We start from the raw sequence: 95,504 nt of genomic DNA on the forward strand, positions 1-95,504 counted from the left end.
CATCTGAATAGTTTTGTTCTAACTGTTTCCATTCCTGTACTTTTAATTGATTTTCTGATATTTGTTTGGACAGTTCCTTTTCTTGCTTAATCGCCTGGTTAATGGCTGGTTTTGAACCACTTTTCAAATATAGATTTCGAGCAGTATTATCCAATTCATCTAAAACATCACGGAGCTCACTGATTCCAGATGCCGCTGAGAATAAGCTTTCACCTACATTACCATCACTTTGAAATAAGCTTTCTCCACCTTGACGCAAACGGACATGATCAAGGGCAAACATATTGGTAAATTGCTGTTCACTCATTCCATCAAGAAACGTTTGCACTTCTTTTTCTTCTAGTGGTTCATTTTCTTCATTAAGTGCTGTATTCTTACGACCTTTTCTACGGTAGAAGGCTAATGTTTCCCCATTCTGCTTTCTAAGTTGCCCACCAATCCGTAGCTTTTGATTACTATGGAGGAAAGAGTCTGTTGTTTGTTGTGGAAAACCATACAACAGATTAGATACGGAGCGAAGAATTGTGCTTTTTCCTGCTTCATTAGGCCCGTAAAGAATATGAAAATTCTTAGCATTATCAAATGGAAGTTCAAAATCCGTAAAATGACCAAATGCTTTTAAATTTAAGTGATCAAACCGCATTATCTAGCACCCTCCTTCGTTTGAAAATAATATAAAATTAAGTCTTCTACTTCTTGTAACCTATCTTTCAACGCAGATGAATCAGAAAAATGAAAACCATCTTCCCCATGTTTCACTTCATAAGGTAAAGCATGATAGATATCTTTGAACTCCTCTAACAGCAATTGTAACGTTTCTTCGTCTTCTTTCACGTTTTCTAAAAACTCTAAAATCGTTGCCACAGGAGTATGTTGTTCCTTTAATTGATCCAAATCAACAAGACGAGTGGTGTTGAATTTAATTTTTTCAACCCAAACATCTCCTAAGGTTATCGCCATAGAACGAAGGTTATTCATCACATACTCTTTGTTAACAATTAATTGATTGTGCATTGGACTTGCACCTGTTAGCTGAAAACGAACAGCCAAAAACCTGCCATCTGTTTGTTGTTGTAGTTGCTCTAATTGCATTCTCGCTTCTTCGATGACATCTTCCATTGTCTCAGCAAAAGAGACATCCACCGTACAAACTTCCCACCGGATAACATCTATTGCTTGGTGTTCATAAGCATCAATACTTCCATCTTTGACATGCACAATCGTACAGCCCTTTTCGCCAGTCTCACGAATATGCCTCCCTTGAATATTTCCTGGAAACAGAATGACTGGATCATATGCATGCAATGCTTCTCGTAAATGAATATGACCTAAAGCCCAGTAATCGTAACCTTTAGCGATCAAATCCTCGACTGAACAAGGAGCATAATTTTCGTGCCCTTCTCGTCCTGTTGCACTTGTGTGTAGGATTCCAATATTTAAGTACCCTTCCTTTTTTCGAGGATAATCCTTTGAGAGATTTTCTGTTACCGACCGTGTCATAAACCCTTGGCCATGTAGGGCAACTTTTAATTCTTCATCTACTTCGGTTGTAGGTTGATGTACCGGAAATTCCTTCACATTATCGGGGAGCTTTAACTCCTTGGTAATGATACTTTGCGCATCATGATTTCCACGGATCATATACACATTAATACCTGCTTGTTGTAAACGCGTCATCTGTCTGACGAAAAATAAACCGGTATTGTAATCTTTCCAATCCCCATCATACAGATCACCAGCAATAATTAGAAAAGAAACATTTCGTTCGATTGCTAGATTAACTAAATTTTTCAACGCTTCTCTCGTTGCATTTCGGATATCTTCTATCGGTGCACCTTCATACTTTTCAAGACCTTTAAGCGGACTATCTAAGTGGATATCAGCAGCGTGTATAAACGTAAATGACATACTGTTTCTCCTCTCTGTCAATTTCCTATTTGCGGTCTATTAGCTTTATAGATAAAAACTCTTCATTACTATATTTAAACACAGATTACGCCTACATTTCTTTAACAAATACTTCTATATTTCTGTGTATTTAACCTTCTATATCTTTAATCTTACCAAAAATCTGTTTATTAAGTTATCTATATGGTTGCTGACTTGATGTTTTATCCATTTTAACGTCACTATTGTTTTCATATAAAAAAAATGAAACTTCCTAATTGATAGAAGTTCCACTTTATTTCTTAGTAACTAACTGAACGAACCCTCTAATTACTTTACATGTATCTTTGCACATCTTTTACGAACAAATTAGAAACAGAATTTACTACAATATCAAAATATTCTTCTTCGAAATCACTAAGATCCGACATATCTCCTTGTATTGTTTTCAGAGTTAATCCATCACGTTTCGCTACCTTTTCATCTTGTTCTAGTTGCTTTTTAGATATATCAGTAACTATTACATCTGCTCCAGTGGCCGCCAAAACGGGACCTTGTTGCCCACCACCTGATGCTAAGCAAAGTATCTTTAACCCTTCTAATGATTTTGGAAACCATTGTCTAGGAACTGCTTTTTCTGTGGTGACTGTGATTTCCCATTCACCTGACCTACTTTTTTCTATTATATTACTACTTACAGATTGAGTATATCTAGAGCCTTCCTCTACCTTTTTATCCCAAGCATTACTGTTCTGTTGTGTCGTGTCCATTGTAATTCCTCCTAATTATCTATTTGCATAGTAAGAATACATTATTAAGTATTGAATGTCGGTTCTTAACCAATCCTGCACCTTTAGTTGTATATCCAATAGCTTTATCTAATTGGGCTTTTGTTAATCGCCCCATTCCTATAGTTTGTTCTTGTCAAGGTCTCTTGCGACTAAGACACATACTTGTTCGTTGCTTCCACGTTTCTTAGCTGAACCGCTCATTTACGAGGGGTTCTGTCTTTAATCTTTCTTTATTCTTTTTCAGAGTACAAGAAATAAGTCTCGTCCATTTCAACGATACGTTCGAAATTCGCTAATACATACCTATTTTAAGTTTTTTATTTTCACCAATTCTTCTTCTATTCCACTCATTATATCAAATGCTCCATCCGACTTATTCGAACAAACCACTACTTTAATGGATAAATCAGGATAATAAGCAGAATGAAAGCTAACCCCTGGATCATACCCCATAACGTGGTATTTAAGAATATTGTTATTTGTAGTCTTTTTAATCCAAATACCATAGCCATAATAGCCACTGTCATTGACTTGTATATGAGTGGATAATAGTTTATTTGTGTACGTTTCATTTAAAAGTTGAAAATTCATAAGTGCTGTCCACAACTTAGCCATATCATTAGTAGTTACATAGGCACCACCATCTGAACCACCTTTTACAGGTAATGAATAAATATTTGTTTTCCAACTTCCATCAACTTTATCAATATAGCCTAATGCTGTATTTGCCGGTAAAGCATCAAATGCAAAATACCCAGAATGCTTCATATTAGCCTGATTAAAGATGTGTGCTTGAATATAATCAGAGAATTCAAGTCCACTTACCCGTTCAACAATTAATCCTAATAATATGTAACCCGCATTATTATAATGAAACGATTCTCCTACTTTTGCTCTCATAGGTTCATCTTGAAACAAGGGTAAGAAATCTTCTAACTTTTTTATGTGATACATCGGATTTGTAACCCAAAGTTCCTCAAAGTCATCCATTACATCTTCGTCGAAATAATCTGGTATACCTGAAGTATGTGTCAGTAAATGATGGACAGTCACTTTTTCATCAACGTGTTTTAATTCAACATCAAGATGGTCCGTCAATTTAGAGTTAAAAGAGATCTCTCTCTTTTCAACGAGTTGACAGATTGCTATGGCAGTAAACAGTTTACATCCAGATGCGATTCCAAAACGTGTTGCAGAATTATTTTTTATTTGATCAGAACGATTTGCATAACCAAAGTTTTCTTCTGCTAACACCTTAACTTTGTCTTCAACTGATACTGAACCTGAAAAATCAACCTTGTTTTGAATATCTATAATCTTCTCTTGTATATTTTTGTTCACGGCTATTCCTCCCGTTAATTAACTATTATTCATTTATTAACCTTTTAAATAAAATAGGAGTACATTTGAACAAATAGATTCTGCCTAACTCTATTCCTATTTATTATTGTTCGATTATCATCATTGGTAAAGCCCCTTTCCAAATCAATGTTTTAACTATCACAAAATATTTCAAATTCTTATCCTGACTCTTTATCTGACCCTACCGGTTGTTTCAAAATTATTTACTTCATCATTTTGTGAGTAGAAATAAATTCTTTTCCCTTCCTTATCCAAATTCATTCCCAAACTCAATGTTACTTCCTTTATTTGCTCGTAATAAAACAATAATAAAATCTGCTTCCAATACAGCATTTCTTTCTTGCTGTCCTATTTCTTTTAAGTCCTAAATCGTTGAAGTTCAACGCTACATAAAATTTTTTCATAATGACAAATCCCCCTCAACACTTAAACTTGACTCACAAAATTAAAATCCTTCTTAAACGTTACTGCTTCGTTACTTTAAGTGCCTTAATTCACAAAGTAATTAATATTATTAAAAACCTTATTCATATATTCGCCAGGTAAGCCATCTATTTCACATATCTTTTCCGATATTAATTCCTTTTTTGAAATATTAATATACGTTTGTTTATTCAATCTTCTTTTTCAACTTAATTCAGTTTAGCATATTATTCCAATAAAAAAATCACATTATTACAGAAACAAGCTATCTTTTACAAGTTGATTGGTATGTTATCTTGCACAAAGCAAAAGCTAATAGGGAATATAAATCTTGTGAGAAGAGGACGTTAATATGACGAATGTAGATAATGATTTTTCTAAGAGTCACCTTCCTTTTTATAGTTTATATAGTGGAACGGGACAAGAGGTGACAAGTGATTTATATCAATTTACAAATCAAATAGTGAATCTGTTTTTTTACGGCGATCCTTATTCTACTGACTGGGTGTTGATTGATGCAGGTATGCCACATGGAAAAGAAAAAATTATGGCTGAGGCAGCAAGTCGAATGGGACATCAAAAAGAACCAAAAGCAATTATTCTGACGCATGGTCATTTTGATCATGTGGGAGCATTAGAGCCTTTACTTGAAGTGTGGGAGGTTCCAGTATACGCACATGCGCTTGAAATACCATATTTAACAGGAAAAGAAAATTATCCAAAAGGAGATTCAACAGTTCATGGTGGATTAGTCAGTGCGTTATCCCCATTGTTTCCGAATCACGGAATTGATATTTCATCATCCATCCAACCACTGTCGGAAACAGGGGTTATCCCATATATGCCAGGGTGGCAATGGATCCATACGCCAGGTCACACCCCAGGTCATATTTCCCTTTATCGTGAACAAGATGGCACATTGATTGCTGGAGATGCTTTCGTAACTGTTAAGCAAGAATCATTGTACAAAGTGGTCACTCAGAAAAAAGAAATTAGCGGGCCGCCAAAGTATTTCACACAAGATTGGCACGCTGCGAGGCTTAGTGTAGAAAAGTTGGCTAAACTGCAACCCAACATCGCAGTGACAGGCCATGGTCTACCAATGGAGGGGACAGAATTGCACTCATCATTAAAGCATTTAGTCGATAATTTTGATGAAATCGCTCTGCCGGGAACGAAACGAAATCATTAAAAAAGTCAGTGAGGATGCGATGCCTCACTGACTTTTTTAAGTTTGAAAATATATGTTACAAGAAATGAATAGCAATAAACCCGGATACACCGATTAGTAGCCCATAGATGATAGCAGGTACTAACGTCTTTTGAATAATTTCGCCTTCTTTTCCGGTTAAGCCCACCACTGCACTAGCTGCTACCACGTTATGCACACAAATCATATTTCCAGCACCTGACCCAAGCAGTTGAGAAGCTAAGACGATATTGTGATCCAAGTGAATATGATTTGCTACACTGTACTGAATTGGTGCAAACGTTAAGGTAGATACTGTCGCACTACCAGTAATAAAAGAACCAAGCTCACCTAAAAATGGTGCGACAAAAATCCAAATTGACCCTAAATTATTAGCAAACGTTAAAGCAATATATTGTGGCATGCTAGCTAAGTCATTTGCATTAAGTCCAGAATTACTAAAGACTTGTACCATTGTTAGTGTAGCTAACAAGGCAAAGCCAGTTGCTCTCATGGTAGAGACCGATTCCTTCGCTGCCTTTGTAAATGAAGAAAAGGGTTTACGCTGAATGAGCAGCGCTAGTAATGCCGCAATAGTTAAAATCGATCCAGGAGAATACAGGAATAGCCAACTAGAATTTATCGCATCTATTCCTAGTATGTTATTCCATGAAAAATCTAAGGCTGTTCTGGTAAAACGGTTTAACCATGGGATAATTCGTGTAAGAAGTAATAAGACAACTACAACAAGATATGGTGCCCAAGCCGTTAATAATCCCATTTTTGATGGTGTACTATCTAACTCAAATGCATCATCCATCGCCTCTTGCCAATCCGTTTTTGGCAGTAACCAACCTTTTTTAGCTGTGAAAGTTGCTACTAATAACACAGTTAAGGAAGCCAATATGGAAACGAACTCATAACCAACTAACCCTGCATAAACAAATGCAGAACCGGTATATAAAATACCGATGAATAATGTCCAAGGTAACATCGGTAACGCAGCTTTTATTCCATTTCCTTTGCCAAAGAAAGTTGTTAAAATGGCAACTAATATAAACGGAATAAATGTCCCTGCAAATAAATCTTGTAACGTTACTTGCTGCGCAATTTGATGAAAGAATGGAACACTTGCTCCTGGAATATTACTTAGTCCCACCGCAACAGGTGTACCAACTGCTCCAAATGGAACCGCCGTACTATCAGCAATCAATGCAATCGTCGCGGCTGCTAGTGGTCTAAATCCCAAAGCAATCATGAGCGGGCCTGTGACCATGGCTGGAGTTCCGAATCCAGAAGCCCCTTCAATCAATGATCCGAACAAAAAAGCCACAATAATCGCTTGCACGCGCATATCCTCAGAAATAATATGAAAACCTTGATTAATCCGATTAATGGCTCCCGTATGACGAAGTGTATTTAATATAATGATAGCTCCAAACAAAATCCATAAAATTGTCAATGTCTTATGTCCAGCTTGTAACAAGGAGGAAAGAATAATATTTGTTTGCATTCCCCAAGCTGCATAAGAAATTATTATTACTATTAATGCACTAATAGTCATTCCCTTTGTTGCTGGCATCTTTAGTAAAACCAGTGTAATAAATGGTACAATAATCGCGCTTAATGCAGCTATTAGTAGCATTCCATCACCTCTTATACTTATTTTAGTAGCGATTCTTCACTAAAAAATTCTTTTTTCTAAAAGCGTTCATTATAGCTTTCGCTAGAACCTATTCAAACATACATAATCCACCAAACACCAAAGGATTATTTAATTTAAAAACATTATTTAGCATTAAGTATAAAATATAGATAAATTTAGTGTAAAGCTGTATTTCTAAGTCACAATCACACACTGGGCTGTTAGATATAGGGCATTGGTAAAGTCTTCAATGGATAGGTATTTCTATCAAAAAAAACAAAGATGTAACGCTTGGCTAATTTAAAATAGGTGAATGACTAGGGCAATTCGCCGCGTTATGCATAAATTAAAATGTATTATTTAATAATTTATGGAGGTATGAATATGGATAATTACTATGCATATCAAATGATGTCACCAAACCACACGGACGGTATGATACAACCAAAGCCAGTGGTGGTCATGGAGCCATATGTTTACGCAGCTACACGTTCCTTAGTAGGAAAATACGTAGTAATTGAAACTTCAAGAGGGAGTATTTCAGGAATGGTAAAAGATGCAAAACCAGATCACTTAGCCATCCAACAACGTGATTCAACTTTTTTTGTGCGACTTTGTGAAATTGTTTGGATCATGCCTGATACTATAAAATAATGAAACAAAAGGACGAACCTGTTACTACATAGAATGTGTTACAGATTTGTCCTTTTATTTTTTATCATTTTTAGAAAGTTAGCTAGTAAGTTCTATTCCTATTCTTCTCTTCAACCAAGTTTCTACTTCTAATATCCATTTCGAAACATGTTGATTCAATTGGCTATTGTCGCGTGCACTAGCCTGATCAGCTAAGCTTAATCCATGATCACCTTCTTCATAAATATGAACTTCATAAGGAATATGATTATCAGCTAGGGCATGCGCCATTCGTAATGTTTGTTGAGCTGGTACCAAATCATCTGCTGCAGTGGCCCACAAAAACATTGGTGGTGTGGAAGCTGAAACATGTAACACTGGACTAATTTCTTTCATTAAGTTGTCATCTGGTTCTTTATAACCGCTAAAGGCTAGGTTAGACATTGCAAAGAAATGTTTATCATCAGGAGTTTGTGACATCGCACGCATCAACCAATGGTCATAATAACCATAACCAAGAATAGTTGCGGCTGGCTTGACTGGTTCTATTCTTTCATTAAAGTATTCCGTTATAATTGGCTTATCCCAATATACCGAATACATTGCGCAATTATGAGCCCCCGCTGAAAAACCACATAGCGCAATCTTTTCTACATCTACCAACCAGTCCTCAGCATGTTCCTTTATCGTAAGCATAGCTTGTCCAATTTCTCTCATCGGCGTTGGGTGTGTGATATTTTCATTAACTGACATTTCTTGATTCAATTCTAATGGTTGTGAACTCCCCCCAGTATAAGTTGAATATCGAAGAACAAACGCATGATAGCCCATCGCCACAAACCGCAATGCAACAGGTTCAGCTTCACGATCCGAACAATTGAGGTAAGCTCCTCCAGGACAGATAAGAATGGCTGGTCTTCTCTTTCCGTTTAATAATTCCGATGAATCGTCAAGCACATATGCCGTTAGCGTTACGTCATTTCTGTTTTCATAAAATTTAATTTTTTCAGTATACATAATTTTCTCCTCTCTTTTAGCAAAAATATTGCCTTTGAAAGCTGTGTACCTTATTTCAGTATATTTTATTATACGTGTAAGCGATCACATTTCATTTCATTAAAATGGCTTATTTTAACTAAAATTCAGTTTACACATTAGGTTCATCCATTCTTTATCCATCAAGGTGCAAATCCAAAATATAAAACACCAAGAATAAACAAAAGGAATGATCCCACCAAAATGAGAATAATACTAACCAATACATCAAGTGCGATTAGAAAACCTTTTACCCAACCTTTTTTGGTTAATGCAGCTTTAATCCAACGATAATTCATGACAAACAAAATATACAGGCTAAGCAGCATAAAAAATGAGAGTACCCACCCGCCAACTGCTTCAAATGTTTCAGATGAGGGATTGAAAAAATGTCCAGTCTGAAATTTCACTACCTGTGTGATTGCGATAAATAACAAATCCAGGACAAGCGCTATACTACCAATTATCTTAAACTCTTTTTTGGTTGTTCTTACCAATAATCCACCAATAACCAGCGTAAAAATAGCTGCAATAACATAATCCATCACGTACAAATCCCTTCTATTCCTTAATCAAGATCACCTCATGGATATTCAACCCATCAAGTTTCATTTGATACAGGTGATAATCAGCCTCATCTTGAAGAAATTGTTTATTAACAATAAAATATACGGTACCCCCAAGTGATAAGAAGGAGTTCCCAAAACAGCAGTAAAGCATATAGACAAAACTAAAATTGAATAAACCTTCGCCAATCAGCATTTCTCTAAATGGATAACTAATAACATGAACAATAAGTAGTGTGACCATCCAAGCTTTTCAGCATTTTGATCTCACCCATTGATAGCTTCCTTGGATTTCTTTTTTTCTTACCTACTATTAGGTGATCGAAACCTTATTTTTCATCCACCATAATTTAACTGTATTACAAACAACGTAACACACTCTATTTCAAAGGGCAATGGGGGTTGCCAAACTTTGTATAACGTCATTAAAGATATGGGGTTAATCAGATGATTAAGACAAAAACGGATCTAATCAGTCTGATTAGATCCGTTCTCGTTTAGTGAAGCTTCGGCCAAAATTCTTGGTTTACTTCCATTAAATCATCCAAAATAGCTTTTGCTACGCTTGCGCTCGGTACGGTTTTGGATAAAGTCAATGCTTGCCACAGCTTTTGATAGGATTGTTCATGCCAAGCTTCAACCACTAGTTTTTCTACGGCAACCTGTTGCTCCATCAATCCCTTTTGAAACCTTGGAATTTCCCCCATTACCAAAGGTTCTGGGCCGTTACTTCCTACGATACATGGCACTTCTACCATGGCTGTTGAGTCAAAATTCAGTAAGGAGCCATTATTCTCGACGATTAGTAGCATTCTTTCCTTTGTGTTATACGCAATTGCTCTTGCTAAATCAACAATATAAGATGCGTGTTCATCAATGTGCAGTTCGGTTCCTTCAGCTGTTTGATTTTCGATTATCTTTTTACATTCCCCAAAAACAAATTTCTCACGACCTGCCATTACTTCATTAGCCCTAGTATAAGTAGGATCAGCATGTGCCACTTCATAATCAGAATAGAAGTAATATTTTAAATAGGTATTCGGTAATGTCATTGGGTCTAGTACTTGCACATCTTTTGCTTTTGCAAAGGTATTATTCCAACTTTGATCGGCATGCTGTTTTGATTTATCTGCTGTTACATAACCATGTTTGGAGACATGTTTTCTCAAAGCTGGCAATAAGTCATTCCCCTGTTTATCTCGAATATCAAACCACCAACCAAAATGATTTAAGCCATAATATTTCACTTCCATCTCTTTTCTAGAAGATAATCCTAAAATAGAAGCCATTAATTCTTCGATGCCAATGGGCATATCACAAATATTTAAGATTTTGGAATTTGGTCGAAGTAAACGAGTTGCTTCGGCGACAATAGCTGCTGGATTAGAATAATTTAACATCCAAGCCTTTGGTGAATATTTTTCCATATAATCAACAATTTCTAATACACCACCTATTGAGCGCATTCCATAAGCAATACCTCCAGGGCCACATGTTTCTTGCCCAATCACACCATATTTTAATGGAATTTTTTCGTCCTTTTCTCGCATCGCGTATTTTCCAACTCTTATATGAGCCATAACAAAATCAATACCAGTAAAAGCTATTTCTGGATCAGTTGTAGCTTCAAAAGTAATTTCCGGCGCCCTTTCTTTTAATAAAATTTCACAAGCACCAGCTACAATGGCCTGCCTTTCTTCGTCATTGTCATAGAGCTTAATCTGATCAATTGGAAGCTTATCCATATGCTCCAACAACATTAATATAATACCTGGGGTAAATGTACTTCCTCCACCTGCAATTGTAATCGAAAACCTTTTCATTTCTTTGTCCTCCTTTAAGATAGATTTCTATTTATATCAAGCTTTCTTTTCTTGCTCTAGAAAGCTTTCAAACGAATCACGTACTTGAGGCACCGATAATCCAACAATGACTTGTATACTATCCTTATTTTTTACTAACCCATGTGCTCCGCCTAACTCTTTAAAATACGTATCTGTCTCTACTTTGGATGGATCGGCCACTGTGACACGTAATCTAGTAGCACAATTGGTTACGTCCACAATGTTCTTCGCACCACCCAGTCCTTCTAAATAAACTGCAGCTTTTTGGTCATATTCACTAGCATAAGCAGGTGATGATAGTTGATGTGACTTAGCATTTTTATAATCTTGCTTAGTATATAGCTTTGTTTCTTTATCCGCTTCTTCTCGTCCAGGTAATGGAATATCAAAGCGAATAATTAAATATTTAAATAGGAAGTAATAGATTCCAATAAAAATGATTCCAATAATAAATTGTGCAAGATATACTCCCCAATGGTTCCCAAAAAGCGGTATCCAGTTTGTTGCTGCGATTTCAATTAAACCGCCACCCATATTTCCTACAAGACCAAATGCGTGCATAATCGTCGTCATAGTTGCTACTAAAACAGCATGAATGGCAAACAAATATGGTGCAATAAATAAAAAGGTAAATTCAAGTGGTTCTGTAATACCTGCAACCACAGCGGTAAGTGTAGCAGCAAGTAGGAGTGCACCCACTTTTTTGCGTTTTTCTGGCTTTGCAGTATGATACATGGCTAATGCAATCCCAATTGATCCAAACATTTTTCCATTCCCTTGTAATAGGAACCCACCACCAGGAAAAATTTCTTTTAATGAAGCAGTAGATTGGGAATATTCATTTAGATGGGATATCCAATAAGCCTTCATTCCTTCTTGAACAACGGCAGGCCCATACTCAAACGGTGTGTAAATAAAGTGATGTAGTCCTGTAGGAATTAAGATACGCTCTAAAAAGTGAAACACCCAAACACCAATATAACCAGACGATTTCATAAATCCTTGTAATGAAGCAATTCCGTCTTGGACTATTGGCCAAAAATAACTGGTCACCAAAGCAAGAGGAATCATGACAAAAAAGGAAATCATGACAACAAACGGGCCGCCCTGAAACGTTCCTAATGAATCTGGTAATTTTTTATCATAATAACGATTATGGAGCCATACAACAATTCCCGAGATAATAATAGCACCAATAATATTTGTATCTAATGTCTTAATCCCAGCAATTTCTGTTAATCCACTAACGCCTCCAGTTTCTGCATCAAAATTCACTCCAAAATTGCTGCCCCACATACTAAGGATGCTATTGATGTAATAATTGAACATGAGATAGGCAGTTAATGCTGCTAAAGTCGCTCGACCTTGTGCTTTTTTAGCTAAAGATATTGGCAAACCAATGACGAAGACTAATTCCATTTGATTAAATACTGTCCAGCCACCATTTTCAATTAATGTCCATATTTGATACCATAAACTGTCTGGATTTGCTAGTGACCCCATAATCGTTTCATTTTTTAATAGGGTAGCAATCCCGACGATAATACCAAAGAAAGGGAATAATAAAACAGGAACAATCATTGCACTACCAAATCGCTGAATACTTTTCATCATGATATGAACCTCCTCCAAATTGCTTTCAAGATTGAATCAATAAGATTATTGAAAACGCTTTTATTGTAAGATTTAATGCATTTAGAAGCAATAGAAGCTGACGATTAAGGGACAGTAGAACAGAAGTAGAGTATCTTCCCAAAAGATGAGAATTTTCTCAGGTTACTAGCAGGAAGAAAGAAGCATTATCAGCAGAAAAGCAATTGAATGGAAATTTGTTATAATAGAGATAAAGCTTGGGATGGAGGAAAAGAATGAAACTAGAAGAAATTATTAACCAATATTATGATCAGTTAAATGAAAATGATTTATATATTTTAAAATACATCGTAACGAACAAAGATAGCTGCTACAAGAAAAGTATCAATGAATTAGCTGATGCATGTAATGCCTCTAGATCTTCTGTATTACGCTTAGCAAAAAAATTAAATTTCAGTGGCTACAGTGAATTTCGCGTCTTTTTGAAATGGGAAAATAAACAAGAATGCGCCAAGGGAAACCATACTGCTAGCTTAGAAAATAGTATTCAAACCACCTTAAAGGATATTCTTCATAAAGAAGGGGACGCAATCAATCAGCTACTCTTCCAAGCTAATCGAATCTTCATTTATGGGAGCGGGACTGCCCAGACATTATGTGCCTATGAAGCACAGCGGTTATTTGCCATTATTCACCATTACTTGATTGTTATTCATGATAAAGCTGAGTTTGATACCATTGCTTCCGACATTAGAGAAGATGATCTCGTTATTATTCTATCATTGTCTGGAGATACACCATCTTTAATACCACAAGTGCAGCAATTGGTAGTAAAAGATGTACCCTTCATTTCAATTACAAATTTAAAAAATAACAAGCTTGCACAAATGACACCTTATAATTTATATGCGACAAGTACAGCGACAAAAACTAACAATCAAACAGAACTGATTTCTTTTATTCCTTTTTACATTGCCCTTGAACTACTATATCGAAAGTATGTAGAATTCCTTGAGTCAAGCAATCAGACACCTATATAATAATCAATGATTTGTGTACCTTTTAGATGAAATTACAAAGGAACCAGTAGGTAAAACAGAGATGACCCATGGGGAGTTTTCTTTAGAAATAAGACAAACCGAAAAATTGTTTTTTTCACACGAATACGTTGGATGGGTCCCGGACATTGGAGCGTGATCCGTGGTGTTTATACACGGCTCCGCCTTCTTTTTTCGTTTCCTATTTTGGACAGCACCTTGGTTCATGGGTTGAATGCGCTTTCGTTCATTTCTTTGTCTTCCATTCTCCTTTTCATACGTCGCGTAATTTTTTACACATATAATATATTCATCTTGAATACATAGGTTTTATATCAAGTATCATAGACAAGTGAGCTTCTTCCAAGATTGGTTTTCGTCGACTTTCCATTCTAGAGGAAACGCGCTTGTTTTCTATATAAAAAGAAAAATAACGCTAGTGAGTTTGATATGCTCCCCAACGTTATTTATTATACAACCATTTAATTCATCAGTGTCATCCGCAATGCTTCATTTACAAACGGAACTGTTTTACTAGACTATTTAATTTTTCTGCTAGTTTTGCTAATTGATCCGAACTATTTGAAATTTCCTCCATCGTGCTACTAGATTGTTGTGCTGATGCTGCAACTTGTTCCACTCCCGCAGCAGATTCTTCAGAGATAGATGCAATATCTTCTATATTTGCACCCATTTCTTTACTACTTGTAGACATTGTACGCAAGTTTTCGGTCACCGTCTTTATACTAGTAACCATATTGTTTACAGCTTTTTCAATCCCTGTGAAAGTTTCACCTGTGCTCTTAATTTGATTTGTTCCTTTTTCTACTTCTTTGTAACTACCTTGTAAGGCATTTGCAACACCAGAGGACTCTTTTTGAATACTTTCAACGATTTTTGTAATATCCGTAACAGAGGCACTAACCTGTTCAGCAAGTTTACGGACTTCATCCGCAACAACCGCAAATCCTTTTCCATGCTCCCCTGCACGTGCTGCTTCAATCGCAGCATTTAATGCTAAAAGATTGGTTTGTTCTGCAATATCATGGATGACAGATACAAGTTTCGTAACTTCTTGCGATTGCGCATCTAATCCTTTTACTTTTTGTACAGATTCTTTAACAATTTGATCAACGATGGCCATCTGATTAACGGATCCCTCCATTAATTTAGCACCTTCTGTCGTCATTCCAAGGACATCATTGGATGTGTTGTAAATTCCTTGTCCTCTTTCGTTTGCTTCTTGCATTTTAGTAGTAAAAGTGTTCATTGCAGACGACAGATCGCTTGCATTATTTGCTTGGGTTTCTGAACCAGATGATAATTCCTGCATCGTTGCGGCAATTTGTTGTGAGCCATTTTTGACTTCACTAGCTGACTGAGTTAATTCTTCACTCTGACTACTAACTGTTTCAGAAATCTCCAAGATATCATGGATAATACTTTTTAAATTTCTTCCCATTGTATTAATGGAAGCGGCAATTCTACCAATTTCATCTTGTCCATTATAGTCAATTGCATCGACATGCAGATTTCCATCTGCCACTTGATTACTGACATAAACAACTTCATTTAGATTTCGATTAACTACTCGACTAATAAGGTAAGTCAGTAACCCACCAATAAGTATGGAAGCTATCATTGAGCCAAGCAAAACAAATAATGTTGTTTGTTGACTGCCCTTTGCTTTTGAGACTGCAAGTGTGTGTTGTTCATTTACGACTGTACGAAGCTCCTCTAATAGGTCAACAGTCTTCGCTCGAATACCATTTGCTTCTTGCACTAGTGCGTTTGCTTCAGTCATATCACCACTATTAACAGCTGACACAATATCTTCTAAAAATAAATCATTCATTTGATGGTCTAATTCTACAATTTGATCGAATAGATTTAATTCATCTTGAGAATCCATCTTTTCTCGTATCTTTGCTTCTAATGTATTAAAATTTTCTCGTCGAGTTTGGTACTCATCAATGGATGCTGTGTTTTGTTCTTGAACATAACTTACCACCCGAATGCTTTTTGATCGAGTTAATGAGCCCATTTGTGTAACGTCTACTGCTCTATCACCACGTCTATCCATAGCGTCGATATCATTTCCGATACCATTAATTAATGCAGTTACAATTCCAGCAGATATACCAAATAAAATAAAAACAATGATTAATATGACACCGTATTTCCAACCTATATTTAAATTTCTAAATGATAATTTCTTCAACAGTAAATAAACTCCCTTTTATAATGTATTATTTTCTCAGTTGCAGAAGAGAAGCGTCAAAAATTATTAATTTGTTGAGAGATAATTACCACCTCGGATCTGGTTTCATTTATATCGAGCAATAAAAAGAATGTTCAAATAATATGATTTCTAACAATAGTTGAATATACTTTTTATTTTGCTAGATATTAGTATCATCTAAGACTAAAGCCCCCCCTAGATAATACTAATATTAATTCATTTATACTTTAGTTTCAATATTATTTTTACCTTTAAATCTAATATGTTTTTATATTCAAAAAAATTGGTTTGCGTTTATTAGAATTACACGCAAACCAATTTTTTTGAATATACATTTGATTACTAGGCTTATATAAGTCAAAAAATCTTATCCGCCTACTATCATCTGTGCCAACTTCCCACATAATAGCGCTGCATAAGTCCCGACAATATTACCTAGTATCCCCATTAATAGACCAACTGGAGCTAGGGCTGGTTGGAAGACCGATGCAACGATTGGAGCAGAGCTTGTTCCTCCAATATTACCCTGCGAACCTACAGCAACGAAGAACAATGGTGCTTTTAATAATCGGGCAGCTGTAAAGATACAAATAATATGAATTGCTAACCAAACCACTCCCATTAAGATAAACTGAGGTGCTTGCACAATATCAACAAGATTCGCTTGCGCCCCAATACCTGTTAGGAATAAATAAATACCTAGATAACCAATTTTACTAGCACCGTAATATTCCAAGTTTCTTACTTTAGTAAAAGATAATATAATTCCTACGGCAGTGATTAAGATAAACGTCCACGTTGACGTACTCATAATATCGGTTTTTGGAATGAAATCCATACCTGCAAAAAGTCGAATGAGATAAGAACCAGCCAAACCAATAGCTAAAATACCAAATAATTGAGGTAGTTGTAATGGTTTTGCATTTCGTTCTACATCTGTAGCAATATCTTCATTTACTCGTTTAATCGTTGAATTATCTGCTTTGTTCCAACTATTAAATTTATTTTGGTAGTTTGATAATGCGATCATTACCCCCATCCAACTAATTCCTACTAACGTATCTGTAAGAATAACTGGACTTAAAATGTAATCAGGTGTTTGAAAAGCATCAATCATAGCACCCATGTTTGCTGTTCCACCGATCCAGCTCCCAGCAAGTGCACCTACTCCACGCCACGCCTCTTCAGGTAGTACACCTTGGAATAAGGCAAATGCAATTGGTCCTCCAATGACTACTCCTACCGTACCTGCTAAAAAGACTAACACCGCCTTACTTCCTAGTTTAAATGTAGCAGGTACATTGGTGCTAATCATTAGTAGTAATAATCCAGCTGGAAGAAAATACGTACTTAAAAAGCTATATAGGTCTGAACTTTGAGGAATAATCCCAAGCGTTGTAGAGATCATTGGCAAAAAGTACATCCAGATCATAGGTGGTAAATAGCGAAATAGTTTCCCTAAAAACTTGTTATCTACCGTAGATAACATAAACACAATTCCGACAATAGCAATTAAATAAACAAAAATCGCCATTGGCTCTTGAATTAAAGTCGTTCCATTCATGAGGTAAAGCACTCCTTATTGTACAATACAAAATTTTAAACCTAGCCCATATTAGACCACTATGGAATTCTATCATTTTTCTGCAATAAAAAAAATAGAAAATGTTCTAACAAACGTTTACAAAACAAAAAAACTTTAGAACTTATATGTTCTAAAGCATTTTGCTAATATCTTTTTTATAAAAACTTCTATTTATAATAATTGCCTCTGTCCCCTCAATAATTTTGTGTTATTTGATTGGTCTACCCCAGCATCCTCTTCCCTTGGGGTAAATGCATTGGTAGTCTCATTAGTTGACCGAAAATCAAATAGTGCCTATCTTACCATTCCAACAATAACCATTACAAACCATTTTTTCATGCAAAACCCTCCATTTATCCTAGTCTTGCTAACCAAGTGTTCTTAACGAGATCAAGCAAAAACCCTGTGATTCGCGGCATAAGTCCAAAGATAAGTACCACGCCCATTATAATCATGACAATTGCTCCTATTTTCATAATGATATTGCTATGCCTGACGATCCATTTTGTTTTGCCAATGAAAAAGGTCAATAACAAGAAAGGTAAAGCAAAACCGATAACATACATAAAAGTATAGAATATTCCTTGACCCGGATTACTAGCTGACAAGAGTAATATAGAACCAAAAATCGGCCCGATACACGGTGTCCATCCTGCCGCAAAGCCTAAACCTACAAAAAAAGTACCAAAATATCCAACTTGTTTCTTTGTGTAGTGAAAGCGACGCTCTCTCATAAAAAACGGAATGTTAATCCAACCAGCTACAAATAAGCCCATCACGATAATAAAAACGCCCGCTATGCGCTGAATTAATAGCCCTGCATCACCAATTAATAGGTTCTGAAGCCATTGTCCTAAAAAAGAAGCACTAGCCCCAAGGCTTAAAAACACGAACGAAACAGCTAATAAAAAAAACAAAGCATGCGTAAATAATTGTCCAAAAATCCGAGCACTTTTATTTCCTTGTAATTCTTTCACACTAATTCCTGTTATGTAAGACATATAGGCTGGAAAGAGTGGTAAAACACAAGGAGATAAAAAAGATAGCGCACCTGCTCCTATCGAGATTAGAACACCTGCCAATAGCATCGTATCTGTTTCAACCATATCTACAAATCATCCCTTTCATTTGATTGATGAATCAATTTCATCATTCAACTCCTATTGTACTATCCTACTCGCTAATGCCATCGAACAGGACTCCCATTCATCCGCTCTCCTTATAAGGATACTTACATAAGGCGAAATTTTGATAAAAATAAAGATATTTTTTCTTGACCATCACTCCAATATTCTGTATTACTTATTGTAATCAATCAGAACAATAACATCACAGTTAAATAGTTGAAACTATTTTTTCCTTTATTCGTAAATAGTATTGGATATTCAGTTAGGAGATAAATAATATGTATAAAATATTAACAATACTTATTCGAACGTCTATAGCAATCCCCGTTATGTTTATAACAGGATTGATTACCTTCTTTGGATTTGAAGTTCCTTTTTGGTATAGCTCGTTCCTTGCTATAAGTGTAGCTGGTTTAAGCTATTGGATAGGTTCGGTTTACTTTCATTTCCGCTTTCTAAAGAAAAATCAATTAACTAGTAAAGAGTATCGTTATATTCGCAGTAATTTAATCGAGGCGAAACATAAAATTCGCCGAATAAAAAAAGCTTTTTTCTCCATTCGTAATTTTAATCTTTTAAAAGAAATGACCGCCTTATTACGAACAACAAATAAAATATATCGTGTGACAAAAAATGAACCAAAACGATTCTATCAAGCAGAACAATTTTATTTTTCCCATCTTGATTCAGTGGTAGAATTAATCGAAAAGTATGTATTGCTATATTCACAACCGACAAAACGCAACGAAACGGAAAAAATTTTACATGTTACACAGCACACGCTAATAGACATGAAGGCAAAAATAGATCAAGATTTATATCATATGCTTTCAAATGATATTGAACAGCTTCAATTTGAAGTGGACTATGTGAAACACACGCAAAAGACAAAAGAAAGGTTGGATAATAATGAGTAAGCCTAATACACAAGATAATCAAATAATGGATGAGTTATTAGCAAACCCATTCAATGAACAAAATAATGAAGAAACTACACAAATAAATGAAACCACAATTCAACAGCTAATTGACACACTCTCAGAAGAAGATCAAGCCCAAGCTCGATCACTTGCATCACAAATTGATCCTACAAATCACAAAGCCATTATTTCCTATGGTACACAAGCACAGACGAAGTTATTATCTTTTTCTAATTCTATGCTTGATCATGTCCAAAATAAAGAGATTGGCGAAGTTGGTCAAGTAATTAATGAATTAATGAGTAAGTTTAACGAAATGAATCCAGATGATTTGTCACCAGAAAAGCAAAATGTGTTTAAACGATTATTTGGTAAACTATCAAACTCGATTCAAGAAACATTATCAAGGTATCAAAAAACTGGTGCACAAATTGACAAAATAAGCCTAAAACTAGAGCAAAGTAAAAATGTTTTACTATCTGATATTACAATGCTAGACCAGTTATATGAACATAATAAAGAATACTTTAAAGGGTTAAATGTTTACATTGCTGCCGGTGAGCTCAAAATGGAGGAGATTCAGAAAAAGGAAATTCCTGCTCTTCGGAAAGCAGCTGAAACAACGAATGATCAAATGAAGTATCAAGAAGTAAATGATATGATACAGTTTGCTGACAGATTAGAAAAACGACTCTATGACTTAAAATTAAGTCGACAAATCACTGTTCAAAGCGCGCCACAAATAAGGTTAATTCAAAACACAAACCAAGTACTAGTTGAAAAAATTCAATCTTCTATTCTAACAGCGATTCCTTTATGGAAGAACCAAATTGCAATCGCGTTAACTATGTTTAGACAGCACCACGCGGTAGAAGCACAAAAACAAGTTTCAAAAACCACCAATGATCTTTTATTAAAAAACGCAGAAATGTTAAAAACCAATACGATCGAAACTGCAAAACTCAACGAGCAAGGCTTTGTTGACATAGAAACCGTTAAGAAGACACAGGAAAACCTTGTATCAACGCTTGAAGAAGTATTAAAAATACAAGATGATGGTCGAAGAAAACGATTGGAGGCTGAAAAAGAAATTAGCACAATGGAAAATCAATTAAAACAAAAATTATTAGAAGTAAAAGATCAAGCCTAACAGTTACTTTAGATTTACTTGCATCTTTTTCAAAAACACTTGAAAGATAAAGAAACTCGCTGCAGTTCGATTTTTGAGGGAAAACATTCCAGATAGCAGATTATGAATAAGATTAAATCACATATGATTTGGTTTGTTGTTTTTCTTACACATCACTGTTAATTGGTTATACTTAGTGATATCAAACACAAAGTCGCTTCTCAAATAAAACTGTTACAGTAACTGATGTCAACGTGCCAATTATTTGGATATTTAGTTGTCATTTGCTATGGCGTCATAGAAGGAGAATTTTGATGAAAATTATATGGTTTCCTTTATTTACATCACTTGGGACAATAGCTCTTTTATATTGGATAGGGAATATATTACATTTATCTCTTCTCAGGTTTTCATTTGTTCTAAATGAACCGTTAAAAAATGGATTGATTTTTGATGCAGATATTGCAATATTACCTATTGTTATTGGCTTAATAGCCGGAGCTACTGTGGAACGTAAAATTAAAATCAGAAGTAATTAACCAATGATGTTAAATTATCAATTAGATAGTTGATGAAAAAATTTATTTCATCTATATTTTTTGAATATATTTACAGTTAATCCTTCTTGAAGATCACGTTAATACCTTGTATCGATAAAAGTAACATCTGATGATATAAAATAATAAACGAAAGACGGAAGAGGTGAACGTAGTATCTAGCGTTCACCCAATTGATATATATCCATTAATTTGCTACTAATGGTTGAAATGTCTTTTTCTAGAGCTAGTTTGTATCCTTGATCTGTTAAGTCAGGTACTTCATTTTCAACTATACGTATAATCTGTTTTTTAAACGATTCTAGTTGTTTTGCTTTATATACATGTACGTTAGGCTTTAGCCAATCTTGATAAATAGGTATATCGCGGACTAACACAGGTATTTTTGCTGCTAAGGCTTCAAGCAGAACAATACCTTCTGTTTCTTCATGTGTCAAAAAGAGAAATAAGTCACTTCCACAATACGCATCACGAAGTTCTTCTCTATTGATGAATCCCGGAAAATGCAGATTAGGAATTTTTTGCTTCATCGCTCGTTTAATTTTTCTCGGAACAAGGTTCATACTAGTGTGCCCAAACCAATAAAACTGATATGTCGGCAATTGTTTCGCTAATGCAATAAAATCATCGATCCCTTTCCGTTCCATAAAGTGTCCAACAGAAATAACTACTTTCTCATTAGGGGCGATGTGATATTTTTTTCGAAATCGATCGCTTGCTTCATTATTTCGTTGAAAAAATTGTGTATCTAACCCGTTAGATAAACTGTAGATAGGTGGTTGTAATCCATAAGTATCTAAAATAGATTTTGCGTATTCCGTTGGAGTAATAATTAAATCACCTTTGTTATAGCAATATGTAATCCATCTTTTAAACAATGGAGCTATAATATTCGAACCAATAAATGAATTACGAAAATCCTCCATGGTAGAATGTGCGTAATAAATAATTTTCTTCCCTTTTCTTTTCGCTTGCCAGCTCATAAAAAGCGAATTAGGAAAGATAGTATTAATATGTACAATGTCATATGTTTCTTTATGATTCGTTGTATACGCAATATTTAGATGTTCTAGTGCTTTCTTCTGATGACGGATCGCTTGGCCGATACCGCTTTTATCCACAAGATTTAATGAACCTGCGTACAATAAAACTTTCACGATCTTACCCCCTTTTTGAGCGAAGAGCAAAGCATGCTAACTTAAGTAAAGATAGAAACTAGATAACGGAAGACTAACTCAAGGCCAAAAGTATAAATGGCAATCGGCAATGGTTTTCCAATTAAAATAATCAAGTTAAATTTACTCAACGTCATTTTCGTCGTACCAGCTAAATAACACAAAAAATCATCTGGAGCGATCGGAGAAAAAATCAATAAAGTGAAAATTAATCCGAACCTACGATGATCAACCAACCCTCGATATTTCTCCCGTAATTTGGGTTTAAACAAATAGCTTATGACCGTTGCGCCATATTTCTTTGCAATTAGAAAAGCGACAATGGAACCTAAGCAAATTCCAATATAATTATAAAGTAATCCCATTACTGGACCGAAAACTAATACACCGCCAAGACAGCTAATGGAGCCTGGAACAATTGGAATAATCACTTGAACAAACTGCAAACCAACAAAAAAAACAGGGGCCCATATCCCAAATTGGCTAAGGAACTTTTCTAATGCTTCTTTTGAGTAAAAAAGTTCACTTTTAATGCCATAAATAAAAAAGAGCATACAACCGATAAAGCTAACGATCGTCAAGGTATTCCATACTAATTTAAATAGCCTTTGTTTCTCTATTTTTGTCATTGTCATTGGTTAAACTCACTTTTGTTTAGATAAAATCTATCTTTTGCCCGGTGATTAGCAGAAATTGCATCACAATAGATCTCTTCTACACTTTCAGCAAAAGCAACGGAAGAGAAATCCTCATAAGCTTTTCGTATTGCATTATTGGATAAACATTTGTAAGCAGTTCGATCCAAAAGCATCTTCTCAAGATAACTAGCAAATTCAACAAAACTATCAAACAGCCACCCATTAACCCCATTTTCAATAACATTTTCTAAGCAAGGATCTCTCCGACATAAAGCTGGCAGCCCACTTGCTAATGCTTCAATGTAGGTTAATCCTTGTGTTTCACTATTGGACGCACTAATAAATATATCGGCTATTTGATAATAAGAAGCAATATGTTGGGGTGAAACCATTCCTGCAAAAATCACTTTATCCTCAATATGAAGCTGCTTCACATATGTTTCAAGAAACTGTCGATGTGGTCCATCACCAACAATGAGTAGTGATATGTTACTTCTTTTAATTCTAGAAAAATAAAATAACACTTCTTCCAGATTCTTTTCTTTTGCTAAGCGACCAACAAAAATTAGTACACGATCTTTGTCAGGTATATGTAATTGTTTTCGTATGCCCGTTGACTCATGTAATGAAATACTCTGTTGAAAAGTAGATAAATCAATGCCGGTTGGTATCACGGTTATGGGCTGCTTTACACCATAGCTTAGTAGTAATTTACTGACTTTCTCAGTTGGTGCGATTACATAAGTTGTATGCTTAAGAACTTTCTTAGAAAAAAGTGCTACCATTGCTTCTCCCCATTTCTGTTTAGGAGAAAAATAGTGGGTATAATCTTCATAAACGGTATGGTACGTATGAATAATTGGGATACGGCGTCGCTTTGCTATCTGTTTTGCTAAACGAAAGGTACTGAATTCGCATTGCGAGTGAATGACATCAGGACCCCATTCCATTATTTCTTTAAGGTACCTATAATTTTTGAATATCGTAAAACGTGCTCCAGGATATATTTTCCCAACACTTACAGAGCTAATATAGGTGACGTCATTATTCTTATATGATTTTGTTTTATTAGATAGTGTAAGAACTCGAACTTCATGTCCCGATTTCTGTAACTCTTTCTTTAAATTCACAATCGAAGTCACTACTCCATTAATTACAGGTAGATAGCAATCTGTTGTAATTAAAATTTTCATATGTGATCCTCCAGTTTTTACTCATAAAAAAGTGATACCTAACTTTGTCTGTTACAATTATATATGACATTCTATAACATTGCATTTACACTACTAGAAAGTTATATAAATTTTTTGTAAAATTTATTTTATAAAATAGGTTTATATAACTCAAATGAATCAAGTGCTACGCTATAAATCTAAAAATCAGACCATTTCATGCTGTCTGTACATAATTCTTCTATACCTATGACGAATTTTTTTAAAAAAAGTTTCATAGTTTCTAATAAAATCTCTTATTAACCGAGACTAGTGGACTGCACACCATAATTGCCAAGTGATGTTCGCGATGCCACGTACATGATCAATCCCTCTTAAGCCTAGATGATAGAGCACTTGATTACTAATTTTTCCTTAGAAGCTGCTGGTATCATATATGCTATGTTTCCATACATACTTCCATTTTGAGTTACTTACAAAATTGTAGCGTTATGTGTTGCTTTAAATAATAAAACAATACAATCCCATAATTCGATTAAATTAATATCAAAAGGCGCTAAGATTGTCAAAAATAAGGGAAGAACAATTTTGATAGAATGGAAAACACATCTCAATATTTGGAAAAAATATGTTATACTATTGGTATCGATAGTAGGCTTATAGGGTGGGAGTCACTCCTTTATAAAAGGAGGTGTGAAATCATGAGTGTATACGAAGCACTTGTCCTAATGGTTAGTTTTTCAAGTCTCGTCGCTCTGATTTTGAAGGATAGATAGTATCACTCTATTAAGGCTATTGCTTCAATAGAGTGATACACTCAAATGGAGACTGCCATGCTGTGGGCAACATATCGTAGACCATTCAATGTGTTACCAGCACATTTGAATGGTCATTTTACTATATGCAATTCCAGTAATATTATACCACTTCTAGATTTCCTGTAAACAGAATAAATCATGGAGTGAATAATGAAAAAACATTTTACATAAAAAACAGACTTTCATTTTTATGTAGAAGTCTATTTTATTTATTATAACGGCAATATACGTATGATAGCATCTGACACTTATTCAAACTACTCGGGCTTTCCAACCAATGTTGCCCGATCCACCTGTTCTTCTAATCGATTTATATTCATCGATGCAATCCCACCATGGTGCAATAATTCACGAATTGTTTGTGCCTTCTCCTCTGCTAAGTGTGTATTTATATCACGGAAGACCATTCCCATCTCTTTGGTCAACGCGAGAGAAGCATTATTATATAAATATACATCTCTGTACTTTTTGTCATCAAATATAGCATTTTCTATATATGGACGGAGCATATCTAGAATAGCAGACATATTGTTCCTCAACTTGCCTAGACCATCTCGGACACCTTCTACCCTTGATGCAAATTCATCTACAGGTTGCAACATATCATTCAATTTATCTTTCGCTCTTGTTTCAAAATCAGTAAAAATACTAATTAACCACCCTGGAGGTGTAAAGTAAAAAAAGCTGTTTAATCCACTCTTAAGGGTTGCAGAAAAACTCTCTAAGATTACTTCAGCTGCCAATGCCAATATATGTAGTGCTTCAATCAAAGGAACGACAAGCTTATTAATAGCTTCTTTCAATAAGGTGAAAGCAACATCGGATTGGATTCCTTTTAGATTCGATTCCGTTGTTAAATAAGATGATGCTTTTAATAAATCACTTTCCGATGGCAATGATTGAAGAATCGTTTGCACATAGTTCGCTTTCGCCTGAATGGCTGATGCGAGCCCCTCATCCGTGAATTGAAAAGCTTCAGCTGTATCTAGTATTTGTTGCTGAAACGTTTTTAATTGTTCAGCCATTTGAATACAATTTGGTAACACGATACGAAAATGCGCATGAAACTCTTCGACTACCGCATCCTCCCAATCATTTGTTGCGCTATAGAACAATGTCGGTATCGTATTGATGATAATTTCTCCAAAACCATTTATTAATGATTCTACATCTTCGATTATTTGTGTCAGTTTATCCCCTGCATTTGCTACTAAATTTGAAATACTGTTTATTATTGGTGAGAAAAACTGTCTTATTAAGAAAGGGGCTGAATAATAGATCTGATTTAATTCTTGTGCTTTTTCTTCCAAAAACTGTTGCAAATAGCTCATTACATCTAATTCTCTAAGCAAGGGGAAACCTGGTCCAATTATATCTTGAATTAAAGGATGGTTAACCGTTGTTTCAACTACTTCCTCAAACTGATCTCGCAGTTTCTGAATTCGCAGCTGCTTCTTTGCTGCTTCATCCTCAATAATCTCCATGGCATGGTTTAAATACTCGTCAACCCTCTCCATCCGCGACAAAACAGCTTGATCTAAACCCGCAGCTAGATCGCGTAGCGTATTTGGGTTGATTTTAATATTTTCTGTTCCGCTTTGATAAATTGGCTGTCCCGTCCATGGACTAAGTACAATATGTTCATCTGCTTCGATATATATCTTCCCTGATCCCGCCCCACCTTCTGGACGGATTTCATAATATTGTGTTTTATCACCATTACGTAAATAGCCAGTATGATTACTGATGATTGTATCAAAATAACTCGTTGATCCACCCGGCATGCCATTATACACCGTATAGCTATTACCTGGAACTTGCTCTTCTAACTTAAGACTATTTAACGTACCATTCAACACATCATATTGTCCAATATAATTCGTGATATTATCATAGTCTTTGTTAGGATCATAATCAGCGGTTGCAGGTAGTAGTGCCGGATTATAAGTTACTGAACGAACCTGCGGATTCTCCACTGCAACAGCATTCGCAAGTGCCCCACCTAATGAGTTACCAGTAACATTGTCCACCCCATACGCCTTATCCATATCTCGAAAATAATCTTTTGCATCTTCTAATTGCGGGACTGCCATATCACTTAATAACTGAGCATCAGTAAGTATATCTTCGGGTTGATCCTTGTCAGTGCCGACGTAAACAACGGTGTACTCTTTATTATCTAGGTTTTGGACGGTGAGAGCGTCTAGACCATTTGAGGTGTTGTCGTTTGTATCAATTACTTCATAACGGTTTCCGTTTACCCTTAACGTATTCCGATCATCATATCCAAGGTAGGCATGATATCCAGCTAATTCAACTAAATCTGTATCTAATTCATTGGTTGATGTTGTTACACTCAATTCACATCACTCCCTTCCTATTTTATTATTCCTTAATTATCTCTTCAGGCGTACTTTTTCTAAGTGAGTTATCTTTACTTCCGCTGGCTCTTTTTTTATTAATTAAATTATCATGCAAAAAAATAGCATAGTTTCCCTTTGGTATATTTTTGGCTTTTTCAATAGTTTTTACTAGTTGATCAAAAGCTTCTCTATCTGGATCTGCACCTTCATTAGCCATATATAAATTTATAGTAATCCCAATCGAATTAGGATCTAATTTTTTAATATTTAACATTTTATTCCACTCGTTTATGGTTTGGTTGGGATCATCCAAATAATTATTTAGAACCTTAATAAATGGTTCTTCATCAAAAATAGAAGTGAAATAATACTCATTACTATATAGGTTTGCCCCAACAGAAATTGCTTCATCTTGCAATCCGACTAAATTATACTGTTTTGCAACATTTTCAATCAGCGTTGTTAAATTATGAAACTTTTCTTCCTGTACCTTGCCGTATATTCCAGCTGAAATTGCATCTTCTACTGCAGCTTCTTGCGACCAAACTTTATCCGTCCTAATTGACTCATTCGCCTTATCAATAGGAACAATCGCATAAGTATAAAAGTGTGGTTCCCCAACAGATTCCACAAACACAGTGGCTCCATCCACGTTCCCAACAATTTGATGCACTTTTACTTCGGTTTTATATTCTTCTTGGAAAAATTGCTTAACGGCATCTTCGACAACGTCACGATTTTCATTCGCAATAAGGTCTGTTTCCTTTCCATTGGCTAAGGTATAACCATCCCCTGTGTACTCTTGGACAGGAACATACACATCATCTGGATTACTTTGATTATCGTTATGGTCTTCACTAGCACTATTCTCTTCACTTTCGTTACTTGAATTTATCCCTTCGACCAAATTGCACCCTCCTAACAATAAAACAGTCATACTTAAACATAGGAACCATAATTTTTTCATAAAATCCTCCTTCAAGTAAATTTATTATAGAATGAAATTTAATTTTTTACATTGCCTTTTTTGGAAAATGAATCTATTTATTCATCTTATTTTGTCATATTGGTTTCACTCTTACATTCTCTTTTTTTCCAAATTTTTAATTATAATCGGTTATATATCACTTAATTACTAGTATTTTTACAAATGGTTGGATAAATAACTAACCTTCTACTTTTTATATTTGTATTCTAAACTATCCGCACTACCATTCAAAAAAATCCCCAAAGTTTAGCATTCACTCTAATCTTCGGGGAACTATTTCACTATAGAATTACTTACGGTTTTAAATCATTCGTTTTACTCGGTTTACCCTTTGTGTTCTTCTGTTCTGCTTGGTTTTCACCTGTGGCATTGTTGCCTTGCTCTGGCTTTTTCACATCTTCTTTTTCTGTCCTAACATCTTTTTTGGAGTCTTTATTATTACGTCTATTTGTTTGTTTATGCTCTGTTTCTTTTTTCAGAGTGCCTTTTTTCTCTTTCTGTTTCTTATTATCTTTACTATTTTCTTGGGGAGCTATATTCTTTTTAGCACTATCTTGCTTAGGAGATGGAGTAATCGAATCATTCGGCTTTACGTGTGCTTTATCTTTTGATGGTGAACCGTTATTATTTAAACTCTTCTTTTTGTTATGAGAATCAATTGAATCAGAAGAATTTTGTTTGGTATTGGGTTTATTTTCCTTCTTTTCGTTAGCACCTTCTGAATGTTGCTTCTTATTTTGATCTGACATTTTGTTCGATTTTTTATTTTCTTGTGAATTTTGATTTTCTTCTAATTTAACAGAAGGGTTCTTTTCGTCTTTTTTCATCAGGTTTTCTAATTGATTGATAGATTTTTCTTTTACATCTTCTATGTTTTTAACCTTTCCTTGCTCTCGTAAAATCTGATAATGCCTATACTTATTCATTGATATATTTGCCTGTTCAGATTGCTCATAAAATTCCTTTGTTTCATTAAAAACACCGACAGTTGCTACAATATTTTTTCGTTCAAGTTGATGCTGGATAATCGTTGTCAGTTTATTTTTAGAAGGGGGTTCAGATTGATTGGTTACATTCGCAATGGTAAGCTCAATACTCCCGTCTTTATCCTCCTTTAGATATCCTGCAGAGATGGTTTGTGAGATAATCTGATCAACTGCTTGATAAAAGCCCTTTCCTTCTACGTCAATAGATTCAATAATCTTTTGACCATCGGTATTTAAAGATAATAGTTTCACGACTTGTAATTCTGAATCTAGTTGCACTTCAATACTTGGATTAATATCAATCGCAGCAATAAATTGCGTTTTCATTTCATCTTCGGGTCCAAAGTATCCTAAAAATGTAATAAATAGAATTGCTATCATTGCCACAGTAGATACAGTGCCAAATGCTAGATTTCGTTTTTTTGCTTTATATGTCTTCCTATCCCCAATCATCGGTATATCCGTTTTTGTTAACGGAATATTTTTAAACGTTCCATCATCACAAAGAAGCACATATTGGTTTTCTGTAACTTGGACAACTACACCTTCATTTATATTTTTCTTCATCTTTTCTCACTCCCTGGATCGGCTTGAATAAAATTTGATAGCCGAACCCATTCCGGATGTAACTTAATCATAATAATTGTAATCAAATACTTCCGGTGTCGCTCAATTGGTTTCGCATGATATGTTGATCGTTTTGTAAACGAAGATACAGGAAATACTTGTTTGTGCATTAATTGATCTACTAGATCTTTATGTTTAATAAATTCAGACGCAATCTGGAACACTTTCATGCGCGTTTTACGATGCTTGGGACAGTGGCTTTCTAACTGTTCAAATGAAATATTATACTGACTTAATTTCGCATTAAGTTCTAAAATTTCTTCTACTAATTCTGAATTATTTGTGGATTGTTGATAAAATTCTATTGACGCATTCAACTCATGAAGTAATTGTTCTTCATTCGAAACAAGGTGTAAATACCGCTTTTCTTTTCTGAAGTAGTCTATCATATCTCGTTGAATTAAGAGGTATACGTAATTTAAAAAGGTACGTCCTTTACTTGAGTCGAACGTATCTATCGCTCGGTTAAAAGCAATGAGTCCTATACTTGTTTCATCACTGCTCCAAGTGACGTATTTTTTACATATATGGCCAACTGCATTTAAAATGTAAGGTTTATAATAACGAATGAACCGCTCTCTTGCCAATTCATCTCCATTTTGTATTTGTAATAGGGTCTGTTTAACTTTAAAATCTTTCATGATGTCCCCCCACATGAAGTTTCTACATCTATTATCGTAGAAAGAGGGTATATAGTTAAGGATAATAACCATTTTAAAAATGATTATTATCCTTAAAATTTTTACCAATACACTAGTTTTTACTCATCATCATTTTCGTCTTCATCTTCGTCAGATTCATCTCTATCTTTATCTTTTTTAGCTGCTTTCTCTGCTCGCTCTTTTGCTTTTTCTGCCGCTTTCTCTGCTTTTTCTTGTGCCTTTTCAGCTGCTCTTTCTGCTCGCTCTTTTGCTTTTTCTGCCGCTTTCTCTGCTCGTTCTTTTGCTTCTTCAGCTGCTTCTTCTTCTCGTTCTTTTGCTTCTTCAGCTGCTTCTTCTTCTCGCTCTTTTGCTTCTTCAGCTGCTTCTTCTTCTCGTTCTTTTGCTTCTTCAGCTACTTCTTCTTCTCGCTCTTTTGCTTCTTCAGCTACTTCTTCTTCTCGCTCTTTTGCTTCTTCAGCTACTTCTTCTTCTCGTTCTTTTGCTTCTTCAGCTGCTTCTTCTTCTCGTTTTTTAGCTACTTTTTCTTGTGCTCTTTTTTGATTTTCTAAAGCTTTTGTGATACCTGCTTTTGCTGTTTCCGGAAGATCTTCACGTTCCAAAAGTGCTAATAAATTTACCGATCGCTTTTTACTATTATCTACAACAGTTTCTTCAACTTCGCTTACGTCTTCCCCATCTTTTGTTGCTGCTTCTAAATCTTCTTCCACTTTTTCTACATGATCCTCATATTCTTCCAATAATTCTTCAGCCTTGTCTTCGTCACCTTCAGAAAGAGATAGCTCCGCTTCACTTAATCGCTCATCAGCATATGCATCTTGGAGAAGTGCTTTCTCAGTTGTTTCTTCTGTTAACTCATACTCTGTGTCCTCAATGACACGAGAAGTATCATAAAGTTCTGATGTTGGATCAATTACTTCCTCATTTTCAGCTGCAAGGGTATTTCCTGCAAATAAGATAAAAAATCCAAATGTAATACTAGAGATGACTATTTTTTTCATTGTTATTCCACCTTTTCCTTATAAGTATTGTACGCTATTTTTAAATGCTTCTATTTTTGCTTGATTTGTTTCATAAGCTCCGAAAGGTACCATGAAAATTAAGATACCTATATTTTCTTCTTCATTCGTAACATTAAAGTAAATATCGGTTCGAATACGCTCTTTCCGATTGGATAATAAGGCAATATAGTTTTCATTTTCTTTGACTATTTCGGTATTTCCAAATGATAACTTTAATTCACTTTTTATAGACTCTAATGACTTATCCTTTGATACAAAAGTCAAAATAGCTTTTAACTTTCCATTTTGGAACATAATATTTTCTTTGGCATACTTGCTTGAGCTATCTTGTTCTTGCCATCCAGATGTTTGCTTCACCCGCACATTATCATTTTCAAATAAATAGTTTTCTTCTCCTGGCTTTGCTCCGTCTGCTTTTTGACTGTCCTGTGTTTCTTGTTCCCTAACATTTTGACAAGCACCTAATACAAGTAAAAGGATACAAACGATTAGCGTTAAGCCTGTCCTGTAACCCATTTTGTCACCTCCGTTCTAATCTACTATTAAGAATTAGAGTGTTGGTTCGACGGTAGCTGGCTGACATAGAATAATTCGCTTTAGCCCCTATAGCTTTGCGTCATCACTTTTCAATGATTTTGCCTTTCTCTCTATTCACTTATCTATACGGAAAGCTTGTCAGAATTTTCGGGGGAAAAACAAAATTTTTTAATTTTTTTGTTGAAAGCTTTGAGAAACAGGCGTGGAAGTTTAACTATACGCAAAAGGCACATTCGCTTTTTAGCAAAATGTGCCGTGGTAATAATTTTCCTTATTAAAATGACAAATAAACGAGGCTCTATACTAAATGTGGTGTTATCCCTTGATTTATCAAAGGTTCCATCGAAGCAAAAAAAACACAGTCGATTCCCTCTCTTTTGTTCCCCTAAAGCAGAGGTAATATGCGAGACTCCTGCGGGAACAGCAAATGTTTTCGATGGGACGAGTAATCGCAGTCCCACGCGTCCGAAGATCCACTTGGTTAAGCGGCTAGAAGTTAGACGAAAACCGTCACGTCCTGTGACAACGTCTAACTGACCCACGTCCTGTGTGCCCGAGGAAAGCGAGTATATTTCCCCTGCGGTTCAGGTACAAGTATGATTAATAATGTAAGTGTAATAAAAGAGATGGTGGAATGAAAATGACACCACCACATTTGACAGAGAACCATAAACGAGTACACTATAAAAATATAAATTGTTATGACAAAGCCGGTTCTACTGGAGTGCTTTCCTCTTGTTTCACTTCTTCTACAGGTGTCACACTTGTATCTACACGTTTCATAAATAAAGATAGAACTAATGCAACGATATTAATTCCTAGCGCTACATAGAAGGAATATTGAATGCCGCTTAAAAGTGCTTGTTGTGTCATTGAAGCAGTTGATGCTGCTGTTAATGTGGTTGGATCGACACTACTTAATAATTTCTCACCTTCTGATGTTGCTACTGAATTCATAATCGTTACCATTACTGCTGTACCGATGGATCCAGATACTTGTTGGGCAGTATTATTAATCGCTGTACCATGTGGGTTTAGCGCATTTGGTAATTGATTCAATCCGTTGGTCATAATCGGCATCATAACCATCGCCATACCGAACATGCGTAAAGAATAAACCAATACGATGTAGGTATAAGTTGAATCGATTTGTACATGAGCTAACAAAAAGGTAGACACACCAGTAACTGTTAGACCAACAACGCCTAAAATACGTGGACCAAATTTATCAAATAGTCTACCTGTAATAGGAGACATGATTCCCATAATAATCGCACCTGGTAATAACATTAAACCAGACTGTAATGGTGAAATACCTCGAACATCTTGGACATAAGCAGGTGTTAATATCATACCTGAGAACATAGCAACTGCATTTACAATCATAATGACAGAAGCAAGAGCAAACATTGGATATTTATAAGCCCGCAAATCCAATAAAGGTTCATCCATTTTTAGTTGACGAATGATAAATAGTGCTAAAGCAACTCCTCCAACAATTAATGTGGTCATAACGATGGTATCATCCCACCCATGAGAACTTGCATTACTTACACCATATAAAATTCCACCGAAACCGAATGTTGATAAAACTAATGATAGATAATCAAGTGTGGCTTTTTTGTTTTGCTCCATTACATTCTGGAATTTCCAAGTAGCCAACAATAGACTAATAATCGCTAATGGCAAAATCATTTTAAACAATAATCGCCAAGAATGGTATTCAACAATATATCCAGATAATGTAGGACCAATGGCTGGCGCAGCGATCATAACCATACCAAAAACACCCATGGCAGCGCCACGTTTTTCACGTGGAAAACTAACCAACATGATGTTCATTAAGAGTGGTCCCATAACAGAAGATCCCATCGCTTGAACCATACGTCCAGTTAATAAAAATCCAAAATTAGGTGCAAAAGCAGCTAATGCTGTTCCTAACGAAAAAACCGTCATTGCGGTAATAAATAAACTACGGTTAGAAAAACGCGTAATTAAAAATGCTGATGCAGGTATTAAAATTCCGCTGACAAGCATATATCCTGTCGCCAGCCATTGAACAGTAGAATAATCTTTAATTCCTAAATCCACCATAATGGATGGCAGTGCAACGTTTAATAATGAATTATTTAGAAATGAGACAAATGCACCGACAAACAAAATACTAATCATTAAATAAGGCGTTTTATTCACTTGTGTATTCATGATTGATTCCCTCTTATCTTATTCTTTTTTTTAACACTTGAATATTTTATACCTATAGTTTAATTTTTGCAATAATTTTATACTAATAGTATAAAATTATTGTTTCTCCACTTAAAAAAACGTATACTTACTGTAGTAAAAGACAGGAGGATACTATGAATCAACGAAAGCGAAAAGTAGCAGATATTGCTTTAAGATTGTTTATTGAGAAGGGGTTCCAACAAACTTCAATTCAAGAGATTATCGATAAAGCAGACATTTCTAAAGGTACATTTTATAACTATTTTTCCTCCAAAAATGATTGCATTGCCGAAATATTAGAAAACATTCGCTACGATGCTAATCAACAGCGAGTGGCGATTCAAATTGGGAAAGACCCACAAGATCGTGAAGTATTGATTGAACAGATCACCATTGTCATGCAATTAAATGAAGAACAACATTTACGCGTACTATATGAAAATATCCTTTCTTCGGATCAAGCAGAATTAAAGAAGCTTGTTTTACAACATAGAGTAATTGAAATGGAATGGCTATCCGATCGATTTGTAGATGTTCTAGGAGAAGAAATAAGAGAATATGCCACAGAAGCGGCTATTCTTTATTTTGGAATGCTCCAATACATGCTCTTTACCTTAAATCTAACCAATAGTTATTTTTCTCTATACCAATTAATCCAAACGTTATTATCCTATATAGAAGTTATTTTGGAGGAAATGAATAGCAACCAAACCATCTTTTTAAGTGATGCGGCTATTGGTTTACTACAAAATAATGTCCATAAAAATATTGCAACCAAACCAGAATTAATAGAAATGGCAAAACAATTGGAAGTCTATCAACCTTTTAATGAAGAACAACAAGATATGTTTGATGTCATCCGAAGTGAATTAAATCGAGAACGTGTTCGTAAAATTGTTCTACAGAAGTTGTTGAAACCGTTTCTACAATTATTTGAAGAGACACCTGCTCAGTCACACGTGCGTCAATTTACTAATGCAATCTGGAGTTACTTGAAGACCATATAATGATGCCTTTATCATATAAAAGGATGGAAGTAAAAAAAATTCATTTTCTAACTCCCATCCTTTCCAGTTTACTTGGTGTCCACAAAGTATTTATTCAATGAGGGATTATATACATATTATTAAACTAGGTATTTCATTCTCCAACTTTCTCTCTTATTCGAATGAAAGATATCGGATCAAATGATTCGGCATAAGATTGCTTCATTCTCACCGACTTGCCGAAGTGATAATGTGAAGCTCCTACTGCTTGATGAATCTCACGCATATTTGTTGATGATAAACCAGATCCAGGCATAATAACTGGACCGTTTGTTTCTTTTTCTAGAGAAACCAATTGCTTTAGCTTCACTTTACCCGTAAGACAATCAGATGCACCACCAGCAGTCAAAATACGTTTCACTTGTTTGTAGTTTCGTAAAGTATGGTAAGCTTCTGTTAAATCTGTCACCTCATCAAAAGCACGATGAAAAGTGATGTCTAAATCTGAATGAAGTTTGAGTACAGTCTCCAGAGTAGCTCTATCTATCTTGTTGTCTTCCGTCAATGCCCCAAATACAATCCGATTTCCACCCAGGCTTATCACATTTTTAATATCTTCATAGATAATAGCAAGATCAGCGCTACGATAGTGAAAGTGGTAGCTATGTGGTCGAATCATCACTTGCACCGGTATATTAATTGTTTGCAATACCTGTTTGATGGTGCCATAGCTTGGGGTTAGCCCACCCTCATTAATTGCCGAAACTAGCTCTAGCCGATCAGCTCCGAATTGCTCTGCTTGCTTTGCCTCTTCCGCTTGCTGGGCGATCACTTCTAACTTCATGATAAATCCCTCTCTTATTCTACTAATACTTTTTTAAATAAAACATTACTAATTATGATACGATAATTGTGCGTTTCCAAGGTAATTAATGCGTAATTCTGCTTTTGTTCACAAAAAATATCGGGTACGAACGTTGGGTTGCGATTTAATGTAGTGTAAAAACGTTTGATCCATTTGAAAAGGATCATAATGGCTTGGTGTATTACCATAAGTCTTTACTATTATACCATTGGCATGAATTCACTTGTTTATGAAGATATCTTTGATTGTAAGGAAAGGATTATTGGTTAAAGTAAAACCATTGGAATGTTAGCGTTCCAATGGTTTTACCAATACTTTTTCTAATAAAGCTGTATCTAACCACGTTGATTCACACATTACGAAGAAGGATCCTTTCCTTGTTCTTCTACTTTTTCTTCTAAATAATCACGCAATCGAGCAACAGCTTTTTCATCAGAAGTTGGCCCAAGCTTAATCGTTTCCTCAAATAATTCATGACTAAAAGCTAAATCTGCCTGAACAACTTCTGGTGTTAAACCAGCCAACTTAAAATTGTTTCTCAATTCTGCACCTAGATGTGCTCTTTCTTCAGGAGTTAGTCCCATCTTATCACCTCCTATGTAAGCTTATATGTATTTTTTCCAAATATCCTTTTCTTACTACTCATTCATTTGTTTTTATCAAAAAGAATTTTCCTATTGTTTATTTGATGAAAACAACATAAAATGGAAGAAAAGTCTAAGGAAGAGGATATAGGATGAAAGAGCTAACAAAAAAAATAATACCTTATATGGCGTATTACATACTAGCAGGTATAGCTTGTCTAGGTTTCCTCTTTCACTTGTGGACAGGTATCATCCTATTAGATGATCCAAACACGATTACTGATGGGCAATTGCTTGGTACATTTGGCATCTCTTCCATTATCATCACTTTATTTGTTTTCTTAGCAAATCGTAAAGAAGGCTACTGCCTTGGTCTTACTGCTCTATCTTTGTTAATGTGTATTTTAGGTATAAGTATGATTGTTGATTTAACACCATTAACGGAATGGCAAAGAGCTGATATGTTTGCATTAATATTAACTACAACCAGCTTTTTAGCTTTGTTTATCAATGGACAGAAGATGGTCAGAAAATTAGTCCAGTCGCAAAACATTAAATAAATATAACTAATGAAAAAGAGATAAAAAATCCACTAAGGTTTGTATCTCTTCATTAATCTTTTGTTGTTGATTAATTCAAAACTTCTGCATTGGCATCCATGTCCACAACTTTTTCATTAGTAAGGTTTACTGCATAGCGACCGTTTGTAGAAGAATGGCCTGATACTAATGTAGCATATCTGACAATGATGTAACCGTTTATTTCCCCATCATATTGAACAAAATGATCGTCATCTTCTATTAATTGCCCTTTGTCACGCAAATAATCTTGGACTAGAGAAATTGCTTTTTCTTTGTCCGATTCCTTGGTGTCTTTGCGAATCTTAGCATTCTGTGGACTACTTTCTGTGTTTCTCTCTTTTGTCATTTCTTCGTTACTGTTCATATCTTGCTTAGCGACTTCTTCAGCGTTTTTCTTTTCTACCTGCTTTGCTGAACTTTCTGTCTCATTTGCCTGGCTTTCTTTACGTTGTTCACTCGTTGATGGAGTACTGCTGACGTCATTATTCACTTGTGATTGATCGTTAGAATCATCGGGGGTTGTGTTATTTGTTTCTATTTTATTTTCTGAGGTATTATTCATCTCAGCATTAGCTTGTGGAGATTCTGTATCCCCTTCGTTTGTACAACCCGCAAGTAGTATCATAAGTAATAATAGTGAAATAACACTTCTATATCGTGGTCTCTGTATATGCTTCATTTTTTCATTTTTCTCCTTCGTTATTCCCCATTCTTAGACAATTCACATGATTAATTATTAAAACATTATCATATAATCGTCTTCTTTGAAACATAAGTGAACTTTTTTCTGAAAACGCTCGCCCCTCTTTTTATCAAAAAATTTATCCTCCAAACTCATCTATTATCTCTAGCAAAAAAACTTACGTTACTTATAAATCGTATTCCTTGACTAGTAACACACTAGTTCATTTAATCTAAATCGAAGTAATTACAATTCATAAGGAGTGATGTACATTATCTTTCCTTAAAATTTGTAATAATTTATTTCCTCATTATTCACTAAAGCAGGTGTCTCATGTGATTACTTAATTTAAAGCTTCCTTCTTACTCGCTCCTTTTTTGCTTCTAATAGATGAAAGATAGCTAACCCTACTCTATCATTATATTCAATTTCCTATTATTATTTTTTTGGTAATCTATAAACATTTTTTTCCTTCTACCGATAATAGAAAGTGAACAATTAAAATATGGGGGGATTGGGATTGAAATTACAAAACAAGATTGCAGTCATTACTGGTGGATCAGATGGAATTGGCAAGGCCACAGCACTAAAATTCTCTAAAGAAGGTGCAAGCGTCGTGATTGCTGATATTAACGAAGACCGTGGTCAAGCCTTAGTAAGTGAAATTGTCGAAGCTGGGGGAAATGCCATCTTCATGAAAACAGATGTCACAAATTTTAATGAAGTGGAAAAATTAGTGGAATTTGCAGTTGATACATATGGAACAATCGATATTATGTTTAATAATGCTGGTATTGGTGTAAATAAACCATTCTTAATGCATTCACCTGAAGATTATCATAAAGTAGTTGATGTCAACCAACATGGTGTGTATTATGGCATGTTAGCTTCCGCGCGTAAAATGAAAGAATTAGGTGTAAAAGGAGTTATTATCAACAATGCATCTGTGTTTGGCTTTGTTGGCTCATTAGGAATAACTGGCTATCAAGCAGCAAAGGGGGCTGTTGTCATGTTAACCAAACATGGCGCTTTAGAGCTTGCACCAGAAGGGATTCGAGTTGTCGGTATAGGACCAGCAGCAGTAAACACACAGATCGTGGAAGGGTACAGACAAGCTGGTTTGCTTGATTATATGAAAGAACAACAGTTAACAAAACAATTAATTGAGCCTGAAGAGGTTGCGGAAGTCGTTGCTTTCTTGGCTACAGATGAGGCACGCATCATGAACGGCTCAGTTGTGATGGCAGATGATGGTTTTGCAAGCTTTAAATCTGACATTAGACAATAAAAATGAATTAAGGGGAAAATACCATGCCAACAATTGAAGAGATGATTGAAAAGGATTATAAGAAGAAAAATCTATTAATGTATATTGTTTTTTCTTTATCTATTATTGCAGCATTAATGAAATCTATCGTCACAAAAGAGGTATCGACAATTGCTTTATTTAGTGTAGAACTTGTGGTGTATTCCGCTTGTTATTTTATCGGTGAGAAATCCCTGAAAAAGCCGACTTTCTTCGCTTATACTGCTGTAATATTAGTTAACTTATTCACAATAGCAGGAATTTTTATTGCTGGGGGAGGATGGACAGTTGTCATTATCACATTCCTTTTAGCTATATTTGCCGTTATACAATTTAACCGGTTTATCTTCTCTATCGGCTATGTTTTAGGGTTTATTACCTTGATTTTAGCTGTTACCCTAGGAACAAAAGAATTAGAATCCATTCAACCTAATGCAGCTACCATTTTCTTAGTTTATATATTATCAGGAGTAATACTTGCAGTACTTATTAATCTAAATGAAAAAATGAGTAAAAATATTAATAATCTGATGTTACAAGCTGAAGAAAATGCCAATGAGCAAGTGCGTCAACGCGAGCAATTAGAAGAGAATGTACAAAATATCCTGCATGATGTCACGGACACAAGTGAGCGCATTCAAAATAATTTAGCATCTCAAAGCGAGATGAGAGTTGCTATCAATGAGGTCTCATCTGGCAGTAATCAACAGAGCGAACAGATTTCAAGTATCTCTCATAGTGCTAATGTGTCACACGAAATTATGGAGAAATTGCGTAACTTTATGAAAGACCTGTCCACTGAAGCTGAGAAAACGAAAGAAATTACTTCTGATGGTGAACAAAAAGTTTCCTTATTTAATAAAGATGTAAAAGATATTCATACATTTATTAATGATTTGAATCAAAGCTTTTATGAATTAAGTGTAAAAATAGAAGAAACGAATTCTTTCTCTGATAGCATTAAACAAATCTCAGAGCAGACCAATCTATTAGCATTAAATGCTTCTATTGAAGCGGCCAGAGCTGGGGAGGCAGGAAAAGGTTTTTCTGTAGTTGCAGAAGAAATTCGAAAATTAGCTGAAGTCACAAATAGTACAGCAGAAAATATCACAGCTAACCTTAACCAAGTAAGCGTCGAGAACACCTCAACGTTACAGAAAATGAAGACTAGCGAGGAAAAAGTAAATACCATGCTTGTTTCTTCTGAAGACGTGGCGAATTATTTTGAACAATTAACCCATATGTTCACCGTAATTACAAAAAACTTCGCGAAAGCACGGCAATTTACAGATGATGTTGTTTCTAATACGTTGGAAGTAGATAAATCTACCTCTGAATTAGCTGCAATTATTGAAGAAGCAAGTGCAAGCTTAGAAGAAATGAATGCGACAGTTGAAACACTGACAACTGACAGTAAAAAAATTGCAGATGTAATGAACCAAACGGCTGAAAATGCAAAACGAATTATTAAATCTACTTAAACCGTAATTACTGTTTAACGAATAAAATAATTGGCTGGCACGAAGCGCTCTCATCACCGCACACCTGCCAGCCAATTTTAATTGGTTCTCTGTCAAATGTGGTGGTGTCATTTTCACTCCATCATCTCTTTTATTACACTTACATTATTCATCCTACTTGTACCTGAACCGCAGGGGAAATATACTCGCTTTCCTCGGGCACACAGGACGTGACGGTTTTCGTCTAACTTCTAGCCGCTTAACCAAGTGGATCTTCGGCTCGTGGGACTGCGATTACTCGTCCCATCGAAAACATTTGCTGTTCCCGCAGGAGTCTCGCATATTTCCTCTGCTAAGGTACTTTTATAATAAGACGCTTCTTATCTCTTGACGCCCCAGTATCTTCTTTTTCAATCGCTCAAAACTCTTGGGGAAGCTTTGAGAAATCAAGGGATACCAGCACATTTAGTATAGAGCATTTTAATTTCGCTATTTAGCTTAGCTTATAGCTTCTAATCACCCCTCGCACCAATATAGCGAAGCACAAATAGGAACAAGTTAACGAAATCAAGATACATTGATATGACAAACATATTTTTCAGATTAAAAAGAACACCTTAATTCAAGGTGTTCAGTGAATTTAACATTATTGAAATGGCAAATGTCTTTCCTTTGTTGGGTTATATACTTGAAGCCAATTTTCTGCTTCCTTCTCCATCCAACTTCCAAATTCATTTATAAAATCCAAAATTTCTCCTGCGTTTGATAAGGGATTGATTGCGTACCAAAGCGCAGTTCTCATTTCTTCCTCTTTTTCTGGATAATGCTTTAAAAATAATTTATAAGCTGGGTATAGATCTCTTGTGTACGACTTTTCTTGAACAATAACAAGCGCTCCCCCAGCCCTTACCATAATTCTCATGATCCATGAACAACAATCTTTAATATCCTCAATATCTTCATTTCCTATTAAATCCTGCTTGGCGTTCTCAATTAGAGACGAAAGGTGAATTAGGTGTTCATTCCCCAACGCGCTGTCAGGTTTATAATTGGGAAGCTCTTTGATTAAATTTTTACCATAAACACAAATTCCATAGGTTTTTAAAATAAACGGAATCATGGAGACATAGTTTGACTCTGAAGCCTCATGAAGTGAACATACTCCTAATTCAACACCTTTTATGAAATGAAATTGTTGATCGATAAATTGCGCTGCTTCTTCTACCCAATCTAAGTCAATATCATCTGGATCAGAATAAGTAACAATTATTGCGTCTACATCAGAGACACTATCAATATCTAACCCTCTAGGTACTGAACCTCTTAAATAAATACTGTGAATTTCATTGGGTAAATTCGACAAGCAACTTTCTTTTATTAAATGGATTACTTCTTGAAATTTATTATTGATGTTTTTTGAATCAGACTGGTTGATGATATATCCTTTTTCGTCTAGCGCACACAAGGTACCTATTTCTTTAATTTCAATCATCTATTGGAATCCTCATTTCTTTTTAGCAGGTATTTATTCAAGAAGCGGAAAAATAATAAGTTAAGTTATTTTGAACTACCTTTTCCTGTAACAAGGGCATTACTGTCCGAAAAAGCAAACTTTCTTGAAAATGAAAAATAAATTTTTTATACCAGCAGTAAACCGTCCACATCAAGAATCTGAATGCGCTTATGTGGTTTCTGTTTAATTAGCCCTTGCTCTTCTAAGTCTGTTAACTTACGACTAACTGTTTCTGGTGTAGTACCCAGATAGGAAGCTACATCTTTTTTAGTCATCGGTAAATAAAATTCACCTGATGAATCATTTTCATCTAGGCAATCTGCTAAGAAAAATGCAATCCTTCGTTCTACTTTTTCTGTTGTAAAACGCGTTGTCTGCTTTTCTGATTGATCTAAACGATTAGACAGTTCATTTAAGATCTTTAGTGAAATGGTTGGATAGGTTATAAGGAATGATTGTAAAGCCGATCGGTTAATCACACATATTCCAGTGTTTTGTACGGCTTCTGCATACGAATCATGTGTTTTCTCTTTAAATAGAGCAAGTTCTCCAGTAAAATCGCCAGGATTTAAGATCCGGACTAATTGTTCTTTTCCTGACTCGGATAACCGATAAATTCTAACTTTCCCACTGTTAATAATATACAAGGAATCTGATTTATCACCAGCATAATAAATATGTTCTCCCTTTTGATAAGAAATTGGTTGAACAGTATGCATAATCTCATCTAATTGTTTGTCTTCTAAATGATTAAATATTGGTACAGCTGCAACACATGTCTTATGTGAACCATGGTCATGACAATGCGTTTCTTCTACCGCCATTTTCACATTCCTCATTTCGAAATTACACGAGAAAATCGCGCAAGTAATTTTGTATATTGCATTTATTTTAACATAACTATAACTACTACAAAAATCAGCTAACCTTTCTGTTTACTCTTAAAGCTGACTAAGCGCATTGCATTCACTATAACGAGTAGTACACTTGCTTCATGAATAAACATACCTGATGCTAATTGAACAGATCCCATTAAGACACCAAATAGCAAAACAAAGACGATAGCGACTGCAAAATAGGTGTTTTGCTTCATGTTACGGGAGGTGGCTTTTGCTAATGCATAGGCATGAGATAATTGCAGTAACTTATCAGCCATTAAAACAACATCAGCTGTTTCCATCGACACATCTGTCCCCCCTTCTCCCATTGCAAGTCCAATATCAGCAGTCGCAATTGCGGGAGCATCATTAATTCCGTCACCTGCCATTGCAACAACCCGCCCTTGTCTTTTTAACTCCGTTATGAACTCCACCTTGTTTTCTGGTAAAAACTCAGCATGATATTCATCAATTCCTAGTTGTGTAGCAACTAATTTTGCAGTACGTTTATTATCACCTGTGAGCATAATAATCTGATCAATCCCATTTTCCCTCAATGCCGCTATTGCCTGTGGTGCAGCTTCTCGAATTTGATCAGTAATAGAGATGATTCCTGCTAAATCGCCATCAATGGCAGCAAAAATAGCTGTACTTCCTAACTCCTCACGCTCAACTGCATAACTAGAAGCAGTTGTAGATATAGTTATACCTGCTGTTTGCATTAATTTTCGGTTACCAATAACCAATGAATGATTTTCTACTTTGGCACGAATCCCATTACCTTTAATAACTTCACCTTCTACATGGTCTTGGTTGAGAGCAATGCCTTTTGTTTTTGCTTCTTTTACAATTATTTGACCAAGAGGGTGTTCCGAAATCAATTCTCCTTGTGCCACTAACCGAAGTAATTCCCTTTGCTCATAATTGCCAAAGGTGCGGAAATCCGTGACTTCTGGCTTTCCTTTTGTTAAAGTACCAGTTTTATCAAATACTAGCGTGTTCACTTTTGAAAACTGGTCAATTATTTCGCCACCTTTAATAAGCACACCATTTTTAGCACCATTTCCAATACCCGCTACTGTTGAGACCGGTGCACCAATGACTAAAGCACCTGGGCAAGCAACAACTAGGAAGGTGATCGCTAAATGAAGGTTCCTTGTAATTGCAAAAACTAAAATCGATAAAATAACAATTGCGGGTGTATATACAGTAGCAAACCTATCTAAAAATTTCTCTGTTTTTGATTTTGATTCTTGCGCTTCCTCAACAAGTTCTATCATTCTAGCGAAAGTTGTGTCATCCCCAACTTTCTCCGCCACCATTTCAATATAACCATTATCAAGAATTGTTCCACTAAACACCTTCTCCCCAGCACTTTTGGATGCTGGTCGGCTTTCACCAGTAATAGCCGCTTCATTTAACGTAGCATTACCGGTTACAACTTCACCATCTACTGGGATCTTACCACCAGAACGAATAATCACTCGATCGCCTTCAACTACATCTTCTATTGGAACAGTTACCTGTTTCCCCTCTTGAATAACCGTTGCTTCCTGTGGTGCCATTTCAATTAACTCTTTTAATGATGACCGTGTTTTTGCCAATGTACGTGCCTCTAAAAATGCCCCCATTAAAAATAGAAAAGTTACTACTGCTGATTCTACATATTCACCAATAAATAACGCACCGATGACTGCAATTATTACTAATAATTCAATGCTAAAAGCTTTCATTCGCAATGCTTGGTATGCCTTTATTGCGATTGGCAAACTGGCAATTATTGTTGCTGTAATCAATGCAATCGTTTTGACTTCACCATTCCCTAGAAAACTAGCAATATAGCCCAACGCAATCAAGATAGCAGAAATTGCCGTTATATGATTTTTATGCTTATTTACATAAACGATCATGTTTATTTCCTCCTAGTAGCTATAAAAATTAATGGAATCCCCGTCACTGCTACAAATATAGTTGTTACCTTTTGGGGAAAAGTCCATATCTCACTAAAATCCTATGCTAATTATACTTTTTCAACCTACGAATTCTTTAAGTAAATAGAGACAGCCTGTCAAGACTATCTCTATCGTAAAAATTAAGATACTTTCTTTGACAACACCGGATATCCTAATTTACTTATTATTTCTTCCAACTGGCTTGCTTTTATTGTTGTCTCATCAAATTGCATTTTTACCTTACTTAGATTAAATAATACTTTCGTAGATTCGACACCTACTGTATTATTAAGGGTCGTTTCAATTTTTTTAATACATGATGGACAAGTTAAAGCCTCTAATTGAAATACTGCTTTTGACATATCGCTTTCCTCCCTTTTTGTTATACTCTTATCATAATGCTAGTGACGATTGGATAAATTGATTTGGATCAAGATATGTCATTTTTTCTTTATTTCATTTTGTTGTAGTAATCTCTTTTTATAGGTGAGATCATGTTTTTTTGCTTTTAAAACAATAAATTAATAGCACAAAAAAGATGAAGTAGTTATCTCTGAATCATCAGAAACAACTACTTCTTTTCATTTTATGGAATTATGGCATCGTTTCACTTACTTCCAGAAAGAAATATAGTGCATTTCACAAAAAAAGTTTTCAATCAGTCGAGGAGAAAAAACAAATGGATACTCCTCCCTAAAATGCAATTCTAATGTAATACTGAACATATACCATCATGCTTTAAATTGTTCGGGTGGAACTTTACTATCTTTTATACACGGAATAATCAATTTCATTTTCACTTTTGGCAATAAGCAAGGCGGTGTATACATCAGAGTCAACATTTAGAATTGTGCGTAACATGCCAACAAACCATTCTACACCAGCAAATATCGCAATGGATTCAAGCGGTAGTCCCATTTGTGGAATAATAATCGTCATTGACACAAGACCCGCACCTGGGACAACGGCATTGGAAAGAGAGACGAGTGTAGATAGCATCGCAATAAATAGATATTGAACCATGGTATATTCCGCACCATATATCTGGGCAATGGTTATGACAGTGACTGCCATATGCATCGCTGCTCCATTACTATTTAATGTCATACCAAGCGGGAGAACAAACTTAGATACCTTTTCAGAAATACCTAATTTTTCTTTTGCATCTTTCATCGCGGTCGGCAAAGTAATAGCCGAAGATGTAGTCGCAAGCGCAATGACCGACATTTGAACCATACCACTAATCAGTTTCGGAAGGTTAATTTGACAACGAATAGAAATAAATAATGTAAATAATAACAGATAAATAACAGTGGCTAATCCATATACACCTAAATACTTAAGCAATGGCGTAATCACGCGAAGACCTAACTCGCCAATTGTTCCTGCAATCAAAGCAAAAATCCCAATCGGAGCTAGTTTCATAATCATTAATACTAATTTTAATATAATCTGATTAAATTCTTTTATAAAGCCAAGTACTTTCTCGCCACCTGAATCAACTCTAACAAGACTCATCGCGATTCCAAACAACACAGAAAAAATAATAATTTGGGCAATGTCCCCTTCTGCCATGGATTGAAGCACGTTCTTCGGAAAGAAATTCAATATAACATCGGATGCTGTACCAATGCTATCGGGATCAATCTCTACTCCTTCTGTGAGTTGATCTAAGTGCCCTCCGCTACCCGGTTGTAACCAATACCCCATCATGAGACCAAATAAAGCAGCTAAGAGAGAGGAACCAAAAAAGATGCTAATCGTTTTTAAACCTCTTCTTCCTAATTCTTTGGAATTAAGCCCACCAACAGCTTCAATAATTTGCCCCATGACAAGTAAAATGATTGACATCTGAATTAGCCTAAGGAAAATATCACCAACGAGTTTAATGCTTGTCAACTCACCATCAAAGAGCACCCCAAATAAAATCCCTAATATTACTGCAATCATAATTTGTGTCGTCATACTTAATTTTAGTAGTTTCATAAGTTAGCCCCCGACTAGCGAAGTATAAGCAGGTGCTACTGATAAGCACCTGCTTCACTTAACAGATTCATCCGTCTACTTCATTTATACATAAAACAGCTCCGAATTCAATTAAACTTTAACTGTTAGAAACTTTTAATGAATCATTTTTTTTGACAACTGTTCCTGCTCCTTCATGAAGGTTACCTAAGTTGTCTAATGAAGTAATAATCGCTGTTCCATTATTGGAAGACTCAACAAATTCAACAGCCGCTTGTATCTTCGGTAACATACTTCCTGGCTCAAATTGTCCCTCTTCGATATATTGCTTTAATTCATCAATCGAAACTTCTTCTAGTTTCTTTTGATTAGGTTTATTAAAGTTGATATAAACGTTATCCACAGCAGTTAAAATAATAAACAGATCTGCTTCTACTTGTTCTGCTAATTTCTTGGAAGCAAAGTCTTTATCAATTACTGCTTCTATTCCAGTATAGCCATTATCGGACTTAATAACTGGAATACCACCACCTCCACAAGAAATCGTGATGACATCATTTTCAACTAGTTGTTTGACCGTGTCAACTTCAACAATACCGACCGGTTTTGGCGAAGGAACAACTTTACGGTATCCTCTACCTGAATCTTCAATATATTTTGCACCATCTTGGCTCGCTTCAGCCACTTCAATTTCCGTTAAGAAAGGACCTATTGGCTTCGTTGGATGCGTAAAAGCTGGATCATTTTGATCTACTTCCACACGAGTAATTAAGGAAACAACCGACTTATTTATTTCTTGTTTCTTTAAAATACTACTCATTTCGTTTTGCATCCAATACCCGATACTTCCTTCTGTCATCGCAACACAAGTATCAAGTGGTAATGCTGGGTTCTTTTCACTATCAGCTAATTGCTGTTGTAATAATAAATTTCCTACTTGTGGACCATTTCCATGTGAGATAATTAATTGATTATTATGTCCAACCAACTGTACTAGCTTTTCACATGTATTACGAATCGCTTCTATTTGTGCTTGTGCCGTTGGGTCATCCGAAAGAATCGCATTTCCTCCCAAAGCAACAATGATTTTTTTATTCTCTAACATATCTTCTCCCTCTTTCTCTCTTAATCTAAGATGCTTCTATTTGTTTATTATCTTTTGCTATGAATATGAAGACGAACATACCTATGAGTAATAAAATCGCTGCAAGGTAAAAACCTACTTGCATGGAACCTGTTACATCAGCAATCCAACCTGTGATATAAGGTGCTAGAATAGCGCCTGACATCCCAATAAAGTTAAATACACTTAACGTTGTCGATAATGAATTTTTCGGTGAATTCTTCGTAACAAACGCTACCAGAATTGGATCAAGAGCTAACTTCCCAGTTAATCCATAAATAATCAGTGCTACAATAAGCAAGGTGCGATCTGTTACAAACGCAATACCAAATGTCGTAATAATTGCTAGTGGTACAAGGAAATAAATAAATTTTTTCGTTGTCTTATACTTATCAGATAAACGTGCTAAGATCAGTGCTCCTGGGATTGATGCCCAAGGAACTAAGGACGAAATAAAACCAACACTTGTTCCAGCAAAGCCACGTTCCACTTCTAAGAATCGAGGTAGCCATGTTAGAATCACGAAATTAGCGTAAATCGAACAAAATACTAGAATAAAGGTAACGACCAAGTTTTTATTTTTAAAAATTGACTTCAGACTAACTTTTTCATTTTTCGTTTCTTTTGTATCCGTTGAATTATTGACCTGTTCTTTTCCTTGATCTTCAGGACGAACAACTTTTTCTTTTAATAGGGTGTAGTACAAGATACCGAGAATAACAGTCGGTACTGCCATAATATAGAATGGCTGACTCCAGTGTTGACCGTTTTCAAGTACAAGCTTACTTGATAGTATATAACCTAGGGACGTACCAAAAGCCATTCCGCTGTTAATAATAGCTGTTCCTAATGTTAATTTTTTCGTAGGAATCGCTTCTGTTGATATCGCATAACTGGGACCATAAAAAGCCCCTTCTCCAACACCCGTTAAAATACGATAGAGCATGAAGACAATAAAGGCAGAAGCAATCCCGCTTAAATATGTGGTTACCCCAAAAAGGACAAAACCGAATGCAATAACCAGCTTTCTTCCTACCTTGTCCGCTAAGATACCGAATGGAATTTGCGTTGCAGCGTATGCTAAGAAGAAAACACTATTAACCAGTCCTAATTGCGCATTACTTAAACCAAATTCGACACCGATATTCCCCATAACTGGATTTAAAATTGTACGATCGGCATACATTAAAATCCAGCCAAAGAAACCTAAAGCAACTACTTTCCACCAGTAACGTTCAGATACTGGTACTGCCTTATATTTATCCACCAAGTTCATTTTTTTATTTGCTTCCATTAGTAACCCTCCTCAACTTTTAGATACCATGTTTAGTCCTAACCAAAAGCCGTATAATGTGTCATTTCCTGATGTATGTCCATATTGTTGAATTTCATCAATGACAACTTCTATTTCTTGCGTGTTATCTGCATCTAACAATTTAACTAAATCAACAAAGTTTTCACTAAGATGATCATGCAGCAGTGAATGGAAGTACGCCGTGCTAATATATGTTGTTTTGTTTTCTGCTACTTTATAAGCTAAACTATCAAGCCACTCTTGATTTAAATGAAAGGAGATTACAGCCATTGTAAAACCCATTAATAAGTCATCGCCACTTGGTGTTAACCCAAGACCCCGCCCTAAAAAATAGTCTATAATAGCAAGTTTTGATGTCTTGTCTAGCTTGGGCATGTAACTTAATTGATCGAGCTTTTCTAGCAACTCATCATCCATCTTTAAACCTATTTGTTTCTCTAGTTTTTTCTCTTGTAAATAGCGATACAGCAAAGTTTGAGAGATAGTCTCTTTCTGACAAGAAATCGTCGGAAAAGATAAATCTATTCCTGTTAAACCTGTATAATGAATGGCAATGACATCGCATTCGCTGTAAAGTACCAAGGCATGTTGTTTCTTGACAACTAAATCACCGACACGTACAGATTTTATTACGTGGTCTAGTCGTTCCTTGGAAATGTTAATACCGAATGCCGACAATGGTTGCTGTGTTTCACTTAAAAAGAGATGAGAATCATCAAATTGAATATTGATTCCACGCGTAAATATGCTGTGGATTCGGCCTGTTTCAATTTTGTTTACAAGAGGGAGCAATAAACTACTTATTGCTCCACCTTTTATGTCATACACCATTAATCAACAGCAATGCCTAGTTTGTCAGCGTAGGCAAGTAGTGCTTTTTCAAAACAAGCTAGTGGCGCACGTACGGTTCCTGCCCCTACTTGACCGATACCAGGCTCTTTGTGCGCAATACCTGTATTGATAATCGGTGTAATACCTGATTGCACAACTTTTTGAGCATCTATCCCTAAGCAAGCGCCTTTAAAGTCCCACGTAGGAATACTCCAATTGGAATTATTCGCAAGGCAAATCTCATTCATTTCTTCTGAAACGTCTAGTGCATCGGTAAATCCACCTGCACCAACAAAACGAGTTACACCAGGCGCAGCAATCATTGCCATACCACCTACACCGATGGTTTCTGTAATCGCACTGTCGCCGATATCAGGGTTAGCATCTGATTCAGAATAACCAGTGAAATATAAACCATTTGGTGTATTAACTGGTGCGGTAAACCATTCATCTCCCATTCCACTAATTCGCACACCGAAATTACGGCCATTTCTTGCCATGGTAGTAACTACGGTTCCTTTCTGGATCTTACGTGCCGTGTCAACAGTTGCTTTTCCTGCTGCCATCATAATATTTAAGAAGAATTGATCGGTATCCGCTAAAAAGCTGATCACACTATATTTATCCTCTTCATTGATATCTAGTTTCACAATAAGCGGCGTAATTTCTTTCAAGAAATTAAGAGATGCTGCGATATTTCTTTGGTGGAATTCATCCCCCATCGTAATAGCTTTCGCTATCATAACACTTAAGTTTAATCCACCTTTTTTGTGTTTTAATGCTTGTGAAAGTACAGGGCCTAATACATCTTTCATCCATTGCAAACGATCAACTACTTCTTGTGAATAAGCGCCAAATCGAAGTACTTTGCCAATTCCTTCATTTAGCGTACAGTAAGCTCTTGTACCATCTAATTTATTCTCAACCACAAGCACTGGCATATTACCTGAGGTAATACCACCCATTGGACCAACCGCATGGTGATGATGACAAGGTTCGAACGACACGCCTCCATTCTCAAGAAGTTCAAGCGCGCTATCTTCATCTTCTGCCCAACCTTCAAACAATACGGCACCGATACAAGAACCGCGCATTGGACCAGTCATATCTTTAAATTCAATTGGTGGTCCCGCATGTAGGATGACACGATCGTTGAGTACTTCGATCACATCTTTTGCTGGAACAACATCTACAAGGAATGGCTGCGTATTTTTCATTTGTTCCACAACATCTCGATTTCCTTGTTCCACATCGTCTAGCTTCATTAGCGCATTTAACACTTTGATGAGCTTTTTATTACCACCTGCTGCTGGTTTCCAGTTGTATTGCACGGTCGTTCCACCGTGCTCAATAATGGACTCCGTAAAACTCTTTAAGCCGATGTTTATCACACGTGGTTTTGTATTAAATAAGTCTTCTATATTGTCGCTTAACGTTGGTAAGGTAACTTTTTCAACGTTTACATCTGTTTGTTCTTTCGCATTGGTTTGATAATCAATACCTTTTAGTTTTAGCGCAAGACGAACAGCTTTTTCGTTACTGTCTTCCACTAATACACCAGCTTGTTTTAAGGTGCGAATTGACTTTTCATATCCTTGTGGGTCTTGTTCTGTTCCACAAACAGTAGCAACAAAGTGCAAGGTTCTTCCATCTTTTTCAGCAGTTTGTTTCGCCTCAACAATCGCAGGGGCCAACGCTTCTGCCATATCAGGATGAGCACCATATCCAAGCACACAATCAAGTAAAATAACCCCTGTTTCTTTGTCTTCCGCATACGCTTTAATTTTCTCTGTGCGAACTTCTGGGTCAATCATTGGGTGGGGTTTTCCTTGTGTATAAATGTCATCACCCAAGTCCATCACTTCATAACCGTTAGCCTTCAAGATGTAGCCTTCTTTTTTGATGAGTCCACCTAAATCTAACGCATCAGAAATCAACATACCTGCTTCAGCCGCTAAAGTTCCGCCAGAATATAAGCCTTTCACTGTCTTTTCTTTCGATAATTCTGTATCTACATCATTCGCAAGCGGTTTAGAATAATTACGCTGTACAGACTCCCCTTCCGCTAGATCAACTGCGATTTTTGCCGTTTCTTCTAACGTATGGGCTAAGTACACATCACCCTCGTGGTGATCTGGTTTCTCTCCTAAGAAAATCGCAACAGCTGGTTTTGATAAGCTATGCAACAATTCAACAATTTCATCACGTACGTTCTTTTCTGGTGGCTTCGAAATAAAGACAATCACATCGGTTGGATCATGATGTTCCAATCCAATTAGAGCATCTTTAGCAGTGATCGCTCCTACCTCTTCACTAAGATCACGTCCACCTGTTCCAATTGCATGAACCACACCACCACCAAGACGGTCAATGATAGTCGTTACTTCTTGAATACCTGTACCAGACGCTCCAACAATACCGATATTTCCTGGTTTAACGGCATTTGTAAAAGCAAGTGGCGTACTGGATATAATTCCTGTCCCACAATCAGCTCCCATAAGGAGAAGTCCTTGTTCATGCGCTTTTCGTTTGAGACGGGCCTCTTCTGCTAGTGGAATATTATCGGTAAAGGAAAACACATTTAATCCTTGATCAAGTGCATTTTCAATTTCATCGACGCCGTATTCACCCGGAATGGATAATAATGCAAGATTTGCATCTGGTAATTTATCCTGTGCCGATTTAAAACTATTTACCGTTTCAAAACTGCTTTTTTCACTTTTAACTGCTAAGTCATTTAAGAATCTTTCTGACTCTTTTAAAGCGTTTTCAAATACATCCTCATTCACAGCATCAATCACGATTACCATATCACTTGGCGATGCATCATTTGCTTCCTCTGTTAATAGACCACTATTTTTAAAAATGTCTTTATTCGCATCCGTTCCCATCATAATCGAACATTTTTTCACACCTTCCATGCCATTGATGGCATTGGTTAGTAGCATTAAGTTAATGGAATCCTGATAGCTATTTTTCTTAATCACTGTTTTTAACATTTTCAAACCTCCTTGTTTGCGTTAATATAAATATAGCATGCGGGTTTTTAGATTACATTGGCTAAAAAATCTAGAAATATATGATTTTTTTAGCCGTTTCGGATAAAAGGAGAATAAAACATGAATGCGCTTAATTTAATACGACTAGAACCGTTAAAAAAAGCAAAAATTATCGCGGGTGAATCCGGCTGTGAAAATGTAGTGACGGGTGTCAATGTGTTAGAGGCACTTGATATTGAAAATTGGGGGAAAAAGGGACAAGTTATTTTAACGAGCTTTTTTGCTTTTAAAGATTTATCGAACCAAACGTTATCTTCTTTCTTTGATAAAATGGCATCGATTGGTATTTCAGCCATCATCGTCAAGATTGACCGCTTTGTGCAACATGTCCCTGAATTAATGATTCAGCTCTGCCATCAGCATGGTATTCTATTGATTCAAATTGATAAAGACGTCAAGTATGAAGCAATCGTACTCGCTATCTTGGAACCAATCATTAATCGAAATGTCGCGCTACTTAACAGATACTACGAGATTCATAGTGAAATTACCCAACTCGCTCTAAAGATGCCTTCTATTCATGCTATTTTAGAAGAATTCAAACAAATGATTCAGCTCGATTTCACGCTGTTTAATACACTTAAGAAAACACAAATTACGACCAATACAAACTTATCCACGTACCGCACAATGCAGAAGACAGCTATCAAACAAGAGAAGTATATGTTTTACAGCTACAAACGCTGTGATGTCGTGTATACATCCGAAAACAAAGAAATAAATGGAGCTCAAATCCGAGTACAAATTCCTTGTTTAGAACATGATGAGTATGAATTGATTATTCACGAACGAAACACACATATTAGTGAAGAAGATTTCATGGTATTGGAGAATGCTGTGAAGTTTCTTCAAATGGAGCTATTAAAAAAATACGCATTATCACAAAATATCTATCAACAAAAGAACAATATTTTAAATGATTTGCTAAATAATAGAGTACATGAAGAAAAAGACGTGGATGATATCTTGGATTACTTAAACATTGATAAATACGACTATTATCAAGTTGCCATTGTGAAGTTTTATCAACTGGATGGCGTCGATACACTGCAGAAAGATTACACAAAAATCTTAAAAAAAATGCGTTATCAATTAAAAGTACCATCCAATCGATTTGCCTATATGGAGAATACCAATCGGATGGTTTTGTTAGCTAACTTGCGTGAAGTGGACCAGACACTTGACGAAAATAAAATAAAAGAAACAGTACACCAAGTGATGAACAATCATACACGAGATTACTTTCATATCAGCATGAGTTCAGTCGTCAATCGCGAGAATATCCACAAAGCAAATACCGAAGCATTGAAAACGCAAAAAATCTTAGATTTGTTTTATCCGCACAATTCTGTTTTAAATTATCAACGCTTAGGGATTTATAAATTATTGTTAGACCTGGACAAGTTAGATGAAGCAAAAAGCTTTATTTCACCAGAAATTGTTGCTTTTAAACAAGACTACCCTGAACTATTTGAGACGTTATCTGTTTTCATAGATAGCCATCAAAGTTATACGAAAACATCCGATATCTTATTTTTACACCATAAGACGATTCGGTATCGCATGAATAAAATAAAAGAACTACTTCAAATCGATTTCGATAATCCAGAAGATATTTTACAGATACAAATTGCGACACGTTTATTTAAGTTGCTTCATTAAGATAATAGACGTACGTCAATTACTAACAAGGAGGAACCGTTGATGCAATCACCTATCACCTATACCTATAAATCTACTACGAATATCAACATGTCGATGAGTCTTTATCGTGCAACAAATACAAGAAAAAATGTTACCATTCTCTACTTCCACGGAGGTGGGCTGCTGTACGGTGAACGTGATGATCTACCCGCTATTTATGTGGATCAATTCACAGATGCAGGCTATGATCTATTGACCTGTGATTATCCACTTGCACCTGAAGTAACCATTGATACAATTCATCAATCTATTTTTGAATTAACGATGTATTATCACAAAAATCGTGACACTGTTTTTGATTTAACGAACAATGAGATGATTCTTTTTGGACGTTCGGCAGGAGCTTATCTCGCCCTGTATTTATGTAGAACATTGCAAAAACAAGCGAAGTTAAACCCGCTTGCAGTGATTAGTCTATATGGATATCCAGGTTTTCAAGCACCTGAATTTCATCAGCCGAATAAGCATTACTTACAGTTTCCTAAAGTGGAAGATAGTACGATAAAAGGCATATTATCTGATACCTATGTTACAGAAGGCGCGAAAGAAAAACGTTTTTCTTTATATATAAAAGCACGCCAAGAAGGGAATTGGATTAACTATTTGCAACCAAAAGCAGATATCGAGACATATGCGGTTACATCAGAAGATTTAAGTCATTTTCCACCAACGATCTTAGCTGCATCAACACATGACCCGGATGTAGCCTATCGTTTATCCAAACAAATGAGCCGAACCATCCCAAAAGCAAAGTGCCTTACCATCTACGGCGAAATACATGACTTTGATAGGGATACAACAGATTCTACAGGTATGAAGACATACGAACAGATTTTGAAATGGCTGGAGGAGAAAGTTATTTCTTAATGGCGAGTATAATGGTTATTTTGCCATCTAATTCAAAAAGGCGAGACAGGACTTGGCGCTTCCCCCATCCTCTCTTGTCTTTTTTGAAAATAGTATTTATTTTGTGTGCTTAGATTAGATACCGTGGGTAACAATAATTTATATTTTCAGTAACAATTATATCAAATAATTTAACTAAACTGAGAAACTGTTAATCACGTTTCAAAGGTGGACATATATTGTAAATAGTACTAATACTTCAAGCCCCTAATTGACTTAAGTATAAAATCAAACGAAACAACTAAGTGTATATGTAGTTTTTTGGATAAAATAATTATCTTTCCTATATTGAAAAATAAGGGGGGATAATATTTAAATAAATTATATCTAAAGTTTCTCTTAACTAGCATTTCTCCGTTTTATATCTCCATAGAACATGTTGTTTATCTTAAATTTTTATTTTAATTCTATACAATACAAGCATTTAGCTACTGTCCTATACGCCTAAATCGATAACTTTAATAAATATTACTTTTTCGTCTTGTTGCACACATCACACAATTACAGATAGATTTCCCTCCGTTCTTTAAATATCAACATGGACGAATGCTTGCTAAAATTACCATCATAAGAAATGTTAATAAGCAATGGACAACTACGAAACAAAGACCTTAACTCAAAGACATTATTGTGATACTAGATTTAATCTTAAAAGCAACAAAACTAACTAATTTTACATTTTTTTCTTATAAACTATTCACAATTAATTGGTGTTTATTTATAATACAATTATCAAATATATGGAGGTTGTATTTTATGAAGAAACTATTGATCGTTACACTAACTTTCATCATGTTTTTAACCGTATCTACTACTTCTGTGTTTGCTCGAACAGGAACATCTTCTGTAAAGGAAAAAAAGTAATCTAATAGTTGGAAAAGCTGGTAGTGTTTCCTTTGGCGTATCACATACTTCAAATTTCTATAAATATATTTATAAAGAAGGATACAAGTATTTCTAATTGAGTGAGGGGCAGTATATGAATAAAAATATTAAAAATTTCATTCTACTAATTGTAGGTATAATAGTTGGCTTAGTTATAGCGTTTTCTCCTGTCATTATAACCGGCACATGGTATAATGTAGAAAGAACAATAGGCAACCTACTAATTGCAGAATTTGTATTGAGAACAAGCTCGATTATCGTTGGTTTATTGGTAGTTTATGATACCGTAAAAACTTTTAGTAGAGGCTAGGCATAACTAGTCTTTGATAACAAAAAAAGATCTTGATCACTAAAAACATGTTGATTGAGAACTTTTTTGATCCTTCTTTATGCATGCTTAGAATGACTTAATATAATAGCCGTTCTGGCGGTGAAATCCCTAATGTTCACCACCATGAAAGCGAATCTTCATTTGTCAAACTAAGTGTAACCTATCCAATTTCTTCTTTTGGAGCCTGCAAACCCTCTTTTTCCTCACCTGTAACTAACTGTTTTCTTCCATAAATCATTAAGCGTTTATTTCCACCTTTTAATAAGACTATCGTTCCGTTTGGTAATAGTGTCTCCATTATTTGATCTCCACTCCTTGTTTCATAAGTTTTTTCTTCTCCTTGTTGGACTTTGGCTGATAGCTTACATAGTCCCTATTCGCTCTCATATAAAAATATCGATGTAAAAACTTTGCTGCTGCATACGCCAAAAAAATGGCGAAAAAATATACTACGATTAATGAGAAAACATGTTTTAAAACAACCGTTTCTTGTACACTTTGAGCTAAAATATACCCTATTCCAGGCGAAGCAGATAATAACCCCATATATTTTGATTCACTTCTGATTTTCTTTTCCTTCGTTGGGTCACCAGTATATCTATCAATTTGATATTTTACCAGGATATACATAAATAAGATAGTCGCTACATTTATCATGATATAGTAAAATACAGAGGTAATATGGAGCGTATAATATGACATTCCTTGTACCACAACAAATAAAGAAATTGCCCCTAATAACCCCCATATTCCCATAAATAAAACCATCTCAATCTGTGTAGAATACGGATTTTTTATGATAAGCCGAATTGCCCATACATGAATTATAAGCATAAAAGGTAAGACCATCCATAAAAATTCCAGCCTTAATATACTTAATAATCCTAAAAGTAAAGGCAAGTCGAAACCAACAAGGACCATTGCTATTATGGACAATCTAACATCCCCCACAGGGGGAGATTCTAAGTGTTCATTAACATGTTGTGCTAAGTTCTGGTGTCTAGTTTTAGGATCTATTTTCATATTTACCTTCCTTAATTAATTGTTCTCTATATAAAGAAGTTTCGGGATATGTATTAACAACCTTTATTTGTGATTTTTCTAAAAAACTATGAACCTTAAAAAGTCTTATTTTTAATTATAATAGGTGGTTAGCATGAATTATATAGGTATATTTGTTGCTATCCGTTCCGGCTTAAAAAGGAATGGGCGAGCATACACTTTCAAGCTTGTTTTAGTGAATGTATGTTTATGCAATTTATTGTTTGGAGATCATTATTGAATCAACAGTTAGTTCAAAGGATTGTACTAACTCGTCACTAAATTCTAATTGCTGGTTCTTGTCAAACTAAGTGTAACCGTTCCAAGCGCCACCTACAACTTATATCAACAACAATGTTATCTAATGATACTATTCAACCTTCTTAATTTTCATTCCTTTGGTAGTTTGTATGGATAAAGGTTCGTTCATTTCACTCAACCCTATCTTGATATATGGTACGTACTTCGTCTCTCCGTTAGTTGAATCACTTATTTTTAAAGTTATAGTTGTTGATTAACCTTGCTTAACATCTTCTATGTTTATCTCTTTTCCTATATATTCTTCACTTAACTTAATGTATACTTGTTTATTTCCTTCAATTAAATCAGAAGTCTTATAATAACTTTCACTGGAAGCAACAGAAACACCTTTTTCTAGAACCCAGTATTCTTTATCTAAATAGGTAATTAACAGAAGTGAGCTCACTAGTAAAAAAGGTAAAAGGAACACACCGACCTTTTCCAACTTTTTAACGTTGTTAGGAATTGATTTTCTACTCCTAAATGATAATAAAACTGTCCCTATAACAGAAACGATGAGTATGCCCAAACTAATAAACAAAAAGGTCATACCTTCCCAACCTCTTACAACATACAAGCCATAAGCTAGAAAAAGTGGTATTGACAAGAAGGTAACTAATGGAGATAGGTATACCAGTTTATTTTTCTTGGTAATCAAATAGGTGAAAAAAAATAAATTGGCCCCAATTAATAACCCTATTAATATAATTTGAAATAACATATATACAACCTCTTTCAAATTAAGTAGCGAAAATTAGACGTATGGTATTATCCATAAACAAAATAATATATAGATCAAACAATAAAGAAGTAACAAATATCTTTCTCCCGTAGAAAACAAATGTAAAGGTCAATATTAATTTTATTATGTTCCATAACTAAATAACTCCCTTTGCTATAATTGTTTAACCGAACAATAATCGGTCTATTATAGTTGGTCAAACGGGAGTATTTTGTGACATGAAATTATTGGTATATACAAGGATTAAGGTATGAATATACTTTGGGCACTATGATGAATAATCTCTGCCCCCACCTCCACGTAGTTAGCCAGAACATAACCGCAATAAGTAGCTGGACTACAAAAGATTATATTAAAAATCCCGTATCAATTTTACTAAGTAATATTGATACGGGATTTTAGTTTTTATTTACACAGTAGCTTCTTCTATATCTGCCTTCAATTCTTTAAACCATTTTAAGTTCACTAAATGGTGAGAACGAGAATTTTCGTTCATGCGACGAAAATAATCAATTTTATCAGGTAATTCTTTAGTGGTGATAGCTAGATATTCATCGAGAAGAGCAATTCTAGCTTCAGTTTGCTCAATTTGTGATTGGATCAATTCTAATAATTTTTTTTTATCGAATTCATCTGCAAAGAGTAATGCCCCATAAAATTGTAAGTTTACATACTCGGATTTAGTCCCATATTTGACCATTAATTTTTCGAATTCTTCTGTTCCTAAAGAAGTGATTTTAAAGGGGTGAATTTCACGACCCTTGTTTGGACGTATTTGATGTGTTTGTTCAATCAAACCTTTTTCTTCAAGTTGTTGCAAATTGTAATAAAATGAACCTTTAGTGAAGTTAACGATATATTTATAATGTCGTTTTTCCATTAAACTTAATAGTTCATATCCATGAGCGCCAGGGTTTTGAATAAGTAAGCCAAGGATAAGTAAGGGAATCAAGGATGCATCACCTTCGCCATATGTGCTTCAAATTCAGCGTATGTGATTTTACCTAGAGTCAAATTCATACTATGAATATAAATTTGTTCAGTTTTCGAATAGTTATTGTTTATTTTTAGTGATTGATTTTCAACCGAAAGAGGCTCTAAGATATGACACTTTTTCGAAAATGCTTCGAAGTAGCGATAACCGAATTTTCGTTGGGAAACAGCGTTCAAATGAATACCATCCGGATTGGCAGTTAAACCTTTTGCCGATACAAAATAACAATTTTGCTGATCATGAGCGAATCGACGTAATTGTTCGTTGATTTCTTGGTACTCTATTGAGTACTTTCCGAAACCTGATCTTCCTAGAAAATCACCAAGCTCACCAATGATTAATGGGACATTTTGAAGATTTAATTCTTCACGTAAAGTTTCAATGATAAGAGATAACTTTTCATAATACGATTCATGTAGAGAATTATTGCTATCACTTTCACCTTGATGCCAAAGTATGCCACAAATTTCACTAGTTTCAAGAGCAAATCGAGCTTCAGATAAAGCATGTTGAAAAAGAGTACCCTGCGGATGCCAATCGTTCAAGGAACTGCCACCTTCCGCACAAGGAATCAAACCAATTTCTTCATCCGGATTGGCTTTCGACCATGCCTCTGAAAAAGATGCTGCTAGACTTACACCAGCAACAGGGCGGTCATAATTACTCGGCTCTGTCATCATTTGCCACTGACCGTTGCGAAGCATTTTTATTTTTTCATTATAGATAGGTTCTACCTCATGCAAGAATCCACGACCTGCCATATTAGATTGCCCTAACATTAAAAAAGATTTTATCATTTCATTTTCAATCCTTTACATAATAGTATAGTCTAATTAGACTATACTATTATAGAGTCTAATTAGACTATTGTCAACTCGCTATTTCTATTAAATTTTTAATTGCGAATTAGTATAGAACTGTCATCGTTCTAATAACTACTGAAAGAAAATATTGAGCAGCACGAACAAGGTCAAATTTCTTTTAATCAATAAAGATAATTTCTTTATTAGTTAAAATAATAACCATGACGAAGAAGGATACTAGAAAATATAGATTTAAAATAAAGTTGGAAGTCTTGTGAAAAACGTAACATTTAGAGATTTGAGTGTCCCGGTCACGTAATTATGAATTTAAATAAGAAAATGTGAAAAAATGCACTTAAACGAGAGCTATATTTGTACTGTTATTTACATTGCTAAACATAGTGCGTTTAGTGTATCTATTTAGTCTGTTATTTTGGATTTTCTCTACGGTATCGGAACTACTAAAAATTTGTTAGTTCTTATTTATTACTGAGAATTAAAGTAGATCCCTCAACAACACTTTCTATAAGTGATTTAACCGTTTGTTTTCTAGCTAACCTTGGGCTTTGCCCCATAGCCGTCAAGCTAAGCAGGATACTTTAAAACCCAAAAGTTATTCGTTATTCTGACATTGTAAACTTTTATTTTCTTTACCGTCTCTTTATCTAACTCTATATCCTTACAATCTAGTAACATACATCTGGTATGTCAACACTAAACTGGACAAAAATTATAAGGACTGTTGTTTGAATTCCATTGGTGTTAAATAGTCTAACGTTCCGTGAATTCGAATGTTATTAAACCAATGCACATAATCATCCAGTTCAATAGCGAGCTGTTCAAGAGAAGAGAAATGAGCACTGTTAGCGAATTCTGTTTTGAATTCCTTAAACATCGCTTCAGCCACGGCATTATCATAAGGGCATCCTTTCATGCTCAGTGATCTTTGGATGCCAAATGTTTCAAGTGCTTCGGAAATAAGCTTATTATCAAATTCTTTCCCACGGTCAGTATGGAACATTTGAACGTCGTTTAAATTACCTTTAATGCTGGATAAAGCCTGATAGACTAGCTTTGCATTCTTATTAGCGCCAGCACTACGACCAATGATTTCACGGTTAAAAAGATCGACAAATAAGCATACGTAATGCCATTTTGTTCCAACACGGACGTATGTTACTTACAATGACAGCCAACGGCTTGTCTTGTTCAAATTGACGCTGTAATTCGTTTTTTACTAACGCCTCATTACACGATGTCTTATGCGGCTTGTACTGGGGGCTACGGTATAGTTTGATACAAGTCCAAGTTCATTCATTAAACGGCTAATTCGACGCCGTGATACGTGTTTTGGCTGTGATAATCTACTTAATTCTTTCTTAATTTTGCGCGTGCCATAATTGTTTCGACTTTCTTTAAAAATTCGAGAGATCTCCTGAGAAATCTCTTTATCTTCCATTTTAAGCACACGTCGGCCGTGCGAATTGGCATGATAGTAATATGTACTTTTAGGAATTTGGAGGACGTCACACATTGTACCTGCGATTACTCGGTACAGAAAAACCGTTGCTGATACCGAATAAATATGAGCATTATTTCGAATCACATCTATTTTCGTCCCATGATCAGCGCTGCTTGCTTTAAAATATCATTTTCCATCATGAGACGTTGATTTTCCTTACGTAACCGAGCTAGTTCATTCTCTTCTTCAGAACGATTATCTTTGGCGGCAAATGAACCTGTTTTTTGATGATTTTTAATCCAGCGATCTAACGCAGAAGGCGTGATATCATACTCTCTCGCAATATCTGCACGCGGTTTTCCATTTTCATAAAGCTTCACTAATTGCAGTTTAAATTCGGGTGTAAAAGTTCGACGTTGACGTGTCATCGTAGTCACGCTCCCTTAAGTTACAGCCTAAATTTACTAGCCCTCTTTTAATCTGTCCAACTTAGTGTAGCCTATCCAGAGCTTTTAATCACTAAGTAGAGGTTAGAAGTAATCTCCAATATATACATTAAAATAAAAGAATGTATACCTCCTTCTGAGACAACATCCCTTAGAAACGACTCCCATTCTAGTTGCTTTCTTATTCACACTACTGGTTCAATCCGTCAGCAGTTCTCGGCAGATTCTAAAGGTCTATACATTACATAAACATTGTGTCTAGAAGGCTTTGTGTAAATCTATTACAGTCGTTTGAGTATTGCGGAGCAGTAATCCATTGTTTAAACAATTATTAAATCTATTGGAACCTAAAAGTCTCCAATGGATGCTGTCTGTCTATCAGAAGTTTTACCGTCTAAATGTTTATGGATGTCTTGTATAACTTCTTATAATATATTGTGAAACAGAAAACAGCACGCTATGCATGAGCCACTTGAAAGTATCTGTCTATATTGAACTTTTCAATTAAAACCTCTTTTAATATATCGTCTAATAAACAGCACGTATGCAACAGAATCCAATTTAAATGACTATACTCGGAATAATCAAATTGATAACTCTTCATATATTTATCAGCAAACTCATATGCTTTTTTATTAAAACCTTTAAAATCACCATGACCTACTTTATTTCTCATCTGTCTTAATAATTTTGTTGCTTGTTCTGACTCCTCACTGTAAATTTGTTTGATAATAGGATTAATATAATTATCAATTTCATTTGTTTGTTGGTTTTTATTAAGTAACAGCATTTCAAGAACTGTGAAGGTTTTTAGAAAGTGGTAGTGCTTATAGTCATCACCTTTATTTAATGCTTCGACTATAAAATCTAATTTATAATAATCACTCTCAGTTTGAAGAAAATCATCAATACATTCACCACATTTTTTAAAATCACTAATCGCTTCATCTTTTATTCTAAATCCTTTAAATTCTGAGTCGGTTCTAAGTGCTAAAGCAGTAGTAATCCTCGGTATAACGCTAAAATAATCGTTATTACTTGAATAAATCACATTAAAGTGGGCTCTAAAATGGTTTTTACGCTTCATAAAATTTAAAAGTTTTACTATTTTTTCTGAGTAGTCTTCTTCACAAAGCCTGCCATCGAAACAATTTGTTGTCCAATCAAAAAATGGCATATCATTATAGTCATAATCAAATTCTATAAAAATCATATTCTCGAGAATACAATCAATACAATTTTCAAGCGTATCTAATGAATAGCCTTTTATAGTTTCTATATTAGTTTCTACTATCTTCTTTGCTTTTGTATAGTCGAAAACATCAGTGAGTACCTTACCATACTTAATTTGTTGTTCTTTTCTGTTGAATTCAATTCTACGGATTTCCTCAAAAATATCTTCTTTAATGGTATCCTTCCAATCATCAGGAAGATTCGCTATGAAAAGTTTTAATTTGTCTGAAATCATTGTTCTTTCAATTTTACCGTAAATATCAAGCACTACCATGGAAATCACCCCATTAAAAGTAATTCTTAATCATAGATTGCATATTTTGCATCTTTACCAATTAATTCAAATTCTTTATATCTTCATAGTAGAAAGACAGGATAAACCATGCAACAAAAAACTCTTACGTACTTTTACGGTGCGTTATTCATTAGATTAATATTTGATCTTTAGAATTTAAGTACTAGTCCCTCTTTCTAAGTTCGTCTTCGTAACTAATCATGTCATCATCCCATAATTTTTCTTCATCTTGAAAAATTGAATCATGTGTTTTGAAGTATATTTCTCTGATAACATCAATCCAATTATTGATATACTTCATCGCAAGAACACTATCCCCGGAAGGTTGGATTGTAAAAAACATAGTAGTAATTTGAGCGAGAGAAATTGCTGAATGTTCAGCAGGTGTGGTAATACCAAAATCACTTCTTCCAACAGGGATAACGTTTTTAGTTTCCATATTACTTAATCGAGCGAATGTACCCTGTGGAGAAGCATGAATTATTTTGTTAGCCAGATCATACTGTTGTCTCCAAATTTTAGAATTAATATCACAGTTATTTTGTATATCATTAAAAGTTATATATTTTTTACTCTTTGAAAAAACTCCACTTGCTCTAGCCCATTCATACCGGTCATCTGTTTCAGAAGATCGAATAAAGGCTTCTGCTACTTGTTCGCCATATGAAGTAATAAAAGAAGAAATCATCGTAAGTTCATACATTGAACGCCATCTAGCATATGCACCATCAGCAAATCCATTTTTCATTAAGGTAATAATCTCAAGAAATTGCTGTAACACTCGACCATGTATGTGTAACATTGCAGTAAAAGTATAGTAGTAATTTTTTAATTCTTCTTGTGGTAACTCATTAACATGTTTAACATATAACTCGGCAGCTTCTAATACCATAATATACATTGATTCGGAAGCTACAAATGCTTTACACCACTTTTGTTCCTGAATGGATAGGAATTCTTGTTCTTCAGCTCGAAACATCATTACCTGCTCATGCATTGTATCTCGCATGTAACTAGTTGTATCATCAGCCATTCTACTATACATATCTACAAATATTTTATCTAAATCTAACTCTTCAAATCTCTTTATTATTTCATTAGCTTCTTCATCGGTTTTAACTCCTTCTAATTGTTCTTCTAATAATTCCATAAATGTATCTTGTAGAAATTTACTTGTATTATCTGCCATTTGATTCACTCCTCGCTAATTTTCTGGTCAGTTTAAATAACCATTTTTTAGCTATCTTGACAAACGTTGTTTTTTGGGCTAATCCTTGCATACCCAAAAATCAAATTTCTCACCTCTATGTAATGAACAAGTGTGTTTGAACATTTCAATATACCTATAATACTACATTTCTATCTGTTAGGGGGCAGAGTGTACTCTAAATAAACAACGAAACTAAGGACTAAGTTAGCACTGATAGATAAATTAAAATAAAATAATACTTAAACAGTTTCGAACAAAGAAGAGTAAAATTTATTTAAACCTAATGTTAAGGTAAGATTGTACATAGTTTCACTTAAACGGGGGCTTTAATTTAATAGGAATTAAAAAATTGACTCTCCCCAACCAATTAGAGAGAGTCTTTTATTATAATAATTAATTATCCTCTTGGTGGAAAAGAATCATTACCATAACTGTTCTTTTCACGAATTCTCCCACCTGTATTGTGAATAAGTAGTTCTAATTTATTATTCTTTGCTATACCTTTAGCTATTCTTATTGCTTCGGATTGCGTTTTAGTAATTTTAGTTGTTTTTGAGTTTCCTTCTCCTTTTACTTGCCATCCACCATTTCTATGTGGTGTTACGTGTTGGTTTCTCCCCATCTATAATCTTCCCCTTCTGATTTATCGAACGTATTATTTTCTTTTCTTTAATGGAAAAGTGCGTTATTATAACAATACATAAATTTTACTTTGGCTCTTATTTGTTCGGCAAAACAAATAGGAGTTTTTTATTTTAATTTCCTTTGAAGATCTCTTTCTAATTTCTTTACCTCTGATTTAACCTCTCTTTCTACTTTCCTCTGAGCTTGTCTTATCTGACTTTTGATTCTTGCTTTGCTTACTCGACGCATAGTCCCACCTCCCTCGGTCATAACGTTATTAACTAACCCTCCCTTCTCTTTAAAGTATAGCTTGTTATTATTAGTCTATCAATATATAGTATGATAAAATTAATAAAAATACTATATATAGTTATTTATCGGTGGTTCAGGAGAAGTACTATTTGCTTTTTTGCATCAAATCCTTATCAAACTTGACCTTCTGAATCAGTGGGTTATCTTTAGAATAAATTTCAACTATTGCAGTAACCCAGTTGTTATTGTCTACTTGTCGATCGCCAAAAACCCATAGGCCCATTTCTGCTAATTCCTTTATTAATTTAGAAAGATCATTTTCTAAATCGAATCTTTGTCCTATTTCAATCATATCCCAAATATCTAAAACGTCAGCAGGGACAGATAAGAATTCCTGGGATTTTTTAATTTGCTCTTCTATTTTGCAATCGTGATAATCATATCCATATTGATGTGCAGAGGCAATAATTCTAACCAGTTCTCTTCCAGATTCAATTCGTTTAAGAAATCTCATGTCAGTGAATTTTACCTTACTCTCTTCCTTAATCGTTTCATCATCGTTAAACATATCCCCAATTTCCTCTAAATTTGTACCTAATGCATTTAATACCAATAATAATGTTTCCTTTTCAGTATTTTCACCTGCTTCCAACCTACGGATTGTCCGTTCACTAACCCCAGCAATTTCTGCTAATTTTGATTGTGTCCATAATTTTAGGTTTCTAAGTTCTTTGATTTTTTGACCGATGTGCATTTACTACATCTCCTTACTTGTTATTTGATTTAATTATATAGCTAATGGTACAAGTTTTTAAGGTCAGAAATAGGTCAATGATAGGACATCTTTAGGAATAGAATTGTTTAAGGTCTGAATCCATTAAATTCTCGGGTTTCTGCTTGTTCCCCTTATCGCTATATATCGCTTTAAAACTTCTTTCATTTTCGATTGAATGGGTACATATCTATGAAACTGATTTTTTGTGTGTCTAATAAAAATAACACCTTCTGAAAACTTCACGTCCTCAACAAATATCGCTTGAGATTCACTTAGTCTTACTCCGGTTTCTAATAGTAAGAGCATATAAGTATAATCGCGATAACCGGTAAAGGTTCGCTTGTCTGCTGCATTGAATAAACGGCGAAGTTCTCCCATACTAACCGTTTCTATATTTCCTTTTCGTACTTTCAACAACGGATATGCCTTCATCGGGTTGTTTCGGATAACGTCTGATTCACGTATAAAGTTAAAAAATGCTCTCATTGCCCGTAATCTTGTATTAATCGAGTTATTCGTACATCCCCTATCATGCCGTAAATAGTCAACGTAATTGTTAACGTCAGTACGTACGATTCGGCTAATATAATCTTGCTCCGTTTGTATGCGATCCTGTTTTACTAACCATCGGCGAAACTGTCGGAGTTCATTTCGGTAATATTTTATTGTTGCTTCTCGAAGTCCTCTTCGTTCTCCATCGGTTATAAATCGGCTAACTGCTTCGTCAAACGTAACAGTATGAACGTCTTCAGGTGTCGTTGCTATATCGACCTCTAATGGATTTAAATCGTTTTTTCTGCGTATACCTTTATTTTTAGACACGAAAAAAGACGCCTTAACGATTATGTAATCCGTTAAGACGCCGTCATATCAACGTTTCTTTAGTACCGGTGGAGCATACTCCATCTCATACACACAAACTTGATAATTTTTTGCTGCTTGATTAAGCATTTCACTAATTGAATTATGATTAGTATTTTGTACAAGAGTTTCATTATCAAATATTTCAATTACAGGCTTAATATCCTGAAGTAATTTTAATTCTGGAATACCAACCTTATATTGAATATCTAATTCCGTTCTTTTGCATTGCTCATCATCTTGGACTCTTATATTATCAATAAAATGTTTAAAAATACCTCCGACATTTTCAATACCTAAATCTATTATTTTATTAAAATTATACTGGACCTCAAACGTATGTTTGATTTCTTCTTTCAACTTTTTAAAATAGTTTAGAGTTTCGTCTGTTGATCCCTTACTTTTGATAACTTCTTTTAACTCTTTTATTTCAGTTATCCTTTTTTGAATCTCTTCCTCATACTCTTGTATAAGGATTTGATTTTCAGACTGAATTATTAATTCTAAGTAACGGTTCTTCTCGGTTTCAAGAGTTTTAATTCTTTCTTTTTTTGTATTTTGATTGCTCAAATCATCTTTTAATCTATCTTGAATTTTATTAGCTGTTTCATTATAAATTTCCATTACCTTATCTAGCTTTAAAATTTCAATAACACTCACGAATAATATTTCATCTATTCGATCAATTCTGAGTCCTCTTTTATTGTTACAATAAGGTTTTCCCTTAGTTTTGTATCCCCCGCAAACATAATAATCAAATTTAACCCCCCGACCATTTCTACGCGGTCCATGATAATAACTATGCTCGCAAACATTACAAGTTATAAGGCCACTGAGAAATTGATTGCCACTTACTCTTTTGTCTAAATTTTCTGGTTTAGCTCTATTCTTCTTTTTTAATAGATCTTGTACCATTAAAAAATCTTGATTTGTTACAATTTGAGGATGATTATTTTCTACTGTAATCCATTCATCCTTAGAAGTTTTTTTCTTTTTTGTTCTACTCAAATTCCTGCGTTTTGAATACACAAAATCTCCAGTATAATGAATGTTCTTCAATATTGATTGTAATGTCCCAACTGAATAATCATTCCTACCTAACACATTGTTTTCATTTAAATAATTCCTTATCTTTAATATTCCATCTCCATTTAAATACTTGTCAAAGATATCTTTAACTATTGCTGCTTCCTCCACCACAAGTTCAAACTTCTGTGTTTCCTTATTTAGTGTAAAACCAAAGGGAGGTACTCCACCTAAGAATTGTCCTCGTAATGCTCTGTTTCGCATATTATCACGTACATTCTCAGCAATTTGCTCTCGTTGTAACTGTGCAACTGCTCCGATAATATTTATTAGAAATTTCCCGTACATAGTATCTGTTCTTAGAAAATTCTTCAGTTACTGACACAAAGTCTACATTATGCTTTTCAAGTTCCACTAAATACTTGTTTAAATCTAATACATCCCTTGCAAATCGACTCAAACTATAAACAACTACCACATCAATCTTAGGATTATTTCTTATTTCCCAAAACATTTTTTGAAAACCCGGTCTTTCATCCGTACCACCACTATAGTCTAAGTCTTCATATTTGGATACAATTTGGTACTCCTTTTGTTCACAATATTTGCTAATGTGGCTCATTTGTGTTTCAGGACTTTCCTTGTCTTTAAACTTCGTAACAGCTGTACCCATTCTACTTACCCTTATATAGGCAATCGCACTCTTATTCATCTTCTCTCCTCCTTTTCCATATTATAACGGGCCGAAGGAAACAAGAGTCTTCCGCATTTGCTACATTAGATTATTTTATCATTCATCGTCCCAACCATTTTCTTTCATTTGCTTCATTACATTTGTTATTAGGATTAATGACTCATATTCAATTTCTTGATCGTCAAACTGGTCTTCTTCAGGAAGGTTTCTAAGACCTCTTTGTATTTCATAGTCTTCTACTTCACCATTATGGTATTTTATCGATATTTTACTTTTATTCGAATTCCCTATATCATCTATTACTATTTCCTCAATAAAAGAAGCAATTATCTTCTTTACTGTTGAAAAGGTTAAGGATTTTAAAAAGAGAATTTTATTGAAATTTTCCTCATTAAAAGTTTGTATAATCTCTTCAACGTCAGGAATATCCTTCTGTTCAAATTGAATAGCATGGTCCAAGAGTCTTTGATGTAAATCATTAATCTCCTTAACATATCTTTGAACATTTTTTTCATACTCATGTTCCATTTCATAATCCTCTTTATCAAAGGCTCTTTTCATCTTTTCATTATAATAATTTTTCATCTTCTCATGATCTTTAATTTTCTTTTTTATAACAGGGATGTTTTCTGAGTTAACTGCAATCTGGTCTTCAACTCTACTATATTCTTCCCTATAAAAATCAAAAAGTTCTTCCTTGGTTATTTTTCCTTCTAAAGCATTAAATATTATGTTTTCAAGTTGTACTTTCCTAACCTTCTTTTGTTTGCATGTAAAATTATTTTTATCACTACACAAATAGTAATAATATGTTTTAGCAGAAGAACTAGAAGAGACATAATAATGACTCCCACAGTATCCACAACGCACTTTACCGGTTAATAAATTTTTTCCCCTGACATTATCTAATTCCGTTTCCGTTTTATTATTCTTTCCCCTTTTTTTGACCTCTTCCTGCACTAAAAGAAATTGTTGTTTACTAATAATAGATGGATGATTGTTATGAATTATCGTAAATTCCTCACTATCTTCATCAAATTCACCATCTTCACCTTCAAGCTCTTTATATCTATCCTTACCATAAACATACTTACCAGTGTATTTTTCATTGGACAAAATTGCTCTTATTGTATCTGCTTCAAATTTAAGATTAGGGTCAACTATATTCATAGTTGATATTTCCTCTGATATTTTTGCAGGACTTTGTCCATCAAGGTACCGATTAAATATGAATTGAACAACTTTTGCTTTATCCTCATCTATCACATACTTACGTTCGTCATCTAATTTATATCCAAAAAGTACTTTTCCACCAAGGTGAACACCCGATTTAGATTTAGAAAGCATAGAATGTTTTACAGTTTGACGAATTTGATCTCTTTGATACTCAGCTATAGTTCCAAAGAGGTTTATCATAAAATTCTTTAAAGAAGGATCTTGCTGATTAAAAATTGGCTCTGTACAAGAGATAAAAGAAACATAATTTTTGTCTAAGCGTTCAAGATAAGTCTTTACGTCCATTAAATTCCTCGAAAACCTACTTAGGTTATATACTATGACTGCATCAACTTCTCCTCCATTTTCAATGTCATGAAACAATAATTTAAAATCAGGCCTTTCATCATTACCACCCGTATAATCTAAATCTTGGTAAATATGATTTAAGGTATAATTTTCTCTTTTACAGTATGCTTTTATTTCGTTCTCTTGCATTCTGGGACTTTCTTTTTCTTCATATTTAGTCCCTAGTCTACTAACCCGTATATATCCAACTGCGACTTTTTCTTTTTTCACTATAACCCCCTCGAATCTTATTAATTTTATAAACTTTCCACTTAATTAATTTTATTTATTTAAGAGACTTTCCAAATCATTAAAAATTTTAATAGTTTGTTTTTAGTTGAAGAAAGATATCTAAAATGCTTTGATAATATTAAGACTTATTTTTAGATCTTTCATAATGAAATAATCTGGAATACGAAAGGAGTAACTATGGTTAGTTTAAGAAAGTTCATTTTATATTCTTGTATTTTTGGCGATTCACTTATTAAGAATGTATTCCCTGATAGAAATAAACTTAAAGATCAAATATTATGTATTCTAATACAAGCAGTTTTCGTGTTCTTATTTTGTGTTCCATTGACGATAATAATATTACCATTTTTTCTATTACTATCTTCACGCCCCGATATACTATTGTTGGAGCTCTCCAAATACATATATTTTTTATTGGTGTTAACTTTTATGGTCCATATACTTTTAAACCAATCAAACAAGGAATATAGTTTTCCTAAAGTAATAATTGAAGTTTATTTCATTTTTAAAACTCTTACAAAACGAATAAAAATAAAGTTCATTAACACAATAATAACTTTCACATTATTATCTACTATAGTCTACTTTATAATAACAATTGGTAGTAAATTACTCACTCATTACCCCCAATTAGAAGGAAGTCACATAGTATTTTTTGGTGTAGTATTTAGTCTAATTTTAATAATGCTATTTTTGGAAGGAACTAAAGATGAGTTAAAGCGTACTTTAAGACAATTTAGTTTTTGGTTAATTATTTTCTTGTTACTTTTAGGTTTCTCATTAACTCAAATTAATGTATATATTTTACCAAAGTTAAGCAACGAAACTCTTCTTAGTACTTCTTTAATCCTAATTGGAATTCTATTTAACTTTGCTCAAGTATTAAGTACTGGAAGAACTGCATATAGTTTAGCGTTAAAAGAAGTCAATAAAGAAGGAATAATTGAACGTACTTACAGTGAGGCCTTCACATATTCAAAATTCTTAAGAATTATTGGAGAATATAAAAGTACACAGAAACAAATAATTAGTGAAATAAAGAATGAAATAGCCAGAATAGGACTTAAAAAATTCCTTATAAATATGCTTCCTGTTTGGAGTATAATTATATTTTTCCTTTTTACTTTTACTATACTTAATTTATATTCTAGTAACATCTCTAATTTATTTGAAAGCATATTAGATTTCATAATTAATATTTGGATATTATTATGGGGGGGAGATAAAGATTTTGCTATGTCTCTTTTCGTCTTATTATTGTTATTCTATTTCTTCTTTAAACAGCTTAGTGTTCTTTTGTTATTATTCAGAGAAAAACATTTAATTCCAATATTTAAACAAATAGAAATGATGCTTCTAACAACAATAATCATTGTCATTTTCATAGATATCATCTTGGTAAATATAACACTTGTTAACGTTATTGTTGTTCCATTAGGCATAATTACAATTTTATTAGGTGCATTACTTGCTTTTATTGAAAAACTAACAAGCAACAGTAAAAACTCAAATTCAAATAACAAAAATAAAAATAACGAATAAAAGGTTTATCAATCGATTCTACTGTAGTTAGTCCTAGTGATATTTATATTGCGAAATATACGACATTACATTGAAAAAGTAACCTCCTCAACGATCAATAATTTGTCAACAATAGCGAATTCTTTAAAAATGCCATTTCTGTTGCTTTGGAGCAATATAAGCCAAATAAAATTAAATGTGTACTATTTAATTGCATTACCTAATTTTTTCATTTTTTTCATACCTTAGATGAACATAATCCTTATAGGTATAGGTATAACTTATCTGAAAAAAATGTTAAGTGCCGAAAAAAATGAAAAAAATGAACGATTACCAATCATTATAACTATTTTTTTCAACACTAATGGTTTTTAATATTATAATGAAAATTAACAGTTATAATGATAAATAATATCCATCCTCTTTTAATAAAAATGCAGTCAACTTAGTAGCTGACTGCATTTTACTCATCTCTATTTCATAAGTTCTATTAATTCCTTTTGTGAAAATGATATATATTCGGCCCCTACAACTGGTAAATTACTTAGAATAAGTACTTTGGCTGGAAACCTATTTACCCTTGCACGTCCAATAGCCTGTAGTAACTGACTTTCCACAAGGTAGAACTGTACTTCTTTCAACAAAGAATCATTACTGTATGTAGTAAAATAAAAACGCAAGCCATTTCTTTCCACTGGAATATACTCCATCCTACTTTCTTCTAGACCCATGCGGTACCCTAGTGCAACACTAATTAAGAGATATGCAATTGGATTGAGATGCGGAGTTCCAATTACGGTAATATTCTCACCTTTCAGACTATCAATTCCCTCGGTATTACCAAAATATATGTCTTCTTTTCTATCAGAGTTGAAAAAATCCTTGTACGTAATAATTTCGCTTTTTGGATTATAACGTTTCATGAGGTTTTGGGCTAGGCATTTTAATTCTTTCTGATTTTCTTTGATTGTGTATCTGCTAAAACTTTTTGATGTAACCTGTAATATGTTACCTACTGGGTTTACAAGTCCCAAATCAATAAATGATACTTCCTCACCAAAAACTAATTTTGCTATTTTCTGATTTATAGTGGCACTTAGAATGATGACCTTTTTGTCAAAGGTAAATTATTTCTTTGTATAAAAAATATGTAATCCGTATTGTGTATTTTTTTCTTAATAAAATAGTCACAATTTAGAAACCCTAATACATTTGAACTAACGGTTGATTCTTCTACAATAGTCTGTTCTAAATCCTTTACAGACGGTAATAAAAAAGATGACCGTTCCTGAACAATATCAACTGGAGCATTTAATATACCGTTTTGCAATGTAATAATAACATCCTTATTCACTTCATTATCTTGTAACTTTGTGAATGCAAATACTAAATCTGACACCTTCATTTGATATATTGGAAAAAGACTTGGTATCGGATCTTCATCGAAAATAAGCGTTGAGTTTGAATCGTCATTTGTAAAAATTGCTCGCTGATGTGTGGTAAGCAGCAATTCTCTTTTAGAAGATTTTACTTTTTCCAAGTCTTGTAGAAAGTTAGATACATCCTCGTTTTCATTGGCAATCTGTCTTAAAAATTTATTTACTGTTCTGTATGCACCAATATTATATAGGTGTTCAATTTTTTCTGAAAAAGACTCTTGGAGTAAAGGCAATACTGGAACTTTTATATGCTTTATCTTTTTAGCGTTTAAACGCTGAGACACTTCATCTTTTAGTTTATGAGTCGGTAATGCAATACTGAAGTTGTTTTCTTGTGCAAGATTGACAATTGCTTCTGTCTTACCTAGCCCTGTTGGTGCTTTAATTACATACACACCTTGATCTTTATTCTTAATAATTTCCTCGAAGGCTTCTTCCAATTTTTTATATATTATATCAACTTCCTCAAATTCTGGCTCCTGTAACACTTGCACACTTCCTCTAGGCAATTTACCTTGCTCAATCATATTATTAGCATGGATACATTCACCTACAAATGGACAATAGGTATCACATCTTGTTGGCGCATAATTCATTTTTTTAATTTGATTCATCATTAATGACCATTCTTCTTTTTTGGTCAGATATTCCTTCCGGGAGTTAATAATTTCAACTACTTTTGACTTACCACCTTCAATATTTAATAAGTTGGTCATTAACCCAAACATCTCGCTATGGTAAAGCCAGTAATCACCTAAAGTTCCCTCTCGATAAAGTTTGCACCTTTTTTGTAAATTGTCAAAAGGGAAGTTCCTAACCTGCTTCACCTCCGGCTCGCCAAAGGAACTGGGTTCAAGTGAATAACTCTCATCCTCCTGAAAAGAATCCTTCGAGAAAACCAAGTAATATGAAAAATGACTATTTTTCACACGCGTACTATAGTAATTAATAGTGTTGGTGCGGTTTTTAGTCCTAGATATAAATAAAGTGTTGCCTTCACCATTAGGCAGGTCTTTCTCTTCAACCTGCTTATAGTGAGGATACCCTTTAAAATATGCCAGTCCTGAGGCTTTGCAAAATCTCTTCATCTCTCTCGTTGCATTCGATCCAGACCTTATCTTCTGTACCACTCCATCCAAAATCTTTGGAACACTCAAAACTCCTCGTTTAACAAATTCAATTTTCTTCCCACCAAAAAGAATTCTCGCAGCATCGTTGGCATTTTTATCAGACGATGGAAATAAAGTTGTAAGTGCTGTTTGTATAACATTTCGAACCCGTAAATCTTGAATTTCTTCATCCAATACATAGACCATTCGAAATTTGTGATTCTCATCCGAATGACTGAAAGTTGAATAAACGAAGGTAGGTTCAACTCTCAATTCAGCGCTCTGTTTTAATGCCCCTTCGATATTCAACCCGGAATCAATATCTAAGGCAAAAACCTGCTGACTTTTCCAAGTTTGATTTGACCTTTTTCCTTCATTAAATACTGCAGGTGTAAATGATCTAGCATTTGGAATTGTGACATTTTTCATCAGTTCTTCAATTGATATTGAAGTAGTAATCCCTGCTATTCTTTCTGAAATCTCCCTAACTTCTTTCTTCTCAGGCTTTTTATTAAAACCTTCATGATCCAAACAAACATTAATTTTTTCTTCTAAAATATTTATCTCTTTAACCATTTTATCCCTCCTCTCAAATAAGGAGGAGCATGGTATTTTTAATCGTATTGTAATGGAATTCTATAATTTTTCTTCTTAATCAACTCCTCTTAACACTTTTCAATGGTTACAGCTTCATATTATGTCACCTAAAAATTCTTTTCAAATTTTTAGTGTAGGTATTTTATAATATAAGTTTAACTAGTTCAGCCTGATTGTGAAGAATTTTATTAAATTTACTCAAGATGCAAAAAGAACACACCGTTTAGCTTAAATTCCTATAACGATTCAACTATAGCAATTACTTTTTCAAACTCTTTTATCATATTCTCTGTATCGGTATATGTAGGTTCAAGTACCGAATGTGCTATCGAATGTCTGTATTTCTTTCTGAAAGTATCGACCGTATACCACTCAGTTGGATAATCTATTACTAGTGATTTCCCTGTTGCTCTTTTTAGTGTTTTGTTACACCTGTCCTTAAAATTCATCTTTGTTGCGTTTAATATCTTATTAATACTTTCTTCAGTCTTACCTTTAGAAAATAAACTCGTCCTTATCTTTCTTTCAACTGAATATTCTAGTACTGCCGATATATTTATAATCGCAGATCTTGTTTCCCCCTTTTCTAAAAGATTTTTAGCAACGATAGTTAATGATTTAAGTGGATCAACTTCTACACCATTCTGCAAAATGTTTTTCAACTCTGTTAATTTCTGTTGAGTAATATCAGGTAACCACGGTTTGTTTATAATAGGTGGTAATTTACCTATTCTTTTAAATCCTTGCCACTGAACACTATCAACAAACTGTGTTACTTGAATTCCTCGTAATGTGTGTAGTGTACATTTTTCAACAAAAAAGTCATCCCTTAATACTGAATATGCTTTAATTAACCTATTAATCCCTGATAAGAACAGATCTGGATTTGATAATACCGAAAGTTGCCTTTCTATTAAGACAGAGTAACCTAGCTCTACCTTTTCTTCATCATTGAAAAGTGAGTACATCGACTTTGAAAATTCAACTAAATTATCCCCGTAATCAATTTCATTGTATAGAATTATAGATTGTAATTTATTCACCTTAGTTTCTTGACTGATATCTTCTAGCTCGTTTGAAACATTAAATATCTTTTTTACTTCCCAAGATATATGCGTTCGTAATTTTTCTCTATAATTATCCCTTTCTTCTTCAACTAAAGCAGGTATTTCATCTTCCTCTACTTCAAAGTAAGCATCTTTTCCTTGATAGGTAGTCTTTACTTTATATTTTGTATTACTAATTTGTAAGTCTAAATAATAATTCCTCCCTCTAAAGTTAACTGCTGTGTTATATACATCATTAGGCAGATTTAATATAAATGGTAACTCTACTGAATGAATTACTTTTAACTCCACTAGGATTCCTCCAATCTTAATAGTAAGCTATCTTTCCAAGAATTATAGAAAGGATAACATCCTTATAATACATAATTTTCCATACTTTTAACTAATCTGATCTTATCATATCCACTATTTCACTTGTTGGACTATCCTGCAGTTTAAAGTAAAATTTTTCACAAGGAAGATGTATTGCGTATTATAGATCTGCTACGCAATATAAGAGTTCTTCACTATCTGGCCCTGATTGCAGAAGATTTATCTTATTGAAATCAATCAAATATGTGTGGTAACTATAATATTTTGATTCTAAAAACTATGTTTTTCCTTATCACACTACAAGATTTGAAATGTTAAACACAGCCTGTCATTCCTTAGTGGACTTTTGTCATTCAATCGTAAAAACTATGTCGAGGGTATTACAATCCTTTTGTATCTTTCAACAAATAAGAAAAATATTCCTTTTTGGTGTAAAATGGTGATAAAAGGGGGCTAAAATATGACTGATGAACAAAAGGCTGTTTCGTCCGTATTGGAATTCTTACACGATGAAAATAAAAAAACTCTACTAGTAAGAGGGTACGATAACGATGCAAAATTAAAGGTAGTTCTCTCCTGCTTAAATAAAGAGTTCGAACTAGGCATTATAAGAACAAGTTCTATGTCCGATATATCAGATCATATAAATCGAGCTTTTAAACGAAATTTGTTACCTAATTCAGTTAAATCAACAACTAGATATAAGTTAGGAAAAATGACTGTTAACATAAACAGTTATGTAACTCATACACAATCTAATCCTAAAGGAAATGAGAATACTTTTACTTTATTTTATCCAATTCAACTAGTATTAGATAATCCCAAAAGATTGAGCAGATTTATAGATGAATTAGAAAAAATTAAATCCAGAAAAATAATATTAATCACTACAAATGAGTGGAGTATTAAAAAATGGGATATAGAAAATTACATGGATGAAGTATTTTTTTATAACGTTGAGAATGACAATCCACAGATAATGAGAAACTTAAAAAATAACGGTGCGATCTAATTAAATGCAGGAAAATAGTAAAAGTACCAATTATTAGTAGAGCTCTCTTTTCTTTGAACATTAGAAATAAATGGATTTAAATGAAGAACATGCGGGTTAATATATCTAATTTACTAGTAAAAGTAGAAGTGAATATAAAGGATAAAAGAGCCTAGAATATACAAGCTTTCATGTACTCCTTGTATATTTTGGCTCTTTTTAATTCATAATACATTCTGCTATAAACAACATTATATTTCAGTTTCCACTTACAGTACCCCATTAAAATTCACTGTATTATTTAAAGTTAGACGTGTACTTGTCTATGAACTGAGTTTCTTTAAAAAAGAAACTTTTCATTAAATCATCAACTTTGTTAACGTCATTTGCATTTGCAGCTACAGCTTGAGCAAAGTTCTTTAAATTAGTTTTTAAATTTTCAAGGTCACCTTCATTCATGATTCTAATATTCTTATTAGGAGAAGCTGCATAATCGAACTTATTTGACTTATGTACCATAATAGGTACATGATTGTTGCCTTCATCGTACTTCTCATAAAACCAATTTATTGATCCATTCAATTGGTTGCAGTCATCTTTACTAATGTAATCCGTAACAGCACCATTTTTACACTCAATCACATAGTACTTCGAATTACCAACAGACCACAAATTATCAGGACCTTTTCTAAACTGTTTCTCTGGCCTTTGCCCTCTATATCCTAAAACATATGCCAGATCCATAAATGCTTGTTCAAAAGTATTTGCAGTTTCAGGCATGAAAACTAATTGCTCGATTAATTTATTCACAAATAATATATACTTATTTGGACCCTTAAACTTCATATTAATATAATTTACAAGTTCTTGTGCTTGAGAAACATCTGCTGGAATAAGACGATTATATTGAATACCTTCAATTGGATGGATCACCTGACTATTATCTTTTATAGCAGACATAAGGGTTTGTTGAGTTTCAACAGGGTCATAAAAATGGAGGTATTCCGCTAATTTTTGCTTCATAACTCCTCTTATAATTTGGTTTTCCTCCTCATTAATTACGTTTAATAAGATTTGAGTCGATTCTCTATGATTATTATTAAGTGCATGGTTGTAAGCTTCACGTTCTTTTATAATTCTATCATCAAATATAACACTTGGATCATATTTCACTTTCACTAATGCACCTCTTGAGGTTCTAATCCAGTCCTTATCCCGATTTAGTGAATAATTTATTACATCTTTAAGTTCTTCCAAATCTTTACCACGTAGTTGTTTTGATAACCGGGATGAGAGTTCAACCTGCTTTCTCGTTGCTGCAGTAAATCTAGATATTGCACCATTAACATATAAATGATTGACTAGAGAGCGCCCCATTAGAAATACAACACAATAATCATCTTTTGATCGAATTCCCCTACCCATCCCTTGTTCAATTTTTTGTATTTTATTATTTAGTAGTAATTCATTACCTTGTAATGCAGACTCTTCTATTTTATCTATCTTTCTCCTAACATCAGGAAGTCCATCTATTACTAACACCGTACAAGCACTTTTAGGTAGATCAATTCCATCATATTTATTTATTACTACAACTAAACCTACATGTCCTTTTTTTAGTTCTTCAACACCGGCGTGTAAATTTTTAGAGTTTAATATCTTATCAGCTACGTCTTCCCAATATTTTGCTCTATAATTAGATGGTACTATTATTACAACATTTTGAGTTTGGGAAATTTCTTTATAAAATATTTTTAATTGATCATCAGAAATATCAGGATTTAATTCTTGAGGTACAATTATCATTCTTTCACCAATATCGTTTGAACTGTTAGGCGTAATAGCCTGTGATATCATGGTATGATCTATATTAAAATGGGAAACCAGAACACTATCATCAGAAATTGTCGCACTCATAAAAATTCTTCTTTGTGCATTTTGAAAACTTGGGATATTATGTATAGGTAAAAATTTAGGTGATATTTCTAATCCGTCACTACCTATTACACAATAACAATGTTCTATATTATTTTTTATTAATGGCCAGCCAAACATTAATGACTTTAAATTTTCATCATTACTATCCTTATTATTGTGTAGTATTCTAATGATTTCGCTTTTATTATCAATCCAACTCCAAAATGGTACAATTCTATTAGCATTAGGGTCCCCTGCTTCTAATTCTATTAATCCTACTTCTGACTGCTGTTTTATACTTTCTCGAAACAAATTTAGGAATTCCCCATATACTTCGGTATTATAAGGTATTTTTATGGAGAATTGATTTTCAGCAATATCAAGGCACGCGTGGGCATCATCAATTATAATGCTTCCTATATTAATCTTAACATTTTCAGTTCCAAAAACTGACTTGCCATTTATTAGCTTAAATATATTTATAATTAGGATTGATTCACCTTTCAAGAAACTAGGATCATTCGTATTTTCCGTAACATCTATACCTAGACTCATAGCCTCATTTACTACTTGTTTAACTAAATACGGATCGGGAACTACATACACTGCTGGACCATTATTTTCATTGAGACAACTCTTTAGCATCAAAAGTCCAACGACAGTTTTGCCGCTACCCGTATTCATTTTAATAATAACGTCTTTTTTGTCCCGATAATCTTCAAACCATTTATTTAGCACCTCAGTCTGGACATCTCTTAAATATTCTTCATATTTATCATCCTTTTCTGGTAAAACATCAAATAGCTCTCTTGGATTAATAACTGTGTCTACCGAGTTGTTACCATTTAATTTTCCAAAATCAATAATCACAAATAAACCCCTCCGCATCTTATTATTTATCACTACCTATTTTAAACCTTTAAATAATGTTAGAAAAGTATGCCAACATTTCATACGAGTTTATATACCTATAAGTTCCTTTTATCACCAATTAATAATATTTAACAGGAAAACAACTTTCCATATTGAATCATGACAAAGAAACAGTATAAATCTTTACACAAGACACGAAAGGGGATGTCGTAGAAAAATTGCGTGGAACTATTATTCTACGCAATAATTGGCTTTATTTAGATTAAATTAAAGCCCAATAAGGACCATTAACTCAAGAAAAATTTGTCGTGGAATTATTCAATTCTAAAAAGAGGTGATTTTATGTTAGACACATATCAAGAAGAAGGACTTAGAGGTAAATCAAAACAGACTATAAAGACCTACTTGTTTTGTTTATCAAAATTCGGCAAATGGCTTGATGGAGCGGGAACAGATTTGGAAGAATATTCTCGTACAGATGTTCAGCAGTATATCGATTACTTAATTAGCAAAAGATACTCAGCTACAACGATTAATAAACATTGGAGTTCAATTAAACACTTTAGTCGCTGGGCAAATAGAGAAAATGCTATTGAAGATATTTCAGTTATTAGCCCTCCAAATTTAATGAACCAAGCACCAAAAGCACTTTCAAGGAATGACGTTAATAAACTTATCAGAGAGATAGATCGTTCGGGAAACTCAAGAAATATGGCAATTGCACAGACTTTAATTAATACCGGAATCAGGCTTAATGAACTAGTTAACTTGGATCGCAACGATCTTTTTATTAGCGAAAGAAAAGGAACCTTAACAGTAAGATATGGTAAAGGAAATAAAGAAAGACAACTTCCATTATCATCTGAAACGAGAAGAGCAATATCAAAGTATTTAGAAACGAGACAAGACTTTAACGAGGCAATGTTCTTGTCCAATAGAAATAAAAGGGTTTCGGAGCGAACAGTTCAACATATTTTTGAAAAATATAAAATAAATGCGCACTCACTACGTCACACCTTCATAACAAAATTAGTTCGAAATGGGGAGGATTTTAGTTTAGTTCAGTCCCTTTCGGGCCATTCCAACGCGGATATGGTAATGCGGTATTCTGCTCCAAACGAAGAGGATAAAGAAGAAGCGGTATCAAAATTATGGTTATCAGAATAAAAGAGGTGGATTTGTCCCACCTCTTTAAATTTCATCTGTTACTATCAATGTAAATTATTTTTCTAAAATAGGGTTTAATTCCCCTTTTTATAACTTCTGGAAGATATTTTGACGATATTTCAAAATGGATTGTGCTAAGTATATTCTGAAATACAATAATCGATGGAAAATATATATTTGTGTTCTGTTTTATATATGATTGCTTATAGCAAATAACATCAAAGCCATCTTCTTGAAAGTAATCATAGCAAAAGATGTCATCAATTGACTCCAAATATTCTTCTTTATAGGACTCAACTTTCTCTTCATATGAACGAGTAAGGCCATACAAATGGATATCTGGGGGAGACACAGACACATATTCAGGATAATCATCATATTCAATTACTGAAAGTGATTTTTTTGGCTTAAAAAAGGGTTCAGTAAAATTGATTGCTGTTTCCAAAATATCGTTATCGGGTAACGGTAATTGTTTACCAATACACAATTGACCAGTCTTTACATATAACTTAATATCAACATCCTCATCATAGCTTGTGCCAAAATTAGATAAGCATAAATCTATATAAAACTTAGAATCTAAACTCTCAAAGTAAGATTTCCACTGTCTATATTCACTAATTTTTTCGTATAATTGATCTAATAGTCTATATTTTTCTTTTTCATCCTCGGATCCAACTAAAGAATAGGACGACCCTGTACCAAATGGACCACCACCAAAAGGTTGCTTTTGCTTGGATAACTCACCTATATTAAAAAAGTCATTATAATTTAATTCTATATTAGACTCTTCTGCAAATGATTTTATTTCATTTTGAAGTTCCTTTTGTAAAGTTATTTCAACAGAACCAAATATTGAATTAAAGCCTTTAAGTTGATCTTGACATTCTTTATTTGCCTTTCCAAAATTGGCTAATGAATTATTGACACCTAGAGCCACAATTTTTTCATCTTTTTCAGATTCCGAAACATCAACTACTTCGTTTTGTTCAGGCAGTCGAATATTCCTCACCTGTTCAAATAAACTATGAATATTTGACTCTATATCTGCCATGAATTTTGAGTCTTGATAACTTCTCTTATACATTATTGGATTTTCGGTAATTTTCCCGTGCCTAACACCTTTAACAGATAAATTACTACTATTAGTAGATTTGCTTTCATTTCCATTTGCAAGTAAATTCACGAAATATAATGACAAATGGTTTAAAAAGTCCTTTTTAAATTCTGCCAAATCAGAGTATGGAGCATAAATGCCTTTATCTTTATATCTTTCCCTAAACTCAATTACTTTTTTATACTGTTCTGGATCAAGTGAAGCGGGATTAATCTGTCAGTCACTGAAATAAAGAAACACTTGTTTACCACTATTTATTAGTTCTTCAATTTCCTCTTCTGTTCCAGATCCATAATTATCTGTAGGCGTACCAAATCTAGTCCAAAACACTGCAACAGCTGCATCACATTCTAGAACAAATTGTTTGTTTAATAGATTCTGTGGTTTCCCTCCAGATTGAGGGTAAGAGTCTGTAGACCAATGCTTTGTAACTATTGATGTATCATTAGCCGCACCATACATGCGGTTAAAATCTGCAACAGTCTCTTTTATTATTTCTAGCTCTTCTTTCACATCGGAAGGGCAAGATATTAATAGATCAAACTGAGTTACATTCCTTGGCATGATAACGCCCCTTTCAAGTAAAAAGTTTAGAAATATATCTCCTTTAATTCTATCACATATATATTTGTATTTGTTTTTATTCATATCAGTTTCATATTACCACCCAATTCTACTATTGAACCTCCCAAGTTAATCTAATTCTTCTGGTTGAAGTAAAAAAAGAATGATCCAGTATTTACACCAGACCATTCCCTTAACTGATTTAAGTTGGTTTAAATTTAATTCATTTCCAAATTTTTACCTATGAACTCTAATTTTTCTAAATTACCCTCAATAGCATTTTTCAAAAGGAAACTCTTCGCCCCATTAAAATTGTTACAAATCGCTGCATCCACCATAACAAATTCATCACCAAACATTTGAGCGACACATGCACCAAATTTATCAGCCTCATCAAATTCTACAATTGCAAACCGTATTACAATTCCACAAAAGTCAACATCCTCTTGCCATAAAAATTCATTCTTCATGTAGATTCCCCCTTTCTACATGAACTTTTAAACATATAATAAACTTTTCCTTTTCAATAATTAAAAATATCATAAAATACCTACATTGTTTTTTCAAGAAACATAATCAGATATGCTATAGCTTAACAAAAAGAAAGCAAGGGGATTATCCCTCGCTTATTTTTTCGAATGCTAATTGATTTGTTCTACTAACTATACTTTCTACAAGTTTTTCATCAAATACATAATCCGGTAAAATTGCGGATAGGTATTTCATTGTTAAGCCAATAGTTGTAAATACCTTTAGATGCAAAACTTGTTGTCGCTCTGCTCCCACGTCCTTTTCAATCATTACATAATACAGTGGTTCAGATGAATTATTTCCCATCCATCCATAACCATTTTCCTTTGAAATGACTATGTTGTAATCACCAAAAAAAGAGTAAACCAAATTGTCTTCTTGCAGTACCTGATCCTTGTACTTATCCATATAAATCTTCCTTTCTAGAGTATTTTATCTACACTGTTAACTTATATGTTCCAAGCCAAATCCCTTGTTTCTCAGAAGATAATTTCAATCTTTTACAGTAATTAATTCCTGAATGGCATCTAAGTTTCTTTAATAAATTTCTTCTCAACAAAGTATTCCGGAACCACAGATAATAGAAATCTAGCAAGATGACCGGTATTAATGAATCTTTTTAATAGAACATCCCTGTGCTCTCCTTGTAGATTTTCCTCATTAACAATTACTACATAATTACCTTCACTTAAAGAATTGTTTACTTTTACAACTGAGACAAAATATTCACCACTTTTAGACAAAACCATATTATTATCAGCATGCACTATGGTTGCTTCCTCTCTTTTGTCCATTACTTTTCCCTCTTTCGTATAGAATTTTTATCATGATGATATTCCATACTCGAAAGGGGAAACCTGTAAAAATACACCAAAAATCAAGGGTAAACTAACTCTTAAATCAAAGTTATGAAATGCGTTAAAGGAATATATGGTTGTATCTATCAACGGGCATTGCTACTATACAAATTTCATTAGCTGAAATAATTTCCAAAAAAAGTGCTCTATAGATTTGATTCAATATTTTATTTGTTTTATAACTAGATTGTAGGACTTTAACATAACAATCAAAACAATCAATCACAACACTAATTATAATCAGCCTACCAAAATTTCAAAGGAGGTAGATGATTATGGCAAATCAAGAAGAAATACTAGATATGAGAAGTAACGAATGGATGGCGACTTTGGAGAGAGTTAAGGAATTAAGGGAACTTCTTCTAGAAATACAGAGCGGTGAAATTTTATTTTGGCTACATGGTGAATGGCATTATCAATACAAAGAGTGTAATTTCCCTAAAGGTTTCATTACTCCCCATTTTATCCTTAATCCAGAAATTCTAGGAAACATCGATGAAAAAAATGTGGATAATGTTATCTTAAATATTCTTAGATTGCTAGATTTTTATATTACGTACGTTAATTTTCATTATGACAGCGGCATTAGTTATGAGGATTATTTAAGGCAAGAAATTAATAGTGGAATTTGCACCATTTTACATGAGAAACACGATACTTTATGTGACTCTTATAGTTTCTACGTATACAATGATAGAATTGCTTTCAATTATACCTTTTCATGGAATGAGAATGGAAAAGGTATTCATATATTTTTTTATAATTCCAGATACGGGTATACTTCCTTTTACGACTTGACTATGTTTCTTATAGAAGAGTCTAGGAGAATTGATGATTATGAGTTGTTTACTCATTTCTGTAGGAAAATAAGGAAATTCCAACTTCACTATTATGGAAATACTTCAAATGCCGATGGAGATTTATATACTTCTGAAACAGAGGTACAATTATTAAACCCAGAAAACAGAGCGAACCGTTTTGACCCCAGCAATGATTTTTATATAGTAAATTGTGCGGTTAAGATAGCGGATATTATTGATTACTTTAATTTAGAAATTGAGGTAACTGATAAAAAGTTATTGGAGAAGTATATTGATACAAACTATCTATATATACAATTTGGGTACTATGAATTTTTCAATAACATAACTGTCCGGGAAGTACAACAGATAGTTATAGATACAATTGAAGGCAAGTTACAGGAGCCATTCTCAATGAGAAAATATACTTGTAACTATGATAATAGATTTCATTTTCAAGTTGCAAATGAAGCAACTAAAAGCGAATGTCTAGTAGAATGGAATTATCAAGAGGAATGTTACAGATTTAAAAAGGGAGAAAATAAATATACGTATTTTGAATCATACACTCCATTAATATTCTATATACTACTTGATTTCAAAAATGAAAGTAATTTTACTTGGGATAAACTTGTAGTAGATTGTGTGCAATTAATCAAAGACATCGAAAAATCCTCAAAAGTAGATATGAATCTAGAATATCTAATCAAAAGAATTAAAAATCCCAATGTCATTGAGAATTTGCTTCACGGCGACGATTTACCAATTTAATTTCATCATCCAAATTTAAAATAATTTAAACTGTCCTCCGTCACTACAGAGGACAGTTTATATTAAGTTGGACTATTATCATCAAATCGATAATCCATTTCAAACATTTTATCTGTGTACCACTCACGGAACTCTTCATTCTCTGTAAATTTCTGATACATATCAAACTGGTCAAACATATAATCTTGAAACACTTCCTGCATAATTCGTTTGAAGGCTATCTTGGCATTTTGACGATCCGAGTGACTTTTTGTGTTCTGGTACTCTTCTTTTTCCACTACTTTTTGCGGAAGCTCTTCCATCATAAATTTTCGAATGGAATCATTTTCAGTCAAGTCTTTACCAAACTTATCATTAAAATCCCGAACAATTTCACTTAAATACTCTAATTGAGGGTCGTTTATGACACTTGCTCCACCTGTTGAAGCAGGATCCAATACGGTATTTCCTTCTAAATTAATGTTTTGCATCTCTTTTTGGTCTACACGATAACTATCTATATCTATAGCTTCCAGTATCCCTTCTGTGAGAAGGCTCTTAAGCGATTAGAGGAAAGTACATACAATTAGATAGGATAATAGTATTCATTTTTTGTTTTGCTTAACAATTCAACACTGTTATTTTTATAGGCCTTCTGTAAATTATATTTTGTATTTAGGAGCGTGATTAAATGTACTTGTCGGAACTTTCTATAAAAAACTTCCGTAAATACGGAAATCCGGGGCTTAATCTAAAATTAAATAAACATCTAAACGTACTTGTTGGAGAAAATGATTCTGGAAAAAGCACTATAGTTGAAGCCATAAAATTTGTACTTAATACATACAGTAATGATTATATCAGATTAAATACAGAGGATTTCCATTTAGCAAAAGGGGTTAATGAAGAGGAACGGGCTAATGAGATTGAAATTGTATGTGTATTTAGAGGATTTACTATTGAAGAAGCAAAACACTTTTTAGAGTGGCTACACATTGAAAAAGATGAAGAGACACCAACATACAGCCTAAAAGTTGTTTTTTCCGCCAAGAGAAAGGATAAGAAAGTATACCATGATATAACAGCTGGAGGAATTGATACAGGAAAGTATTTGAACGGTGAGGCTAGAAACCTATTAAAAACCACCTTTCTCAAGCCCCTTAGAGATGCAGAGATAGAAATGACCTCAAGAAGAAACTCGAGGCTTTCTCAGGTGCTTATCAATCATTCAGCATTCGAAAATGAAGAGGAACATGAATTAGTGAATGCAATTAAGGATGCTAACGCTAGGATAATGAACTATTTTATTGAGGAAGAAGCAGGAGATGAGCCTGTCCAAGATCATAATACCGAAGAAGAAACCGGTGCACAGATACTAAAAGATATAAATGAATATCTCGAAAATTTCTCAAGTAATAGAAATACATTAAAGTCCCGATTCAACATTTCTGATATAAAGTTAAAAAGCATTTTAGAGCGGCTGCAATTAAATCTCGAAGACGCAAAACCCGGTTTAGGCTCGCACAATATATTATTTATTGCAACGGAATTACTCTTTCTTCAACAAAAAGAATACGAAGGGCTTAAACTGGCTCTTATTGAGGAGATTGAAGCACATTTACATACACAAGCACAAATGAGGCTAATTGATTACCTGCAAAAACGGTCAGACGAGAGTGATATACAAATAATACTTACCACCCATAGCACATCACTAGCTTCAAAAATACCACTAGAAACTATGTTTATATGCCAAAACGACAAAGTGTTCTCTCTAAACCCAATTGAAATCGGGCTTCTAAAAGGGGATTATTTGTTTTTAGAAAGATTCTTGGATTCTACAAAAGCAGATTTATTTTTTGCACAAGGGGTTATTATGGTTGAAGGGGATGCAGAGAATATATTAATTCCGACGATTGCTAAAATAATAGGAATCCCATTATCTAAGAACGGTATTACTGTTCTTAATGTGGGTAGTACAGCGTTTCTACGATACTCAAGAATATTTATAAGATCGAATCCTGAAAATGGAACTATAAATATACCCGTTTCATGTATAACAGATTTGGATTTAAAACCAGAAATAGACAACCAAGACAAATTAATCAACCCTCCCCAAGAGGCTGCTGATGAAAAAAGAAAAAGGATAACAGTTAGACTAAATAATCAAAACGTAAAAGCATTCATTTCGCCAATATGGACTTTAGAACATGACTTTGCAAGGAGTTCTTTTCAAGAGGACGTACTCAGAGCGGTATTATGGGCTAAGAAAATACAAAACAGTGATACTGTAGGGCTTACTGATAACAAGAAAGAAAATGTGAAAGAAGCCATAAAGAAATATATGAAAGACAACGAGGAAAAAAATTACTCATCTGAACGTATTGCTTATGAAATTTATGAGAATATCGTTACAAAAGAAAGCGATAAAGTATCTAAAGCAATTATTGCACAATGCCTTTCTGATATTCTACTAACGAAGTTTAAAAAGAACCCTAATTCAATAAGAGCAAAATTACTTTCAGAACCTTTATTAGAATATCTTGTTAATGCAATTAAATATGCTGCAGGTGTTAGTGAGGTGAAAGAGTAATGTATCAAATTACTGATGAGGATATTAATTGGGCTGAGGAAATATTACTTCCAAATGGTTCTAGTTTCGATGACCAAAGAAGGAATGTTATTAAATGCTTAACATCCAAAGATGTCATTGCGTGTCCGGGTAGCGGTAAAACAACTGCTCTTTTAGCAAAGTTATTAATTTTTGAAAGAAAGTTACCACTGGATAATAATCAAGGCATATGTGTTCTCACACATACAAACGTTGCTATCGATGAAATCAAAGATAAAATAGGTAATCGTAATTCTAGACTATTCAATTATCCAAATAATTTCTCGACAATTCAATCTTTTGTAAATAGGTATTTAGCGATCCCTGCATACCAATACTTTTTCAAAAAGGATATCCAAATCATTGATGATGAGTTTTACAAAAATGAATTTTCCAAGGAATTCGCAAAAATTCTTAGAAGGTATAGAGTACCGATTCTTAAGAGAGCGGTCCACTCTCCAGTTCACTCTTTATTACGTCTAGAAAATCATGAAAGACAATTAACTCTGATGTGGGGAAATAGACCACTAAAACAGGTTTATAGTGAGAAAACTGAAACATACAAGATATTATCAACTCTTAAAAAGGAAATACTTAAACGAGGGATTCTAACTTTTCAAGAAGCATTCGTTCTTGCACAGGAATATATTAAAAAATTTCCGGAAGTTAAAACATTATTCTCGGCAAGATTTAAGTATTTATTTATAGATGAAATGCAGGACACATCAAATGACCAACAACTAGTTATCCAGAGTCTATTTGATTCTGATAAGGTTGTTACCCAATTCTATGGTGATCGTAATCAAGCAATATATGAGGATAATGGTTCAAATGATGTCGACAACTTTATTCAAGGAGAACCCCTTTCATTGGAAAATAGTCTAAGGTTCTCGCAATCTATCGCAAATTCAATCAAAACAATCTGTGTTAGCCCACAAAATTTACAAGGAAATGATAGCATTCGTGGTATTAAACCAACTATAATAAAGTTTAATAAAGATAATATACAAAGAGTTCTTCCTACCTTTGGAGAATTAATCGATAGGAATGGTTTAGCACAAGAAGGTAATCGGACATTTAAAGCTGTAGGCAGAGTAACTCATAATAGTGATAGCGAAAAAATAGTAATTCCTAGTTACTATCCGTATTTTAAAAAAAGAGAAAAGTCTCCTTTTGAGAAAACAAAAACTTTTAAAGACTATATAAGTCTTTTAATCGAACTAAACTCTTCGTCAGCAAAAAATTATAGAGATATATTCATTAAATGCTTTATCAACTTTTTACGGCACCTAAATATAAAAAATGAATCTCGCTATTTTACTGAGAAGAGCCTAATTGATTATCTCAATAATAATTCACAAAAAGGCTTTAATCATATTGAAAAATTAATGACAGAATGGACATTAAAAATAAGTTCCGGCCTTAACATTGAAACTGACCTTAAAAATTTCTTATGTAATGAATTTTTACCCCATTTCAAGGAAACAGTAGCAAAAGAAACTCTATCTAATTTCTTTACCATTAATTTAGAGACCGAAGAACAGGAAATGGTAGCGGACTTCAAGAAACAAAAAGATTACCTTTATGTTTTAGAAAACGGGGATAACGTTCCTATTAATATCGACACTATACATGGTGTCAAAGGAGAAACGCATACTGCTACATTATATTTAGAAACCTTTTCTTACGCTTATGAATTTGATGAAGGTAAGATTATAGACTATCTAAAGGGAAATCATACAAAACCAAAGAAAAGACAAGGACAAATGTTAAAACTCGCATATGTAGGTATGTCACGCCCGTCGCATTTGTTATGCGTAGCAATACGTGAAGAAGCATTAGAAGGTCATGAAGTGGATCTTGTGGATCTGGGTTGGAATATTGTAGATGCTCAACCCTTCGAAAATAAAGCAGAAGAAAAACAAGTAATTGTATCACAAACTTAAATCTTTATTTATGTAAGTTTTAATAAGCATTGGGCAATGTATACCCAATGCTTATTAATTAAACCTTCATGTAGAAGATATTTTCGCATTTTCCCTACTACCTTCATTTATAGACAGTTTATTTAGTACCTTAAGAGCCCTCTGGCTACGCCTAATATTTTGATTAATAGAATCCTTTAGTAATAGAACCTTATCAATGTCTGCCTTTTCTACATTATCTTCTAGACCATTTAGTATTCTCTCATTCACAAAACTGAAATCACCAAACAAATAATCTACAATATTTCTATTCAATGCCCTTAACTCTGTTATGTCAAAACAATCCTGATTACTCATGGTGATACAACTATGAAATATAGATATTATCTCATCAAATACTTCTGATTTATTGGCAATTTCATCTTTATCAAGATCCTCAAATGATTTTCCAGTCCTTGAAAATGTCATGTAGGTAATAAGCCCAAATATTATAGCATCAATGTTATCTTTACTGGATATCTGTGTGTTCTGTCTATCCTTAAAATGTTCTTTGATTTTTTTGGATGAGTATTGAAAGAACTCTTCTAGGAAATCAAAGTCCCATGTGTCCAATATATAATCAGAATTCCCCACTAAATAATCTACTGATGTGTTAAACAAATTTGCAAGCTGAACAATTTCTTCTAAAGATACTTCTCGTTCATTATTTAAGTATTTCTGCAGAGTTGTACGGTCAAATTCTAGACACTCCATTAGTGAATTTCTAAAAACATCGAAACCATTTATTTCTATCAAACGCTGTAATTGATCACTTAACATTTTTTTTGGTGGTTCGCTATTCATTGTCATTCCGCCCTTCATTCACTGATATTTTATCATCGTAATTTACGGCCCCTATATTAAAATTGGATAGATGTGGTTAAATAATTTTTAATACTTTTTATTAGAACATTTTAGTTACTACCTACAGCTATATCAATATAGCCTGTCAAAGAAGTATTATATATCCAATTACTAAAGAAGCGGGAATAGAAAATACGATTACCTTCCCTTGCGAGGTAATACTATTATTAATTTCAGGACCTTTATAATTGTTTCTTGCTAAGATATAACCTCGAAGAATGCAATACCAAAAATATCCCCCCGACATTAAAAACATTAGAAGATATATGCATAGAACTACATTATTAGTTAATACATAAATAGTAGAACAAAATAATAAATACAAAATAAACTTTCCTAAAAATACGATTATGACAAAGCTTTTTGGAAAACCCTTCTGTAATTCTTCTGCTTTTATAGGATATATCTTCGCAAGAATGATATTAAAAATTAAACCACCAAAGAATAATGTGCAAAGTGAAAAAAAGTAATAATTCGATGTAGGAATTTTATAATACCACCACATTAAAGGTAAACATATAGTAGTAAAGCATAAAGAAAAATAAAGCATAATCGCTATCATACCAATCTTATGCCAAGGAAATTCAATTATTTTTCCCACATGTGCTCACCTCCATATTTTGCTATAATTTTAACGTAGATGGTAAAATATATCCGCTAATATGAGCACATTCTGTTTTGAAAACCAAGAACAAAAAAAAAGACAGGCAATTACCTGTCTTTTCTGTTACGATAATAATATTTTGTAGTTTGTGTGTATAATGTAGATACCGGTGGTCGGGGTCGAACCGACACTCCCGAAGGAACACGATTTTGAGTCGTGCGCGTCTGCCAATTCCGCCACACCGGCATGTGAACTATGGAGGCGGTAACCGGATTTGAACCGGTGATAAAGGTTTTGCAGACCTCTGCCTTACCACTTGGCTATACCGCCTAAATATAAAAATGGAGCGAAAGACGGGATTCGAACCCGCGACCCCCACCTTGGCAAGGTGGTGTTCTACCACTGAACTACTTTCGCTTGGAATGGCTGGGCTAGCTGGATTCGAACCAGCGCATGACGGTACCAAAAACCGTTGCCTTACCGCTTGGCTATAGCCCAATAATATGGGGCGACCGGTGGGGATTGAACCCACGAATGCCGGAACCACAATCCGGTGCGTTAACCACTTCGCCACGACCGCCATAATTAGAAAAGCAGGGGTAGTAGGAATCGAACCCACACCGGAGGTTTTGGAGACCTCTGTTCTACCGTTAAACTATACCCCTATATGCTATGGAAAATATTAAAATTTGAAATGGTGGAGGGAGTAGGACTCGAACCTACGAACCCGATGGGAGCGGATTTACAGTCCGCCGCGTTTGGCCAACTTCGCTATCCCTCCAAATAAAAATGGTGGCTCGGGACGGAATCGAACCGCCGACACACGGATTTTCAGTCCGTTGCTCTACCGACTGAGCTACCGAGCCAACATAAATATGTACACTATAAAATTAGTGGCGGTCCGGACGGGACTCGAACCCGCGACCTCCTGCGTGACAGGCAGGCATTCTAACCAACTGAACTACCGGACCAATAATTTGGTTGCGGGGGCAGGATTTGAACCTACGACCTTCGGGTTATGAGCCCGACGAGCTACCAGACTGCTCCACCCCGCGATAATGTAGAACGTATATATTCTACTATAAAATTAAGTTTTCTGCAATGGTGGAGGATGCAGGGCTCGAACCTGCGACCCCCTGCTTGTAAGGCAGGTGCTCTCCCAGCTGAGCTAATCCTCCAAATGGTGACCCGTACGGGACTCGAACCCGTGTTACCGCCGTGAAAGGGCGGTGTCTTAACCGCTTGACCAACGGGCCAATACAATGAATCTGTGTATAAAAGTGGCGGAGAGCGAGGGATTCGAACCCTCGAAACCACGATAGCGGTTTACACGATTTCCAATCGTGCTCCTTCGGCCACTCGGACAGCTCTCCATTATGGCTCCACAGGTAGGATTCGAACCTACGACCTATCGGTTAACAGCCGATTGCTCTACCGCTGAGCTACTGTGGAATGGATTCATGCCTGGCGACGTCCTACTCTCGCAGGGGCAAAGCCCCAACTACCATTGGCGCTGAAGAGCTTAACTGCTGTGTTCGGCATGGGAACAGGTGTGACCTCTTCGCTATTGTCAC

The 95,504-nt window shown here is 34.3% G+C and carries 78 protein-coding genes, 14 tRNA genes, 1 rRNA gene, 5 pseudogenes and 1 riboswitch (1 of these 99 only partly in view); of the genes and pseudogenes, 20 read left to right on the forward strand and 78 right to left on the reverse strand.

The window, feature by feature from the left end; genetic code table 11:
* The 5 genes and pseudogenes from DES48_RS10725 to DES48_RS10745 form a co-directional block, all read right to left on the reverse strand.
* Positions 1 to 643, reverse strand: the 5' end (the start) of a protein-coding gene (locus tag DES48_RS10725; protein ID WP_113869104.1) for a YhaN family protein. The gene continues 2,876 nt to the left of window position 1, outside the view; only the first 643 of its 3,519 coding nucleotides appear in the window; it begins with the start codon at positions 641 to 643; its stop codon lies off the left edge, out of view.
* Positions 643 to 1,908, reverse strand: a complete 1,266-nt coding sequence (locus DES48_RS10730; protein ID WP_113869106.1) for a metallophosphoesterase family protein — start codon at positions 1,906 to 1,908, stop codon at positions 643 to 645. The genes DES48_RS10725 and DES48_RS10730 overlap by 1 nt, the downstream gene beginning before the upstream one ends.
* A 329-nt stretch (positions 1,909 to 2,237) precedes the next feature.
* Positions 2,238 to 2,657: pseudogene (locus DES48_RS10735) on the reverse strand (class I SAM-dependent methyltransferase); the annotation flags it as partial.
* 91 nt (positions 2,658 to 2,748) lie between these two features.
* Positions 2,749 to 2,974, reverse strand: a pseudogene (locus DES48_RS10740) (IS1595 family transposase); the annotation flags it as partial.
* A gap of 7 nt (positions 2,975 to 2,981) precedes the next feature.
* Positions 2,982 to 4,019: a serine hydrolase domain-containing protein gene (locus tag DES48_RS10745; protein ID WP_113869108.1), complete on the reverse strand. Its 1,038-nt coding sequence runs from the start codon at positions 4,017 to 4,019 to the stop codon at positions 2,982 to 2,984.
* 796 nt (positions 4,020 to 4,815) lie between these two features.
* Between DES48_RS10745 and DES48_RS10750 the strand changes: the two genes are divergently transcribed.
* Positions 4,816 to 5,655 (forward strand): MBL fold metallo-hydrolase, encoded by an 840-nt coding sequence (locus DES48_RS10750; protein ID WP_113869110.1) that lies wholly within the window; start codon positions 4,816 to 4,818, stop codon positions 5,653 to 5,655.
* Positions 5,656 to 5,710: 55 nt separating this feature from the next.
* Here the strand turns inward: DES48_RS10750 and DES48_RS10755 are convergent, their stop codons facing one another.
* A complete protein-coding gene (locus DES48_RS10755; protein WP_113869112.1) occupies positions 5,711 to 7,297 on the reverse strand; it encodes an L-lactate permease in 1,587 nt (528 codons plus the stop codon).
* 384 nt (positions 7,298 to 7,681) lie between these two features.
* On the opposite strand from DES48_RS10755, the gene DES48_RS10760 reads away from it, so the two are divergent.
* Positions 7,682 to 7,951: a YuzF family protein gene (locus DES48_RS10760; RefSeq protein WP_245911388.1), complete on the forward strand. Its 270-nt coding sequence runs from the start codon at positions 7,682 to 7,684 to the stop codon at positions 7,949 to 7,951.
* 78 nt (positions 7,952 to 8,029) lie between these two features.
* Here the strand turns inward: DES48_RS10760 and DES48_RS10765 are convergent, their stop codons facing one another.
* From DES48_RS10765 to DES48_RS10785, 4 genes are all read right to left on the reverse strand, one after another.
* Positions 8,030 to 8,947, reverse strand: a complete 918-nt coding sequence (locus tag DES48_RS10765; RefSeq protein ID WP_113869114.1) for an alpha/beta hydrolase — start codon at positions 8,945 to 8,947, stop codon at positions 8,030 to 8,032.
* 161 nt (positions 8,948 to 9,108) lie between these two features.
* The gene (locus DES48_RS10770) at positions 9,109 to 9,513 is read right to left on the reverse strand and encodes a hypothetical protein (RefSeq protein WP_113869116.1); all 405 of its coding nucleotides are present in this window, start codon (positions 9,511 to 9,513) and stop codon (positions 9,109 to 9,111) included.
* 515 nt (positions 9,514 to 10,028) lie between these two features.
* Positions 10,029 to 11,354, reverse strand: a complete 1,326-nt coding sequence (locus DES48_RS10780; protein ID WP_113869120.1) for a 6-phospho-alpha-glucosidase — start codon at positions 11,352 to 11,354, stop codon at positions 10,029 to 10,031.
* Positions 11,355 to 11,390: 36 nt separating this feature from the next.
* Positions 11,391 to 12,986, reverse strand: a complete 1,596-nt coding sequence (locus tag DES48_RS10785; RefSeq protein ID WP_113869248.1) for an alpha-glucoside-specific PTS transporter subunit IIBC — start codon at positions 12,984 to 12,986, stop codon at positions 11,391 to 11,393.
* Between the two features lie 257 nt (positions 12,987 to 13,243).
* On the opposite strand from DES48_RS10785, the gene DES48_RS10790 reads away from it, so the two are divergent.
* Positions 13,244 to 14,008, forward strand: a complete 765-nt coding sequence (locus tag DES48_RS10790) for a MurR/RpiR family transcriptional regulator (protein WP_113869122.1) — start codon at positions 13,244 to 13,246, stop codon at positions 14,006 to 14,008.
* Positions 14,009 to 14,519: 511 nt separating this feature from the next.
* On the opposite strand, the gene DES48_RS10795 is transcribed toward DES48_RS10790, so the two are convergent.
* From DES48_RS10795 to DES48_RS10805, 3 genes are all read right to left on the reverse strand, one after another.
* Positions 14,520 to 16,226, reverse strand: coding sequence for a methyl-accepting chemotaxis protein (locus DES48_RS10795; RefSeq protein WP_245911390.1), 1,707 nt, complete (start codon positions 16,224 to 16,226; stop codon positions 14,520 to 14,522).
* A gap of 388 nt (positions 16,227 to 16,614) precedes the next feature.
* Positions 16,615 to 17,811, reverse strand: a complete 1,197-nt coding sequence (locus DES48_RS10800) for a DUF819 family protein (protein WP_113869126.1) — start codon at positions 17,809 to 17,811, stop codon at positions 16,615 to 16,617.
* Between the two features lie 374 nt (positions 17,812 to 18,185).
* Positions 18,186 to 18,938 carry a cytochrome c biogenesis CcdA family protein gene (locus tag DES48_RS10805; RefSeq protein WP_113869128.1) on the reverse strand — a complete coding sequence of 251 codons (753 nt, stop codon included), beginning with the start codon at positions 18,936 to 18,938 and terminating at the stop codon, positions 18,186 to 18,188.
* Positions 18,939 to 19,237: 299 nt separating this feature from the next.
* Here DES48_RS10805 and DES48_RS10810 point away from each other — a divergent pair, with 299 nt between their 5' ends.
* The 3 genes from DES48_RS10810 (at position 19,238) to DES48_RS10820 (ending at position 21,547) form a co-directional block, all read left to right on the forward strand.
* Positions 19,238 to 19,876 (forward strand): 5-bromo-4-chloroindolyl phosphate hydrolysis family protein, encoded by a 639-nt coding sequence (locus DES48_RS10810; protein WP_113869130.1) that lies wholly within the window; start codon positions 19,238 to 19,240, stop codon positions 19,874 to 19,876.
* The gene (locus DES48_RS10815; protein WP_245911392.1) at positions 19,869 to 21,029 is read left to right on the forward strand and encodes a toxic anion resistance protein; all 1,161 of its coding nucleotides are present in this window, start codon (positions 19,869 to 19,871) and stop codon (positions 21,027 to 21,029) included. Before DES48_RS10810 ends, DES48_RS10815 begins: the two co-directional genes overlap by 8 nt.
* Before the next feature lie 293 nt (positions 21,030 to 21,322).
* Positions 21,323 to 21,547, forward strand: coding sequence for a hypothetical protein (locus DES48_RS10820; protein WP_079708955.1), 225 nt, complete (start codon positions 21,323 to 21,325; stop codon positions 21,545 to 21,547).
* Positions 21,548 to 21,723: 176 nt separating this feature from the next.
* On the opposite strand, the gene DES48_RS10825 is transcribed toward DES48_RS10820, so the two are convergent.
* The 3 genes from DES48_RS10825 to DES48_RS10835 are packed head-to-tail and all read right to left on the reverse strand — an operon-like array spanning position 21,724 to position 24,571.
* Positions 21,724 to 22,722, reverse strand: coding sequence for an LTA glycolipid anchor biosynthesis glycosyltransferase, IagA/BgsA family (locus DES48_RS10825; protein ID WP_113869132.1), 999 nt, complete (start codon positions 22,720 to 22,722; stop codon positions 21,724 to 21,726).
* Between the two features lie 41 nt (positions 22,723 to 22,763).
* Entirely contained in the window at positions 22,764 to 23,375 is a 612-nt protein-coding gene (locus DES48_RS10830; protein ID WP_211318488.1) for a TVP38/TMEM64 family protein, read from the reverse strand.
* Positions 23,372 to 24,571 (reverse strand): glycosyltransferase family 4 protein, encoded by a 1,200-nt coding sequence (locus DES48_RS10835; protein ID WP_113869134.1) that lies wholly within the window; start codon positions 24,569 to 24,571, stop codon positions 23,372 to 23,374. Before DES48_RS10835 ends, DES48_RS10830 begins: the two co-directional genes overlap by 4 nt.
* Before the next feature lie 680 nt (positions 24,572 to 25,251).
* On the opposite strand from DES48_RS10835, the gene DES48_RS16625 reads away from it, so the two are divergent.
* Positions 25,252 to 25,326, forward strand: coding sequence for a putative holin-like toxin (locus tag DES48_RS16625; protein WP_425451886.1), 75 nt, complete (start codon positions 25,252 to 25,254; stop codon positions 25,324 to 25,326).
* Between the two features lie 299 nt (positions 25,327 to 25,625).
* Here the strand turns inward: DES48_RS16625 and DES48_RS10840 are convergent, their stop codons facing one another.
* From DES48_RS10840 to DES48_RS10875, 7 genes are all read right to left on the reverse strand, one after another.
* A complete protein-coding gene (locus tag DES48_RS10840) occupies positions 25,626 to 27,728 on the reverse strand; it encodes an SA1320 family protein (protein WP_113869136.1) in 2,103 nt (700 codons plus the stop codon).
* 25 nt (positions 27,729 to 27,753) lie between these two features.
* Positions 27,754 to 28,638, reverse strand: coding sequence for a DUF1672 family protein (locus DES48_RS10845; RefSeq protein ID WP_245911394.1), 885 nt, complete (start codon positions 28,636 to 28,638; stop codon positions 27,754 to 27,756).
* Positions 28,639 to 29,012: 374 nt separating this feature from the next.
* Positions 29,013 to 30,272 (reverse strand): anti-sigma-I factor RsgI family protein, encoded by a 1,260-nt coding sequence (locus tag DES48_RS10850; RefSeq protein WP_113869140.1) that lies wholly within the window; start codon positions 30,270 to 30,272, stop codon positions 29,013 to 29,015.
* Complete coding sequence (locus tag DES48_RS10855) at positions 30,269 to 30,973, reverse strand: sigma factor (RefSeq protein ID WP_170126204.1); 705 nt, start codon at positions 30,971 to 30,973, stop codon at positions 30,269 to 30,271. The genes DES48_RS10850 and DES48_RS10855 overlap by 4 nt, the downstream gene beginning before the upstream one ends.
* A 119-nt stretch (positions 30,974 to 31,092) precedes the next feature.
* On the reverse strand, positions 31,093 to 31,992 hold the full coding sequence (locus DES48_RS15800) for a DUF5667 domain-containing protein (RefSeq protein ID WP_147232403.1): 900 nt from the start codon (positions 31,990 to 31,992) through the stop codon (positions 31,093 to 31,095).
* Between the two features lie 18 nt (positions 31,993 to 32,010).
* Positions 32,011 to 32,529 carry a hypothetical protein gene (locus tag DES48_RS10865; protein WP_113869144.1) on the reverse strand — a complete coding sequence of 173 codons (519 nt, stop codon included), beginning with the start codon at positions 32,527 to 32,529 and terminating at the stop codon, positions 32,011 to 32,013.
* 48 nt (positions 32,530 to 32,577) lie between these two features.
* Positions 32,578 to 32,663: riboswitch (cyclic di-GMP riboswitch) on the reverse strand.
* Positions 32,664 to 33,249: 586 nt separating this feature from the next.
* On the reverse strand, positions 33,250 to 34,755 hold the full coding sequence (locus DES48_RS10875) for a DHA2 family efflux MFS transporter permease subunit (RefSeq protein ID WP_113869148.1): 1,506 nt from the start codon (positions 34,753 to 34,755) through the stop codon (positions 33,250 to 33,252).
* A 155-nt stretch (positions 34,756 to 34,910) separates the two neighbouring features.
* Between DES48_RS10875 and DES48_RS10880 the strand changes: the two genes are divergently transcribed.
* Complete coding sequence (locus DES48_RS10880) at positions 34,911 to 35,783, forward strand: TetR/AcrR family transcriptional regulator (RefSeq protein WP_079708938.1); 873 nt, start codon at positions 34,911 to 34,913, stop codon at positions 35,781 to 35,783.
* 133 nt (positions 35,784 to 35,916) lie between these two features.
* On the opposite strand, the gene DES48_RS10885 is transcribed toward DES48_RS10880, so the two are convergent.
* Complete coding sequence (locus tag DES48_RS10885) at positions 35,917 to 36,606, reverse strand: copper homeostasis protein CutC (RefSeq protein ID WP_113869150.1); 690 nt, start codon at positions 36,604 to 36,606, stop codon at positions 35,917 to 35,919.
* Positions 36,607 to 36,983: 377 nt separating this feature from the next.
* Positions 36,984 to 37,211, reverse strand: a complete 228-nt coding sequence (locus DES48_RS10890; protein ID WP_113869152.1) for a DUF2316 family protein — start codon at positions 37,209 to 37,211, stop codon at positions 36,984 to 36,986.
* 152 nt (positions 37,212 to 37,363) lie between these two features.
* Here DES48_RS10890 and DES48_RS10895 point away from each other — a divergent pair, with 152 nt between their 5' ends.
* Entirely contained in the window at positions 37,364 to 37,771 is a 408-nt protein-coding gene (locus tag DES48_RS10895; protein ID WP_113869154.1) for a hypothetical protein, read from the forward strand.
* A 70-nt stretch (positions 37,772 to 37,841) separates the two neighbouring features.
* Here DES48_RS10895 and DES48_RS10900 read toward each other — a convergent pair whose 3' ends face one another.
* On the reverse strand, positions 37,842 to 38,471 hold the full coding sequence (locus DES48_RS10900; protein WP_113869156.1) for a hypothetical protein: 630 nt from the start codon (positions 38,469 to 38,471) through the stop codon (positions 37,842 to 37,844).
* 523 nt (positions 38,472 to 38,994) lie between these two features.
* On the opposite strand from DES48_RS10900, the gene DES48_RS10905 reads away from it, so the two are divergent.
* On the forward strand, positions 38,995 to 39,762 hold the full coding sequence (locus tag DES48_RS10905) for an SDR family NAD(P)-dependent oxidoreductase (protein ID WP_245911396.1): 768 nt from the start codon (positions 38,995 to 38,997) through the stop codon (positions 39,760 to 39,762).
* A gap of 23 nt (positions 39,763 to 39,785) precedes the next feature.
* Positions 39,786 to 41,261 (forward strand): methyl-accepting chemotaxis protein, encoded by a 1,476-nt coding sequence (locus DES48_RS10910; RefSeq protein WP_113869160.1) that lies wholly within the window; start codon positions 39,786 to 39,788, stop codon positions 41,259 to 41,261.
* Positions 41,262 to 41,886: 625 nt separating this feature from the next.
* On the opposite strand, the gene DES48_RS10915 is transcribed toward DES48_RS10910, so the two are convergent.
* The 10 genes and pseudogenes from DES48_RS10915 to fdrA form a co-directional block, all read right to left on the reverse strand.
* Positions 41,887 to 42,732: a nucleotidyltransferase gene (locus tag DES48_RS10915; protein ID WP_113869162.1), complete on the reverse strand. Its 846-nt coding sequence runs from the start codon at positions 42,730 to 42,732 to the stop codon at positions 41,887 to 41,889.
* Between the two features lie 146 nt (positions 42,733 to 42,878).
* Positions 42,879 to 43,577, reverse strand: a complete 699-nt coding sequence (locus DES48_RS10920; RefSeq protein ID WP_113869164.1) for a Crp/Fnr family transcriptional regulator — start codon at positions 43,575 to 43,577, stop codon at positions 42,879 to 42,881.
* Positions 43,578 to 43,675: 98 nt separating this feature from the next.
* Positions 43,676 to 45,541 (reverse strand): heavy metal translocating P-type ATPase, encoded by a 1,866-nt coding sequence (locus DES48_RS10925; protein WP_113869166.1) that lies wholly within the window; start codon positions 45,539 to 45,541, stop codon positions 43,676 to 43,678.
* Positions 45,542 to 45,723: 182 nt separating this feature from the next.
* Positions 45,724 to 45,945, reverse strand: a complete 222-nt coding sequence (locus tag DES48_RS10930; RefSeq protein ID WP_113869168.1) for a heavy-metal-associated domain-containing protein — start codon at positions 45,943 to 45,945, stop codon at positions 45,724 to 45,726.
* 400 nt (positions 45,946 to 46,345) lie between these two features.
* Positions 46,346 to 47,569 (reverse strand): dicarboxylate/amino acid:cation symporter, encoded by a 1,224-nt coding sequence (locus DES48_RS10935; RefSeq protein WP_079708921.1) that lies wholly within the window; start codon positions 47,567 to 47,569, stop codon positions 46,346 to 46,348.
* A 118-nt stretch (positions 47,570 to 47,687) separates the two neighbouring features.
* The gene (gene arcC, locus DES48_RS10940) at positions 47,688 to 48,653 is read right to left on the reverse strand and encodes a carbamate kinase (protein WP_113869170.1); all 966 of its coding nucleotides are present in this window, start codon (positions 48,651 to 48,653) and stop codon (positions 47,688 to 47,690) included.
* Positions 48,654 to 48,678: 25 nt separating this feature from the next.
* On the reverse strand, positions 48,679 to 49,965 hold the full coding sequence (locus tag DES48_RS10945; RefSeq protein WP_245911402.1) for an MFS transporter: 1,287 nt from the start codon (positions 49,963 to 49,965) through the stop codon (positions 48,679 to 48,681).
* Positions 49,966 to 49,977: 12 nt separating this feature from the next.
* A complete protein-coding gene (locus DES48_RS10950; protein WP_113869172.1) occupies positions 49,978 to 50,817 on the reverse strand; it encodes an oxamate carbamoyltransferase subunit AllH family protein in 840 nt (279 codons plus the stop codon).
* Positions 50,817 to 52,082, reverse strand: coding sequence for a YlbE family protein (locus DES48_RS16200; RefSeq protein WP_245911410.1), 1,266 nt, complete (start codon positions 52,080 to 52,082; stop codon positions 50,817 to 50,819). Before DES48_RS16200 ends, DES48_RS10950 begins: the two co-directional genes overlap by 1 nt.
* A 12-nt stretch (positions 52,083 to 52,094) precedes the next feature.
* Positions 52,095 to 53,816: pseudogene (gene fdrA, locus DES48_RS16205) on the reverse strand (acyl-CoA synthetase FdrA); the annotation flags it as partial.
* A gap of 120 nt (positions 53,817 to 53,936) precedes the next feature.
* Between fdrA and DES48_RS10960 the strand changes: the two are divergent.
* The 3 genes from DES48_RS10960 to DES48_RS10970 all read left to right on the forward strand — a co-directional run bounded on the left by DES48_RS10960 (position 53,937) and on the right by DES48_RS10970 (position 57,681).
* Positions 53,937 to 55,538 (forward strand): PucR family transcriptional regulator, encoded by a 1,602-nt coding sequence (locus tag DES48_RS10960; protein WP_113869176.1) that lies wholly within the window; start codon positions 53,937 to 53,939, stop codon positions 55,536 to 55,538.
* Between the two features lie 42 nt (positions 55,539 to 55,580).
* On the forward strand, positions 55,581 to 56,447 hold the full coding sequence (locus tag DES48_RS10965; protein WP_113869178.1) for an alpha/beta hydrolase: 867 nt from the start codon (positions 55,581 to 55,583) through the stop codon (positions 56,445 to 56,447).
* A gap of 1,018 nt (positions 56,448 to 57,465) precedes the next feature.
* On the forward strand, positions 57,466 to 57,681 hold the full coding sequence (locus tag DES48_RS10970) for a hypothetical protein (RefSeq protein WP_113869181.1): 216 nt from the start codon (positions 57,466 to 57,468) through the stop codon (positions 57,679 to 57,681).
* Positions 57,682 to 57,901: 220 nt separating this feature from the next.
* Here DES48_RS10970 and DES48_RS10975 read toward each other — a convergent pair.
* From DES48_RS10975 to DES48_RS11040, 15 genes and pseudogenes are all read right to left on the reverse strand, one after another.
* Positions 57,902 to 58,000: pseudogene (locus DES48_RS10975) on the reverse strand (DUF4176 domain-containing protein); the annotation flags it as partial.
* Positions 58,000 to 58,725 (reverse strand): hypothetical protein, encoded by a 726-nt coding sequence (locus DES48_RS10980; protein ID WP_113869185.1) that lies wholly within the window; start codon positions 58,723 to 58,725, stop codon positions 58,000 to 58,002. The pseudogene DES48_RS10975 and the gene DES48_RS10980, both read right to left, overlap by 1 nt.
* 532 nt (positions 58,726 to 59,257) lie before the next feature.
* Positions 59,258 to 59,764: a hypothetical protein gene (locus DES48_RS10985; protein ID WP_113869187.1), complete on the reverse strand. Its 507-nt coding sequence runs from the start codon at positions 59,762 to 59,764 to the stop codon at positions 59,258 to 59,260.
* A gap of 430 nt (positions 59,765 to 60,194) precedes the next feature.
* The gene (locus tag DES48_RS10990; protein ID WP_079707666.1) at positions 60,195 to 60,737 is read right to left on the reverse strand and encodes a PadR family transcriptional regulator; all 543 of its coding nucleotides are present in this window, start codon (positions 60,735 to 60,737) and stop codon (positions 60,195 to 60,197) included.
* The gene (locus DES48_RS10995) at positions 60,734 to 61,576 is read right to left on the reverse strand and encodes a sialate O-acetylesterase (RefSeq protein ID WP_113869189.1); all 843 of its coding nucleotides are present in this window, start codon (positions 61,574 to 61,576) and stop codon (positions 60,734 to 60,736) included. The genes DES48_RS10990 and DES48_RS10995 overlap by 4 nt, the downstream gene beginning before the upstream one ends.
* A gap of 736 nt (positions 61,577 to 62,312) precedes the next feature.
* Positions 62,313 to 63,472: pseudogene (locus DES48_RS11000) on the reverse strand (IS3 family transposase).
* 475 nt (positions 63,473 to 63,947) lie between these two features.
* Complete coding sequence (locus tag DES48_RS11005) at positions 63,948 to 64,997, reverse strand: hypothetical protein (RefSeq protein ID WP_113869191.1); 1,050 nt, start codon at positions 64,995 to 64,997, stop codon at positions 63,948 to 63,950.
* Between the two features lie 184 nt (positions 64,998 to 65,181).
* Positions 65,182 to 66,207, reverse strand: a complete 1,026-nt coding sequence (locus DES48_RS11010; protein ID WP_113869193.1) for a DUF5677 domain-containing protein — start codon at positions 66,205 to 66,207, stop codon at positions 65,182 to 65,184.
* A gap of 418 nt (positions 66,208 to 66,625) precedes the next feature.
* On the reverse strand, positions 66,626 to 66,850 hold the full coding sequence (locus DES48_RS11015) for a DUF2188 domain-containing protein (RefSeq protein ID WP_113869195.1): 225 nt from the start codon (positions 66,848 to 66,850) through the stop codon (positions 66,626 to 66,628).
* 128 nt (positions 66,851 to 66,978) lie between these two features.
* Positions 66,979 to 67,101, reverse strand: coding sequence for a hypothetical protein (locus tag DES48_RS16410; RefSeq protein ID WP_281269242.1), 123 nt, complete (start codon positions 67,099 to 67,101; stop codon positions 66,979 to 66,981).
* A gap of 148 nt (positions 67,102 to 67,249) precedes the next feature.
* Positions 67,250 to 67,858 carry a helix-turn-helix transcriptional regulator gene (locus DES48_RS11020; protein WP_113869197.1) on the reverse strand — a complete coding sequence of 203 codons (609 nt, stop codon included), beginning with the start codon at positions 67,856 to 67,858 and terminating at the stop codon, positions 67,250 to 67,252.
* 123 nt (positions 67,859 to 67,981) lie between these two features.
* Positions 67,982 to 68,701 (reverse strand): tyrosine-type recombinase/integrase, encoded by a 720-nt coding sequence (locus tag DES48_RS11025; RefSeq protein ID WP_245911404.1) that lies wholly within the window; start codon positions 68,699 to 68,701, stop codon positions 67,982 to 67,984.
* Between the two features lie 48 nt (positions 68,702 to 68,749).
* A complete protein-coding gene (locus DES48_RS11030; protein WP_113869199.1) occupies positions 68,750 to 70,114 on the reverse strand; it encodes a recombinase family protein in 1,365 nt (454 codons plus the stop codon).
* Positions 70,047 to 70,478, reverse strand: a complete 432-nt coding sequence (locus tag DES48_RS11035; protein WP_113869201.1) for a recombinase family protein — start codon at positions 70,476 to 70,478, stop codon at positions 70,047 to 70,049. The genes DES48_RS11030 and DES48_RS11035 overlap by 68 nt, the downstream gene beginning before the upstream one ends.
* Before the next feature lie 78 nt (positions 70,479 to 70,556).
* Positions 70,557 to 72,254, reverse strand: coding sequence for a recombinase family protein (locus DES48_RS11040; RefSeq protein ID WP_113869204.1), 1,698 nt, complete (start codon positions 72,252 to 72,254; stop codon positions 70,557 to 70,559).
* 450 nt (positions 72,255 to 72,704) lie between these two features.
* Between DES48_RS11040 and DES48_RS11045 the strand changes: the two genes are divergently transcribed.
* Positions 72,705 to 73,817, forward strand: coding sequence for a hypothetical protein (locus tag DES48_RS11045; RefSeq protein ID WP_147232404.1), 1,113 nt, complete (start codon positions 72,705 to 72,707; stop codon positions 73,815 to 73,817).
* A 452-nt stretch (positions 73,818 to 74,269) separates the two neighbouring features.
* Here the strand turns inward: DES48_RS11045 and DES48_RS11050 are convergent, their stop codons facing one another.
* The 3 genes from DES48_RS11050 to DES48_RS11060 all read right to left on the reverse strand — a co-directional run bounded on the left by DES48_RS11050 (position 74,270) and on the right by DES48_RS11060 (position 78,299).
* Positions 74,270 to 74,830, reverse strand: coding sequence for a hypothetical protein (locus tag DES48_RS11050; RefSeq protein WP_113869208.1), 561 nt, complete (start codon positions 74,828 to 74,830; stop codon positions 74,270 to 74,272).
* Positions 74,831 to 74,892: 62 nt separating this feature from the next.
* Positions 74,893 to 76,920: a P-loop NTPase family protein gene (locus DES48_RS11055; RefSeq protein ID WP_113869210.1), complete on the reverse strand. Its 2,028-nt coding sequence runs from the start codon at positions 76,918 to 76,920 to the stop codon at positions 74,893 to 74,895.
* Between the two features lie 257 nt (positions 76,921 to 77,177).
* Positions 77,178 to 78,299, reverse strand: coding sequence for a hypothetical protein (locus tag DES48_RS11060; protein WP_113869213.1), 1,122 nt, complete (start codon positions 78,297 to 78,299; stop codon positions 77,178 to 77,180).
* Between the two features lie 481 nt (positions 78,300 to 78,780).
* Here DES48_RS11060 and DES48_RS11065 point away from each other — a divergent pair, with 481 nt between their 5' ends.
* Positions 78,781 to 79,332: a hypothetical protein gene (locus tag DES48_RS11065; RefSeq protein WP_113869215.1), complete on the forward strand. Its 552-nt coding sequence runs from the start codon at positions 78,781 to 78,783 to the stop codon at positions 79,330 to 79,332.
* A gap of 276 nt (positions 79,333 to 79,608) precedes the next feature.
* Here DES48_RS11065 and DES48_RS11070 read toward each other — a convergent pair whose 3' ends face one another.
* The gene (locus tag DES48_RS11070; RefSeq protein WP_113869217.1) at positions 79,609 to 82,098 is read right to left on the reverse strand and encodes a DEAD/DEAH box helicase family protein; all 2,490 of its coding nucleotides are present in this window, start codon (positions 82,096 to 82,098) and stop codon (positions 79,609 to 79,611) included.
* A gap of 345 nt (positions 82,099 to 82,443) precedes the next feature.
* Between DES48_RS11070 and DES48_RS11075 the strand changes: the two genes are divergently transcribed.
* Positions 82,444 to 83,268, forward strand: coding sequence for a tyrosine-type recombinase/integrase (locus tag DES48_RS11075; protein WP_113869219.1), 825 nt, complete (start codon positions 82,444 to 82,446; stop codon positions 83,266 to 83,268).
* Between the two features lie 31 nt (positions 83,269 to 83,299).
* On the opposite strand, the gene DES48_RS11080 is transcribed toward DES48_RS11075, so the two are convergent.
* The 5 genes from DES48_RS11080 to DES48_RS11100 all read right to left on the reverse strand — a co-directional run bounded on the left by DES48_RS11080 (position 83,300) and on the right by DES48_RS11100 (position 86,274).
* On the reverse strand, positions 83,300 to 84,322 hold the full coding sequence (locus tag DES48_RS11080) for a hypothetical protein (protein ID WP_147232405.1): 1,023 nt from the start codon (positions 84,320 to 84,322) through the stop codon (positions 83,300 to 83,302).
* A gap of 279 nt (positions 84,323 to 84,601) precedes the next feature.
* On the reverse strand, positions 84,602 to 84,949 hold the full coding sequence (locus DES48_RS11085; RefSeq protein ID WP_113869258.1) for a DUF4062 domain-containing protein: 348 nt from the start codon (positions 84,947 to 84,949) through the stop codon (positions 84,602 to 84,604).
* 218 nt (positions 84,950 to 85,167) lie between these two features.
* The gene (locus tag DES48_RS11090) at positions 85,168 to 85,419 is read right to left on the reverse strand and encodes a hypothetical protein (RefSeq protein WP_113869223.1); all 252 of its coding nucleotides are present in this window, start codon (positions 85,417 to 85,419) and stop codon (positions 85,168 to 85,170) included.
* 145 nt (positions 85,420 to 85,564) lie between these two features.
* Positions 85,565 to 85,888 carry a hypothetical protein gene (locus DES48_RS11095; protein WP_113869225.1) on the reverse strand — a complete coding sequence of 108 codons (324 nt, stop codon included), beginning with the start codon at positions 85,886 to 85,888 and terminating at the stop codon, positions 85,565 to 85,567.
* 119 nt (positions 85,889 to 86,007) lie between these two features.
* Positions 86,008 to 86,274 carry a hypothetical protein gene (locus tag DES48_RS11100; protein ID WP_113869227.1) on the reverse strand — a complete coding sequence of 89 codons (267 nt, stop codon included), beginning with the start codon at positions 86,272 to 86,274 and terminating at the stop codon, positions 86,008 to 86,010.
* Positions 86,275 to 86,612: 338 nt separating this feature from the next.
* Between DES48_RS11100 and DES48_RS11105 the strand changes: the two genes are divergently transcribed.
* Entirely contained in the window at positions 86,613 to 87,908 is a 1,296-nt protein-coding gene (locus tag DES48_RS11105) for a hypothetical protein (RefSeq protein WP_113869229.1), read from the forward strand.
* A 62-nt stretch (positions 87,909 to 87,970) separates the two neighbouring features.
* Here the strand turns inward: DES48_RS11105 and DES48_RS11110 are convergent, their stop codons facing one another.
* Positions 87,971 to 88,378 (reverse strand): hypothetical protein, encoded by a 408-nt coding sequence (locus DES48_RS11110; RefSeq protein WP_147232406.1) that lies wholly within the window; start codon positions 88,376 to 88,378, stop codon positions 87,971 to 87,973.
* 200 nt (positions 88,379 to 88,578) lie between these two features.
* On the opposite strand from DES48_RS11110, the gene DES48_RS11115 reads away from it, so the two are divergent.
* Both DES48_RS11115 and DES48_RS11120 read left to right on the forward strand, forming a co-directional pair.
* Positions 88,579 to 90,480, forward strand: a complete 1,902-nt coding sequence (locus DES48_RS11115; RefSeq protein WP_113869233.1) for an ATP-dependent nuclease — start codon at positions 88,579 to 88,581, stop codon at positions 90,478 to 90,480.
* Positions 90,480 to 92,444: a UvrD-helicase domain-containing protein gene (locus tag DES48_RS11120; protein WP_113869236.1), complete on the forward strand. Its 1,965-nt coding sequence runs from the start codon at positions 90,480 to 90,482 to the stop codon at positions 92,442 to 92,444. Before DES48_RS11115 ends, DES48_RS11120 begins: the two co-directional genes overlap by 1 nt.
* 66 nt (positions 92,445 to 92,510) lie before the next feature.
* On the opposite strand, the gene DES48_RS11125 is transcribed toward DES48_RS11120, so the two are convergent.
* The 17 genes from DES48_RS11125 to rrf form a co-directional block, all read right to left on the reverse strand.
* A complete protein-coding gene (locus DES48_RS11125; protein ID WP_170126205.1) occupies positions 92,511 to 93,266 on the reverse strand; it encodes a helix-turn-helix domain-containing protein in 756 nt (251 codons plus the stop codon).
* A 145-nt stretch (positions 93,267 to 93,411) separates the two neighbouring features.
* A complete protein-coding gene (locus tag DES48_RS11130) occupies positions 93,412 to 93,927 on the reverse strand; it encodes a hypothetical protein (protein ID WP_113869239.1) in 516 nt (171 codons plus the stop codon).
* Between the two features lie 167 nt (positions 93,928 to 94,094).
* Positions 94,095 to 94,176: transfer RNA gene (locus DES48_RS11135), tRNA-Leu, on the reverse strand.
* A gap of 10 nt (positions 94,177 to 94,186) precedes the next feature.
* A tRNA-Cys gene (locus DES48_RS11140) sits at positions 94,187 to 94,260 on the reverse strand.
* 12 nt (positions 94,261 to 94,272) lie between these two features.
* Positions 94,273 to 94,347 (reverse strand) — tRNA-Gly (locus DES48_RS11145).
* A 6-nt stretch (positions 94,348 to 94,353) separates the two neighbouring features.
* Positions 94,354 to 94,428, reverse strand: a tRNA-Gln gene (locus DES48_RS11150).
* A gap of 6 nt (positions 94,429 to 94,434) precedes the next feature.
* A tRNA-His gene (locus tag DES48_RS11155) sits at positions 94,435 to 94,510 on the reverse strand.
* Between the two features lie 14 nt (positions 94,511 to 94,524).
* Positions 94,525 to 94,595, reverse strand: a tRNA-Trp gene (locus DES48_RS11160).
* Positions 94,596 to 94,625: 30 nt separating this feature from the next.
* Positions 94,626 to 94,711: transfer RNA gene (locus DES48_RS11165), tRNA-Tyr, on the reverse strand.
* Positions 94,712 to 94,720: 9 nt separating this feature from the next.
* Positions 94,721 to 94,796, reverse strand: a tRNA-Phe gene (locus DES48_RS11170).
* 28 nt (positions 94,797 to 94,824) lie between these two features.
* Positions 94,825 to 94,901 (reverse strand) — tRNA-Asp (locus tag DES48_RS11175).
* Between the two features lie 7 nt (positions 94,902 to 94,908).
* Positions 94,909 to 94,985, reverse strand: a tRNA-Met gene (locus DES48_RS11180).
* A 47-nt stretch (positions 94,986 to 95,032) separates the two neighbouring features.
* Positions 95,033 to 95,108: transfer RNA gene (locus DES48_RS11185), tRNA-Val, on the reverse strand.
* Between the two features lie 3 nt (positions 95,109 to 95,111).
* A tRNA-Glu gene (locus tag DES48_RS11190) sits at positions 95,112 to 95,186 on the reverse strand.
* Positions 95,187 to 95,211: 25 nt separating this feature from the next.
* A tRNA-Ser gene (locus DES48_RS11195) sits at positions 95,212 to 95,303 on the reverse strand.
* Between the two features lie 4 nt (positions 95,304 to 95,307).
* Positions 95,308 to 95,382 (reverse strand) — tRNA-Asn (locus DES48_RS11200).
* 10 nt (positions 95,383 to 95,392) lie between these two features.
* Positions 95,393 to 95,504 (reverse strand): 5S ribosomal RNA (rrf, locus tag DES48_RS11205); the annotation flags it as partial.

The organism is Paraliobacillus ryukyuensis, from assembly GCF_003315295.1.
GTDB lineage: Bacteria > Bacillota > Bacilli > Bacillales > Amphibacillaceae > Paraliobacillus > Paraliobacillus ryukyuensis.

Coding starts and splice junctions, on each gene's coding strand:
- DES48_RS10800 (WP_113869126.1), bottom strand. CDS start 17,811: ATGAATGGAACGACTTTAATTCAAGAGCCAATGGCGATTTTTGTTTAT.
- DES48_RS11085 (WP_113869258.1), bottom strand. CDS start 84,949: ATGCCAAGGAATGTAACTCAGTTTGATCTATTAATATCTTGCCCTTCC.
- DES48_RS11035 (WP_113869201.1), bottom strand. CDS start 70,478: ATGAATAAGAGTGCGATTGCCTATATAAGGGTAAGTAGAATGGGTACA.
- DES48_RS10925 (WP_113869166.1), bottom strand. CDS start 45,541: ATGATCGTTTATGTAAATAAGCATAAAAATCATATAACGGCAATTTCT.
- DES48_RS10835 (WP_113869134.1), bottom strand. CDS start 24,571: ATGAAAATTTTAATTACAACAGATTGCTATCTACCTGTAATTAATGGA.
- DES48_RS10935 (WP_079708921.1), bottom strand. CDS start 47,569: ATGAAACTACTAAAATTAAGTATGACGACACAAATTATGATTGCAGTA.
- DES48_RS11115 (WP_113869233.1), top strand. CDS start 88,579: ATGTACTTGTCGGAACTTTCTATAAAAAACTTCCGTAAATACGGAAAT.
- DES48_RS11120 (WP_113869236.1), top strand. CDS start 90,480: ATGTATCAAATTACTGATGAGGATATTAATTGGGCTGAGGAAATATTA.
- DES48_RS15800 (WP_147232403.1), bottom strand. CDS start 31,992: ATGAAAAAAATAGTCATCTCTAGTATTACATTTGGATTTTTTATCTTA.
- DES48_RS10865 (WP_113869144.1), bottom strand. CDS start 32,529: ATGGGTTACAGGACAGGCTTAACGCTAATCGTTTGTATCCTTTTACTT.
- DES48_RS10950 (WP_113869172.1), bottom strand. CDS start 50,817: ATGGTGTATGACATAAAAGGTGGAGCAATAAGTAGTTTATTGCTCCCT.
- DES48_RS16410 (WP_281269242.1), bottom strand. CDS start 67,101: ATGCGTCGAGTAAGCAAAGCAAGAATCAAAAGTCAGATAAGACAAGCT.
- DES48_RS11090 (WP_113869223.1), bottom strand. CDS start 85,419: ATGAAGAATGAATTTTTATGGCAAGAGGATGTTGACTTTTGTGGAATT.
- DES48_RS10920 (WP_113869164.1), bottom strand. CDS start 43,577: ATGGCGGTAGAAGAAACGCATTGTCATGACCATGGTTCACATAAGACA.
- DES48_RS11105 (WP_113869229.1), top strand. CDS start 86,613: ATGGCAAATCAAGAAGAAATACTAGATATGAGAAGTAACGAATGGATG.
- DES48_RS10805 (WP_113869128.1), bottom strand. CDS start 18,938: ATGGTTGAAACAGATACGATGCTATTGGCAGGTGTTCTAATCTCGATA.
- DES48_RS11125 (WP_170126205.1), bottom strand. CDS start 93,266: ATGAATAGCGAACCACCAAAAAAAATGTTAAGTGATCAATTACAGCGT.
- DES48_RS10880 (WP_079708938.1), top strand. CDS start 34,911: ATGAATCAACGAAAGCGAAAAGTAGCAGATATTGCTTTAAGATTGTTT.
- DES48_RS11110 (WP_147232406.1), bottom strand. CDS start 88,378: ATGCAAAACATTAATTTAGAAGGAAATACCGTATTGGATCCTGCTTCA.
- DES48_RS11065 (WP_113869215.1), top strand. CDS start 78,781: ATGACTGATGAACAAAAGGCTGTTTCGTCCGTATTGGAATTCTTACAC.
- DES48_RS11075 (WP_113869219.1), top strand. CDS start 82,444: ATGTTAGACACATATCAAGAAGAAGGACTTAGAGGTAAATCAAAACAG.
- DES48_RS10970 (WP_113869181.1), top strand. CDS start 57,466: ATGAATAAAAATATTAAAAATTTCATTCTACTAATTGTAGGTATAATA.
- DES48_RS10895 (WP_113869154.1), top strand. CDS start 37,364: ATGAAAGAGCTAACAAAAAAAATAATACCTTATATGGCGTATTACATA.
- DES48_RS16200 (WP_245911410.1), bottom strand. CDS start 52,082: ATGAAGCTAGACGATGTGGAACAAGGAAATCGAGATGTTGTGGAACAA.
- DES48_RS11010 (WP_113869193.1), bottom strand. CDS start 66,207: ATGGCAGATAATACAAGTAAATTTCTACAAGATACATTTATGGAATTA.
- arcC (WP_113869170.1), bottom strand. CDS start 48,653: ATGTTAGAGAATAAAAAAATCATTGTTGCTTTGGGAGGAAATGCGATT.
- DES48_RS11095 (WP_113869225.1), bottom strand. CDS start 85,888: ATGGATAAGTACAAGGATCAGGTACTGCAAGAAGACAATTTGGTTTAC.
- DES48_RS10760 (WP_245911388.1), top strand. CDS start 7,682: ATGGATAATTACTATGCATATCAAATGATGTCACCAAACCACACGGAC.
- DES48_RS10930 (WP_113869168.1), bottom strand. CDS start 45,945: ATGTCAAAAGCAGTATTTCAATTAGAGGCTTTAACTTGTCCATCATGT.
- DES48_RS10765 (WP_113869114.1), bottom strand. CDS start 8,947: ATGTATACTGAAAAAATTAAATTTTATGAAAACAGAAATGACGTAACG.
- DES48_RS10820 (WP_079708955.1), top strand. CDS start 21,323: ATGAAAATTATATGGTTTCCTTTATTTACATCACTTGGGACAATAGCT.
- DES48_RS10910 (WP_113869160.1), top strand. CDS start 39,786: ATGCCAACAATTGAAGAGATGATTGAAAAGGATTATAAGAAGAAAAAT.
- DES48_RS10995 (WP_113869189.1), bottom strand. CDS start 61,576: ATGATAAAATCTTTTTTAATGTTAGGGCAATCTAATATGGCAGGTCGT.
- DES48_RS10790 (WP_113869122.1), top strand. CDS start 13,244: ATGAAACTAGAAGAAATTATTAACCAATATTATGATCAGTTAAATGAA.
- DES48_RS10830 (WP_211318488.1), bottom strand. CDS start 23,375: ATGACAATGACAAAAATAGAGAAACAAAGGCTATTTAAATTAGTATGG.
- DES48_RS11030 (WP_113869199.1), bottom strand. CDS start 70,114: ATGTACGGGAAATTTCTAATAAATATTATCGGAGCAGTTGCACAGTTA.
- DES48_RS10755 (WP_113869112.1), bottom strand. CDS start 7,297: ATGCTACTAATAGCTGCATTAAGCGCGATTATTGTACCATTTATTACA.
- DES48_RS10945 (WP_245911402.1), bottom strand. CDS start 49,965: ATGGAAGCAAATAAAAAAATGAACTTGGTGGATAAATATAAGGCAGTA.
- DES48_RS11055 (WP_113869210.1), bottom strand. CDS start 76,920: ATGGTTAAAGAGATAAATATTTTAGAAGAAAAAATTAATGTTTGTTTG.
- DES48_RS10780 (WP_113869120.1), bottom strand. CDS start 11,354: ATGAAAAGGTTTTCGATTACAATTGCAGGTGGAGGAAGTACATTTACC.
- DES48_RS10890 (WP_113869152.1), bottom strand. CDS start 37,211: ATGGGACTAACTCCTGAAGAAAGAGCACATCTAGGTGCAGAATTGAGA.
- DES48_RS11020 (WP_113869197.1), bottom strand. CDS start 67,858: ATGCACATCGGTCAAAAAATCAAAGAACTTAGAAACCTAAAATTATGG.
- DES48_RS10900 (WP_113869156.1), bottom strand. CDS start 38,471: ATGAAGCATATACAGAGACCACGATATAGAAGTGTTATTTCACTATTA.
- DES48_RS11005 (WP_113869191.1), bottom strand. CDS start 64,997: ATGGTAGTGCTTGATATTTACGGTAAAATTGAAAGAACAATGATTTCA.
- DES48_RS10855 (WP_170126204.1), bottom strand. CDS start 30,973: ATGAAAGATTTTAAAGTTAAACAGACCCTATTACAAATACAAAATGGA.
- DES48_RS10815 (WP_245911392.1), top strand. CDS start 19,869: ATGAGTAAGCCTAATACACAAGATAATCAAATAATGGATGAGTTATTA.
- DES48_RS10785 (WP_113869248.1), bottom strand. CDS start 12,986: ATGAAAAGTATTCAGCGATTTGGTAGTGCAATGATTGTTCCTGTTTTA.
- DES48_RS11015 (WP_113869195.1), bottom strand. CDS start 66,850: ATGGGGAGAAACCAACACGTAACACCACATAGAAATGGTGGATGGCAA.
- DES48_RS10960 (WP_113869176.1), top strand. CDS start 53,937: ATGAATGCGCTTAATTTAATACGACTAGAACCGTTAAAAAAAGCAAAA.
- DES48_RS11100 (WP_113869227.1), bottom strand. CDS start 86,274: ATGGACAAAAGAGAGGAAGCAACCATAGTGCATGCTGATAATAATATG.
- DES48_RS10915 (WP_113869162.1), bottom strand. CDS start 42,732: ATGATTGAAATTAAAGAAATAGGTACCTTGTGTGCGCTAGACGAAAAA.
- DES48_RS11045 (WP_147232404.1), top strand. CDS start 72,705: ATGGTCCATATACTTTTAAACCAATCAAACAAGGAATATAGTTTTCCT.
- DES48_RS10980 (WP_113869185.1), bottom strand. CDS start 58,725: ATGAAAATAGATCCTAAAACTAGACACCAGAACTTAGCACAACATGTT.
- DES48_RS10875 (WP_113869148.1), bottom strand. CDS start 34,755: ATGAATACACAAGTGAATAAAACGCCTTATTTAATGATTAGTATTTTG.
- DES48_RS10730 (WP_113869106.1), bottom strand. CDS start 1,908: ATGTCATTTACGTTTATACACGCTGCTGATATCCACTTAGATAGTCCG.
- DES48_RS10850 (WP_113869140.1), bottom strand. CDS start 30,272: ATGAAGAAAAATATAAATGAAGGTGTAGTTGTCCAAGTTACAGAAAAC.
- DES48_RS10885 (WP_113869150.1), bottom strand. CDS start 36,606: ATGAAGTTAGAAGTGATCGCCCAGCAAGCGGAAGAGGCAAAGCAAGCA.
- DES48_RS10965 (WP_113869178.1), top strand. CDS start 55,581: ATGCAATCACCTATCACCTATACCTATAAATCTACTACGAATATCAAC.
- DES48_RS10810 (WP_113869130.1), top strand. CDS start 19,238: ATGTATAAAATATTAACAATACTTATTCGAACGTCTATAGCAATCCCC.
- DES48_RS10985 (WP_113869187.1), bottom strand. CDS start 59,764: ATGTTATTTCAAATTATATTAATAGGGTTATTAATTGGGGCCAATTTA.
- DES48_RS10750 (WP_113869110.1), top strand. CDS start 4,816: ATGACGAATGTAGATAATGATTTTTCTAAGAGTCACCTTCCTTTTTAT.
- DES48_RS11080 (WP_147232405.1), bottom strand. CDS start 84,322: ATGGCAGATATAGAGTCAAATATTCATAGTTTATTTGAACAGGTGAGG.